The following is a 115,343-nucleotide window of genomic DNA, read 5'->3' as shown; positions in this document are numbered from 1 at the left end:
GAATACGCAGGTCTTCTGCTGTTACGGGTTTGCAGGAAAAGCGATTGATGGGGGTGGCGGAAACGGAAGGGATGATGGATTTGAATGGAGTAGCCGTTTGTTGAACGGCGGATTTAAATTCATCCTTTTCTTGAGATTCGTTTTCGTTCTTTGGCAAGACTAATGCAGGATTTTCTGCCAGGTTGTTTGACAGAAGCGCCTGCCCGTCAATATAGGTTTGACGAACTTTAAAATGGGTCAGGTCTTCTACAACAACAAAGTCGGCAGGGTCGCCCACACGAAGGGTTCCTACATTCAGTTTGTAATGATGCACCGGATTGATGCAGGCTACTTTTAAAATATTGAAAAGATCCAGGCCCTTGGCAACAGCTCTTGCGCACAATTGATTGATATGTCCTTCCACCAGACTGTCCGGATGTTTATCGTCGCTGCAGAACATCACACTGTTCGGATGATCATCAATCAGTTCGGCCAGTGCTTCAAAGTTTTTGGCGGCACTTCCTTCGCGAATAATAATCTTCATGCCATAGGATAATTTGTCTACGGCTTCTTCCATGGTAAAGCATTCGTGATCGGTGGAAATACCTGCTTCTATATACAGTTTGGCCAATGCTCCGGTAAGGCCGGGGGCGTGTCCATCCACGGGCTTACCGGCCCGGTGTGCTGCTGCAATTTTTTTCATGACTTCGGGATCATTGTGCAGCACGCCGGGGAAATTCATCATTTCACTTAAGTACTTAATATCATCGGATGCTAAAAGCGCAGCCACTTGATTGCTGTCCAGTGATGCACCTGCAGTTTCAAAAATGGTTGCAGGCACACAGCTGGGTGCACCAAAATTGAATTTGAAAGGAACTTTTTTCCCATTCTCAATCATAAATTGAACACCAGCTATTCCGCAAACATTGGCAATTTCATGTGGGTCACTTACCGTGGCAACTGTGCCATGCAACACAGCAATTCTGGCAAATTCACTCGGTATCAGCATACTGCTCTCTATATGCACATGACTGTCTATAAAGCCCGGCATGATAAATCCTGAAGTATCAAATTCATTTTCTTCCACAGCTATTATGGAAGTTATTTTTTGATTGGCGATAGTAACTCTTGCAGGATAAATCTTTTTGTTATATATGTCCACCAGCTTGGCTGTAACGCTAAATTCATTATTCATCTCTATTAATTCTTGTCTTGAGTTTCGTCTACAATTTCATGTATGGCTTTATCTAAGCCATGCGCTGCAATTTCCAGTTGGCTTAGCAACATATTCTTTTCTTCTGAAGAAATTTTCATTTTCATCAGATTGATAATACCCAGGATATCTGTCAGTGGGCCTCTTACCTGATGACTTTGGCTCCAGGCAATTTTTCTTAATTTTTCAATGGTGGCTTTACGAGTTGTAATATCTGTTTTAATACTTAAAAACCTTTTGATATTTCCATTGGCATCTTTAACCGGAGATATAATGGCTTCTTCCCAGAATAAGTCTCCATTTTTCTTTTTATTTAAAAACTCACCTTTCCATGAAGAGCCAGATTTAATTGTATTCCACATTTCTTCATAGATAGAAAGATTGGTTTTGCCGGATTGAATAAATCGTAAGTTTTGACCAATGCTATCCTCTTTAGTATAGCCGGTATGTTGATAAAAGTAACTGTTGGCATATTGTAAATTACCATCAATATCTGTAATTAATATGCTAGTTGAGCTTTGCTCAACGGCCAGCGAAAGTTGCTGGATTCTTTCTTCTTTTGACTTTCGGTCTGTAATATTGGTAGATACAACAATATATTTTTGAAAATCTGCAGATTCATCCTCAATGGGCGCTACTGATAGTTCAAACCAAAAATCGCCAATGGGTAAGTTCAGTTGATACTGCTGCCCTGAAGAAAATCCTTTTTCTTTTGTTTCCATTAAGGCTGAATCCATGACCGCGGATGCTTCACCTGGAATGATATCCGAATATTTTTTACCTATGAATACTTCAGGTGGTGCGGCTAGTAATTCTTTTACACTTGAATGATATTCGTAAATAACCTTGTCTTCCCCAATAACAAAAATTAAATCGGGAATGGCTTTTAAAATGGCATCTTGTTTTTTAGAAAGAGCAGTAATTTTTTCGAGTGCCAGTTTTTGCTCAGTCATATCTCTGCTGAAACCATACCAGGTAATGGAACCATCCTCTAGTTTTTCAGGGGTTGATCTGGTATAAATCCATTGAATGGGTCTCCCCGGAATTAAAATTCTCGCTTCCATTGCAAAATCTGTCAGCTCGTTAGCGGACTTTTCAATGGCTTCCAGAACTTTTTGTTGATCTTCCGGATGCATTACTTTCACAATCGGCTCAAAACTTTCCTTTACATCTTCCGGTTTGCAGCCGAAAATATTTTCAATGCCCTTGGAAGCAATGGGAACATGATAAGTTCCATCCGGCCTTCTGGTAAACTGAAAGATAAGGTCAGGCAAATGGTAAGAGAGTTTTCTGAACTCTTCTTCGTTCCTATTTTCAGAAGATATCATGAATTCGGATTCAATTGTATTATGAAATTACAGTAATTTAACTGTCTTAATCTAATGCAATGAGAAAAATCCTATCGATTCTTGTTTTATCTATTTGCTGTTTGCAAGTGCAAGCTCAAAAAAAGGAAAGAGTAAAACAAGTAGCCATCCCCAAAGACGATGTTTCAGATCAGTTATTGTCTAAAGTAAAATATCGTTCTATTGGACCATACCGCGGAGGCAGAAGTGCCGCAGTAGCAGGCAGTTATAAAAACAGAACTACTTTTTATTTTGGTGCAACCGGAGGGGGTGTATGGAAAACTACCGACGGAGGAAGTAACTGGAAAAATATTTCCGATAAATATTTCGGTGGTACCATCGGAGCTGTGGCGGTAGCACCCAGTGATGAATCTGTTGTGTATGTAGGTGAGGGCGAAAATACTATGCGGGGTAACGTTGCTGAAGGATTGGGTGGCGTTTGGCGCAGTGCAGATGCCGGAAGAACCTGGAAAAATATCGGATTAAATGATGGCAGACATATTATTCGTTTGATTGTACACCCCAGAGATCCGAATACTGTTTGGGCGGCTGTGATGGGCCATCTTTTTGGACCCAACGAGGAAAGAGGAGTTTACAAAACAACCGATGGTGGAAAAACCTGGAAAAGAACCTTATACATCAACAATCAGACAGGTGCATCAGATTTAGTAATGGAGCCTGGCAATCCCGATGTATTTTATGCGGGTATGTGGAGAGTCATCAGAACCCCGCATAGTATGGAAAGTGGAGGTGAAGGAAGTGGTTTGTATAAGAGTACCGATGGAGGTGAAACCTGGGAGCCCTTGATCAATAAAAAAGGATTGCCTAAAGGCTTATGGGGAATTGTAGGTGTTGCAGTTGCTCCATCTAATCCGGAGAAAGTATATGCCATCATTGAGAATGCGAATGGCGGATTGTTTAAAAGTGAAGATGCCGGCGAAACCTGGACCTTAACCAGTAATGATAATAATATTCGTCAGCGTGCCTGGTATTATACCAAAGTATACGTAGATCCTAAAAATGAAAATCTGGTGTATTGCCCAAATGTAAACTTTATGAAGAGTACAGATGGTGGCAGAACTTTCCAGTCTGTCAATACTCCTCATGGCGATCACCACGATTTATGGATTGATCCGGAAGATGGCAGAAGAATGATTGTAGCAGATGATGGGGGAGCACAGGTAAGTTTTGATGGTGGTAATAACTGGAGTACCATGGACAATCAACCTACTGGTCAATTTTATCGGGTAACAACAGATAATGCTGTTCCTTACAGAATTTTAGGTGCGCAGCAGGATAATTCAACGGTTCGTATAAAGAGCAGAACCAGCGGTTCTGGCATTACTGCCAGAGACTGGGATATTACAGCGGGTTCTGAAAGCGGACATGTGGTGGCAGACCCATTAAATCCTGAAATTGTTTACGGAGGTAACTATGGTGGATACTTAGCAAGGCTCGATCACAGAACAGGTGAGAACAGAGCCATCAATGTATGGCCGGATAATCCAATGGGTGCAGGTGCCGATGTATTGAAGTATCGCTTCCAGTGGAACTTCCCTATCTTTTTCTCGCCACACAATCCCAAGCGATTGTATACCGCGGGTAATCATTTATTTGTAACAGAGAATGAAGGACAAAGCTGGGAAATGATTAGTCCTGATTTAACAACCAATGATAAAACCAAACAGGGACCCAGCGGCGGACCCATTACCAAAGACAATACTTCAGTAGAATATTATTCTACCATTTTTGCTGCTACTGAATCTGGTTTGGAAAAAGATGTTTTGTGGACGGGAAGCGATGATGGTTTGATTCATGTTAGCAGGGACGGAGGTAAGTCATGGAATAATGTAACGCCTCCGGATGCAGGCAAGTGGATGATGTGGAACTGTATTGAAACAGATCCTTTCAGAAAAGGGACTGCTTTTTTTGCAGGGACAAAATACAAACTGGACGATTATACTCCGTATTTATACAAAACAACCGACTACGGTAAAACATGGGCCCGCATCACAACCGGTATAAACAATATGCATTTTACAAGAGCCATCAGAGCAGATAGAAAAGTTCAGGGTCTTTTGTATGCAGGTACAGAATTTGGCATGTATATAAGTTACAACGATGGCGCCAGCTGGAAACCATTTCAGTTGAATTTACCTGTAGTGCCAATTACAGATATTGCTTTAAAAGACAATGATTTGATTGTAGCTACTCAGGGTCGTTCTTTCTGGGTAATTGATGATCTTACGATTGTGCAGCAAAAAAATCCATCGATTCTCGATAAGAAATTACATGTGTTTTCTGTAAATGATAGTTACAGAACAGAAGGTGGCGGCAGAAGAAGAAGAGGAACTATTACAGCTGAACCAAATGCAGGAGCCAATCCTCCGCAGGGGACTGTAATCAACTTTTATGCAAAGGGAATTACAGATAGTTCAAAAGTATCCATTACTATTAACGATAAGCAAGGAAAGCCCATTAAAACTTTCAGTAGTTATACCAAAGTGGCCGAAGATCAACTGGAAGTAGCAGAAGGAATGAATCAGTTTGTATGGGATCAGAACTATCCACCAGCCGAAAGAGCAGATGGTATGATCTTATGGAATGGAGGTATTGGTTCTGCCAAAGCAGCGCCAGGTAGATACACAGGTAAAATTAAATACGGAAACGACTCTGCTGATTTTAGTTTTGTGATTAAACCCAATCCTGCTTATGCAGCATCAGAAGCAGATTATGATGCACAGGTTGGCTTCCTTTTGTCTGTTCGTGATAAATTCAATGAAGTGCAGAAAGCCATCAGAAATATCCGCATGGTGAGATCTCAGATTATGGAACTCAATGCAAAGATTGATGCCAAATCACATAAAGAGATTAAGGAATTGGCAGATAGCATTAACAAACAAATCACAGCAGTTGAAGAAGCCTTGTATCAGACCAAAGCGAAGAGTGGTCAGGACGTGTTGAACTTCCCTATTCGCCTGAACGATAAGATTGCAGGTTTGTATGGAGTTGCATCCAGTGGACAAAATGCACCCAGCAGACAGGTACGTGAAGTGTTTGCAGATTTAAGTGCTCAAGCCAATTTACAATTATCCAAATTGAAACAGGTAATGGACACTGATGTTAAACAACTGAATAAATTAATCAACGACAAACAGGTTCCTGTTATCGGAATTAAATAGCATTCATGATTGATTGAACTGCCACAGCATTTTGTTGTGGCAGTTTTTTTATAAGTTTAACCAGTAGTTCAATTTAAATACGAGCGCTCTGTTGCTGTTTTTCATTAAAGGCGATGTAAAATAATTGTCAGTGTAAACCAGGAACAGATCGCTCATTGGCTTAAATCTGTATTGTAATCTGCTGTTGATATTGATATTGTTTCTTTGTGTATTATACTGGAAAAAAGTAGTCCAGAATAATTTGGTAGAGAAGTTGATTTCTGTTCTCTGTGAAATCAAAAAGAGTTCAGTTGAACCATATGTGCCGGGGAATTCCAGTTTATTATACTGAAAGTTCAGGTTCAGGGTGGTGTTAGGTAATTTTCTGAAAGTAATTCCAGCTCTTAATGTTTTGTTGGTGCCATTATAAAATCCACCTGTTGCAGCACTGACATTGAAACTGAATGGTCTTCTGAAATCTGAACTATACCGGATTCCGATATCCCTGTATTTGTATTTGGCAACAGGAAGTGGTGTAGCCCCGGTAAAGGAAATGGGGAATAATAAATCTACTTCATAGTCTGATGTGCTGTAACTGATTCTGGATGTATTTCTAAATTCCACATTCCCGTTTAAAGTAGTGTTTCTCTCATTGAAACTATTGTCTGGATTAAAAACAATATAGTTTTCCGCTTCAAAACTAATTCCGATCAATTTGCCTTTTGAAGGAATGATTTTATATTCAGCGCTGGTGTAAGAGTGTTTAAATCCAACACGGATAGCCGTATCCCTTGCTGCATCATAGTTTTCAATTCTTTCAATGAATCCCATGTCTGCATAGTAATTAGTGCCTAGACTGGTCAGGTCTTGAACGAAACCAAAATTTCTGCTGTTATAGGAAAATCCAACATTGTAAAATGCATTGTCCTTCTTAATGCCTGGCTTAAAGGAATGATGGTAAGTAGCCCAGGCCCCCCATTTCCCTTCCAGATCAGAATAGTTGTATTCTATTCCCGCATTGCGGCTGAATACATCCAGCGGATTGGCATTTTTTTCGGCATCCGTCATAAAGCTGCTTCTGTTTAAAAAGTATCCTTTTATTACAGAACGGTTGAATACTCTTTGATCCACAGATAAGGCAGTATAGTTTTCCGGCGCATAATCGCCCTGTCTTCCGGTTTGCATATTCATGAAACCAATCCTGGTTTTCTTGGCAATATTTCCGGTAATTCTGGCACCAAATAGTATGGGAATTTTGTTGCCGTTTTTATCCAGTCCGATTCTTCTCGAGTAAAAGGGTCGTATTGGATCAATGCCATATCCCGAAAACAAATCGGCATTCTCTAAAAAAAATGTTCTTCTTTCAGGGAAGAATATATTGAAACGGGTCAGGTTGGTTACTTGTCTGTCTACTTCAATCTGAGAGAAATCAGGATTGACAGTCAGATCTAAATTCAGCGAGGATGTTAAACCAACTTTTGCATCAAAGCCGGCATTGGGTTTGGCACTAATAGGTTCATTGCCAGCCCTGTTTTCTGTTACTTCTGTTGTTACATAAGGAACAAATACTGAATTGCTGCCAGGTTTGGGCGGAGCGTCTTCCCAGATTAATGCGCCCGTGTAACCTACATCGTGAGTGGAAAAGTTGACCGGAACATTGGTCCAGGTAGAATATTCATTGGTCTTGGTATCTACCCTTACAAAATTGATTCCCCATGTTTTTTTATCTGCCGGATATCGGATTGATTTAAAGGGAATAGCCATTTCAACAGTCCAGCGATCTCCATATCTTTTGGTTTCAGAATACCAGGTCTGGTCCCAGCTGAAAGAAACACCATCGCCTGCCGATGTAAGCTGGTCTTCACTTTGGGCATTGTAAGCATTCACCACAAAAAAGAAACCATTGTTTCGGGTATTTACCGGATCCAGCACCAGTGCCACACAATCGTTTCCGTCGTGGCCAATATCTCTTTTTAAACTTTGAATAAAAACTTTCCCGGAATCATATGCCGTGTAGGCGACGTACAAAAACTTATCATCATAAGCTGTCTGGGCTTCAGTTGCATGTTTTGCTTTCTTTTTATCATCCGGATATTTTTCCCAGAAAGAGCTTACTTTCTGGGCCTTTTTCCAGATTTCATCGTCCAGAATGCCATCAATTTTTACAGGTGTTTGTGTTTTGGAAATGACAATCTGATAGTCTTTCTGAAAAGTCTCTCCATTTCTAACCTGAGCAAATCCATTCACCCAGCAACATGCAAAAAGTAAAATAATCGGTAGTCTCATAAATAATTTCAGCAAATCCAATACCTGAGAAGCAAAATTGATATAAAAACCATCAAGCCGCAGTTTAATTTGCTTAATGGTAGAATGAGCGGATAAGCGCAGTTTTAATCCTCTTTTAATAAATCAGGTCTGCGTTCTTTGGTTCTTTCAAGGGACTGTTCATATCGCCAGTCTTCCACTTTCCTGGGGTCTCCCTGCAATAGTATTTCCGGTACTGTCATGCCTCTAAAGTCAGCTGGCCGGGTATAAACAGGAGGGGCAAGTAAATTGTCCTGAAAAGAATCGGTTAAAGCAGAGGTTTCATCACTCAGGACGCCAGGAATCAATCTTCCGATTGCATCTACCACAACGGCAGCTGCCAGTTCGCCACCACTCAGCACATAATCGCCAATGGATATTTCCATATTTACATACCGGTCTCTTATTCGCTGATCAATTCCTTTGTAGTGTCCGCAAATGATTAAAAGATTTTGCAGAAGCGATAATTGATTTGCTCTTTGCTGATTGAATCTTTCCCCATCCGGCGTCATATAGATGATGGCATCGTAATTTGTTTCCTTCTGCAGCTCTTCTATTGCATTGGCCAAAGGTTCACACATGAGCACCATTCCTGCTCCACCACCAAATGGATAATCATCAACCTGTGCATGTTTATTGATGGCCCATTTGCGCAGATTATGCGTACGAACCCTAAGTAGACCCTTGTCCTGTGCACGTTTCATGATGCTGTGGCTGAAAGGCCCTTCCAATAAGGCGGGAACAACGGTGATGATATCAATAGTGAACATACGCAGTTTGCATTGTATTTTATTCCATAAATTCTTCCAGGTCTCTTCTGTCTCTCTTGGTAGGTCTACCCACTTTGCTCAAACGCTTGCCTGTATGAAAACTGGAAGCAACAAATTTGATCCGATCCAGTTCTTCTGCCGGCGTAATATCAATATAATATTTGATGGCTTCAGCATAGGCCTGGCGGGTATGCAGTAGTCCCGTTACCTTAATGACCCATTTTTTAGCTTCTGTTTTTACTTCGTATTCGTCCCCGATGGCAACAATTCTTGAAGATTTAACAGCATCTCCGTTATATTTTACTTTACCCTTGCTGCAGGCATCTCCTGCCTGACTTCTTGTTTTAAAAAGCCGGATGCTCCAGAGATATTTATCTATCCGCAATTTTTCTTTTTCAACAGCCATATTATCCTTTCATTTCTGCGAAATACTTATGGAAATAAGGGATGGTTTCTATGCCTTTGTAATAATTTTCCAGATTGAATTTTTCGTTGGGGCTATGCAGGTTGTCGCTATCCAGACCAAATCCAAGGAAAATAATTTTTAAGCCCAGTTCCTTTTCAAATAAAGCACAGATGGGAATGCTTCCCCCGCCTCTTACCGGTATTGGCTCTTTGCCGAAAGCAGTTTCAATGGCTTTGGCAGCTGCCTTATATTCTATGGAATCGATAGGTGTCATATAGGGCTCACCTCCATGATGTTCCATGGCATTGATGGTAACGCCAGCAGGTGCAATACTTCTGAAATAATCCAATACTTTTCTGGTGATTACTTCCGATGATTGATTGGGAACCAATCGGCAGGAAATTTTAGCAGATGCTTTGGAAGGTAATACTGTTTTAGCTCCCTCTCCTGTATAACCTCCCCAGATACCATTCACTTCCAGTGTAGGTCTGATTCCTGTTCTTTCGTTGGTTGTATATCCTTTCTCGCCCCATAATTCAGTAACACCCAAATCGGATTTGTACTCCGCTTCATTAAATGGTGCTTTCGCCATTTTGGCTCTTTCTTCTGGTGTAGCTTCTACCACATCATCATAAAAACCAGGGATGGTGATATGATTGTTTTCATCGTGGCAGGATGCAATCATTTGGGCTAAAATGGTAATGGGATTGGCAACTGCTCCACCATAAACACCGCTGTGCAAATCTCTGTTGGCTGCAGTCAGCTCCAGTTCAATATAGCTAAGTCCTCTTACGCCAATATCAATGGATGGATTCTCCATGCTCAACATGGAAGTATCTGAAATCAATATTACATCGGCTTTTAAAAGCTCCTTATTCTCCTTTACAAATTCAGCCAGATTCGGACTACCGATTTCTTCTTCTCCTTCAATCAGGAATTTAATATTGGTACAGAAACTGTTTGTTTTGGTAAAAGTTTCCAGTGCCTTTACGTGCATATAAAATTGTCCTTTGTCATCGGCAGAACCCCTTGCATAAATTTTTCCATCTTTAATTACGGGTTCAAAAGGTCCGCTATGCCATAACTCCAGTGGATCTGCAGGCTGAACATCATAATGTCCATAAACCAATACTGTAGGTTTGGTAGGATCTACTATTTTTTCACCATAAACAATGGGGTGTCCCTTGGTTGGATAAATAGTAGCCTTATCCGCACCGGCTTCCAGTAATCTTTGTTTTACTATTTCTGCACAGTGCAGCATATCGTCTTTATGCTCAGATCTTGCACTGATGCTGGGTATTTTTAATAACTCAATTAACTCCTGTAAAAATTGTTCCTTGTGTTCTTCCTGATAGGTTTTCCAGCTCTCCATATGTAATATTTAAAGCTGCAAGTTACCTAATTAAGCCTGCTCGGCAATGCGATGTTTCTGATTGGAAACCACATTTTCGAGGGTCCAGTCCAGCGATTGTTGAAATGTCTGCGTCCTTTCCTTGCAATCCGATAGGGAGCAGATGGCACAGCTATAGGGTAAACATCCATCCGTATGCACAAAAAGCTCAATGGAATCTCCGAAATTTTCTCTGATTAAACTGGATAAGTTGTCTATTTCACGATGCGCTTCATGCACATTATAATACCAGGGTAATGTTAAATGACAATCAATATGCAGCAGATCTCCGTATTTAATAACCCTGAGATTGTGCAGGTCAATCCATTTGCTGCTTTTTGATGTATTCAGCACCCCAATGAATTTTTTCAGTATTTGTTCGTCTGCTTCATCCATAATCCCTGCCAGCGATTTTCTCAGGATGGTATAGCCATTGTACATGATCCAGATACTTAAAGCCAGTGCTACTACTTTGTCGAGCCAGTAGATTTGAGTGAAATAGATTAGCGTAATAGCAGCCAATACACCAAGGGTAGAGTATGTGTCTATTTGAAGGTGTTTCCCGCTGCTCTCAAGGGCAAGTGAATTGTTTTTTCTTCCAATCCGAATGCAAACCGCACCTGCAATATAATTTAGTAAGGCGGTTGATCCCACCAGCCACATACCATTGTCCAATGCTTGTACCGTATGGTTTTCAAGGGTATTTACAATGGTCTCGTAGATGATTAATATACCTGCAGCAATGATTAAACTTCCTTCAGCAGCTGCAGAAATGAATTCCGCTTTGCCATGTCCGTAAGGATGATTTTCATCCCTGGGTTGTGCTGCAATGTATAAACTATACAGGCCAATAAAACCTGCAACAATGTTTACAATGCTTTCCATTGCATCCGATAAAATGGCCAGGGAATCCGTAAGATAGTAGGCAGTTATTTTCAGGATGAACAATACCACACTCAGAACGGTAACCCATTTCTGGACTAAAAAATTTTCTTTCCCTGAATACATAATCGCCTTATTTGGTGGGAATTAATCAATTTTTGCTTTATTTTTAGCATCCAAATTAGGGTATTATTTGGACTATAACCCCCGAAATGCGTAAACCAGAACTAAGAGAGAGAATCCCTTCAAGGCCTCCACTCATATCACCGTTGCATGATGAAACGGATCAGCCTGTCTGGTCGGTCATGATTGCCGTGGATAATACCTTTACTTATCTGAATACTACACTGCTGTCCATTCTGGAATTGGATCAGGGTATTGGAGTTATGCAGATAATGGTAGTGGACGATGCCAGTGATGACGGAGATGTAGAGCAGCTGGTAAAAGACACGGGCAAAGGAAGAATTGGTTATTTCAGACAGCCCAATAAAATTGGCAGGCTGAGAAATCTGGAGACTTGTATTAAATTATCCAGGGGTAAGTATGTACATATTTTATACGGAGATAACTATGTAATGCCTGGATTTTATGATGAAATCTTGTCTTTGTTCAATGAGTTTCCTAGAGTAGGAGCCGCGTTTACAGAATTTCAATACATCAACGAAAGAGGCAACCCTATATGGAAACACCAGCCCCTTGCTAAAGAAAGAGGCTTGCTGAAAAACTGGGTAAAAGCCGTAGCGCTCCGTCAAAATACAGAACCTTCTGCCATGGTAATCAAAAGAACCACCTATGAAAAATTAGGGAGCTTTTTTGGTGCCGAACATGGTGAGTTCTGGGAAATGACAGTAAGAATTGCTGCTCATGCCGAATTAGCTTATGTGCCCAAAGTGCTGGCTAATTTCAGGATTCATGGAAAAGCATTGCATTCCGAAGCACTGAAAACAGGCCGGAATATTGACGATATCACTAAAATCATTGGCATCATCCGTGCCTATTTGCCATTAGATGTAAGAGACGAAGTGAATGCCATGTCTAAAAAAATACTTCTCACAGCATTTTGCCCAGCTCTCACACAAAGTATATCACGAATTGGATGATACAGAAGCTGCCCTGAAACAAGCCTGGGGAGCACTTGTATTAGATATCAACTGGATTTCACTCAAGTATTCCTTGTTATTATTCTTCAAATACCTGATTGGTTACAAAGTCATCCGCAAGTGGGTGGAAAAGTTATCTTAAACCAGCGATTCTTTCCATTTAAATCAGCTTCGTGCTATAGTTAATAGGGCAGTGTTTCGCCAACATGGCTGAAATGCCGCAATACTTATCCATCGACAAAGACACCGCTCTCTTTAACTTATCTTCATCTTCGGGCTTAACATCTGAATGATATACCAGATTAATATAAGTGAAGGTTTTGGGATGGTCTTCTGTTTGTTCTGCTTCAGCACTAACTTCCAGTTTGCTGAAATTCACTTTCATTTTATTGAGTATTTCAATCACATCAATGGCACTGCATCCGCATAATGAAGCCAGTAATAGTCTTTTGGGGTTCATGCCACTGTTCAAGCCGCCGTTTTCAACTGTTGTATCAATACGAACCGTATGTCCATCGTTTCCGATGGCATCAAACGCAAGTGCTTCTTTCCAATTTACTTTTACATCTATCATATTCTCTGAATTTCCAGGTTAGTTTTTTAAATAATTATTTTCAACAGTTTTATTGTTCAGTCACCATTACTTTAACTGACTGCCTACAAAGTCCCAGTTTACAATATTGAACCAGTTATTGATATAGTCAGGTCTCTTATTCTGGTATTTTAAATAGTAAGCATGTTCCCAAACATCTAATGCCAGCAACGGTGTTCCTTTTAGTTCGCTGATATCCATTAATGGATTATCCTGATTGGGAGTTGAACCAATTTTTAAATTACCCTCTGAAGTTTGTATCAACCAGGCCCATCCACTTCCGAATCTGTTTTTACCGGCATCCGCAAAAGCAGTTTTAAAGGCTTCATAAGAGCCAAAAGATTGATTGATGGCGGTTGATAATTTACCGGAAGGTTGATTGGCAGAACCGGGCTTCATGCATTTCCAGAAAAATTCATGGTTAAAATGCCCCCCACCATTGTTACGCATTTTGGCAGAGTATTTACTGATATTTCTCATGAGGTTTTCTAAAGACATTGTTTGTGGATTTACTTTTTCAGCAACACAGGCTTCAGCCAGATTTTTTGCATAGGCGGCTGCATGCTTGCTGTAATGTATTTCCATGGTCATTGCATCAATATAGGGCTCAAGCGCATTATATGCATAGGGCAATGGCTGTTGTTCAAAATCATTGCCTGCTGCAGCTACTACAACTGAAGGAATCAGGCTGATTCCAATCCCTGCTGCCAAAGCTGCTTTGCTGCTGTCTTTCAGAAACACTCTTCGGTTATAGGCCTTTTTCATGGCTATTTTTTTTCTTAAAGTTAGCTAATAATTTTCTTAGGCCTTTAAAGTTGCGGTAATAGAACTCCTGATTAAATAGCTGTGAATCATGCATGGCTTTATAAATCAGGAAAGCGCTTACCGGCACCAGAATAAATGTGCTTAACCACATACCTACCAGCGCATTGGTTTGACCTGAGCGGACAAATTTTTCTCCAAATGTGTTGAGTAGATGGAATAGCACAAAGAAGACGATGGCAAAAACCAGCGGCGTACCCAATCCCCCCTTACGGATAATAGAACCCAAAGGGGCACCAATTAAAAACATGACCAGGCAGGCTACCGACAAAGTGAATTTTTTGTGCCATTCAATTTCATGCAACTGCATGGAAAGATATTTGGTTTTGTAGTCTTCTGCCATAACACTCACCGATCCTTTTACTGTAGCCAGCTGATTAGAGGCAGCATCTAATAATTCCTGTTTAAGACTGTCTGGAAATAGTTTTGCCGGTTTTACTTTAGGCATTGGTTGTTTTACTTTTACCCAGCCTGTATCGGCAAATCGGGCAAAACGTAAATATGGACTCACTTCCTGATTCGATTTTTTCAGATAAAAAGTATCAATATGATCCAGGGAATCTATGGCCACATTCAGTTGACGCAGACTTAGCATTTTCGGGTCATAAAAAGCAGAGTCTTCGGTTTTATTCATCTGAAAACTTTTCAGATCAAAAACTTTCTTGTACTCTTTAAATCCCATGCGGGTAAACTCTGTATTCAATTCGCCCCTGGGGCCCTTCTCCTGATAACGCCAGCCATTCTTCAGAATAAATTCCAGAAACTGTTTGTCTTTTGAAACCCGCATCACACCACTTTCTGCAACCATCAAATTGTCCTGCAGATAATATCCTTTTTCAAAAATGACCACATCGTGAATAATGCTATCGTTTTGCTCTTTCTTGCCCAGCTTAATTACAAAGCCATCAATCTTATCGTAAAAAACACCTTCCTTAATGTCTATAGATGGTTTAGAAACAATGATATCGTATTTTAATGCAGATAATTTCAGTTGGGTAACCGGTATAATATTATTGGCGAATAAAAAGGCAACACCACAAACCAGTATGGTAAAAACCAGCAGTGGTCGCATAAACCGAATCAGTGAAATCCCTGCCGCCTTTATGGCAACCAGTTCAAATTTTTCACCCAGATTTCCAAAAGTCATAATGGATGAAAAAAGCAATGCCAGTGGTAAAGCCATTGGAACCCAGAACAAAGCAACCAGACCAATTAGTTTGAGTACGGTAAACAAATCAAGTCCTTTTCCTACCAGATCGTCAATATATAACCAGAAAAACTGCATGGTTAGTACAAACAGGGAAATGGCAAAGGCAGCTATAAATGGCCCGATAAAAGAGCGGATAATAAGTATGTCTAGTTTTTTTATCACAATAGCTGTCTTAATATTGCTGTATGAGCTACGCAAAAGTAACACTTTCACCAAAGGAACTGGAATTGGTTAATAATGCGGACTGGATTTTAACAAAGAACCATATCATTGGTAAAGTATATGATTTGTTCGGGGCACTGGGCAATTATTACAGACAGGAATGTACAACCTTTAAAAGCTTTCAGCATGAAACAGCTTTTGAAATCTCCCCTAAAATTTCCAAAGGAGAGCAATACGAACAATTGCCTTATGTAATGCTCGATTTTCCAAGATATTTTACAGAGTCTGATATTTTCGCCATCCGTACCTTTTTCTGGTGGGGAAATCATTGCAGCATACACCTGATTTTAAAAGGGAAATACCTCACAGAATTAGGTCCTTCCATTGATCGTTATTTTGAAATGTATGGTAAGTATGGATCGGAAACACAGGATTGGTATATAGGAGTAGGTTCCGACCCCTGGCAGCATCATTTTGAAAAGAACAATTATATACCCATGCAGGACTGGAATGGCTATAGTGTTACCAGGTTGCCTTTTTTGAAACTGGCAAAAAAAATCCCACTACAGGAGTGGGATGATATTGAAAATTTTATGAAGAGTCAGTTCACTAAAATGCTGACCATTCTTTCTGATTATTAAGAACCCAAACGGTGGAACAACTCTTTGGTTTGGTATTCCCATAACTGACTCTGATCCTTTATTTCAGCCTTTTCAGCAAAATCTTTAATAACCAGAATGGTCTGATTGGAGATTTCAGTCTTTTCAATTCTGAATTCAAAAAATTCGTTCTTGTCGTTGTGTAACCAGCGAAAACGGATGAACTTGTTTTCTTCTCTGTCCACTACTTCTGCTTTCTCCGGAACACCACCATCCCAGGAGAAACTGAATACATTTTCCCACTCATCTACTTTATCTGCGAACCATTCCTGCAGACCTGCAGGGGTAGATAAAAATTCATACAATATACCTGGAGAACATCTAACCGGAAATTCTAGTGTAAATAGTTGCTTCTTACTCATTATTACTCTTTTGCCAAATAGGTTGGTGCAATGATATTAAATAATACCTATTACCCAAATGTTTTTTTAAAAAATGCTATTTTATAGCAAACTATTAAGAATATATACCATTAATTAGCTGTTTAAATGCTTGAAAATCATTCATATAATAAATTATTTTAACAAAACTCAGGAAAATGTTAAATTAGGTATGCTCATTTTTTTATAACTAAAACCAGTTGTTATGGGTATGCGCCAACTCAAAATAACAAAGTCGATTACCAACAGGGAATCACAAAGCCTTGAAAAATACCTTCAGGAAATTGGAAAAGTAGAGCTGCTGGAAGGAGATGAAGAAGTGTTGCTGGCGCAAAAGATAAAACTGGGTGATACCCGTGCTCTGGATAGACTTGTTAAAGCAAATCTCAGGTTTGTAGTATCCGTTGCTAAACAATATCAGAATCAGGGTCTCACATTATCCGACTTAATTAATGAAGGCAATTTAGGGTTGATTAAAGCCGCTATGCGATTTGATGAAACCAAAGGATTCAAGTTCATTTCCTATGCTGTCTGGTGGATCAGGCAAAGCATCTTACAGTCATTGGCCGAACAAAGTAGGATCGTAAGGTTGCCACTGAATAAAGTGGGATTAACCAATCGGATTAGTAAAGCCTATCAGTCATTAGAGCAGGAATATGAGCGAGAACCCTCTCCTCAGGAAATAGCAGAATTACTGGATTTACCCATTGAGGAGGTAGCTGCCACCATGAAAGCCGGATTCAGACATATTAGTATTGATTCGCCGGTGGCTGAAGGAGAAGACATAACCTTAATAGATCTCCTGGAAAATACCAATGAAGCACAAACCGATGAAAAGCTTGCCTATCATGAATCATTGCACGTTGAAATTGAAAGAAGCCTGGGTACTTTAACCGACCGTCAGAAAAAAGTAATCTGCTTTTTCTTCGGTATAGGCGTAGACCGTGCGCTCAGTCTGGAAGACATCGGGTCTCGTTTTAATTTAACCAGGGAAAGAGTTAGACAAATCAAGGACAAAGCCATAAATAAACTCCGTGCCGCCAACCGGGCCAGGCAACTTCGCTACTATTTGGGCTGATTAAAATAAGGAATGCCCTCATTTTCTCTAAGCTAGTATATTTGCACCTCGTTCAACAACAAGTGTGATATCATGTTTCAGAATTTATCAGAGAAATTAGAATCAGCGTTTAAGAATTTAAAAGGGGAAGCCAGAATTAATGAGCTCAATATTGCCAATACGGTTAAAGATATCCGCAGGGCATTATTGGACGCTGACGTGAACTTCAAGATTGCCAAGGAATTTACAGATAAGGTAAAGGATAAAGCAGTAGGCTCAAAAGTGTTGAATGCCATCAGCCCCGGGCAATTGATGGTAAAAATTGTACAGGATGAGCTAACCGAATTAATGGGCGGACAGGAAGCTGCTTTTGAGGCAGAAGGCAGACCAGCCGTAATTTTGATTGCAGGTTTACAGGGTAGTGGTAAAACCACTTTTACCGGTAAATTGGCCAATTATTTAAAAACCAAAAAAGGCAAGAGCCCGCTGGTAGTAGCTGCAGATATTTACAGACCCGCCGCGATAGATCAGTTAACCGTTTTGGCAGAACAAATTGGCGTAAGCATTTACAGTGAGCGTGAAAATAAGGATGCGGTTGCGATAGCGCTGAATGCAATCAAGGAAGCAAAAGCAACCAATAAAAATGTAGTCATCATAGATACCGCCGGCCGTTTGGCTATCGACGAGTTAATGATGAATGAAGTGGCCAATATTAAAGCCGCTGTTAATCCCTCCGAAATATTGTTTGTGGTAGACTCCATGACGGGTCAGGATGCGGTAAATACGGCCAAAGCCTTTAATGACCGTCTTGATTTTACAGGTGTGGTTTTAACCAAGCTGGATGGCGATACCCGCGGTGGTGCTGCATTGTCTATTAAGTACACCGTCGACAAGCCCATTAAATTTGTGAGCAGTGGCGAGAAGATGGAAACCCTGGATGTGTTTTATCCGGAAAGGATGGCTCAGCGTATTCTGGGCATGGGGGATATCACCACTTTGGTAGAAAAAGCCCAGGCACAGTTTGATGAAGCAGAAGCCAAAAAGCTGGAAAAGAAAATCCGCAAGAACCAGTTTGACTTTCAGGACTTCTTAGACCAGTTGCAGCAGATTAAGAAAATGGGTAACCTGAAAGACCTGATGGGGATGATTCCGGGCGTAGGAAAAGCCGTAAAAGATATTGATATAAAAGACGATGCTTTCAAGGGGATTGAAGCCATGATTAGTTCCATGACTCCCTACGAAAGATCTAACCCCGATAGTTTAACCCCTTCCAGAAGGGCCAGAATTGCCAAAGGGGCGGGTAAGGATTTACAGGAGGTAAATGCCTTTATGAAGCAGTTTGAGCAGATGAAACAGATGATGAAAATGATGAATAATATGCCAATGGGTGGCCGTTTCCCCGGAATGAGGCGCTAAACTTTGGATAATTATCGGGAATCACCTAATTTCGCGTTCCGGTTTCTACCGGATAAACCCTATTATTAAAGCCTTTAAATGTCTATTTAAGATGGCAGTTAAAATGAGACTTCAAAGACACGGAAGTAAAAAGCGTCCCTTCTACTTTATCGTAGTAGCCGATGCTCGTGCACCAAGAGATGGTAAGTTCATCCAGAAAATTGGAACTTACAACCCACTAACTGTACCTGCAAGTATCCAGTTAGATCGTCAGAAAGCACTAGAGTGGTTAAACAAAGGTGCTCAGCCTACCGACACTGTTCGCAGAATCCTTTCTTTCAAAGGAGTATTGTACTTAAAGCACTTGTTGCGTGGTGTTAAGTTAGGTTTGTTTGATGATGCTACTGCAATGACCAAGTTCCAGGAATGGCACAACAGTCATGAAGCAAACATCACTCGCCGAAACAGTGAACACAAGAGTAAGCAATCTGCAAAGAAAGCTTATGTTCCTGTAGTTAAGAAAGTAGAAGAGAAGCAGGAAGAATCTGCTGCGCCTGCTGAGGAATCAGCACCAGCTGAAGCTTAATGCAAGCATTCATACGATTTGAGAAGGCCTGGTTTACCAGGCCTTTTTCATGTTCCTTATTCATTCATTAAATTGCACCATGCAAGATTATATTCATATTGGTAAAATGGTAGCCGTTTTTGGCGTAAAAGGCGAATTGATACTCAAACATTCATTGGGTAAGAAAACCAATCTGAAAGACGTAAAAGCCCTGTTTATTGAAGAAGTAAAAGGCTCATACATCCCATACTTTGTAGAAGCTGCAAAGGCAAAAGACGATGAAGAGTCCTACGTTAAACTGGAAGGCATTCAAAGCAAGGAAATGGCCGCTAGATTCACCGGTAAGCCAGTCTGGCTGCTGGATGCAGACTTTAGAAATCTGGCTGGAAAAAATGCACCTATATCATTACTTGGATATGAAATCATTACAGATGAGGACGAGAATTTAGGTCCTATAGAAGAAGTGATTGAACAGCCCCACCAGGTTTTGCTGCGGGTAACCCTGGAAGGAAATGAAGCGTTGATTCCCTTGCATGCAGAAACACTGGACAAGATTGATCGAGCTGCCAAAAAAGTATATGTTACATTACCTGACGGCTTGCTGGATATTTACAGGGGATTATAGTTTTTCCATCACATAAAAGGGTGATATTGCTTTTGTATGTCTGCACCTCAACGATATATTGCTCACTTAGACCTGGATTCATTTTTTGTAAGCGTTGAAATGATTAACAATCCTTCGTTGAAAGGAAAAGCGGTTATTGTTGGTGGCAGTGCCGATAGAGGGGTGGTAACTACCTGCAGTTATGAAGCCAGAAAGTTTGGTGTACGCAGTGCCATGCCTATGAAAAAAGCCATGCAGCTATGCCCACACGCCATTATTGTAAGAGGAACCAGAGGTGAGTATAGCCGTTACTCCAGATGGGTCACCGATATTATAGCAGCCAAAGCACCCTTATTCGAGAAAGCTTCCATAGACGAGTTTTTTATTGATTTAACCGGAATGGATAAATTCTTTGATCCTTTTCAATGGACCATTGCATTGCGGAATGAAATAATTGATCAAACCCAATTGCCTATTTCCTTTGGTTTGGCAAGCAATAAAATGATTGCCAAAATTGCAACGGATGAAGCCAAGCCGAATGGCTATCTGTTTGTTCAACCGGGTATGGAAAAAATATTTTTAGCCCCCTTGCCCGTAAACAAATTCTCAGGTGTTGGTGAAGCCATGCACAAAAAATTAAATGCCAATGGCATTTTTACTATACAGCAGTTAAGCGAAACATCTCCCGAGTTGCTGAATAAGTTATTTGGAAAAACCGGGTTGGATCTCTGGAAAAAATCTCAGGGTATTCATGAAGGATTGGTTCAGCCTTACCATGAGGCTAAATCTATTTCAACTGAAAATACTTTTGAAGAGAATAAAACCGAGGTAGCGTTTTTATTGAGTGAGTTGGTTCGTATGACAGAGAAAGTGGCGTATGAATTAAGACAGGATGGTAAATTAACTGGATGTATTACCGTAAAAATCAGGTACCCCGATTTTGAAACCACCACAAAGCAAACAAGTATTGCTTACACATTAAGGGATGACGAACTGATACCAGTGGCCATAGACTTATTTCATCAATTGTACAGAAAAGGACAACCTGTGAGATTATTGGGGGTGCGATTATCCGAATTGACTTCGCATATAATGCAGGGATCCTTATTTGATGAAACTGATAAAAAGGGGGAGCTCTACAAAGCCATAGATGCGGTTAAGAATAAGTTTGGCAAACAGGCATTGCAAAAGGCAAGGACGGTCAGAAAGCCGGCCAATGAAGGCCCAGATAATGCTACACCCTGATATTAAAAAATACTTAGTCCTTTATAATAGTCTATCAAACTAGTAGGAAATTAACTATTATTGCAAAAATTTTAAAGTATGGCACTTCGTCTTGGGGATATTGCTCCCAACTTTTTTGCCCAAACCAGTTTGGGCCCAATTGATTTTTATGAGTACCTGGGTAATAGCTGGGGTGTATTGTTTTCGCATCCTGCAGACTACACACCTGTATGTACTACTGAGTTGGGAAAAACGGCAGCCCTGAAAACTGAGTTTGAGAAACGCAATGTAAAAGTGCTTGCTTTAAGTGTGGATAGTTTGGATAAACATGGTGGATGGATCAATGATATCAATGAAACACAACACACGTTGGTTGATTTTCCCATTATAGCAGATGAGGATAGAAGCATTGCACACGCATACGATATGATACACCCGAATGCTTCAGAAACTTTTACAGTGAGATCGCTGTTTATTATTGGCCCGGATAAGAAAGTTAAACTGATGATTACTTATCCTGCTTCTACAGGAAGAAATTTCTATGAAGTATTGAGAGTGATTGATTCCCTACAGTTAACTGCACAATATAGTGTAGCTACACCTGCCGACTGGAAAGATGGGGAAGAAGTAATTGTGGTGCCTTCTATTAGTACAGCAGATGCTATACAGCGATTCCCCAAAGGTGTAACAGAAATCAAACCTTATTTGCGTTATACGCCTCAGCCCAATAAATAAAATTGGCTATCTTACTGAAAATCATTGTATGCGCAGAATCTTCTTCGGTCTCTTGTTTCTGGCAACTCAATCAGTTGTTGCACAGAAAACACTATTGCATTGCGGTCAGTTAATTGATGTTAAAAACGGAACACAATTGCCGCAAATGACCATTGTTGTGGAAGGCAATAAAATTATTGAAGTGCAGAAGGGATATACCCCTCCGGCTGCTGATCAGACTGTTATCAATCTGAGAAATCTAACCGTAATGCCGGGTCTGATTGATATGCATGTGCACATGGAATCTGAAACAGGACCTGCCAGCTACCTGAATGGGTTTACGTATAATCCTGCTGACTTTGCTTTTCAGTCTGTTGTATTTGCAGAGAAAACATTGATGAGCGGGTTTACAGCAGTAAGGGATTTAGGCGGCACCAATGTTAATATAGCCTTGCGCAACGCAATTAATAAAGGCTGGATAGTAGGACCACGCGTTTATACTGCAGGAAAATCCCTGGCATCTACCGGAGGTCATGCTGATCCTTCTAACAACTATAGAAAAGATTTAATGGGTGATCCGGGTCCAAGAGAAGGGGTGGTGAATAGTGTGGAAGATGCAGCCAAAGCGGTTCGCCAGCGATACAAGGACGGAGCGGACCTGATTAAAATTACGGCAACCGGTGGGGTATTAAGCATGGCCAAAGATGGCAGTGGCGCTCAGTTTACGGTGGATGAAATTAAAGCCATTGTACAAACAGCCAATGATTATGGATTTAAGGTTGCAGCACATGCACATGGAGCAGAAGGCATGAAGAGAGCCGTTTTGGGCGGGGTTCATTCCATTGAACACGGTAGTTATATGACAGACGAAGTAATGGACCTGATGAAGGAAAGAGGTACCTACTTAGTGCCAACTATTGTTGCAGGTAAATCAACAGCCGATTCAGCAAAGAAACCAGGTTACTATCCTGAAATTGTTAAAGCAAAAGCTTTGGTGATTGGAAATTTTATACAAGGCACATTTGCCAAAGCCTATAAGAAGGGCGTGAAAATTGCATTTGGTACAGACGCCGGTGTGTATGCGCATGGAAAAAACTGGCTGGAATTTCAATACATGAATGAAGTGGGCATGCCGGTATTGGAAGCCATAAAATGTGCAACTGTTAACGCTGCAGATTTATTGGGCGATGATTCTATCGGCAACATTGAAAAAGGCAAACTGGCCGATATCATTGCAGTTGATGGCAATCCTGAAAAAGACGTAACCAGTATGGGACGTGTAAGGTTTGTAATGAAAGGAGGAAAAGTGTTTAAGCAATAAACACTATCCCTTCCATTTTTTTAATTGTTGTAATACGGCTCTTAAGTCTTTTGGCAAAGGAGCTTCCAATGAATAAGCAACTCCCTCGTAGGAAAAATTAAGTTGAGAAGAATGCAAAGCCAGTCTGGATAAGATTGGCTTTTCTTCTTCCGCCACTTTAGCCAGTTTAAAATTCTTCTTGATAGAAGAAAGCAAAACCGGTTTAGGGTCTCCGTATATTTCATCACACACAATACTATGTCCTATATGATGCATATGCACCCTGATCTGGTGTGTTCTGCCAGTATGAATCTGGAAACGAACCCAGCTATATAGTCGGAATTGTTCCTGCACTTCATAGTCTGTTAATGAAGGTTTCCCTTTTACATGGGTCATCATCTTCGTGGTTTTCCCGGGATGCTCCATGATGGCTGCATCAATGCTTCCGCTTGGATTCATCATTTGACCCTGCACCAGACCCAGATAAAACTTTTCCATTTCGCGGCTTTCAAACAATGCTGAAAGTGCTTTATGTGAAGTTTCATTTTTGGCGAATATAATGATGCCACTGGTGTCTTTGTCTAAGCGGTGAACCGTATAAATCTGACCATACTTTTGTTTTAATAAATCCTTCAGGGAAATTTCAACTCCCATTCTGTCTGGGATGCTCAACAATCCGGAAGGTTTATTTACAGCAACAAAATCAGGGGTTTCTAAAATGATATCGATACTCATGCGGGATTCTCAGTCTTGTTTTTTCTTACGAATGATTTGTTCATGAATTTCAGCAAACGAACTTCTTTCTCGTTCAGAAAACGCCATTTGCTTCGCTCCACATTTTTCTTGGTAAGGTTGGCAAACATTACCCTGTCCAGCGCTTTTACGTCATAGCCAAGGTGTTCAAAAATTCTGCGCACAATTCTGTTTCTGCCGCTGTGAATTTCAATGCCCACTACATTTTTAGTTTTTGGATCTGCGTATCCTACTGAATCTGCGGCAACAAATCCATCTTCTAATGTAACACCACTGGCAATTTGATCCAGGTCTTTTTTGGTAACGGGTTTGTCAAGGGTTACTTCGTAAATTTTCTTTACTTCAAATGAAGGATGGGTTAGTTTCTGAGCCAGTTCTCCATCATTGGTCAATAATAAAACACCGGTAGTATTTCTGTCTAATCTTCCTACAGGGTAGACCCTTTCAGGAGTTGCACCTTTCACTAAATCCAATACCGTTTTTCTTCCCTGCGGGTCATTGGCTGTGGTAATAAAATCCTTGGGTTTATTTAACAATAAATACACGAGATTTTTTTGAAGAAAAATAGCCTTTCCTTTTACCACAATTTTATCTGACTGTGATACTTTATAACCTGGTTCAAAAATCTTATCTCCGTTAACCGTTACTTTGCCATCTTTAACCAGTTCGGCTGCTTCTCTTCTTCCGCAAACACCTGCATGTGCAATGTATTTATTTAAAGGCATGGGCTCACTGCCAACAGCTTTGGGTTTGTTTTCCGCATCTCTCGGATTGCCCGGATAGGTTGGTTTAGCCCCTTTATCTTTTGTGAATTTTTTATCGCCGGCTTTCCCTTCTTTAAAAGCTTTATAAGACCCGCTGGCTGGTCTTTCCGTTTTGTTTTCAGCAGATCTGCTGTTTCTGTTAGCCGGAGCTGCTGCTTCTTTCGGGCTCGTGTAAACTTCGCCTCGGGCCTGCGCTTTTTTCTTGGCTCTCATTTCTTCGCCGATGGCTCTGGCTTCTGCCTTGATTTTTCGTTTTTCCTGACGAATGGCTTCTTTAATAGCCGCCCCTTTTTTCTTTTCAGCAAATTTGCTGAAGTTGTCTGTTCTTTTTTGCATAGTGTCAATTTGCTGTTTTACAACAGGATGAATAATAATATCTGTATCAGTTTGCCTGGTCCTTAGCCTTTGTTAGCCAATTGTCCGCAAGCTGCATCAATGTCTTTTCCTCTGCTTCTTCTAAGTCTTGCATTTACTTTATTGGCAGCAAGAATATCCATAAAACGTTGTGTGTCTTCTTCGTCGGGTTTAGTGAATTTAAATGCATCAATACTATTGTATTCAATAATATTGATCAGGTCCGCAGGAATTTGTCTGTAAACCTTGGTAAGTTCTTCCGCATCTTTTGCAGAGTCATTCAGATTTTTAAACAGAATATATTCCAGTGTGATTTCGTTACCGGTTTTCTTATAAAAATAATTCAATGCCTCTGTAAGAACCTTAATATTATTGGTTTCATTGATGGGCATGATTTCATTTCTTTTGGCATCATTGGGTGCATGCAATGAGAGTGCCAGTTTAAATTTAACCTGATCATCTCCCAGCATTCTGATTTGCTTGGCTACGCCCGCAGTAGATACGGTAATTCTTCTGGGACTCATGAACAATCCGTCTTCTGCCGAAATACGCTCAATGGCTTTTAAAACATTGTTGTAATTCAGCAGGGGTTCACCCATGCCCATGAAAACAATATTGGTCAGTTTCTTTTCGTAAGCCGATTCACTTTGCTGATTTATCAGGACCACCTGGTCTACAATTTCATCGAAGTTTAAATTCCGCTTGCGTTGCATATAACCGGTTGCACAAAACTTGCAGCTTAAACTACAACCTATCTGTGAAGAAACACAGGCTGTTTTTCTATCGTCGGTTGGAATAAGAACCCCTTCAATCAAATGACCATCGTAGGTTTTGAATCGGCTTTTAATGGTGCCGTCATTGCTGTATTGGGTAGCATCTGTGGTTAAGGCAGGTAGGGAAAAATCTTCTGCCAACTTTAATCTGAGTGCTTTGCTCAGGTTGCTCATGGCATCGAAGCTGTGGGCATGTTTCTGCCAAAGCCATTCCTGTACCTGCTGCAGTCTGAATTTTTTCTCGCCGATGCTCTCGAAGTAAGTTTCCAGGCTTTCCTGGCTCTGGTGGCGAATATTGGGTAACAAAGCACTCATTCTGCAAAGATAACTTATATCTTGCAGCCTCAATTATATTCTATGAGTAGCGCTTGTTATGTGATTGATGCAGTAAGAACGCCAATAGGCAGATTCGGAGGAAAATTAAGCTCGGTAAGACCCGACGATATGCTGGCCACCGTAATCAGAGCCCTGATAGAACGCAATCCGGATGTGGATCCCAATGCCATTGAAGATGTAATAGCCGGAGCAGCCAATCAGGCGGGGGAGGATAACCGAAACGTAGCCAGAATGGCGGCATTATTGGCTGGTTTGCCAACATCTGTTGCGGGTTCAACGGTTAACAGACTCTGTGCCAGTGGGTTACAGGCCATTATGGATGCAGCCCGTGCCATTCAATGCGGAGATGGACTTTTTTATATTGCGGGTGGGGTAGAAAGCATGACCAGGGCCCCATTTGTAATGGCAAAAGCGGATACACCCTGGAGCAGAAAGCTGGAGACCTATGATACCAGTTTTGGGTGGCGCTTTATTAATCCGGCTTTAGCGGAAAAATACCATCCATATACCATGGGTGAAACAGCTGAGAACGTAGCCAGAACCTGGAAAATAAGCAGAGAAGCACAGGACGCATTTGCCCTGCAGTCTCAGGAAAAGTATTTTGCTGCAGAAGCGGCAGGAATCTGGAATGATGAAATAGTGGCGGTTGAATTTGTAGAAGACAGAATGGTTAGCTGGATGAATAAAGACGAGCATCCGCGTAAAACCAGTATGGAGAAATTGGCAGGCTTAAAGCCAGCATTTATAAAAGACGGAACCGTAACCGCGGGCAATGCCTCTGGTATTAATGATGGGGCAGCAGCTGTGTTGCTGGCCAGTGAAGAAGCAGTTAAATTATTCAATCTGAATCCCATTGCTAAAATTACCAGCATGGCCGTAGCTGGTGTGGATCCTGCCATTATGGGCATTGGTCCCGTGCCTGCCACTCAGAAAGCATTGAAACGAGCAGGGCTTAGCATTAACGATTTAGGCCTTGTAGAATTGAATGAAGCTTTTGCCTCACAAAGTCTTGCCTGTATACAAGACCTGGGGCTGGATCCTTCTAGGGTAAACGTAAATGGCGGTGCTATTGCATTGGGGCATCCATTGGGTTGTTCGGGTGCACGTATTTCGGCAACTTTAATCCACCAGATGTTAAGAAGCAAAATAAAGTATGGACTGGCTACCATGTGTGTGGGAGTTGGACAGGGGTCTGCTATTGTTTATGAAGGACTGAATTAATTTGTAAGCACCTGGTTCATTTGCAGATGATACAAAATTTATATAAAAGGTATTCCGATTTATAACTGAATTGATTAATTTGTTTTCAAAATAGTACTGAAATGAAAAAAGTTATTTTGTTTGTTTTTATGCTGGTTGGATTAACAACGGCTGCAAGTGCACAAACCACTCCAACAGACTCAACGGTGAATCAGATTTTGGGAAGGTATAAATTTGCGGAAGGAAGCCCTGTTGCTGAAGTAACTGTTGTACTTGAAAATGGGGTATTGATGATGAATTCTGCTGCCGGTTCTTCCACACTGGAAAAATCAGGAGAAGATGTTTACGTAATTACCCAGTTTCAGGGTACTGCAAAATTCACCCGCAACGATAGTAAAGTGGTAACAGGCGTAACTATTCTGGCCATGGGTTACGAACTGGTGGGAACTAAAGAAACAGCTTCTACTAAAGCAATTGCATTTAGAATAGCTGCGAAGCCAGCTCTGACTGTGAAATAGTTTTTTGCTCTCCGTTGATAATATTTTTCAGGATACAGGTCCCTTCTGTTAATTCGGTACTACCGATGATAATAACATGAGGGACTTGTTTTTTTTCTGCATACTTGAACTGTTTATCAAACTTGGCTGATTCATGATACAGTTCGCAGGCAATACCCCGGTCTCTTAAATCCTGCATCAATTCAAATGCTTTTGCAGATTCAGCTGTACCCAGATTAAAGAACAATACCTTGGTTCCTTTTTGTACTGCTTCCGGAAAGAGTTGTAGTTCTTCCAGTACATCATAAATTCTGTCAACGCCAAAGCTAATGCCCACACCAGGTACATTGGGTACGCCAAACAAACCGGTAAGGTCGTCGTAACGTCCGCCACCGCCAATACTTCCCATTTGGGCACCAATGGCTTTTATTTCGAATATGGTGCCTGTGTAATAATTCAAACCACGGGCCAGCGTAAAATCAACAATAACCTGTGCGCGATTTTTTTTGGGATGATTGGCCAAAATATATTCCAGTTCTTCAATGCCTTTCAAAGCAGTTGAATTTTCCTGCATGAGATTTTTTAATTGCGCTATTCTTTCTGTATTGCTTCCATCAATGGATAAATATTTTTCAATGATGGCAATTTGTTCAGGAGAAATTTCTTTGGATGCCAATTCCTCTTTTACTTTTTCCATTCCTATTTTATCCAGCTTGTCTATGGCAACTGTTATAGGAACCATTACCTGCAACCCACCGCAAAGCTCTGCCAGACCGGCTAAAATTTTTCGGTTATTGATTCTGATTTCAACAGGCAGATTCAATTTTTCAAATGCAGTTGCATAGATGGATGTCAATTCCAATTCATTCAGCAAGCTATTGCTTCCCACTACATCAGCATCACACTGATAAAACTCTCTGTATCTCCCTTTTTGCGGGCGGTCTGCTCTCCAAACTGGTTGTATCTGGTATCTTTTGAACGGCAATGTCAATTGTCCATAATTCATGGCCACAAAACGGGCAAAGGGAATGGTCAGATCGTAACGCAATGCACGCTCTGTAATCCCCTTGGTATTTTTCCCTTCCAGAACTTTCTGAAAATCAGCGGTAACCTGGGCTTGCTTTGCAGGATTGTCTAATCCGTTGTTCAGGATTTTAAAAATCAGTTTGTCTCCTTCTTCTCCGTATTTCCCCATCAGGGTATCCAGGTTTTCCATGGCCGGTGTTTCAAGTGGTTGAAAACCATAGAGTTCAAATACAGAGCGAATGGTATTGAAAATATAATTACGCTTTTGTACGGTGACTGCATTAAAATCTCTAGTGCCTTGTGGTATTCCTGCTTTGTTGCTCATGGCCGCAAAATTATAGTATTGTCTTTTAAAAGAGCAGGACCAGTTTCACTTGTATATGTGTGTGTTGAGAAAAAACAAATCCGTAATCTGGCTAAATATGTTAATTAGTTTGCAACTAACAGTCATTAGTTTAGTGCCTTTTCACCGAAAGTTTTTTATGGAATTTTAATTTTAGCGCATCTCACGTAAAATATTTACTAAATTGCCCATCCCGTAAAGTGATTGTATGGAAAATACTTACAGAGAGAGAAACCAGAAACGGTACAGTGTCTTCAGAAGGATCTATGATATTTCTATGGCTACTTTGTTTTTGGGTGTTGGACTTGCAGTATTCTTCATAGAAAAGCTGGGAATGGATCTAGTGTTTACAGCAGAACCGCTTTATCGTAATTTATTCGGTAGCATTTGTGTTTTGTACGGAGCATTCAGATTATACAGAGGCGTTAAGCAAGATTATTAAATTGATTATGAAGAGAAGTAGTGTATTTGCTTGGGCACTGATTTTTTTGCTCTTTGTTTCTTGTGATTCAACAGAATCAAAAAATGCTTTTCAGGATAACACTGAAGAAGGAACCATTTACATTAGTGTAGATGAAAGCTTTAAACCTGTTATTGAAGAGCAAATAAAAGTTCATCAATCATCTTTCCCCAAAGCCAATATTGTGGTTTCCTACAAATCAGAAGCGGACTGTTTCAGAGATTTACAAAAAGACAGTACCCGCATGATTATTGTAGCCAGAGGCCTGGATGAGAAAGAAGCTGAATTTTATAAATCTGCTTTGTCTTACCAACCACAGTATGCTGAATTGGCCTACGATGCCGTTGCATTGATTGTAAATAACAATGCCAGTGACAGCATATTTACATTTAATGAGGTAAGAGATATACTAAGCGGGAAACATAAAATTACAGCAGTGATGGATGGTAAGTCTGCTACAAGTACGGTACGCTATTTAAAAGACAGTGTTTTAAAAGGCGCTTCTTTTGGAGCAAATGTAGTAGCAGCGAATAATAGTCAGGAAGTAATTGATATTGTTACTTCCCGAAGCGATGTGATTGGTTTTGTAGGTCTTAGCTGGATTGGAGATGTATATGATACTCAACAACAATCTTATCTTAAAAAAATAAGATTGGCGAGAGTAGAGTGCACCGCCTGTTTGGAAAAAGGCATATTTGCAAAGCCTTCTCAATCAACCATAACCTATGGTCAGTACCCTTTGGCACGACCTTTGTTTTATGTATTAAAAGAGAACCACGCAGGACTTGGAACAGGCTTCATGAATTTCATGAGTTTGGAAAGAGGACAGTTGATTTTCAGAAGATCTTTTTTAGCTCCGGCTAAAATGGCTTTTCACAAAAGGAATAGTAGTATAAACAACGAATAACAAAACAACTATAAAAAGAGAGAACATGAAGAAGACCGTTGCTTTGATGTTTGCAGCTGTATTTGCCGTACAGTGCTTAACGGCTCAGATTGCCGAAGGCATTAAGCTGTTGCATTATGAAAAAACAAGAGTGCAAAAGAAGTACTGCAGAAAAACTATGATGCGAATGCTAAAGACCCTCAAGCCATCTATTGGTTAGGTCAGGCGCATCTGGCTGGTAATGGAATTGAAGTTACCAAAGAAGATGTTGCTGCTGCAAAAGCATTGTACCAGAAAGGACTTCAGGAATTGGGTAGTGATGCCTGGTTACTGGTAGGTATGGGACATGTTGAGTTGAGAGAAGGTGGAGACCTGAATTCAGCAAAACAAAAGTTTGAACAGGCTATTACTGCAACAACAGAAACCAGAGGTAAAAACAAAGGTAAGCCCAACGCTGCTATCTTAACTGCCATTGGCCGCGCCAATGCAGATGGAGACAGTAAAATGGGAGATCCTGTATACGGTATTGATAAATTAAAGCAGGCAGGTGCCTTAGACTTAACCAATCCTGATATCTATATCTATATGGGTATCTGCTATCAGAAAATGGGTGGTGAAAATGGTGGAGAAGCGGTAAAAGCTTATACAGAAGCCATTGCTCGCGATCCTAAAAATGCATTGGCTATGTTCAGAATTGGGTTAATCTACAGAAGCCAAAACAACGAGGAATTGTTTAACCAATATTTTGATAATGCAAAAACAGCTGATGCTGCTTTTCCTCCAGTTTATTATGCATTGTATCAATATTATTCAGAAAAAGATGTAACCAAAGCCAAAGAATATTTGGATCAATATGTTCACACTGCTGATAAGGATTCAAGAAACGAATTGTACCAGGCAGACTATTTATTCCGTGCGGGTAAATACGATGAGTCTTTGGCAAAAGCAAAAGAATTAGATGCAGCGGTAGGTATTAAAGCAGTTCCTAGATTAGGAGTGGTGTATGCATACAACTATTTAAGAAAAGGAGATTCTTTATTGGCTAAAAAATACATCGAAGAATTTTTAACCAGTGCTCCTGCTTCAGAAGTTCAGGCTTCAGATTACAAGTTGGGTATTGAAGTGGTTACCAAGTTTCCGGGAAATGAAGCCACTGCATTAGCATATGTAGACAAAGCTCTTCAGGCAGATACGGTAAAAGCAAATCAGATTGTATTGATCAATGCAGCTGCTGATATGCTGGGTAAAGCAAAGTCCTATCAGGCACAATTAAACTTAATGAAGCGTGGCATGCAAATGAAAGGTGAGTTGACTGAATTTGATTATTACAAATTAACTTCTTCTGCTTTCAATGCAAAAGCATACGATCAGGTGATAGAGTTTTCTAAACCATATATGGCAGCATTCCCGGATAAGCCTCAGCCTTATAGTTTCTTCAAAAGAGCTACTATGGCCAATGGAACCGATACTGCCAAAATCATTGAAAACTTAAACTATTTAGATTCAGTTTACGCAAAAGTGGATCTGGATAAACATAGAAAAACCATTTTCTTAGACGAATACTTTAAGATTAACTACTATGTGAATCTTTTCAATGAAATTAAAAAGCGTCCGGATTTCAAGGTAACTACCAAGGGAGAAAAATCTCCTGCAGTAGAAGAATTCCTTGCAGTTTGTCAAAAAGCCATTGAAGTGGCTGATAAGATGCTGAATTTATACCCAACAGCAGGTGATGAGAATAACAAGTTTGCACAGGATGTAAAAGCTACCATCCAGAAAAACATTGATTATTACTCCAATCCAACTGGAAAAGGCGGTGCTTCCGGAGCTAAAACCGGTAGCTAAGTCCCTGGTTTAAAATTAACTTAAAGAAAAAGCTCCTCAAATTGAGGAGTTTTTCTTTTATATGCTTTACAAGCGTATTTTTGCGGACTTAAAGCGCACTATGGAACCATTATTTACTCTGATTGACGCAAGTTCAAGCAATTCTGCTTCCAATTATCTGCCTATTGCCATTCAATTGATTTTTGCTGCAGGTTTTGTAGCAACCATGATTGGTGTTTCTTCCCTGGTTGGGCCCAAGCGTAAAACCGCTGATAAGCTGGAAAACTTTACCAGTGGTATTGAATCACATGGAAATGCCCGTCAGCCAATGGCCATTAAGTATTTTCTGGTGGCAATTCTATTTGTTTTATTTGATGTGGAAGTAATTTTCTTCTACCCTTATGCTGTTAACTTCAGAGAGCTGGGATGGAATGGGTTCCTTGCTGTAACTATGTTTGTAGGGTTCTTTTTAATAGGATTCACCTACATCATTAAGAAAGGTGCGCTGGAGTGGGAAGACTAATTGGTTAAAGGGCGGATTAAAACCGAACTAAACCCTTTAGTAGCTGTTCTATACGTTAAACAGGATTATAACTATTAATATTCATTATTATGTCACGTCCGGTAAGATTCAACATACATCCAAAAGAGGCGCAGATAGCCGATTCAATTACTTATGTAAATGCCCCTGAAGGGTACGGAGGAGAAGGATTTTTTACTACCAAGCTAAGCGATGTAGTAGGATTGGCGCGTAAGAACTCTTTGTGGCCCATGCCCTATGCTACTTCTTGCTGTGGTATTGAGTTCATGGCCACTGCCGCTTCACACTATGATTTATCCAGATTTGGTGCGGAAAGGATGAGCCATTCTCCCCGTCAGTGCGACTTATTGATGGTAATGGGTACCATTGCCAAGAAAATGGGTCCAGTTCTTCGTCAGGTGTATTTGCAAATGGCAGAACCCCGTTGGGTAATGGCTGTGGGCGCCTGTGCTTCAAGTGGTGGTATTTTTGATACTTATAGCGTGCTTCAGGGAATTGATCAGGTGATTCCGGTAGATGTATATGTACCAGGATGCCCGCCCAGACCAGAAGCAATTTTAGATGGATTCATGAAAATTCAGGAACTAGTTGGTCAGGAGAGCATTAGAAGAAGAAACAGCGATCATTATAAAGCATTATTGAACGGTTACGGAATACAGTAATATTATGGCAATCAGCAACGAATATATTCAGCAAAAGCTTACTGAAAAGTTCGGAGACCAGGTCTTCCACTTTGAAGAAACCTATGGTATGCTTTCTTTTGAAGCCCCTAAGGATCTGAATTTAAAAGTAATGCAATACTTGTACGACGAACCCAGCCTAGGATTTAAGTTTTTAACTGATTTGTGTGCAGTGAATTATCCAGATGAAACAGGCAGGGAGTTGGCAGTTGTGTATCATTTGCACAATTTGGTACAAAACACGCGTATCCGTTTTAAAGTATTTACTTCTATTGCAACACCAGACGTTTATACAGCTTCTCAATTGTTCTCTTCTGCCAATTGGATGGAAAGAGAAACCTATGATTTTTTCGGGGTAAACTTTGTGGGTCATCCTAATTTAAAACGCATTCTGAATGTGGATGAAATGGATTATTTCCCATTGAGAAAAGAATACCCTCTGGAAGATCAGACCAGAATTGACAAGGACGATGAAATGTTTGGACGCGGATAAAACTTAAAATATGAGTGATCATAATATAACATTAGCAGAAGACGCGATTGAGCGGAAAACTACAACCATCAATCTGGGGCCTACGCACCCGGCTACACACGGTGTATTTCAGAACATCATGGAGCTGGATGGAGAAAGAGTGGTATCCAGTGAACAGACCGTTGGTTATATCCATCGTGCTTTTGAGAAGTTGGCCGAAAGAAGACCGCTTTATCAGGTTACCCCTATCACAGACCGTTTAAATTATTGTAGCAGCCCCATTAACAATATGGGGTGGCATTTAACCTGTGAAAAATTGCTGGGTGTACAAACACCAAAGCGGGTTGATTATCTGCGCGTGATTATTATGGAACTGGCCAGAATTGCGGATCACCTGATTTGTAATTCCATTGTAGGGGTAGACTCTGGTGCATTTACCGGATTCCTTTACGTAATGCAGTACCGTGAATTAATTTATGAAATATATGAAGAAGTATGTGGGTCCCGTCTTACTACTAATATTGGGCGTATTGGCGGCTTTGAGAGGAATTTCTCAAATACAGCGTTTACGAAACTCGAGAAATTCTTAAAAGAATATCCGGTTGCTTTAGGAGAATTGGAAAGCCTATTAACCAGAAACAGAATTTTCATGGAGCGTACGATTGGTGGCGGTCCTATCAGTGCAGAACGTGCATTGAATTATGGTTTTACGGGTCCAAACCTAAGAGCAGCAGGTGTAGATTACGATGTACGTGTACATTCTCCTTACAGCAGCTATCAGGATTTTGAATTTGACATTCCGGTAGGAAAAACCGGCGACAACTACGATCGCTTCCTAGTGAGAAATGCGGAAATGTGGCAAAGCATGCGCATTATTCAACAGGCGTACAATAAAATTCAGGAATTCAAGGGAACAGAAGCAGAAGTGTACCATGCAGATGTACCTGAATATTATCTTCCTAAGAAAGAAGATGTGTACACCAAAATGGAAGCATTGATTTGGCATTTCAAAATCATCATGGGTGAAGTAGATATGCCAAAAGGGGAAGTATACCATGCAGTAGAAGGAGGAAATGGAGAGTTAGGATTTTATTTGATTAGTGATGGAGGAAGAACCCCATTCAGACTGCATTTCCGCAGACCCTGCTTTATTTACTATCAGGCTTATCCTGAGTTGGTAAAAGACAGCATGTTGTCTGATGCCATTTTAACCATGAGTAGTTTAAACCTGATTGCAGGTGAATTGGATGCTTAATAAAAGAAGCTATGACTAAGTTTAATGATGAACAATTGAAAGAGTTTAACCGCCTGGTAGCTCGTTATCCGGAAGGAAAACAAAAGAGTGCTTTATTGCCTGTACTGCATTTAGCACAGGATAGCTTTGGTGGATGGCTGAGTGCAGAGACTATGGATTATGTAGCAGAACTGTTGAATATTACACCCATTGAAGTGTACGAAGTAGCTACTTTCTATAGCATGTATAATTTAAAACCAGTTGGTAAATACCTATTCGAAGTTTGCCAGACAGGACCTTGTATGGTAAATGGATGCGATGATATCATTGAATATATTGGAACCAAACTGGGAATCAAACCAGGGGAAACCACAGCAGACGGCATGTTTACCTTAAAAACGGTAGAGTGTTTAGGAGCCTGTGGTTATGCGCCAATGATGCAGATGGGAAAACATTATAAGGAACATCTGACCAAAGAAAAAGTGGACGCCATTATTGATGAATGCAGAAAAAATGCTGCCGCAAATAATTAAGATATGGGTGTAAAATTATTATTAGAGAAAGCGCATGTGCCGGGTATCCGTTACTTTGAAACCTATCGGAAAGAAGGGGGATATCGTGCGGTGGAAAAAGCTTTGAAGCAAATGGATCCTGCATCTATTGTGGAAGAAGTAAAGAAAAGCGGACTTCGTGGAAGAGGTGGTGCTGGTTTCCCTGCGGGAATGAAATGGAGCTTTATTGCCAAGCCAGAAGGAGTACCCAGACACTTGGTTTGTAATGCAGATGAAAGTGAGCCGGGAACCTTCAAAGACCGTTATTTGATGGAGTTTATTCCTCATTTGCTAATTGAAGGATTGATTGTTTCATCCTTTGCATTGGGAAGTAATGACACTTACATTTATATCCGTGGCGAATATGCTTGGATCGTAGACATTTTAGAACAGGCAATTGAAGAAGCCAAAGCCAATGGCTTTTTGGGTAAAAATATTTTAGGTACGGGTTTCGATTGTAATATCTATGTGCAGAGAGGAGCAGGGGCGTATATCTGCGGAGAAGAAACTGCCTTGATTGAATCCTTAGAAGGTAAGAGAGGAAATCCAAGAATCAAACCTCCATTCCCTGCCATTGAAGGTTTGTGGAGAAGACCAACTGTGGTGAACAACGTAGAAACCCTAGCAGCAGTGGTTCCTATCATCAATATGGGTGGAGATGAATATGCAAAAATTGGTGTGGGCCGTTCTACCGGAACCAAACTGATTTCTGCCTGCGGTAATATCAATAAGCCTGGTGTGTATGAAATTGATATGACCATTTCTGTAGAAGAGTTTATTTATTCAGATGAATACTGTGGCGGTATTGCCAATGGAAAAAGATTGAAAGCCTGTATCCCAGGTGGATCTTCTGTTCCTATTTTACCTGCCAATCTATTATTGAAAACGGCTAAGGGAGAAACCCGTTACATGAACTACGAAAGTTTAAGTGACGGTGGTTTTGCAACAGGTTCTATGATGGGATCTGGTGGTTTCATTGTACTGGACGAAGACCAATGTATTGTTAAAAACACGTACACTTTAGCGCGTTTTTATCGTCACGAAAGTTGTGGACAGTGTTCACCTTGCCGTGAAGGAACGGGTTGGATGGAAAAGATTTTGAAAAACATTGATACCGGAAAAGGCAAGATGAGTGATATTGATTTGTTGTGGGATATTCAGCGCAAGATTGAAGGAAATACTATCTGTCCTTTGGGAGATGCTGCGGCATGGCCAGTAGCAGCTGCCATAAGACATTTCAGAGATGAATTTGAATGGCATGTGAATCATCCTGAAGAAGCACAAAAAAGAAATTATGGATTGGCGCATTATGCAGATCCTATTCATGTACCAGCTTAATTAAGTTATGTCTGAACAACCATTATTTAAAGTAACCATCGACAATATCACGGTAGAAGTACCCGCGGGTACTACGATCCTGAATGCAGCGCGTAAGATTGGCGGCGATGTTGCTCCCCCTGCCATGTGCTATTACAGCAAATTAGAAGGCAGTGGTGGTAAGTGCAGAACCTGTTTGGTAGAAGTAAGCAAGGGATCTGAGAAAGATCCAAGACCCATGCCCAAACTGGTGGCCAGCTGTCGTACTACCGTAATGGATGGAATGGAAGTGAAAAATATTACAAGTGATCGCGTGATGGATGCCCGCAGTGGTGTGGTAGAATTTTTATTAATCAATCACCCATTGGATTGTCCAGTTTGTGATCAGGCTGGAGAATGTCATTTGCAGGACCTTAGCTACGAGCATGGCAAAGCGGGTACTCGTTATGAGTTTCAGCGCAGAACATTTAAGAAGCACGATTTAGGCGATAAGATACAGTTGCATATGACGCGTTGTATTCTTTGCTACCGTTGTGTATTTACAGCAGATCAGCTCACTGGAAAAAGAGAGCATGGTGTATTGGACAGAGGAGATCATGCAGAAATTGCTACTTATATAGAGAAGAATTTAGACAATGAATTTATAGGGAACGTAATTGATGTTTGTCCGGTAGGTGCATTAACAGACAAAACTTTCCGTTTCAAAAACAGGGTATGGTTCTTAAAGCCTATGGACGCTCACAGAGACTGTCCAACCTGTAGCGGAAAAGTAACGCTATGGAACAGAGGAGACGAAGTGTTCAGGGTTACTGCACGCAAAGATCAATGGGGTGAAGTGGAAGACTGGATTTGTAATACCTGCCGATTCGATAAGAAACAAACCAGTGACTGGGTAATTGAAGGACCTAGACTGATTGACCGTCACTCAGTTATTTCTCAGGGTCACTATGCAGGTAAAGTGGGAATACATAAACCAACAGAAACTTTTGAAGCAGTGCATGGGGGTCGTCAGCCAAAGTTGCTGATGGATATTCATAGCGTAAGCGAAGTGAATAAGCCTGAGATAACCTTGAGTAAATTAGACAGACCTGCACATTCAACTGACTTTACATCGAATAAAGACTAATAAACCAGAAGCATGACACTATTGGCCTTAGATTGGATATTAATGCTGGAGAAACTAATCCTGATTGCGATTATCGTTTTCGCCAGCTTGGGCATTGCCCTTTATACTACGTTTTCTGAACGTAAAGTAGCGGCAGTATTGCAAGACAGACCAGGTCCGAACCGTGCGGGTCCAATGGGTTTATTACAACCTTTGGCAGATGGTTTGAAGTTGATCATGAAGGAAGAAATTATTCCGAATTCAGCCAATAAAGCCTTGTTCATTCTGGGACCTGCTATGGCAATGACAGCAGCTTTGATGACTTGTGCAGTTATTCCCTGGAGCAGTTCTGTGGAATTGTTTGGAAGAAAAATTGATTTACAAATTGCTGATATCAATATTGGAATACTATACGTGTTTGGTGTAGTGAGTATGGGTGTATATGGTATCATGATTGGTGGCTGGGCTTCCAATAACAAATTCTCTTTGATGGCTGCATTGCGTGGCGCTTCTCAGGCAATTAGTTATGAATTGGCAATGGGCCTTTCATTGATTGCTGTTCTCATGCTTTCAGGATCATTGAGTTTAAAAACAATTGTTGATCAGCAAATGGCGCCGGGTGCCTGGTGGAATATTGTGTATCAGCCATTGGGCTTCTTGTTGTTCTTCATTTGCGCCATGGCAGAATGTAACAGAACTCCCTTCGATTTGCCGGAAGCAGAGAACGAATTGAACATGGGATACCATCAGGAATACTCTTCTATGAAACTGGGTTTCTATCTTTTCGCCGAATACGTAAACATGATTATGAGCAGTGCGGTAATGGCTAGCTTGTATTTTGGTGGTTATGATATTCCATTCCTGGATGAGTCTACACTAGCGCCTAATATGGCAGCGATTTTGGGTGTGTTATCACTACTAACCAAGATTGTGATGTTCTTATTCCTGTTTATGTGGATTCGCTGGACCATTCCAAGATTCAGATACGATCAGCTAATGAACCTGGGTTGGAAAAAATTAATACCACTAGCCTTAGTGAATATGTTGGTAACAGGAGCGGTGATTTTGTGGCAGCAGGGATAAAACAAACATTTACATTTGTGAACCTTTTATATAAAAGATTACATGCAAGCTTTAACAAACAGAGGAAAACAAGTAAGTAGGGAGCCGATGAGCTTCATGGAGCGCATCTACTTGCCCAATATATTTAAGGGTATGGCCATTACTTTCAGCCATATTTTCAAGAAGCAGCCTACTATTCAGTATCCTGAGCAGAAGCGTGAGTTCAGTCCCGTATTTAGAGGCCTGCACGTTTTAAACAGAGACGAAGAAGGAAGAGAGCGTTGTACGGCTTGCGGCTTATGTGCTGTAGCCTGTCCTGCTGAAGCCATTACGATGGAAGCAGCAGAAAGAATGCCTGGTGAAGAAAACAAATACCGTGAAGAGAAATATGCAGCTAAATATGAAATCAATATGCTGCGTTGCATATTCTGTGGATTGTGTGAGGAAGCTTGTCCTAAAGATGCTATTTATTTAAGCGAAACTTTTGCACCAGCAAATTTTACCAGAAAAGGCTTTATCTACGGAAAGGACGACTTGTTAATTCCCGATAAGAACAAAGCTCCTGAAGAATATGCAGCAGCAAAAGGTGCAGCAAGAGTATAATTATTGCAAGGTTATAATACAATTAAACAGATGGATACTTTACAAATTTGTTTTTTTATTGAGTGCGCTGGCCATATTCAGTGCCATCATGGTACTGGTAAGTAAGAACCCGGTGCACAGTGTACTTTGGTTAATTGTGGTATTCTTTGCCATTTCAGGTCATTATATTTTGCTGAATGCACAGTTTCTAGCAATTGTTAATCTGATTGTGTATGCAGGGGCCATCATGGTATTGTTCCTGTTTGTAATCATGTTAATGAACCTGAATGCAGATGCAGAACCCAGGAAAAACTGGTGGATGAAACTAGCTGGAGTAGTATCCGGAGGTTGCTTCCTGATGGTAATGGTTTCACTTATTAGACAGGCAACAGAACTTTCTGGTAAAGCAGCCCTTATGAAAACAGGTGATATTGGATTGATCAAGAACCTGGGCAAAGCATTGTTCAGTGACTTTGTTGTTCCATTTGAAATCAGCAGTGTACTTTTTTTAAGCGCCATGGTTGGTGCAGTAGTAATTGGTAAAAAAGACTAACCTATAACAACGCAATTATGCCTATACAATACTATATCTATTTTTCACTGGCTTTGTTTAGCATTGGTATTATTGGAGTCTTAACCAGACGCAATGCCATTATTGTTTTCATGTGCATAGAGTTAATGCTGAATGCAGTGAATCTGCTATTGGTTGCCTTTTCTAAGATGCACCACGCAGCTGCTTTAACCAGCAATGCAGCAAGCACTGCAGGGGTAGAAGGCCAGTTGTTTGTATTCTTCATTATGGTGGTAGCTGCAGCTGAAGTGAGTGTGGGCCTTGCCATTATTGTGATGCTGTATAGGAATACGCATTCTGTAGACATTAATTTCCTGAACCGATTGAAAAACTAGCACCCGCAACTTAGTAATATGAGTAAAATTGCTTTTTTAGTCCCCTTGTTTCCCTTGCTGGGTTTCCTGATAAACGGATTAGGCAGACAGCGTCTGTCTAAATCTGCGGTAGGTATTGTTGGATCAGGTATGATCTTCCTGTCCTTTTTAACGTCCTGCTTTTTATTTGGACAGGTATATGGATTGGCAGCCAATAGCGGCGGTGCTCCTATCAACAGCGTAGTAACCTTGTTTAATTTTATACAAACAGAGGCATTTACCATTCCATTCGCCTTTCAGGTAGATCAGTTGTCTGTATTATTTCTGTTAATCATAACCGGAATTGGATTTCTGATCCATTTGTACTCTACTGCATACATGAAAGAGGAAGCACCTCATCATTTTGCACGCTATTTTGCTTATTTAAATTTATTCGTCTTCTCTATGTTGCTACTGGTAATGGGTAGTAACTATGTTATTATGTTTATTGGCTGGGAAGGCGTTGGATTGTGTTCCTATTTGTTAATTGGATACTGGTTCAAGAATGGCGATTACAGCTATGCAGCCAAGAAGGCATTCATCATGAACCGTATAGGTGACTTGGGTTTCTTATTAGCGGTATTTTGGTTAATCTTTAAACTCGGAACGGTTAATTACTCAGATGTATTTGCGGGCATCAGCCAGTTGTCTGCTTTTGATATTACAGCCATCACCACTTTGTTATTTGTTGGAGCCATGGGTAAGAGTGCACAGATTCCTTTGTACACTTGGTTGCCCGATGCAATGGCCGGTCCTACACCTGTATCAGCTTTGATCCATGCTGCAACCATGGTTACTGCCGGTATTTACATGATTGCCAGAAGTAATATTTTATATACTATGGCACCGGCTACACAAACATTGGTAGCTGTGATTGGTTTGGCAACAGCCATTTTTGCGGCAACCATTGCCTTAAAGCAAAACGATATTAAAAAAGTATTGGCTTATTCCACTGTAAGTCAGTTAGGGTATATGTTTTTAGGATTAGGCGTTGGCGCTTACACAGGCGCTGTATTCCATGTAATGACCCATGCATTCTTTAAAGCTTTATTGTTCTTAGGTGCAGGTTCCGTTATACATGCTATGCACCACGAGCAGGATATCCGTAAAATGGGGAACTTGAAAAAGTATATGCCAATAACGCATATGACTTTCTTGCTGGCATGTTTGGCTATTGCAGGTATTCCTCCTTTTTCTGGTTTCTTCTCTAAAGACGAAATATTAGTAGCGGCTTACAGCAGTAATCCAATCTTCTATTATATAGGAGTGGGTGGTGCATTGATGACAGCCTTTTATATGTTCAGATTATACACCCTAACATTCTTGGGAAATTTCCGCGGAACACACGAGCAGGAACATCATTTACATGAGAGTCCTTCTGCTATGACTATTCCATTGATTGTTTTGGCAATATTATCTGTAATAGGTGGTTTCATTGGTATACCCGCTGTATTTGCAGAAAACAAACATTGGTTGGCAGGATTCTTAGCGCCCATTTTTGCTGACTCATCCAAGCTGGCAACCGAACATCACCTGAGTCATTCTCAGGAGTATATCATGATGGGGGGTTGTAACGGTATTAATTATAGCGGTTATAACATTCGCTGTAAAATCATATAAGAACTACCAGCAAAACGAAGCAGAAGAAACTGGTTTGGGCAAAGTGCTGATGAATAAGTGGTATGTAGATGAGTTGTACAATGCCATAGTAGTGAACCCATTGAATGCACTGGCTGGATTTTTGAAACAGGTGGTGGAAAAATCAGGAATTGATGGAGTAGTGAATGGCGTAGGTAAGTTTATTGCTTATGGTTCAAGACAAGTTCGTTTGATTCAAAGCGGACAGGTAGCCAGCTATCTGTTGATTATGATTTTGTCGTTGGTTGTGTTCTTTATCATATGGTTTAATGATTCAACCATCATTGGGTTTTTAAATAAATTATTTTAATTCGTTCATCAAGTAGCTCTGCAATAATGATTACTTTATTACTCATATTAACACCGCTTGTAACAGGATTAATTGCTTTGTTTTTAAAGCAGGGGAATGCAGCCAAGAACTTTGCATTACTGGCTTCTGTAGCTATAGCTGCACTGGCTTTGTCTGCTGTTTTTGCTCCAGGCACCATCACGTACGATGCCAGCTGGTTAGCAAGCATTGGTAGCCGAATTACCTTGAAAGCAGATGGGATGGCCAAAATGCTAACCTTATTAACTGCGATATCTTTTCCGGTAATTTTTACAGCAATTTATAATAATACGTATAAGCAAGCTTCTTCATTTTACGGATTGATGCTATTATCTCAGGCAGGATTGATGGGTGTGTTTTTAGCGTCTGATGCACTGTTGTTCTACTTCTTCTGGGAGCTGGCATTAATACCTGTATACTTTCTTTGTTCTATATGGGGCGGAGAAAAAAGAATTGCGGTTACCTTCAAATTCTTTGTGTACACATTTGTGGGATCATTGTTGATGCTGATTGGAATCCTGTTCATGTATTTCAACACAGCTGATCAGTCTTTCTCTTGGCAAAGTTTTCAAGCAGTAGAATTGTCTGCAAAGCAGGAAGGGGTGTTGTTTTGGTTATTCTTTATTGCGTTTGCCATTAAGATGCCCATTTTCCCATTCCATACTTGGCAGCCAGACGCTTACGAGCAATCTCCAACAGCTACTACCATGGTCATGAGTGGTATCATGGTTAAAATGGGTGTGTTTGCAGTTATCAGATGGTTGCTCCCCATGTTCCCAACAGCTGCTGCACAGTCTGCCAACCTGATTATTATCTTATCTGTGATTGGTATGATTTACGCATCGTTGATAGCGATTAGACAGGATGATATAAAACGCATGATTGCTTATTCTTCCATTGCGCATATTGGTTTAATGTCTGCTGCCATGTTCACGAATAATGCAACAGCCATGGATGGCGTAATGATTCAAATGTTTAGCCACGGCGTAAATGTGATAGGCCTTTGGATTATTGCAGACTTGATAGAAAAGCAATTGGGTACTACCAATATGAAAGAACTGGGTGGTCTTGCACAGAAAGCACCGGTAATGGCAATTTTATTGGTGGTGATGGCTTTGGCCAATGTGGCACTTCCATTAACCAATGCATTTATAGGAGAGTTCTTAATGTTTAATGGTTTGTTCCAGTATAATATGGTAATGGCCGGTATTGCAGGAATCAGTATCATTCTGGCTGCTGTATATACGTTAAACATGGTTCAGCGAGTTATTTACGGTAATGTAAATGCTACCACAGAAAAAGCCAGTGAAATGCCATTCAATATACAAGTAGCCCTAGTGATTATTACATTGATGATATTGGTTTTTGGTGTTTATCCTCAGCCACTATTAGATTTAACCGGAGACACTGTTTCCGCAATATTTGTAAATAAGTAAAAGAACGACAGAGTAGTTATGAACGCAATTATATTTTCAGCAATCATGGGTGTGGTAATGATGTTTACAGGCATTTTTACCAATAAGAAACCCTTAATTACCTTGACAGCAATAGTTGCATTAGTCATACTGCTTGTGGCTAATATCCTAAATAGCTATGGCATTTTTTCAATTCAGGTAGATACCAAAGACCTGCTACATTTCAATAAAATGGGCATGTTCTTTAATACCTTGATGATTGCGGGAACTTTGCTATTTGTATTGTTGAGTGGTTCCGAAATGGAAAAATTAGGAAACAAGACGGCTGATTTTTATGCCTTGATATTTTTTGTCCTTTGTGGAACGGCTATTCTTACTTCCTTCAATGGAATGTTAATGCTGTTTCTTGGAATTGAAATTCTATCTATCCCTCTATACATTTTAACAGGCTCAGATAAAAAGAACTTAAAAAGCAACGAAGCTTCTCTGAAATATTTCCTGATGGGATCTTTCACTACCGGTATCATGTTGATGGGGATAGTTTTATTGTACGGTGCCACTGGAAGTTTTGGTATGGTAGGAGTAAACAACCCTGCATTGCCACCTTCTTCTGGTGTTCAAACTGCTTCTTTCTTACAGGTAGCTGGCTTTTTGTTATTGTTTGCAGCCATGTCCTTTAAAGTGTCTGCTGCTCCTTTCCATTTCTGGACACCAGATGTGTACGATGGTGCGCCAAGTGTGTTTACTTCATTCATGTCTACCATTGTAAAAGCTGCCGGATTCTTTGCGTTTATTAAGTTATTTGCCTCCAATACCAGTTTGTTGGGACCCACCTGGTCAATCATACTTTCATTTGTTATTGTAGCCACTTTGTTTGCCGGTAATATCACTGCAGTATTTCAAAGAAGTATCAAAAGAATGCTGGCCTATTCAAGTATTGCGCAGGCAGGCTTTATGCTGTTTGCATTATACAGTAATAACGATTTAGGAACAGAAGGACTTATTTTATACACAGTGGCCTATTGTTTGGCTACCATTGGATTCTTTGCTATTCTGATGAAGGTAAAAGATTACACTTTTGACGGGTTCAATGGTCTGGCGAGTACACAGCCCGTATTGGCCCTGGTAGCTACCATCTGTTTGTTATCTCTTGCCGGTATCCCTTTAACAGCAGGTTTCTTTGCCAAATACTTTATGCTGGCTTCTGTAGTAAAAGCAGGTGGCCCGATCTGGCTGGTGATAGTTGCGGTATTATTTGCTGCCATCAGCGCCTACTATTATTTCAAAGTAATTCAGGCTATGTACTTCAAGGAAGGTCAGCCGGAAACGGCTGAAATAGGGCAAGGTTTCAAAATAGGACTGCTATTGGTAGCCGCTGCCATTGTGTTGGTTGGCGTTCTTCCTTCAATAGTGCTCAATTGGTTCTATTTTTAACCGCTCTTCATAATTGAAGGATAAGGCTTAAAGGTTTCCGCAATACGCTGTACCTTTATTTTATGACAATCTTCGACTCATTCAATTTAGCCTGGCGCACGGTTAAAGGAAACAAACTACGTGCGGGTATTACAATTGCTATTATTGCATTCGGTATTATGGCCTTAATTGGTATTATTACTGCTATTGAAGCCATGAACCAGAGTTTGAAAGAGAGTTTCTCCTCCATGGGGGCCAACTCATTCAGTATCCGCTACAAAGACTCAAGAGCCAGAATGGGACCCAATAGCGATGAGGTTACCAAAACCAAAAGAGGACTAAAGGAGAAAAAATCCAACCTGAATAAACCGCTTCGTCTGGAAGAAGTGGAAAGATTTAAAACGAATTATAGTTTTCCTGGTTCAATGGTTAGTGTGTACAGACGGGGGCCTGGAGGTCAGGAACTTCGTTATGAAGACAGAAAAACCAATCCACAGATATTGGTATGGGGCGGAGATGAAAACTATTTAATGGTGAACGGGTACACCATAGAACAGGGCAGAAACCTGAATAACCTGGACGTACAGAGTGGAAGGAATGTATGCTTACTGGGTAGTAATGTAGCCACCCGTTTATTTGGCGAAAGACCTGAGCGTTCTATTGATAAAATCATAAAAGTGGGCAGCACGCCATATCGTGTAATTGGTTTACTGAAATCCAAAGGATCCAGTGCCATGTTAAGACAGGATGATGTAATTGTTACTACTTATTCCAATGTTCGCCGCTATGCCAATATTGGCCCCACTTATTTAGTAGGGGTGAGTGTAACTGATATCAATCAATTGCCCGTAGCAACTGATGAAGCTACTTCTGTATTCAGATCTATTAGAAAACTGGAGCCTAAGGAAGACAATAATTTCGTGATAGAGAAGAGCGATAAGTTTGCTGAAATGTTCATCGGATTCCTGAGCAGCATTACCGGTGCAGCCAGTGCCATTGGGTTAATTACATTGATTGGAGCTGCGATTGGTTTAATGAATATTATGCTGGTTGCAGTAAATGAAAGAACCAAGGAAGTAGGGCTGGTAAAAGCCATTGGAGGCAAAAGTAAATACGTACGTCAGCAATTCTTATTTGAAAGCATGATTATTAGTTTGCTGGGTGCATTATTTGGAATCATCCTTGGAATTCTGGTAGGCAATATATTTGGAATTATTCTGGATACAGGTTTTGTGATTCCATGGGCATGGGTGTTTATAGGAATCATCATATGTACCATAGTAGGGCTTGCAGCAGGTATTTATCCTGCCATGAAAGCGGCCAGACTTAATCCAATAGTAGCATTACGATATGAATAGAACGGAATACTGAGCAGGTAACGATTGAATCATTACCTGTAGTTTTATTTTCTTCGCTCCTTCAGTTTTTCGTTAATGTAATACTTAACGTCTTCCTCTTTGGGATTTTTTCTTAACCACTCGTAAGAAGGTCTGTAGCGTTGCATGAATACCTGAAGGTCTTCGCCTTTAAGTCCGCTGTATTTAATTACAATGGCGGTAGAGAAGCGATAGTCAACGTATGCCTGTTTTTCACTGGCATTAAATATTTTAATGGCATTTCTCTTGTTCTTTTCTCTTTTGCTCAGGCTATTTAAGCTGATGCCAAAGCCGGCACCTGAATTGGCGAGTTCCAATGATTTAACCGGAGGACTAACCATCTGATCGGTGAATTCACGGAGTCTTCTCAGGCTGTCCAGGCTGTATTCATTAACACCTGTATTCTGAACCGTTACATCATTCAGTTCTCTGCTGATGGGTTGTAAATAAAAAGTTACTGTATCACTGGCACTGATAATGCCACTGTATAAAACGGTATCGAAATGATAACCAATAGCAGCTACTGACAAGATATCGTTTTTACTTACTTCAATTTTAAACAATCCTTTCTGATTGGTAATTACCGTATTGTTTTTATTGGTATTGGTAATACTGGCCATTTCAATGGGCTCATTGGTGATACTGTCTTTTACATAACCCCAAATAACTTTTTGCGCACTAAGGGAATTCCCCACTATCAATATCAATAGAAGAATCAGTAGTTTTTTCATTGTGTAAAGATACAGTAAGGGGGCATGTTTTCATAAAAAAACCGCAGGCATATCGCCTGCGGTTTCAATTCTATTGTATAGGTTCTTTTTTAATAAGAACTTGAACAAAAGGAATTATTTAGGATCCAATGCTGTTTTAATTCTTTCAGCTAAATCCGCTAAATGTATCTTGCTCATTCTGTCAGCAGTGGTTGCTGCAGCAGTAGAAAGCTGAGAACGTAAGCTAACCAATTGTGCTCTTACAATAGCAGTAACATCGGATTTCTTAGCATCAATGCCTGCGCTACCGCCACCAATTGTGATAGTGATACCACCACCTGAAGCAGGAGCAGGATTAATGATAGAAGCCAAACGATCTACATAAGCTCTCTGAAGCATTCTCTTGTAAGTATCAATGGCTTTCTTGCTGCTCAATTCACTGAAAATAGTGCCTTGAACATCATTCAATAATTCCATTGCCGTATAAGCTTTATCTGCTCCGAATCTTTCAGCACTTAGTTGTAAGCGGCCTAAACGATCTGTGCTAACAATACTGCTAACGGTTCTTTCCTGAAGACTCATAATAGGGTCTGCAGTAATTGGGTTATTGAATTTATTCCACATAGCGCGGTCTACCAACCATGTTGGAGTTTCAAACACATGTTTGTTGATGAAACCAACGGCCTCTTTCTGACGTGCTTTTGGAACAATTTCATAAACCGCTTCGTTTTGCTCAACGGTTTTGAAAGTTTCATAAACACCACCAATATTGGTGCTCACGTGGCCAATGTATCTGTTGAACTGACCCAATGTTTGTCCGTACATATTAGCAAGATTGCTGTACTGGTCACCTTCTTCCTTAGTCCACTCTGGTAAACCTTTCATTACACGCTTAAGGTTTAAAATACCATATTCACTGGCTTTTACAGAGTTGTCGCCTAAATCTTCACTTTGGCTTCTAGGGTCTACACGGTTTCCGCTTTCATAAGTACCAAACCAATGACGGGGATTTTCTTTTAAAGCTGCAGTAACCATTTTGTTGCTGTTGCTCTTGGTTTCTTCTTCTGTGTTACCAGGAATATAACCATAGCCCCATTTAATAGCCCAGTTGTCGTAGTCGCCAATCTTTGGATATAAGCCTTTTCTGCCAATATTATCTTCAGGCTGTGCTACGTAGTTGAAACGGGCATAGTCCATGATAGAAGCTGTATGGCCGTTAGCTTCAACCCACTGTTTGTCTCTTAATTTTTCAACAGGAGTCTGGCTACTGCTTCCCATATTATGGCGTAGTCCTAAAGTGTGACCTACTTCATGAGAAGAAACGAAACGAATTAAGTCTCCCATTAACTGGTCATCGTATTTCATGCTGCGTGCACCAGGATCATTAGGAGCTGCCTGTACCATATACCAGTCGTGAACCAGCTTCATTACGTTGTGGTACCAACCGATATGGCTCTCTAAAATTTCACCACTTCTTGGGTCGTGAACGTTAGGACCATAAGCATTCGGGATATCAGATGCAAAATAACGTACTACAGAAAAACGGGCATCTTCCATGCTCATAGTAGTATCCTTTTCTGGCCATTCTTTACCAACGATTGCATTTTTAAAACCAGCTTTTTCAAAAGCAACCTGCCAGTCATTGATACCTGCAATCAGGTGAGAACGCCATTGCTTTGGTGTAGCAGGATCTATATAATAGATAATTTGTTTCTTAGGTTCAACCAATTCACCTCTTCTCCATTTTTCCCACTCACCGTCTTTTGGCTCCAATCTCCAGCGTACGGCAAAACTTACATCTTCTACTTTTTGCTGAGAGTCACTGTATCTTACAAAATCATCTGTAAAGAAACCTACACGCTTGTCTGCAATTCTGCGTTGCATAGGAACTTTAGGTAACAACAACAGGGAAGTGTTGATTTCCATGGTAACCGCACCTGCATCTCTTGCTGCAGGTAAAGAAGCACCTCCGGTAGGTAATCCAGGGATGGATGGACCCGCTGCTGCAGAAGCATTAAAGGTTTTTACCGTTACAATCTCAGTATTAATTGGATAAGTGCTGATTTTGCTGATATAAGAGCGATCCTGTGCCAAAGCAGTTAAGCTGTATCTTCTTTTGGTATTAGGGTTAACGCTAACCGCCTGGTTATCGCCACTGAAGAATGCTGTAACGTCAATTACCACACCAGTAGAGTCTTTTCCTAATGATGCTACAGGAAATGCAGACGCGATGGCGTTTAAGTTGGAATTGGTAACTGCCTTATAAATATCCTGGTTCTCTTCTGCTTTGTTTACCAAAGTAACAGTTCTCAGGAATACGTTGTTGTTAGGTCCTTTTTCAAAAGTGATGGTTTGCTGGTTGGCAATCTCTCCGCCATAACCTGCACCAGCTGGTACTTTCGCAAAACGTACTACTGATAAAATCTCTCTTCCAAATAGGGAATCAGGAATTTCAAAATAGTATTTGTCCTCTACTTTGTGAACGGTAAATAAACCTGTTTTAGAAACAGCTTTTGCCGTAATCACCTCTTTATAAGGCTTCGGACCCTGTCTCTGGGCATTGTTCATCATATTAGCCAAATTGCCCATATTGGGCCCCTGAGTTGGCGCACCTGACCCTGGAGTCTGAGGTGGAGTTTGAGGTCGCTGTTGGGCCACTAAACTAAGGGCAAGCATCAGCGCTGTACTGGTGAATAATAGTTTTTTCATTGTTGCAATTAGTGTTATTTAAAAAAATGCCTATAAAGATAGGGTTGTTAACCATCTAACAATCAAATAACAGTAAGGATTGGATGAATGGTGGAGAATTTTAAAAAATCGGTAAAAATCAGTCAAAGAAAATAAGCTTGTGTTTGCTGCTTTAAATAAAATACCTATTTTACAACCCCTTTCCAATGCTGGTTTAAATTGTTTTAAAGAATTTGAAACAATTTGTTAATTCAGAATAATTTTCATTAGCATTGTGAAGTAATTTTTTAAACCATTAGTTATTTTTTTAAAAAATCAAAAACCATTTGAGTCATGGCTGAAACAAAACCAACCGCTGCAGTGAAAAGTGCAACTTCTACTCAACCAAAGAAGAGCAGCAACATTATTTCATGGATTGCTCCTTTTGCAGGGGTATTTCTAGGGTACGTTCTTTGGAGATTCGTACTTGGAACCAATAGTAATTTCACCAATCCAGATTTGGCAGGTGGTTTCTGGCCTAACCACAAAGGACCTTTGACTGGATTAGCAAAAATGTATGAAGGTGGTATCGTTGTACCTGTATTGATTGGTAACTTCATCATTGTATTGATTTTCGTTATTGAGCGTATGCTTACTGTAATTAAAGCAACAGGTACAGCTAACAATGCTGAGTTTGTTCGTAGCGTACAGTTCCACCTGGCTAACAAAGAAGTAGACAAAGCTTTGGCTGCTTGCGATAAGCAAAAAGGTTCAGTAGGTAACGTAATGAAAGCTGGTCTTAAGAAGTACAAGGAAATGATCACCAACACTGAATTGGAAACTGAACAAAAAGTATTGAATATCCAGAAGGAAATTGAAGAAGCAACTGCGCTTGAATTACCAATGTTAGAAAAGAACCTTGTGTTCTTATCAACTATCGCTTCTGTAGCAACTCTATTAGGTTTGTTCGGAACGGTATTAGGTATGATTAAATCATTCTCTGCCCTAGGTGACGAAGGTGGTGGTGATGCTGCTCGTGAATTGTCAAAAGGTATCTCTGAAGCATTGTTCAACACTGCATTGGGTATCGGTACTTCTGCTGTAGCTATCATTTTCTATAACGTATTTACTACTCGTATCGATGGTATTACTTATGGTATTGATGAGTCTGGTTTCACTTTAACTCAAAGCTTCGCTGCTAACTACAAATAATTTTGAAATTATTTGTGGAATCTGCAAAGATTTGAATCCTATATAAGTGAACAGTAAAAAACAAAACAATGGGTAGAGCCAAATTACCTCGGAAGAGTACAAATATTGACATGACGGCGATGTGCGACGTGGCCTTTCTCTTGTTGTCGTTCTTTATCTTAACGACCAAGTTTAAACCCGCAGAAGCTATTGCTGTTACTACACCCAATTCTGTTGCCGCGAAAGTGGCGCCCCAGAAAGATTATGTAATGGTAATTCTGGATGCAAATGGTAAAGTATTTCTTGAAATGGACGATGAGTCTAAGAAGGAAGCTATTGCCAATGCCTTGAATTCCAGCAGAAATCTTGGATTAAATACAGCTGCTTTTAAAAAGTCACTGTTTTTCGGAGCACCATTCGGCAGTCTATCTTCATTCCTTGCATTGCCAGAAGATCAGCGCAAGGGTGATAAGTTGCCTGGTATCCCGGTATTGGATACAGCAAACAATGAATTGGTTACCTGGATGAGAGTTACTAAAGAAGTTTACATGGGCGAAAAAGAACCTGCATTCCTTTTAAAAGGCGATAATGCAGCTAAGTTTCCTGCTTTCAAAGCCATTATTGATGCTTTCAAGAAGAATGATATCCTGAAGTTTCAGATGGTTACCAGTCCGGAAGCAGCTCCTGTAGGTACTGATCTTTGGAAGATGAATCAGAAAGGTGAAAAAATAGAAGAGTAAAATAATTTATAACGAAAACTAAATTCTACCGACATGGCAGAAATGGATACCTCCGACAGTGGTGGCCACAAGAAAGGCCCCGGGGTCAAGAAAGGGAAAAAATTATCAACCAGGGTTGACTTAACACCCATGGTGGACTTAGGTTTCTTGTTGATTACCTTTTTTATCTTCACTACAACCATGAGTCAGCCAACGGCTATGAAGCTCTTTTTACCAAAAGATGCAGATAAACCGGAGGAACAAAATAAGGCGAAAGAATCAGGTGTTATTACCTTGTTACTAGGAAAAGACAACAACGTTTTCTATTATGAAGGTCAATTAGCATCAGATGCTTCAAACTTTAAATCATCCACCTTCAAGGAAATCAGAACTGTTCTGATCGACAAGAAGCGCAATACTCCTGAAAAGGATTTAGTAGTGGTGATTAAGCCTTCAGTTGACTGTACTTACAAAAATGTAGTAGATATTTTAGATGAGATGGCAATCAATGTGTTGAAGCGTTATGCACTAGTAGATATTTCAGACCCTGAAGCACAGTTGGTTAAAATATCAGATGCAAGTGCTACAGCAGGTGGCGCATCTAATTAATATCAACAAGCAACTAATTAATAACATTTTTTACAATGGACGTAAATAAAATTCAATCAGCAGACATTCTCGACATCATATTTGATGGAAGAAACAAAGAGTATGGCGCTTATGATTTGCGTAAAACCTACAACAAGCGTATGGTTAAGGCTTTAGTAGGAACGATTCTTATCATATTGCTTGCTGTACTTGGCAACCTGCTTGCCAATTCTACCTCAAGTTCGAAGACAGAATTAATAGTGCAGGATGTGTCGTTGGAAAACGTGCAGCAGGAAGAGAAAAAGCCTGAACCGCCGCCACCCCCACCGCCACCAAAGCAAGAGCCTCCAAAAGTGGAAATCACAAAGTTCACTCCTCCTAAAATTGTAAAAGATGAGGAAGTGAAGGAAGAAGATGAAATTAAAGAGGTTGAAAAATTAGAAGATACCAAGATTGGTACAATTAATCAGGAAGGTGCTAAAGACGAAGGTATCGTTGCTCCTCCGGTTGAATCAGGTACTGGTGTGGTAGAAGCTCCTAAAAAAGAAGAAGATTACGATAAGATTTTCACCGTGGTACAAATCCCGGCAGAATTCCCTGGTGGTTTGCCTGCATGGGCAAAATACCTGGAGCGTAACTTGAACAGAGACTTACCCGTTGAAAACGGTGCGCCTCCGGGAAAGTACACAGTAGTGGTTTCTTTTATTGTAGCGAAAGATGGTAAAATCAGTGACGTTGTTGCTGAAAACGATCCTGGTTATGGTACTAAGAATGAAGCGATACGTGTAATTACCAGAGGTCCAAGTTGGAAGCCTGCGGTACAGAACGGTAGAAACGTAATCTATCGTCACAAGCAGAGCATTACATTCATGGTTTCTGAAGAGTAATCTCCGAAATAATAATCTTACAAACCCCGGTTCTGCAAAGTGCCGGGGTTTTTTATTTCCCTGTTCCTGCATGTCAATGACAATTCACAAAAGCGGCTATCTTTACTTTATGAATACGACACTTCAAGGCTGGGACGATACAATAGTGGCATTGGCAACAGCACCTGGTATTGGTGCCATTGGAGTAATCAGAGTTAGCGGTCCTTCCAGTTTTATGGTGCTGAATCAACTATTTCCTTCTAAGGATTTATTGAAACAGGCATCTCATACGCTTCATGTAGGTCTGCTGAAAGATGGGGATACCGTTATTGACGAAGTAGTTCTTTCTTTATACAAAGGCCCAAAGTCTTATACTGGGGAAGATGTAATTGAAATCAGTTGTCATGGTTCTCCTTATATACAGGAACAAATAATACAGGTAATTACTTCCAGAGGAATCCGACTGGCAAAACCAGGTGAGTTTACGCAAAGAGCTTTTTTGAAAGGGAAAATGGATCTGGCACAGGCGGAAGCAGTGGCCGATTTAATTGCCAGTAACACGGAAGCAAGTAAAAGAGCTGCATTACATACCATGCGGGGAGGCTTCTCTTCCGATCTTTCGCAATTAAGAGAAACTTTGATTCGTTTTTCGGCGCTGATTGAGCTGGAACTGGACTTTTCGCAAGAAGATGTAGAATTCGCAGACCGGTCAGCATTTGCAGACTTGATTGCTCAATTAAAAACCGCCACGCAACAATTAATTGCTTCTTTCAAGCTCGGGAACGTAATCAAAAATGGGGTTCAGGTTGCTATAATCGGAAAGCCCAATGCAGGCAAATCAACTTTACTCAATACTTTACTGAATGAAAACCGGGCCATTGTAAGTGATATTGCCGGTACAACCAGAGATACAATTGAAGAAGTGTTGAACATTGACGGTGTATTATTCAGATTGATAGACACGGCAGGAATTAGAGAGCATACCTCTGATGCAATTGAACAGATTGGGGTAAGCAAGAGCAAGGAAAAAATGCGGGCTGCTGAACTGGTGATATATCTCTTTGATGTATTAACAACAACAGCAGAAGAGCTGGCACAGGTGGTTGCAGAATTTGAAGCAGAAAATATTCAATATATACTTGTAGGAAATAAGGCTGACCTTGCTTCAAAAGAGCAACTAGCATACTTTGAACAATTTTCTCATCAGTTGTTTATTTCTGCAAAGAACAATGAGCAGATTGAAGCCTTGAAAAAGGAACTGGTGAATAAAACCATTCACGGAAACATACATGCAGAGTCAACAATAGTAACCAATGCACGTCACAATGCAGCATTGGTAGCTTTGTTACAGTCTGTTGAAGAAGTGGAAGCTGGTCTGCAGAACAGAGTCCCCGGTGATTTGCTTGCGCTGGATATAAGGCAATGCCTTCACCATTTAGGAACCATTACTGGTACCATTACACACGAAGATCAGCTGGACTACATCTTTAGTAAGTTCTGTATCGGAAAGTAACTATCTTTCCTTTGTTTCATAAATGCTTGTTTTTGTTGGGTTTTAGCTGATTTATCCTTCTCTTTTTTGTTGCCCAACTCTACTTTTTTACCTATATTTGTTGCCTAATTGTTGCCCAGATTTGTTGCCCACAAATCAGGCAACAGTCGGGAGAGAACATGCTACATACAGCTACAAGCTGCAACATGGAGCAACAACAGGCAACAAAATGAGCAGTAACATTCGTCTTCAAAAAACTTGTCAGCACTGCGGTAATCGCTTTACCGCAAAGACTACCGTTACACAGTTTTGCTCAGATACCTGTGCCAAACGAGCATACAAGCAGCGGAAGCGGAACGAAAAAATTGAAGTGGCCATCAAGGAAGAAACCGAGAAAGCACTTTACAACCCTGCCATTGCTCAAAAGGAATTTCTAACCGTTGAAGAAGCCTGCCAGTTAATCAACGCCAGCCGATGGACCATTTACAGGCTCATTGTGAAAGGCGAACTCAAAGCAGGTAAACTGGGCAGAAGTACCCGTATTCCCCGGGCAGCTATCAATGAATTATTCAAACTAACTGAAGCATGACAGTAACACTTAGGCAACGCAAAAAGGGCGATAAAATCAGCCTGTATCTTGATTACTACAGTGATGGTAAAAGAGATTACGAATACCTGCAACTCTACCTGATACCCGAGCCGGAGAAAGGCAAGCTCACCAAAGAGCAGAAGGAAGAGAACTGCAAAACACTTGTATTGGCAGAAGCCATCAGGTCGAAGCGTTTGTTACAGATAAAGAATGAGGAATACGGCTTTCGTGATACCGATAAAGCCAAAGGCAGTTTCATTGCCTACTTTGAACGCCTCACAGAGAAAAGGAGAAACAGCCAGGGTAATTGGGGCAACTGGGATAGCGTATTGAAACACTTGAAGAAGTTTGCCAAGAACGGAGCATCATTCAAAGAAATTGATAAAAACTGGCTGGAAGATTTCAAGAACTACCTCCAGTATGAAGCCAAGAGCAAAACCAATAAACGCCTTTCGCAGAACTCTCAATCTTCCTATTTCAGCAAGGTAACAGCAGCTTTGAAAGAAGCCGTAAAAGAAGGCATCATCCAAACCAACCCGGCAAACCAAGTGGAAGGCATCAAAGCGGATGATCCAGATAGGGAGTTCCTGACATTGGAAGAACTACAGGCAGCCGCTAAAGTGGAATGTGAAATGCCGGTGTTGAAAGATGCTTTCATCTTTTCTGCCTTAACGGGTTTGCGTTGGTCAGATATTGAAAAGCTGGTTTGGTCAGAAGTGCAGCACTCCGAGCAGTCCGGGTATTACATCCGTTTCAGGCAGAAGAAAACAAAGGGAGCAGAAACCTTGCCCATTTCAGAACAGGCTTTTCAGTTGTTAGGCAATAGAAGGAAGCCCGAGGATAAAGTATTTGAAGGCTTGTATTACAGTGCCTGGCATAACTTGAAACTTCGTGAATGGGTAATGAAAGCAGGTATCACAAAACACATCACCTTTCACTGTGCAAGGCATACCTACGCCACCCTTCAAATTACATTGGGTACAGACATTTACACTGTTTCAAAACTCTTAGGACACAGGCACCTGAAAACAACCGAAATTTACGCTAAGGTGATTGACCATAAAAAACAGGAGGCAGCGAATAAAATCAAATTAGACTTATAGCGATGGAGATAAAAGTATTAGACAGCATAATGCACGGTGCTTTGAAACCGTGGAAAATGGATACCACCAACTCAAGGCGGTTCACTGAATTGGTGAAAGCTGCAAAAGCAGCTACACCGAAAACTATTGCAGAATTGCAGTCACAAATGACCGCATTGCTGGCCGACTATCCGCAGTTAAAGAAAGTGCTGGCCGATAGTGCAATTACAAACGACACAATACAACCGCTTTCATATAAAACAGTTTTACCCAAGTACACAGACCCCATCACCAACTTTTATTTTTTAGTAATCACAGCGGAAACACTCAGGGTATATAATTCCATCCTTTTGAAAGCTGCATCACTTACTGAGTTGGTTGATATTCAGTATCAGATTAACAAGGTGCTCAACAGTATCAAAGTATTGGCAAAGCAAACCGCAGCCGAGTTAATTGAAAGGGATTTTACAACAGATCCCAATGAGCAAAGCAATCATGTACATTATGCCCTTCATTGCTTAAAGCATAGTTTGATACAGCTTTATTTTAGCGTTCAACATTCATTTGAAAACAGCTTGCAGCACACCACAAGTTTAGAAGACTTTTATGTGTTGGATTTGGAACTGCCATTGTCAAGCATCCAAGAATTAGAATACATTGGGCAGGTAGTGCCAGTCGGCAAGCAAAGCGAGGAATTCACCGAAAGCCAGGAAACAATTTGCTTCGGCTTCAAAGATGATATTGAAAAACTGAAAACTGTTGTAAATCAGTTGTGCTATCAGATAGAGTTCCTGAATGAGGATGTTGCTAATGCTGATGAATTGATAAAAGCCTTCACAGCAAAAAGCATCCTGCCGGGTGCAGTTAAAATTCAATTAGGCTGCGAAACAAAACACTTCCGCTACTGCATTGATAAGTTCATGCCATACTTCAATAGCCTTTCACTGGCCAACATAGAGAAGTCAAAAATCTTCTATTCAAAGAAGGACACCCCTATTACAGCAAACAACCTTTCTGCCAGTGGTTCAAAGAACAGAATTGAACCGAAGGAAAAGGCAACCATTGACAAAATCTTCAAATATCTGCAATAAAAAACATTAAGATTATTCAGTAATCTGAGTAAGGGATTAACCCCTTAACCTTTGCCCCTCAAGCATTTGAGAGGTTTGTGCCATCAAACTTTAAAAAGTAAAAAGATGGCAAACGAAGATTTAATCTTAGACAAGCTCACCGAAATCGCTAACAAGCTGGATGAGCAAAACCTGTTACAAAAAACAGTACTGAACTTTAATGAGGCTTGCAAGTATTTGGATGTAAGCCCATCGCATTTGTACAAACTCACCAGTACAAAGCACATCCCCCATTTCTGTCCTCAGGGTAAGAAACTCTACTTCAAACGGGAGGAATTGGATAACTGGTTACAGCGTAACCGAAAATCAGCAGCCGATGAAATTGATCAGATGGCAGCCGACTATGTTATCCGCAACAAACGCAAGAAGTAAGAATTTTTTATTAACTGAAAGAACAGAACAATGGCATCAAGTACCATATTCAGAAACTTTACCGTTCCGGTTGAAAAGAGATCATTGCTTCTTATTGGCAATGATATAGCCAACGGCAAATACAAAGCCGAGGTTGAAGAAATCAGGGCATTGCTGGAACAGGGTAAAGCGGAGGAAGCCGCCAGTAAGAAAAAGCAATTGTTGGCTTTCACTCCATCCGCAGTATTCACCGAGAAAAGGCAAATGCCTTTCCTGGAAATGTACAGCGGCTTTGTGCATCTTGATTTTGATAAGCTGACACCGGAGCAGTTAGATACAGCCTTCAAAGTCATTGCCGAAATTCCCTACACATTCTTATGCTTCATCAGCCCCAGCGGCAACGGCCTCAAAGTATTCATTGAAGTGAATACAGACATTGAGCACCATGACACAGCCTATTTGCAGGTGCAGCAGTTTTACGAAGAAGCCACAGGATTAAAGGCCGACCCAAGCTGCAAAGACATTACACGCCTTTGCTTCATGAGTTACCATCCCGGACTGTACAAGAATATCCGTAACGAGAAATTCAAAGTGCAGCTACCTGAAACCAAAATGCAGGAGCCGGTAAGGGAAACGACAGAGACGATTTCACCACTGCAACAAAGCGAACCCGAAGAGGATCTGAATACCGCTTTCATCTTCAACCAACAAATTCAATTCACTAATCAAAAATCACAATACACCGATGGAAACAGGAACAATTATATTTATCGGCTTGCTTCTAATTGCAACCGAGCTGGTTTATCGCAGTCCGATGTTGAACTTTTATGTACACAGCATTTTGACCTACCTGAAAGAGAAATTCTCGAAGCGATAAAGAGCGCCTACACCCACCATAAACCCGAGTTTGCAAAGTTTGCAAACACTGCAAAGCTGCAAAGTACAGAACAGCAGCCCCCACAGGAAGACTACCTGAAGGCAACACCCACCATTCCCGAAGAACTCTATTTGCAAATTCCTGACCTTTTGCAGCATGGTGCAATGGCTTTTACAGATGAAAGGGAAAGAGATGTTTTCCTGACAGGTGCATTGGCTATTCTCAGCGGATGTTTGCCCGGTGTAAAGGGAGTGTATGCAGGAAATGAAGTATTCCCCAATGTATTTTCTTTTGCCATTGCACCGGCTGCCAGTGGCAAGGGTGCTTTGAAATTCGCCAAAATGCTGGCAGATGATTACCACAGCTTTGTACTAAAGGCAAGCCGTGAGGCAGAGATGCTGTACAATCAGGAATTGTCAGAACACAAGCAGCGTATCAGCAGCAAGAAAAAAGGCGACACTTCCACAGAAGAGCCACCCACCAAACCCACTTTTAAAGTGGTGTACATTCCTGCCAATACCAGCTATGCAAAAATCCTTTGGCACTTGGAGCAGAACGAGGGAACAGGCATCATTTGCGAAACCGAAGCTGATACCCTGGGCAATGTATTCAAACAGGAATGGGGTTCCTATTCCGATATGCTTCGCAAATCGTTTCACCATGAGAGGCTTTCCAGTTCCCGTAAAGGCAACAATGAATTTACCGAAGTAAATGCCCCCAGCTTGTCCATTGCCCTATCGGGTACACCCAATCAGGTAACGGGTTTGATAGCCTCTTCCGAAGATGGTTTGTTCAGCCGTTTCCTATTCTATGCCTTCAAGGTGGAGCAGCGTTGGAAAGATGTTTCGCCTAATGCCAATAACATTAACCTAACCGAGCATTTCAAAGTCCTTTCAGGCAGGGTGTTCAATATGGTCCAGTTCCTGCAACGGGAAGAAACCATTATCGAACTAACAACAGAGCAATGGCAGCAGCTAAACCATCACTGTGAGGGATGGCTGAACGAGGTAACCATGTTCACAGCCGAGGAAGCTGCCAGTATTGTAAAACGCCTGGGCTTGATCCTGTACCGCATGGCCATGATTTTTACTTCTCTCCGCAAATTTGAGAACGGTGAGGCAGCCACCCTGATAGTGTGTACCGATGAAGATTTTAATACCGCCCTGCGTTTGGCAGAAATCTACCTCCACCACAGCATCCTCATGTTCAACAATCTGCCCAAGCAGAGCGAAGCCACCCAGTTTAAAACAGGCGACAGCAAACGCAAATTCTTTGAGACTTTGCCGGCAGAGTTTACCCGCCAGCAGGCCGTTGAAATCGGCAAACAGTTTCAGCTTTCACCCCGTACCGTGGACGATATTCTCCACAATGCCACTGGCAAGGCTTTGGAAAAACTGAAAGCCGGCCACTACCGCAAAATTTAACCAGCATCTTTTCCCTGGCATAGCTCCCCATACGGCATACCCGATGGGGTTTTTGCTTTGTTTGCAGACTTTGCAAGGTTTGCAACCCTGCTATTCTTTTTAGTAAAATCTTGTTTTTGATTTCTTATATTTGCCAATATTTGACAAGTCAATAATAAAACAATGAAAAGTCAATTTGGTGAGAGGGTAAGGGAGCTCAGAGAAAAGCAAAACTTGTATTTGCGGCAGGTAGCACCATTGCTGGAAATGGATACGGCACAACTGAGTAAAATTGAAAAAGGGAGCAGATTAATTAAGAGGGAGCAGATACAAGTTTTGGCTGACATTCTGAAAGCTGATTCAAACGAGTTGCTGGTGCTTTGGTTGGCCGATCAGTTGTATGAAGTGGTCAAGGATGAAGATGTAGCACTAAAGGCTATGGATGCTGCTCAAGAAACATTGAAATCTAATAAAAGAAACAAAAGAAATAAATAACTCATGGCTTTAAATACACAATCACTTCAACCAATTATCAACTTTCTCTGGACGGTTGCTGATGATGTTTTAGTTAATACCTATCAGAAGGGTAAATACAAAGATGTTATTCTGCCAATGATTGTTATTCGCAGATTAGACTTACTATTAGAGCCTACGAAAGACCAGGTTCTTAAAACATTTTCGGAGTATAAGGACAAGCTGCAAAATCTTGATTCATTGTTAACGAACAGTAAGCATGGTTCAGGACTGGCCTTTTATAACACCTCGCCATTCACATTGAAGAAACTAATGCAAGATCCAAAAAACTTGCGTTCTAATTTTGAAAACTACCTCAATGGCTTTTCAGATAATGTACAAGACATTATCAATAAGTTTAAGTTTAGAAATGAAATAGAAACACTCGAAGAAGCTCAAATTCTATTCTCTTTAATCGAAAAGTTTTGTTCTCCCAAAGTTGAACTACATCCAGATAAGCTACCACCATTAGCTATGGGTTATGTTTATGAAGATTTAGTAAGGCGTTTTAATGAAGAAAATAACGAAGAAGCAGGAGAGCACTTTACACCAAGGGAAATCATCGATTTAATGACGCATCTTGTTTTTGTTCCCGTAAAAGATCAAATCAAACAAGGTACATATTTGCTTTACGACCCTTGCGTTGGTTCTGGTGGTATGCTCACAATCGCAAAGAACTTCATGTTGAATCCGGAAGGTCCAATTAAAAGCAATGCAACAGTTCATTTATACGGGCAGGAAAGTACGCCATTCATATACGCTACCTGTAAAAGCGATATGCTGATTAAAGGTGAAGACCCAAACAAAATTGCCTATGGCAGTACATTGAGTGCTTACGGTTTTCCTTCTGATTTGAAGTTCGATTTCATGCTCACTAACCCGCCTTATGGCAAAACGTGGGCTCCCGACAAGAAAGCCCTTGGAGTAGGCGAAAAAGGAAAGATCATTGATAAGCGTTTTATACTGAATGGCACCTATAAGAATGAAGCTGTAACCAGTCGGGTTAATGATGGTCAGTTGATGTTTGTATTACACATGCTCAGTAAAATGAAGGATACCGAACTCGGCAGTCGTATTGCTTCAGTTCACAATGGTTCAGCCTTATTTACTGGTGATGCAGGTCAAGGTGAAAGCGAAATCAGAAAGCATATCATTTCAAATGATTTGTTGGAAGCCATCATTGCATTGCCTAATGATATGTTCTACAATACGGGTATTCCCACTTACATTTTCGTTATCACCAATAGAAAGGCAAAACACCGTATAGGAAAGGTTCAGCTGATTAATGCTACATCTGAAAAGTTCTACACTAAGATGCGGAAACCTTTGGGCAAAAAGAGGGTTGAGTTTTCAGAAAGTCATATACCGGTAATTGAAAAAATGTACCTCGACTTTGAGGAGAATGAATACAGTAAAATTTTCGATAACGAGGATTTTGGCTACACACAAATTACTGTGAACCGTCCGGAAAGAGATGAAAACGGTAATATTATTTATGCAAGTAAAGGGAAACCAAAGGCAGATAGCAAATTGAAGGACACAGAGAACATTCCTTTGAAAGAAGATATTCAGGAGTTTTTTGAAAGAGAAGTATTGCCTTTTGCTCCTGATGCATGGTGGGATGAAAAGGATATCAAGGTGGGTTATGAAATCAATTTTGCTAAATACTTCTATAAACACCAGCCCCCAAGGACATTAGCGGAAATTGCAAAAGATATTCTGGCTATTGAAGAAGAAACAGAGGGGCTATTAAAAGAAATAATCGAATAAGATGCAGATAACACACATACACATAAAAAACTTTAAGGGCTTTGAAGAAAAGTCTTTTGAGTTCAAGGAAAGATTTACTGTGGCCATAGGAAATAATGGTCTTGGTAAATCAACCTTGCTCAATGCATTGCAAGTGGGTTTAGGTGCTTTTTTACAGTCAATGCCTACACTACCTGCAAACTATATTTACAGAAGGCAGTTTAAGAAAGGAGAACGGTTTAAAAAATATTATCCTGAAAGAAAAGACTATCTGCCTAATAAGGAGAATCCGTCTTTAATAGTAGCTGCAAAATGGTATCCAAAAGATGTAGTTGATGAAATACCTGTGCCGTTCCGCTGGGAAAGACACTATCTCCCTAGTAATGCTACCACACATAAAAAGGAGCACTCTGCTGATATTATTCAGTATGCAAATTATTTGTTCGATAATCATGCAAGCAAAAAGAATGTGCTTTACCCTGTATTAGCTAACTTCTATATTAATCGAACCAATGCACAGGTAAGAAGGGTTGATAAAAAGTGGCGTAGAATGTCTCGGCTGGAGAAAGGATATTACACTGCACTTGGAGATAGTGTTGATTTTACAGGTGTGTATGAATGGTTATACAGTTACGAAAAGAAGGTAAAAGATGAGGTAGAATTTGAGGGCACAATACAAGCAATGTATGATGCCATTACAACCGCCATACCCTATATAAAAGAAATTGAATACAACTCAAAGTATGATGAGTTTGAAGTGTTGGTAGATTTTAATGACGGGCAGCCGGTTGAAAGAAAGATTGCCTCGATGCTCAGCGATGGTATGAAGGCTATGTTGAACATGGTGGCAGAAATTGCTTACCGCTGCATCATGTTGAATGGAAAGTTGGGTTATGATGCAGTTGTGAAAAGCCCTGGCGTAGTATTGATTGATGAATTAGACATGCACTTGCATCCCACATGGCAGCGGCATGTTATCAAAGATTTGAAAGCTGCTTTCCCGAATATGCAGTTTGTGGTAACAACTCATTCGCCATTTATAGTGCAAAGTATAAATGCAGATGAATTGATTAATCTTGATGTTCACACCACTATAAATCCGAAGGATTATCCAATAGAGGTAATTTCTGAGGAAGTAATGAATGTAGAAGCATCTTATGGCACAGATAAAAAGGAAGAAGAAAAGCAAAGTGTTGACTACTTCCATCTTTTAAGTGAAGCCGAAAAAAGCAATAATAAGGATGCCTATAAAATCCAATTGGAGCAACTTGAGAACTCAATCACTGATACTGGATTGCGGGCTTATTTAAAAACTCACAGAATAGCTAAAAACATCATTTAATGAGACCGATAGAGAATAGCCCAATACCTCAGGTAAATGGTGTAAATAAAACATTTGCCAATTATCAGGAATGGCGTGAAGACCTGGCTGATGCATACGGTCAACATTGTGTTTTTTGCAATGACAGGTTACAAAGTAGGTTTGAGGTAGAGCATTTAGTAGCTCAATCTTTAGGAATAGTTCCCCCTCTTGCATGGAATAACTTATTTCTGGCTTGTGGTCCGTGTAATTTGGCTAAGTCTGCAAGAGTTGCTACAGCAGCAACACATTATTTGCCAAACGCAAATAATACGCACATGATTTTTTCTTACACAATTAGAAAGCATAAGAAGAACGGCAAATATGCATGTATTCCTGTGTTCAATCCGATTTTAAATCCAAATCAGAGAACCAAAGCAATTAATACAATTACATATACCGAGTTGAACCGCATTGAGCAAACGCCAGTTCGCCAAAGAAAAATGACGGATGTAAGATGGCTAAACAGGTATACTGCATATCAAGTTGCAAACACCCAAAGAGCATTATGGAATACATTAACAACGCCACAGCAAAGGGCAGCCTATTTAGCAGCTATACCGCCAATGATTGAAAAGAATGGTTTCTTTTCAATCTGGTTTGATGCCTTTACTGGTGTAACAGATGTTTTAAGGGTCATTGTAAACAGTCTGCCTAATACATCAATGGCTTGTTTTGATGCCAATTTTAATCCACAACACCGTAGACCGGCAGACCCGGTTGATACAATTTAGAAGATATGACAGCAACGGCAGTAGACAATAATAAAATAGCATGGCTGGGTGAGTTCCCATCACACTGGCAGGTGCTTCGCATTAAAAATCTGTTTCAGGAGGTAGATAGCCGAAGCGAAACAGGTAGTGAAGAACTGCTTTCTGTTTCTCATTATACTGGAGTTACTCTCAAGAGGGAAAGCCTGGAAAGTGAGGACGAACATTTAACCAATGCAGAAAGCCTTGTAGGCTATAAGCTGGTAGAACCGGGTGATCTGGTAGTAAACATTATGCTGGCTTGGAATGGGAGTATGGGCATTTCACTATACAGCGGAATTACAAGCCCTGCCTATTGTGTGTATCGTATTAAGGGAGATAATAATCCGGAATATTTTGGCTACTTGTTTACTACTGCATTATTCAAAGCGGAGTTCCGCAGACACAGTACAGGTATTATTGATAGCCGCCTACGTTTATACTCCGATAAATTTTTCAGCATATTTTCAATTGTACCGCCAAAGACCGAGCAGGATGTAATTGTACAATACATCAAAACACAAGAGGAAAAGGTAAACCGCTTTATTGAAAAGAAAAAAAGATTTATTGAGTTGTTGCGAGAGCAAAAGTATTCTTTGATTTATCAGATAATAACTGGCGGCTTAGATGATTCCATAATGTTTAAGCAATCAGAGATACCATTTGCTGATAAGTTCCCTGCACATTATAAAGTTGAGAAATTTAATAAGTATGTTTATTTGAGACACGGCTATCAGTTTAGAGACTATGACTTTACTGATGATGGCTTAAAGGTTGTGAAAATCACGCAGCTTAATCCATCTGGTTACTTGGATTTATCAAAGGCAAATACAATAGATAGTTCTCGTTTGGAGGAGTTTAGGGACATTATTATTGATGAAGGTGATATTTTGATGGCACTTACAGGAGGTACAATAGGTAAAATTATCAGAGCTGACATAAACGAAGAGGTTCTATTGCAGAATTACCGTGTAGGTAATTTTATTCCTTTAAATTCTGCTGAACTTGACAAGGACTTTTTATATCTCCAGCTAAGTTCTCCATTCATTCAAAAACAAATATATTATCATGTTAGAGAGACTGGACAGCCGAATATAGGCAAAGGCGACTTTAGAAAAATATTCTTAGTCATTCCACCAATTGATGAGCAACTGAAAATTGTTCTGCATATTAAGAATGAAACAGAAATTATTGATAAAGCAATTACCAAAGCTGAACGAGAAATTGAATTAATCAGAGAACATAAAGAAGCGATGATAGCCGAAGCGGTGATGGGAAAAAGAAAAATAGTTTAAATGGACAAAGGAGCAAGATATTTTAAATGTGACTTTCAGGTTCACACCCCGAGAGACCTTCAGTTCTCTGGCCAGGATTATGTTTCTGATGCCGATAGAATTGCTTATTCAGAGCGGTTTATTAAGGCTTGCCGTGATAAAAGAATTGATGCAGTAGCAATTACAGATCACCACGATTTGTGTTTTTACAATTACATCAATGATGCGAGCAATAATGAGAAAGACATACATGGCCATCCAATATCAGAGCATGAACGTATAGTTGTCTTCCCGGGAATGGAATTGACGCTTGATGTTCCCTGTCAGGCTCTTTTAATTTTTGACGCTGATTTAGTAATAGATGATGAGACGAGAATAAAAATCTATACAGCACTTGGTATTTCAGATTATACAAGTAAATCAGAAGCAAAGACAGGCCCAACCAACAGGCTTGCGTTTAAGAGCATCAATGATGTTTATGATGCTCTTAATGGTGTAAAGGAATTGAAAGGAAGATTTATTATTTTCCCAAACATTAAAGATGGCGGAACAAGTACTATTATAAGAAATGGATTTCACAATGAGTATGCTAAAGGTTTATTTGTGGGCGGTTATTTAGATAGAGGATTGTATGAATCGCATAAAAATAATACGGGTTGGAATAATGTAATTGAGGGCAGGGTTTCGGCTTATGGTAATAGATCAATCGGCTTTTTTCAAACATCGGACAACAGAACGGATACATTTGAGCATTTAGGCATTTCTGCTACTTGGGTCAAATGGTCCACACCTACTGCTGAAGGGTTACGGCAAGCCTGCCTGGCAAAAAAGTCCAGAATTTTACAAGATGAACCAAAGTTGCCATCTACAAGAATTAGCGAGGTGAGAATATTGGGCAGCAGCTTTTTGAAAGACTTAGAAATTAAATTTAACCCTCAGTTTAATGTATGCATTGGAGGTAGAGGAACAGGAAAATCTTCCTTACTCCAATATATTTCTTGGGCTTTGGGTAAAGACAGTAATGAAGAGAAGAAAACTGACCTTGAAACGTTTATTAGTAATACACTTGGCACGGGTACTGTTGAGGTTACAATTATTAAAACTGGTACCACCCATATCATCAGGCGGTCAATTAATTCTTACGAAATAAAAATTGGCAATGACGATTGGCAGCCAACCAATAGCCAAAATATTGTTTCAATTATACGGGCAGATTCATTTGCACAAAAGGAACTTAGTAAGCATGAGAAAGATAAAACGGCACAGCTTACCAGGATCATTGAAAATGCAGTAAATAGTGGTGTTGAATCAATCAAAAGACAGATCAATGAAAATGGCAACAGGATTAAGGAAGTAGCCGCTTCTTATGAAACCTATCTTTCAAATCTAAAATCATCAGAAGATTTAAAGACACAAATAGAATCAATTGAGGAACAAATTAAATCCTTGAATGAGCAATTATCTGAAGTTCCCTCAGGCGACCAGACTATAATCAAAAACAATAGTCTTGTTGCAAACGAAAAATTGATAATAAAATCTTCTGAAGCTCAGATTGCAGCATTATTTAATCAGATAGGTAATATACTGACAAACGGAAATTTCAACGGTTTACAATTTGATTCTGAAAATGTTAAGAATACCGAAGAGATAAAAAAGTATGCTGCCAGCCATGATGAGATAGTTAAAAATATAAAAGCCGCATTAGATGATGCACGAAACAAGGCAAGTTCTTCAGTTTTAGTTGCTGATAAGAAGGTATTAACTGATTTGCATGGTTTACATGATGCTGAGTATGTTGAAGCAAAAGGCAGACAGACAAAGTTTGAGCAGATAATAAAAGAGCTTGAAGAACTCAGAAAGCGTTTGGCTGTTTTGATTGAGGATAGGAACAGGATACTTGAAACTTTGGAATCTGAAAAGGGTGTTAGAAGGAATTTGCAGAAGCTGTTTTACCAGAGGCATCAACTAAATATAAGTCTACACACTTTAATTAATAGTGCAGTAGCTGAGATATGCGGTAAGAGCGAAGGTTCTCTTGAAATTGAGTTAACACCGTTAGATAATATAGAACATATTGTCAAAGGTTTCTTAGCTAAAGTTACAGGAAGTAAAGGCCAGCCCGCAAGAACACAATCGTTTTTCCAGACACTCTTAAAGGGTGAAAATACATATAAGGAACTGTTGAAGTTTTGGTTCTCGATATACAAGGCTCAAACTGAAAAGCTTAAAATCGAAAACATAATTTCAGAGTATGGCTTGCAAAATGCCTCACTTCTTGAAACTGATTTTGAAAGAATTAATGAAAGCCTGAATACGTCAGCCATAATTGACTTTGCATTGGAACTTCCCACTTATGATTTAAAACTTCTTTACTGTAAAGACCCTTCAAATAAAATACCGTTTGAAGATGCCTCTTATGGTCAACAAGCTGGTTCAATCCTCACAATATTGTTGAATCAGGAATTTGGTCCTTTAATAATTGACCAACCTGAAGATGATCTTGATAATAAAGTTATTCATCAGATAACTGAGAATATTGTTTCGGCCAAGCACAAGAGACAGCTCATTTTCAGTAGTCATAATGCAAATATTGCAGTGAATGGTGATGCAGAATTAATCCTAACATTTGACCATAATTCTGATAAGTCCGCAGGGGAAATTATTGGCAGTGGTTCAATTGATAAGGATGAAATCAAATTGCAAGTAAAGGACATTATGGAAGGCGGTGTTATTGCCTTTGAGATGCGTAAAACAAAATATGACTTTTAAGTAATGAAAACAGATACATCAGAAAAAGGATTAGAAGCACTTATTGCAGCGTATCTCTGCGATACGATTGCCGGTAACTCATATCAGCTTCGCCAAAACACCCAATACAATCGTGTTGAGTGTGTAGATGAAGAATTGCTTTTCAGTTTTTTAGAAGCAACACAGGAAAAGGCAGTACTTAAATTGCAGACCATTCATGGCGGTAATTACCGTAGTAAAATATTGTACCGCCTCAACAGTCAGATCAAGCTGTTGGGCATTATTGAAGTTTTGCGTAAAGGAATTACTGACAATAATGTAAAACTGAAATTCTTTTATGATAAACCCGTTTCGAACCTCAATCAGCAAGACACTGAACTCTACAACAAGAATATATTCTCTGTAACCCGACAGGTGCATTACAGCACACAAAATGAAAATAGCCTCGATATGGTTGTTTTCATCAATGGCTTACCCATCATCACTTTTGAATTAAAAAATGAGCTTACCAAACAGAATGTAAAAGATGCTATCAAACAATACAAAACAAGCAGAGATAGCAAAGAAGAACTGTTTCGCCTCGGAAGATGCATGGTGCACTTTGCCGTAGATACAGAGCAGGTTTGGATGACCACTCACTTAAAGAATGGCAGTACATATTTTCTTCCCTTCAATAAAGGACACAATAATGGAGCAGGAAATCCCCCCAATTCATCGGGCATTAAAACTGACTACCTGTGGAAGGAAATATTGACCAAAGACAGCCTTACCAATATCATTCAGAATTATGTGCAGTTGTTTGAAGAGGAAGTAGAGAAGATATTACCTGATGGTAAAATCAAAAAGGAGAAAGTCAAGAAACTCATATTCCCTCGTTATCACCAATTATTTGCAGTAAACAGTCTGTTGCAAAATGCAAAACTAAACGGTGCAGGCCGCAGATACCTTATTCAACATTCCGCAGGTTCTGGTAAGAGTAACTCAATCAGCTGGCTGGCTCACCAGTTAGTAGGTTTATTTGATAACTCAAATACCAACACTGTATTTGATACGGTCATTGTAGTCACCGACCGTAAAGTACTAGATGCACAGATACGGAATAACATCAAACAATTTGAGCAGGTAAAAGGGGTAGTAGAAGCTATTACTGAAGGTAGTAAGCAGCTAAAAACTGCTTTGGAAGAAGGTAAGAAGATTATTATTACAACCATTCAGAAGTTTCCCTACATCGTTAATGAAATTGGAGAGTTGCCGGGCAACAAGTTTGCTATCATCATTGATGAAGCACATAGTAGCCAAAGCGGTAATACTGCCGGTAAGCTCAATGAAACCCTTGCCAAAGATTTTGAAAAAGTGCAGGTGGATGGGGATGAATACATTTTTGTGGATAAAGACCAGTATGATGAACTTACTTCCGAAGATTTGGTGGTAGATATTGTAAAAGGTAGGAAGATGCTGACCAATGCAAGCTACTTCGCCTTTACCGCTACTCCTAAGAACAAAACACTGGAATTGTTTGGTGAAAGGTTTAACGATAACGGCAAAGAAAAATTCAGGGCTTTTCATTTATACTCAATGAAGCAAGCCATTGAAGAAAACTTCATTCGTGATGTGCTGGAAAATTATACTACCTACCAAAGTTTTTATGGGTTGTACAAACGCATTGAAGATGATCCACTGTTCGATAAGGTAAAGGCACAAAAGAAACTACGCATCTATGTGGAAAGTCATGACCTGGCTATTGAGAAGAAAACTGCCATCATGATTGAACACTTCATGGATTCGGTGATTAAGCGTAAAAAAATAAATGGTTTGGCAAAAGCGATGCTGGTTACCAGCAGCCGTAAAAATGCAGTTAAGTATAAAAAAGCATTTGACAGATACCTTGCTGACACTGGAAATCCTTTCAAAGCCATTGTTGCCTTTTCAGGTGAAATTGACGGGCAAACCGAAGCCTCATTGAATGGCTTTTCAAGTTCAGCAATACCAGATGAGTTTAAGAAGTCAGAGTATCGCTTTCTGATTGTAGCCAACAAATACCAAACAGGGTTCGACCAGCCACTTTTACATACTATGTATGTTGATAAAAAATTGGGCGGTGTAAATGCTGTTCAAACCCTTTCAAGGCTGAACAGAACAACGGCTGGTAAAACAGACACATTCGTATTAGACTTTGCAAACAAGGCAGAAGACATCAAAAAGTCTTTCGACCCATTCTACGAAACAACGATTTTGGGTGAGGCAACAGACCCAAATAAACTATTCGACCTGCAATCCGCATTAGATGCTTTTCAGGTTTACACACCCGAGCAGGTGCAGGAGTTTTCACAACGCCTAATTACCAATGTTCCGGTTGATCAGTTACACAGCATTTTGGATGCTGCTGCCGAAGTTTTCAGAAGCCACCTGAACGAAGAACAGCAAGAAGATTTCCGTGCCAAATGCAAAACCTATGTACGTCTGTATGTTTTCCTTGCTCAAATAGTTCCTTTTATCAATCCATATCTGGAAAGGCTATACCTCTTCTTAAATCATTTACAGAATAAGTTAGGCCGTCAGAGGGAGGAAGATTTAGCACAAGGTATTTTGGATAACATAGACATGGAGAACCTTCGATACCAATTAGAGGCCACCACCAATATCGCACTTGAGCAGGGTGATGAATTAAAACCTATCCCCACTGAGATGAGAGGTGGAGTTGCTGAGCCTGAAATGGAGTATTTGTCAAACATCGTAAAAGCATTTAACGACAGATTTGGTACTGCCTTTACCAATGAAGATAAGGTGAAGAAAATGACAGAAGATTTAATGCAAGATGTAGCTAATGATAGTGAGTTTGTTAATGCTTTCCAGCACTCAGACACCCAAAATGCCAGGATTACATTTGAAGATGTGCTAAAGCGAAAGCTAATAGACCACATAGAAACCAATTTTGAAGTGTTTAAGGAGTATAATGATAACAAGGAGTTCAGGGATTTCTTTGCCGGAACCATGTTCCAGATAATGCAGAGAGATTTTATGAAGTTCAATGCCAATAAGTAAGCGTTTAAAAAATAATAAATTGAAAATGAGTGATACACCACAACATAGCGACATCATATTTTACAACACCCCCACAGGTGATGTGAAAATTGAGGTGATTTTTAATGACGAAACCTTTTGGCTCACTCAAAAGCGGATGGCGGAATTGTTTGGTGTGGAAGTTCCTGCTATCAACAAACACCTCAGTAATATTTACGAAACGGGCGAACTGGACGAAAAGGCAACTATTTCCATTTTGGAAACAGTTCAGCAGGAAGGCACCCGGATGGTAAAGAGGAATGTGGAGTTTTACAATCTGGATGCCATAATAGCCGTTGGCTATAGGGTAAACAGCCATCAAGCCACTCAGTTCCGCATTTGGGCTACTAAAACCCTTAGAGAGTTCATTATCAAGGGTTTTGTATTGGACGATGAAAGGCTTAAACAAGGAAAACGCTTTGGCAAGGACTACTTTGACGAACTTTTGGAACGCATCCGGGAGATTCGGGCAAGTGAAAGGCGTTTCTACCTCAAAATAACCGACATCTACGAACAGTGTAGTATCGACTATAACAAGGATGCAGAAATAACCCAAAAATTCTTTAAAACGGTTCAGAACAAGTTGCATTGGGCCATTACTGGCAAAACAGCAGCAGAACTGATTGCAGACCGAGCCGATGCTTCTCAGCCCAATATGGGCTTAACCACCTGGAAGAATGCCCCCAAAGGTAAAATCCTGAAAACAGATATTGGAACAGCCAAAAATTACCTGCAGGAAAAGGAAATCAAAGAACTGGAACGTATCGTTACAATGTACCTCGATTTTGCTGAACTGCAAGCCGAAAGACAGATCCCGATGAAAATGGCAGATTGGGTTACCCGTTTGGATGCATTCCTTCAATTCAATGAATACCAGATTTTAAAAGATGCAGGTAAAGTGAGCCATGAAGTAGCCATGAAATTGGCAGAGAAAGAATATGAAAAATTCAGAATAATTCAGGATAGAAATTTTGAAAGTGATTTTGAAAAAGAAGTAAAAAAGATAACCGATAAACCAAAAAAGAAAAAGAAATAAATGCAGCAAGATTTACTCTTAAATATCATTCCTTTCAATCCTCCGGCAGGTAATCAAACTTTTGCATTCTACAGGCAGAAGCAGCCTGGCTTTTATCCGGTGTTTAAGGGTGATTTGCAAGGGCTTCTTGATGATAAGTTTTCTGCATTGGAATTGCTGGAATTAGAAAAGCTATACACCGATTTTCAGCCACCCAGAGAAGAAGCAATCCTTTTGGACATTGATTTATCGGTTAGCACCCGTTTTGCCAATCATTACTACCGCTACCTGATACGAAAGCACTTTGAAGGAATTGCAGACATCATGCATCAGGACTTCACCAGTGAAACAGAAGTATGGTTTCACAGTCCTGAAAAGAGTACCTCCAAATACAAAGTGTATAACCAGTTTACACTCAAAGTTCAATATGGCAGGGTAACAGATACACCCGAGTTGGTACTTTCTTACGATGGTACAACTAAAGTATTTGCAAAGCCGGTTTCCGAGATTTACAACTTCAATACCAACCTGTACAATTGGATAGTTTGCAATGGTGTTATCTATAAATGGAAGTTCAGACCACAGGAGGTAATCAATCAACCACAGAATTGTTACCCTATTTTAAGCAACGAACTCAAACCGCATTTAGAAATTGCCTTTGATGTACCGGACTTAAAAAACCGCTATCCAAAATACTTGGATATTCTACAAGATTTTTACAGCAAGTATCTCAACACACCGGCATTTCGCAAAATCATTCCTATAACCGAGGAAGGCTTTTATCGGCCAAAGGCAGAGCAGCACCGTGTTATCAATTCAAGCTCCAACGATTTGTTGTATGCCGGAGGTAGAACAGGGAAAGAACCCAAGAAAGATTTTAAGTCAAAAGGTCCTTACCAATTGCCGCAGAAGCCCAGCAACTTCAAATTCTTTTTCATTTATCAAAAGGCAGACAAACCTACTGCGGTAACTGAACTGTACAGGTATTTACATAGTGGTTGGAAAGACGACCGTTTCCCTTTCCCCAAAATGCAGGACTACATCAAAGTTCCTTTTGAGTTAGACATTTCAAAGAATGTAGAATTTGATACCGTTGAAAATGCAGTAGCCAGTGTTCGCAATGCTGTAAAGAACGCAGATTGGCAACCTGATACGCAATACATGGCACTCTTTGTAAACCCAGTGCCTAAATTAGAGAAGGACGATGGCAAAAAGAACATCTACTATAAGATCAAAGAAATCCTTTTGTATGAAGGTGTGCTTTCACAAGTAATCAAAAGCGAACACCTGTACAAAAACGGTAAGCCTAATTCTTTCTTCAATACATTCCTTCCACACATAGAAATTGCCATGCTGGCAAAATTGGGTGGTGTACCCTGGAGGCTGAACAGACCAACCAACAATGAGCTTATTGTGGGTGTGGGTGCATTCTATTCTGTTACCCGAAAATCAAGGTTTGTAGGTTCGGCTTTCTGTTTCAATAACGAGGGAATTTTCAAAGGCTTTGATTGCTTTAAAGGAGATGATACCATTAGCCTTGCAGGTTCCATCAGGGAAGCGGTAGCAAAGTTTATAGCCGTCAATTATACAGCTTCAAGGTTGGTTATTCACTTCTATAAAGACATAGGGAAAAAGGAATTAGAACCCATCCTGCGGACTTTACACACATTAGGCTTGAACATTCCTGTTATTGTAGTTACAATCAATAAAACAGAAAGCAAAGAGTTGTTAGGCTTTGATGTGAGCGATGCGGAGAACTTAATGCCTTACAGCGGAACAATTGTAAAAGTGGGCAAATCCGAATACCTGCTATTCAACAATACCCGATACGATGCAACCTCAAAGCCTGCACAAAAGGAATATCACTTTCCGGTGAAGATTGCTTTATCCTCAACAGTGGAAGGCATGTTAGATGATATGAACTTGGTAGAGCAGCTAATAGACCAGGTTTATCAGTTCAGCCGCATGTATTGGAAAAGCACCAACCAGCAGAGTTTGCCGGTTACCATCAAGTACCCTGAAATGGTGGCCGAGATTTACCCCTATTTCCAACACGACAAACTGCCTGACTTTGGTAAGGAGAGTCTTTGGTTTTTATAAAAGCCTTGAATAACAATCTGAATTAACAAGCACATCATGGAAATGAACTTGGAAAAAATAGGAGCTTACCTTAGGGTTAGCGAGATAACAGAAACCAACAATGCATATTTATTCGATGTGCAAGGTCCTGATGCAAAAATCTATTTTGCAAAAGTGCCAAAGAATTTAGATGCCAGCAGTTCAGCAGCTCGGCAGTTTAGTTCTGTATCCCGTCATCTAAAGAAAATCAATAGTGAGTTTATCAATAAAGTAATTGATTCAGGCGATGAGGCTACTGCCGGTTGTTATTTTATGATATTGGAAAAGATTGATAATGGTAAAACACTGGAACAATTTGTTGCTGCTGAAAATGAAGTATCTCCCCAATACCTAAAATACATTCTACAAGTTTTGTATAACTGTTCGGAAGCGTTAGACCTTGCAGCTTCAAAGAATATATTTCATAAGGATATCCACCCAAGAAATATCCTGATTACGGAAGATAGAAAACCAGTAATAATTGATTTTGGAATATCATTACTGGAGCACACTATTTCAAAAAGGCCAACAGAAAATGAATACACTACACGCTTTTCAGCACCTGAGTACATAAGGAAGGAAGAATCAAAACTTCAAAGTCGTACTGATTTTTATTCATTATCCCTCTGTGTTTTGTATTCTTTACTTGGCCATCAGTTATTCTACGAAGACGAGAATAATGAAAGCAGATTGCAAAAAGTGGTCAACCTTTATAAATCCTATCTTTCTGAAAATGGTCTAAAGCAGTTTCAGGAAGTTTTCAGGAAGTCGTTTGATTCAGACCACAATAAAAGATATTTCAGATACACAGAGTTGAGAGATGCAATCAATTCATTGTTTGAAGTAATCAACCACACACCAGATAAACCATTTGCATTACATTTTGAACCGGGCATCAATCCCGTTGAATTTATTCGAGAAATTAACAGCGAAGGTGTTTTTATCGCAGTGAATGAATTACGACATCAGGTTCATAAGAATGTAATTGCAAAAATAGCATCAACTAATTTTTACGTTAACCATTGCTTTTTATCTAATAGAGGCAATTGCCTTGAAATCAAAGGATTCAAGAAAATAGATAACCTTGAGCCAAACGAACAAAAAAATCATGCATGGATTTTGGCAAATGGGTTTCAATTGTCTGAGGTAAACTTTGTGTCTAAAGAGCCTTCAGATGCGGACTTTCAAAACCATTATGATGTTTACAATCTTTTGGAGAAACTATTCATTGATAAACGAGATACTACTCGTTCTGCATTGCAAAGGCAGCCAAGAGAAATACTTCAAACCTATAAAACGCTTTTGCAGGAAGAGATCAATTATCTTAGAAATGATGCCTTTAAGGTTAGGTACTCTGAATTTGAGGTAAATTCAAATAATGAGGCAGCTTTTAAAGTCGTGTTTGACGAAAAGGTTACGATAGAAAAGGTCAATAATTTCCTTAAACGTTCTCAGGCATCTTTCAGAAAGGGTACAGAAATATCACTTTGCAGTAGTGAAGATGAACAAGGTACAAAATCAAAACAAAGCATTGGTTTTAGTACCCGTTACGACAGTAGAACCAATAAATTATTTGTCAAGGATTTTCCGATTTCTAAAAAAGAGGAAGTAGCAGTCAAAGGTTTTTTAATTGAGGATACTTCACTTCTTGAAATACAATACAAGCGTCAGCTTAATGCTATTAAGAATTACGAGAACGATAATATTACAAACTCCCAACTCAGGAGGTATTTGTTTCAACCTGAAAATCTAAAGCAATTAGCAGATGAGGTTGGGGAGCTTGATGCAGAACTTAATGTCATTTCAACTGAGAAGAATGGTAAACCAGTTCAGTTTCAGGATGCTCAGAAGTTTGCAATTTTAAAATCTCTATATCGTCCACCAATAACTCTTATTCAAGGCCCTCCGGGTACTGGTAAAACAACAGTAATTACAGAACTCATAAAGCAGATACTTGCTAAGGATAAGCAGTCTAAGATTCTCATAACATCGCAAACCAACCTTGCGGTTGACAATGTGCTTTCCAGAATGGTTGATGTTCCAGGTGTAAATTTTATTAGGTTGGGTAGAAACATTGAAGATGCCGTTATTGACAGCCACTCTTTTGATAAAAAACTGAATCTATGGGCTCGAAAAACTAAGGGTAATTGTGAGAAGAATTTCGCAGCACAAAAAAAACAGGCACTATCTCAGGAGAAGAACATATCCCCATTTTTGAACCTCATTTTACAGGAAATAAATAAGAAACAATCTTGGGATATTACTAAGAAGTACTTAAAGCAAGTTCTAACAGGTCATTTTGCAAAGGGTTTTGAGAGTTTGGTTGAGCATATTGATAACAAGCAAAATTTTGAGGCTGAGCTTTCTAAGTATATTGGAGATGAGCATGTGTTTCTTAACAAACTTGAGCTTCTAAAGCGTAAGTGGATTTCAATACTATCGAATATTGAAAATAAGGACGAACTAAAATCGAAATACATATCCAGCATCAATATAGTTGGTGCAACTGCTAATCACATAGCTGCCGGTATGTACAAGGATTTTAAGTTTGAGTTTGATTATGTTATCATGGATGAAGCTGCAAAGGCTACACCTGCTGAAACGTTGGTTCCTATAAACATGGCACATAATCTTGTACTTGTTGGTGACCATGAGCAGTTGCCTCCTTTAGTAACAGCAACAGAAGCAGTGAAAAAACAGGTACAGGCGAAATTGAATAATGAGGGTGAAATGGTAGACTTTGACAAAATCTACTATGACCAGCCAAGTTTATTCCAAATTATGTATGATGGTTCACCGGAAGAGTATAAAGAAATGCTTGATCTGCAATTTAGAATGCCTAAACAGATTGGCGATATAATTTCAAGTTTAGTATACCACAACAAATTAAAATCTACAGAAAAGAGTGGGAAGCCTCACAACATAAAATTAAAGGCAACCACTTCAATGTTTATGTGCGACATAAACAAATATCCTGACCGTTTCCACAGAATTGATCCTGTCAGTAGGTCATCATACAATCCTGTAAGTGCGAAAGCAATAACTGAAATACTTACAAAAATTGATAATATCCCAGAAATCTTCACTGAATCTGAAAATGATAAGCCGTATGAAGTTGGTGTAATTACTGGCTATGGTAAGCAAGCTGAGTATTTAAGTAATGAAATCGAGAATGCTTATTTCAAAAATTTGCAATTGAACAAGAATCTTACAATTGCTACTGTTGATAGTTTTCAGGGTTCAGAAAAGGATATTATCATTTATGACATTGTCCGTAGTGCAAAAGCGAAGGATAACACCGGGTTGGGTTTCCTCGAAATGCCTAACAGAATAAATGTGGCTTTAACAAGGGTAAAACGCCTTCTTATTGTTGTGGGTGATGCAGATTACATTTTAAACGTTAATCCAAGTTTTTCCTGGATCTCAAATAATCCTCAAAAGCCTTTGTTATTGAAGGAGTTTGTATCTCAATTGCACAAAGCTGGATTTATCTATAATAGCCTAAATGAAATATTCTATGAATAATCAGAAAGGAAATAATCAAAAGCAGCATAAGGTGCAATACAACAAAGGGCAAAAGCACTTTAAGAACCCGAAAATAGCACACAGCAAATCAAAGAATTTGTCTAAAACGGCTGTGCTATTCGATAATCACAAGGATGATCTCGGTTCGGAATATTCATTAAATGATATTCTTGAAATAGGCTATCCAATTGTTGAAACAACTATTGAAGTCATTTCCTCAGGCAAGCCGAGCGATATACTTCAGGAAGTTCACATTTTGCTTATTGAGCTGATTAACACTGGTGTTGATTCAAAAGGAGCATTGGCTCAGTTTCTTGGTGTATCGGAAAACGACTTTATACTGGATGAATTATACACCTTATTGGAAAACGGCATCATAGCCATTTCAGATGAGGAAAAATACAGAGTTACAACGAAAGGAGACATTTTCATTGAGGAAAAGAAGTTTATACCTGTTACAACCCAAGAGGACTTTAAGTTCTATGTTGATGGTCTTACAAAAGATATTTACTATGAAATGCCATCTGAAACTACCAATACTCCCAATAGACTTGCACCATCAGTAAAAGTAGATTTTGATTTTATCCAGGAGCAATGGTTGAAAATAAACAAATGCTACACGAGGGCAAATGCTGGCGATAAGGAGATTGTAGATTTAGCTAACTACAAACGCAGTATTACTGCAAGAAGGGATTTATTTGTCAAATATTATGTGTTAATATACTATCCTAAGGACAAGTCAGGCAAGAAAATACAATTAAAGGTTTACAACAGTGAATCGAAGCTGCTCAAATCTCATACAGAATCGTTGAGTTCTTTATACTCTTCAAATAAATATCTGTTTGATTTCACAAATGAACTTGAAGGCGTTGAGGAATACAAAAAGCTGTTCATTGACGCTGCTGTCCAAATCACCGATGAAAAGTTGACGGGTAAGTATCAAGATATTTCAACTTTCGAGCATAAGGAACTTATCAAAGAGGCACTTTTCACCGCTGACACAGCGGTTTATATTGAAAGCCCATGGATTAGAAAGGCTACAATGGATTACTTGCCTGCGATGGAGTTCTTTTTGAAAAAGAAGGACACCAAATTATTTATTGCCTATGGCATAGATTCAAGTTTCAAAAATGCTCCGCACAAAGAGACATTTGAGAAAATCCAAGAGTTGAAATCAAAATACCCTTCTCGTGTATTTATATTTCACTTGCCAACTCATTTCAAAAACAAGTTCCCTAACCGTGATGGTAGCCACAGAAAAATTCTAATAAAGGATTTTGAGTATTATATAAAAGGCAGCTACAACTGGCTTTCGTATAGCGGGAATGAAAATGAAAATTACGCAGTAGAAGAAGGTACTCAGTTTTTTGATAATGTCGAACAGTTTTGGAAAAAGGTGTTCCATGATTACCAATTTGAACTTTCTCTTTTAAACTTTTCGTAATAGCAAATTTGTATCAAGGTTACTGAGGTGGCTGTATGATACATAACAAATAATAATATGGACGCAACATTGCAGAAATACATTTCACAAACTACCGACACCAATAATTATCTGGTAACAGCAAACAATGGCGGTCATCAATACATAAATGACTTCGAGGAAGTTTATGCCTGCTATGCAGCTAACTTTCCGAGTGAACTGAATAACTGGTTACAAAACAAAATGATGTTAAATGCTCTTCCATTCAACGTCAAACAGTATGTTCAGTTTGCTTGTGAAGCTACCATAGTGAAATTCTTTGCCGACAAATACAAAACAGACCTTGCAATTGAGAAGAAAATAAATCCTGCTAACAAGATGGATGTTGACCTGGTATTTTCTGAAAACGGGTTTACATTCAATATCGAGATTAAGTGTTCAGATTTTAATGCAAAGGAGGCTATTGATGCAAGCAATACGCTTAAAATTCAGCCTGTAGGCCGCTTAGATGGTTTTGGTGATACCCTTGCTGAATTGCAGGAACTCTTAAAGCCGGTTGCTGAGAAATTGAATTTGGATGCCATTGTAGCAACAAAGAACATGGATAACAGCCTGAAAGATTTTCTTTTAAGTGCAAATAAAAAATTCAATCCTGCTGCATCCGACAAAGAACTGAATATCCTGTCTGTTTCGTGTAATGATGCTGAGGACATGCAATTGTGGTACTACTATATGTTCAAAGACCAAGGTTTGTTTACATCATCATCATTCCATCCTGTTTCCGAGTTTGAGAATGTTGATGTGGTTATTTTAAACAACCTCTATTTCAAGCACTACGAATACTTCAATAAAAAACTATTGAACTCATGGGATTTTGGCAACTGCTTTAATCTGATTTTTATTAACCCGTTTGCAAAGCAAAAGAAGGATGCGGCAGTAGCAGAATTGTTGAAAATATGCCATAACCAAAATGCAGGTTTAAGACTTTGGAATATGCCCGGCACTGCTGAAGAAGAAGTAAAGGACAGCAGAAGAATAGCAGACTATATCAAAGGTGAATTAGAAGATAAGCTGAAGCAATATTTCTTCAACCAACCTTAACCATTGTCTTTTTCACAAACAATAAATGGTCGTACTTAGAGAATACCAGACAGAGGGAATAAAGAAAATATTTGAGGCATGGGATCCAAAGAGGTCTAATCTGAAAAATGTTTTATTCCAAATGCCTACCGGAACAGGCAAAACAACTGTGTTTTCTGCAATAGTACGCAAAGCCCATCTTAAAGAAAAGTTTGTTCTGATTGTTGTTCACCGCATTGAATTGGTAGAGCAGATTGCTGAACGTTTACAGTCATTCGGTGTTTCTGTAGGCATTATTTCAGCAGGTAACAAGGCAGAACCTGATAAAGCAGTTCAGGTAGCTACAATTCAAACCCTATCAAGAAGAAACTATCCTCCGGCTGACATAGTGATTATTGACGAGTGCCATCATTCAAAGGCTGATACTTACAAAAAACTATGGGAAATATATCCCGATGCAAGGTTCTTAGGTGTTACCGCAACTCCGGTTCGTATCAATGGTGAGGGCTTCGATGACTTATTTGAAATACTCATTCCTTTAGGTAAACTCAGCTACTTCATTAACGAGGGGCATCTTGCCAAGATGAAGCATTTGGTTTGTGGCATCCCTGATGTTTCAAAGGTGAAGCAAAGAATGAGGGATTACGACTTGCAAATGCTTAAAAATGTAATGTTAGACAACTCCATTATGGCTAACCTGGTGGAGAGTTATAAAAAGTTTGCAAACGGAAAAAAGACAATCGTATTTGCTGTGGATATTGAACACAGTAAAAGCATTGTAGAACGTTATTTGGGAGCTGGTATACCATCTGCCCATATTGATGCTACTACTCCTAAAACGGAAAGGAAAGCAATCTTAGAACAATTCAAGAAAGGTGAAATACTTGTGCTGAGTAACGTTGATATTGTTTCAGAAGGTTTCGATGTTCCCGATTGCGAAGCAGTTCAGTTGGCAAGACCAACAAAGTCATTAGTGCTTTATTTACAACAGGTGGGCCGTTGTATGCGTCCATCACCAAATAAGGAATTTGGTTTGGTCCTTGATAATGCAGGTTTGTGGTTGGAGCATGGCATTTGTTATATTGACAGAGATTGGTCTTTAAAAGGCATCAACAAGGCTAAGCGTAAGGTTGCTATTGAAAAGCAGATAGGTTTTGACGAAGAAGAACGAATACGAGAAATAACCCGTCCAACTGAAGCAGAGGGGCTTGAACTTGTTGAAATAAGCGAAGACCTTGAAAGGCTATTAATCTTTGAAAGTTTCATCAGGTTTGCAAAAGCACAGGAGCACAAAATGGTTTCAGTAGTTTATAAATATTCAGACTATTTGCTATCACAGAATGCCAACTTTACTGAGTTTGAAATTAAGTATTGCCACAGGCGATTGAATAAAGAAGGCTGCAATTACAAAATTGGTTTTTGGTATCACCGTAAAAAGGAACTTGAAGAAAAGCTGAAGGAGCATATCATATAGGGCATTCCCCTTCGGGTCGGGCTTTCCGCTACAATCTTTTGCTGAAGGCAAAAGGATTTCCGCTTCAATCCCTAATGCCTAAGAAAGCGGTGTTCGTTCCTCACGAATTTATTGAACCCACCCGGCCAACGCACAAGCACGGCTTATGCAGTGGCTAACCCACAAAGCCAACCCTTCCACTGCATCTATGGTGTTGCCGCCATTTTTAACTGTCATACTTTTTGTGGCTATGCTCCCCACGCTTTTGGCACATTGCCTGTTCCGCTTCGCTACACAGCCAAAGAGCCAAGCCAACCCAAGCATAGCAACAAAAAGCCGCTACACTCCAACCACCACCACCGTTTCGCTTATGCCAGTATAAAAAATGGCGGAAGCATACTTAAACATAATGCGGTCTTATGTGTTCGCTTTGCACAGCCACCCCACGCTTATGCAAGCATCCCAACGCAGTGGCTGTCACATAAGTCGCCATTATGTTAAGTAGCCAACACCATAGCACTTTTTATCAAAAGTGAAGCCGTGCTTCTGCCAACGCACCCCACCCGAAGACCCACGACACCCCGCCACCCTTTCAGCGGTGCAGTAAAAAATAAAGCATGATTTGTTTTACGGCTATGTGCTTGCGGTAGGTTCATTCACTTCATCTCCATTTCGTTCAGGCGTTTCGTTCATTCCGCTTTGCTTCATTCACTACACTATCCTTCACTGCATTTCGCCTACGTTCATTTCACCAACCTCAGCACCGCACAGCAAAAGCAATTCCTTCTCTTCATTCCGCAAAGCCAACACACAGGCTTTCCGTGTCATGGCGTTTGCTTAACCCACGCTACAATAGCTTTTGTTTTTTGAAAAGTTACAAAAGCTGCCAACGCTTCTAAACAAACTGCTCATGCCACTACAAGCCTCCAACCCGATTTGCTTCATTCCGTTCAGTCATTGCATTTGCTCTTGACCCACCGCACCATAGAAAGCGGTATGCTTTATTTTTTCCTGCGAATTGTTTACCCCAGCCAACCCACAAAACACAACTCCGAACAATATATCCGGTTGAATTGAAATACGGTTGATGAAGTGTAGTAAACGAATTTTCTGATTTCAGAAGAGGAATGCAGATAAGGAGGATCTGCTTGAAAAAAATAAAAATAAAAAGTGCAGCAAAGTTAGGTGGCTGGCACAGGCCAACGCACTTAAAAAACCAAAAGACTACGGCATAATGAAAGGCAAATAAGCTGTTGTTTTTTATAGTGGTATTTGCCTTTCACCCTTCGGGACTTATTCCGTTTCCTTTTGGTTTTTTAGCCACGCCACCTGTGGGATTGCTTTCTTTTTTTTCTGTTTTTTTTCTTTGTCAAATTATATGTGTGCTGCGGAGCGTAAGCGAAGCAGGGCTGCGGCAAAGGCTTAAAACAGGCTCAAAATTTAAGCAGTCATTATGCACATTCCGAAGTTTCAAACGTACAGCGTAAAGCATCAAAGCACAGGTTTTGAATTTTACATTTTATCAAAAGGGCTGAACAGTGGTAAGTCTCTTTTAACTCCCTGCCCTAACTCATTTGTTTGTATTTGCAAAAGCCAGGAGCAGAAGGACTTTTATTTCTGGTTACTCTTTGGCCTGTGGAAGGCAAAATATTTTCATCAGTTCCTCACTGGTTCTGTAATTCCCTTTATCCGCTTATCTGATTTGAAAAATGAAATACTTACTCAGGCTGAAAAAGTAAGTAAGCAGGAAAAGGAATATAAAAACACAGTTGATAAAATCAAGCAGCTGGAAGAGAAGGAAAGAGCCATCCGCCAAAATCTGGCTTTAATCAATGATTTGAAAAGGGCAATGATTTACCGGCATCTTAAAAGCAAATAGTAAGGCTGACTTTGACATGATGCTGCACCGTGCATAAATAAATTTTGATGTGCAAAGGTAGCATGGCGGCCAGACGCACAAGCCCGACCCAAAAAAACCAAAAGACTACGGCATAAACACAGACCCACCGCACAAGGCTTTCATTTATTCCGTTTCCTTTTGGTTTTTTTATCCGCCATGCAGAGAGATGCACATAAAATTTATTTACTATGCACAAGCATCCTCGTATCAGTTCAGGCAGCCATTCAGGTATTTGCCCATTCACTCCGCAGGTACTTCATCAGCACTTGCCTTTGTCACCCTTTGCGTTTCAGCGTTACATCCGCAGGTCATCATTAGCCCATCAGCCAGTTTTTGGCATCAAGGTTTACCGCCTTCCATGTGGCTGCTATGTTTGGCGTTATCCTTCAGGTGTTCGTGAGCTTTCAGCATTGCCCTTTTAGGGGCTTTGCTGAAAAGAAAAAGCCCCACCAAACTGGTGAGGCCATTTCCTAACTGAAAGAAAGAACAGCGTTTATGCTACTTCAACAATGTTCAACACGTTGTAAGCACCGTTTTTGAGAGAGTACTGAACTCCGTTTACTTCCTGGAAGAACTCAATCAGCATCAGGTAGAACTTAGTTCCAGTTCCGGCAGGTACACCAGCAGGAGTAAGAGTTACAGGTGTGTTGGTTCCGTCAATAGGAAGATTGGTGACCGGGCTGTACTCAATTGCACTGGTTCCGTTGGTGAAGTCAACAACTGCATACGCAGACTTGAAGCTCACATGAGTTGCACCAGACGGATATGCAATATCATTGATCGGAATGAAGGCCGGAATGTTGATTGCTCCGGATACACCTGTTACGGTGAAGGGAGCAAAAAGAACACCACCCAAAGCTGCACTGTCATTGAAATCAAAATCTTTCAACAGAGCCAATGCCGCAGGGTCAGCAATACCAATTGCTACAGTACGTTCACCCCTTGGAGATGTAACGTCATAGTTTTTAATCTGCGTCATGATTTGGGTTAAACGACTGGTAACACGATTGTCAGCAGCGTTCATCATGAGGTTACGGACAGCGTTGCGAAGCAACTTGCCGGCAGTTGCAGAACTGCCAAACTCAGCTCCGTTTTCACGGGTACGCTGGAAGTTCGGGTCATTTGCAATACGTTCAGCAGATACGCCACCTTTGGTTTTTACCAAGTGACCATCTTGTGTTTTGTAGAAGGTCAGCTCATCCAGAGTGCCTTCAATTTTGAGAATACCTTTAAGTTTTGCCATTGCTTTAAACTTTTATGAGTTAGTAAATTTGTTTCGACTGATACGCTTTAATCAGCTTACGAAAACAAAATTAGAAGCACAGTAAAGCCTCTGCAAATGAGCCGTGCCATCTGTGCCGATTGTTCCGCATTATTCCAACAAACACACTTTTACCGCCCTTAAAAAAGATTTATATTTGCAATGTCACTTCCATATTTGAAGTATATCATCGGTATGGTTAGTGTATGAAGTTGAATAATTGAAATAATGAATAGACTGTGCATTTATCCGAAAGACATTCAGGTAATCACAGGCAGAAGCGACAGGTATGGTAGAAACCTTATTAAGAAGATCAAGGACCATTTCAACAAGCAGCAGCACCAGGTTGTTACTGTTGAAGAGTTCTGCCAGTACATGGGCTTGCAACCGGAAACGGTTGTCAAGCAACTTCGATAGGTTGTAACCTTATCTTTGCTTTTGCTTATGATAAGGCACAGCACACTCTCAACTCAACAACTTTTTTTCCTTTCTTTGTTGGGTAGTTTCCTTTGATAATACAGCCTTTGTTGGCTATTTGTTGCCCAATTAGCTGAAAGCCTTGATAATTAAGGGTTCACTATTTTTTGCATCGGGAAGTAACCGACGAGCAAAGCGAGGAGGTTATCCCGACTTTAGTCGGGATAGGCTTGATTTAAGTCAATCCTTTTTATTGCCTAATATCATTGTTTCGGGGCAAGCCTCCTGCTTAATTTTGTGATACAATCAACAAGATGTATCCTATGGAGAAAGAGTTTCTGAATGGAATGCAATGTGACCCGAATACGGGCATTTGCGAAGTGCCTGGCGCTGGTTCAAAAATCAACCAACCTGAAATTGGGGAAGTGGTTGATATGCAAGGGTTAACCGATAAACAATTGGCGACAAATCAGAAGAAACCAGTAAAACTATTATATTTTACAGATCCCATTTGTTCTTCCTGTTGGGGGATAGACCCTCAATTGCGGAAACTGAAAAACGAATATGGACAATATATAACCATAGAATACAGAATGGGTGGCTTGTTAAAGAGCTGGGATAGTTATGGCGGTTCTGATGTAAATGGACCTGCCAGCGTTGCCGCTCATTGGGATGAAGCTAGTAAGCAATACAATATGCCCATAGATGGATCAGTATGGCTGGAAGATCCTTTAGCATCCTCATATCCTCCTTCAGTTGCTTTTAAAGCAGCTCAAATGCAGGAAACAGAAAAGGCAATCATATTCCTGCGTAGAATCAAAGAGAAGGTTTTCATTGAGAAAAAGAATATTACCAAATGGGAATTCCTGAAACAGGCTGCATTGGAAGCAGGACTCAATACTGAGCAGTTTGAAACAGACTACAATGGCCTGGCAAAAGATTTATTTAATAAAGATCTTGCAATGGCAAGAGAGTGGGGCGTGAGAGGTTTTCCTACTATATTTTTTCTGGATGAAGAAGGCAGTCAGTTGAAAGTATATGGCAGTAAGCCTTACGAAGTGTATGAACAAACTTTGTTGAAATTACTGAGTGTACCTGTCGTTAAAAATATATCGCAACATTCGCTGGACATATTCAATCAATTTAATTCTGCTACTTTGCAGGAATATGCATTGTTCTATAATCTTTCAGAATCAGATGCACTGATTGAGTTAGAGAAATTAGCGGCTGAAAAAATAATTGAAAAATCCACTTCAAGAGCAGGACAAATTTGGCACAGGAATAAGTAGGCATATCTTATGAAACGAATGACATTTATTCAATCATTAATCCTAACAACCGCAGGTATGACAACACTATCTGAATTCAAAAATTTTACACAGCAATTACCACAGAACGATTATCTGATGCCGGTATTATTTGTTGGGCATGGCTCGCCTATGAATGGAATAGAAGATACTGAATTCAGCCGTGGCTGGAAAAAAATGGCTTCTGAAATTCCTACACCTGCTGCTGTTTTGGTGATTTCTGCGCATTGGTTTACACGGGGTACGCAAATTACAGCCATGGATTTTCCAAAGACCATTCATGACTTCGGCGGGTTCCCGCAGGCTTTGTTTGATGTTCAATACAATGCTCCTGGTAATCCCGCTTTAGCTAAAGAAACTGCATCCATGATTGTATCAACACAGGTAGAACTGGATCATGATTGGGGATTAGATCATGGCACCTGGACCGTTGTGAGGCATATGTATCCCGAAGCCAATATTCCTGTATTACAATTGAGTATTGATTATACAAAGGGGCCACAATTTCACTATGATTTAGCTAAGGAATTATATGCATTAAGAAAGAAAGGCGTGTTAATTATTGGTAGCGGAAATATGGTACACAATTTAAGAATGGTTGCCTGGGATAAATTAAATGAAGATCAATATGGATATGATTGGGCAATTCAAATGAATAGTCAGTTTAAGTTTTTAATAGAATCAGGCAATCATACACCTTTAATCAATTACACCCAATTAGGCAGGGAAGCCCTGCTTGCTATTCCCACTCCGGAACATTATCTGCCATTAATGTATACTTTAGGAGTAGGAACAACCAGGGATAAAATTTCTTTTTTTAATGATAAAGCAGTCGGGGGATCATTAACTATGACCTCGGTTAAATTGGGTTAAAGCTTAGCCTGCAGCGAAATAAAAAATGTTCTGCCATCACCCGGTAATGCACCTGGTCCGGGATATCCTCCTGCTCTTCTGGTGAAGTATCTTGCATCGAATACGTTATTTAACCCGCTTTTTATATTGAATTTGTTATTCATTTTAAAGGTCAGGGTAATATCCGTGATATCGTATGATGGTATTAAACCATTATTACCGTTTGCCGTTGGAGTAAGGGTGTTATTGGCATCACTGAATACCTGTGAAACATGACTGTATTGCCAGCTAATCAACCATTTTTTATATCCTGCGGTAATGCCTGCTCTCATAATATGTTCAGGTGCATTTTCAACACGCTTCCCTTTTGTATTGGCATCTTTGTGGTTACCACTGTATCTGGCGTCCGTATAACCATAAGAGCTAAAAACAATAAGGTCAAACGAAGTAGGTGCTTTGAAGGCTCGTGCAGGATTAAACTCCAGATAGCTTTCAATTCCTTTACTGGTGCTTGCGCCAACATTGGTGATTAAACGATTGCTGGTTCCGTTTGGCACAATTACGCCAACCCGATTGTTATACTGTAACACAAATCCACTGATGTCAAACTGCAAAAAGTTTTTAATTTTTCCTCTGTATCCAAAATCTAAATTATAACCCTTGGAATCTCTTAAATCCGGATCTACTATATCGGTAGTGGGTGGTGCCTGTAAATTAGCAAACTGAATAGGTCGGTAAGCCTGTGAATAATTGGCATAAATCTCAGTTGTATTCGTTATATGGTATTCAGCACCAATGCCCGCTAATAAAAAGTCTCTGTTTCTTGTGATATTCTGTAAAAGAATTTCATTACCGTTTGCTGCAAAACCGTTTCTTCCGGAAGCTGAACCTTGAATCCATTCGTACCTAATGCCCGGTATGATGATTAGTTTTTCGTTAATACGGAAAATGTTTTCTACAAATGCTGCTACATTATTAGATTTAAAAACAATATCTCTTGGATGTTTACCACTGATGCTGATATCATGACCTGTTCCGTTTGTACCCACTCCATCAGCCTGTCTGCTGGTAGTTCCGGTGTACAATCGAATACCTGCCGACAAATTATGTTGCATTTTACCCAAAGTATAGCTGGTTATTATGCGGCTCTCCAATCCATAATTTCTGTATTGATCTAAGCTGACTGTTCTGGAATTATAATTCCCAGTAAGGGGATTAATGGTATCTCTTACTGTAACTGGCAACATGAAACCAACACTGTTTCTATTACCTATGGTAGCAAAAAGTTTTGTGTTCCATCTGGTGTTTTCATTAATCTGATAATTCGCAATCAGTGCGGGTGTAGTCCAAGTAACATCAAACCAGTTTCTGCTTCTTAAACTTTGTTGAGCGTCTTGTAAAACCTGAGCGTCTGTTAATCCGCCTGGCTGTTGAGAACGCATATTGGATCGCATGATTTCAGCAGTCAAAGAAAATTTGCTGGTAAACTGATAAGTGATGGTTGCATATCCGGAGTTATTGTAAAATCGACTGTTGTCTCTCCATCCATTTCCTTCTCTGTGATCAAAGAAGGAGTAATAGTGAATCTTACCTTTTTTGCCTCCAATGGCATTATAGGAATTAAAAAGACCATTGCTTCCGAAACTCTGTTGTGTTTCCAGCTCTATGGGTTTATTCATTTCACTACCATTTCTCAGGATATAATTAATTAATCCTCCAAACTGCGGTCCGTATTGTAAGGATCCCTGACCTCTGACCACTTCAATTCTTTGCACTGCCTGTAATTGGGGGTTATAGTAAGCTTCAGGATAACCATAGGGGTCGGCAGCAATATCATACCCGTTTTGCCTAACGTTAAATTCCCAACTTCTGTTAGGACTTAATCCTCTTGCTGCAATGCCTATCTGAATACCACTGGGATCACTTTCCCAAACATGTATGCCCGGAATTTTTGCCATAACCTGCCTCATGGTATTATTCACCACATTACCCTGCACATTGTCCATTACAATCAGGGCATTTTTCTTACCTGCATAAATATTGGTGCCTACTATCTCAGGCATTTGCTGATAATCGCTTTTGCTGTTTCTGCCAACAACAGTAATATCTGGTAAGTTCTTCGTTGCAATTGTATCTGATGTTGAAGACGGGGTTTGTCCGTTTAAAACTAAAGCTGCACATACCAATGTCAACACTGCTATTCCTCTCATTTTTTAAAATTTTGAGCTGCGAATGTCAGTCTTCCCCATTTTTATGGCTTATTAAATCAGGAATTCAGTTTACATAATCGGGAAATCCTGAATCCGGCGTATCTTTAAAGACAAAATTTACTGATATACCACACAATCCTCTTTTCTTTAAACAAAGATTTGTTCTTTTTATTTTCTTGATATTTTCAGGTTTCAGCTGTAATAACAATGAAGCGGGTGATTCTTCAGCAGAAAGGTTGAATCAGCCAATAGATGCTGCACATGCTCCTATTTCTTTTAATGGGGATACTTCATACCGGAATATGGCATTAATTCCAGGTGGGAGTTTTTACATGGGAGGGGATAATGAACAGGCAGACAAAGATGAGTTTCCCAAACATCAGGTAACGGTTGATTCTTTTTATATGGACATTACCGAAGTAACTAATGCTGAATTTGCTGCTTTTATAAAGGCAACCGGGTACATTACAACGGCAGAAAGAAAGCCAGTATGGGAAGAAATGAAAAAGACCTTGCCTCCCGGAACGCCTAAACCTCCGGATAGTTTACTTGTAGCAGCTTCGCTGGTCTTTACACAAGCCAGTGGTCTGGTTGATTTAAATAATTACAGTCAGTGGTGGAGTTGGGTGGAAGGAACAAACTGGAAACATCCGCAGGGACCAGGTAGCAATATCAATGGCAAGGAAAACTTTCCGGTTGTGCAGGTAAGCTGGGACGATGCTATGGCCTATTGTAAATGGGCGGGTAAGCGACTGCCAACAGAAGCTGAATGGGAATATGCAGCCAGAGGAGGAAAAGTAAATCAAATGTATCCATGGGGGAATGAGCCTGTGAATCAGGGTAAACCAAAGACCAATAGCTGGGAGGGAATCTTTCCATATTACAACGAACAGAAAGATGGCTTTTTGAAGTATGCACCAGTTAAATCATTTATCTGTAATGGTTATGGGCTTTTTGATATGGCAGGTAATGTATGGGAATGGTGCAGCGACTGGTATCATGCCGATTATTACAATACCTTAGCCAATAAAAATACAGTGAATCCCAGGGGGCCTGAGCAAAGCTTTGATCCACAGGAACCTTATACAGCCAAGCGGGTATTGCGAGGTGGAAGTTTCTTATGTAATGATGATTATTGCAGTGGTTATCGTGTAGCCAGAAGAATGAAAAGCAGTCCTGATACCGGATTGGAACATACTGGATTCAGGTGTGTAAAAGATAGTAAAGCGAAAAATAATTGAAAAAGAAATTAGAAAACGAGTTTGTAGCAGAATTTGGGCATTTACCCGAAGTAATTGTTCGTTCTCCGGGAAGGGTTAATATAATTGGGGAACATGCAGATTATAATAATGGCTTTGTGTTGCCAGCTGCAATTGATAAGGCAGCATATATAGCATTGTCTTTACGGGAGGATGACGAAATCCATTTGAGAGCAGTAGACTTGAAAGAAAATTTTGCTACTACGGTTTCTAATATAAGACCCATTGAAGAAGTTAGCTGGCCTAATTATATTTTAGGCTGTGCTGCCCAATTTGTAAAAAAGGGAGTATCCCTGAAGGGATTTAACCTGTTGCTATCCAGTGATGTGCCAATAGGTGCGGGACTTTCATCATCAGCCGCTTTGGAATGCGCTACGGTCTTTGCTTTGAATTATTTGTTGCATACAGGATACAATAGGATTGAAATGGTAAGTATGGCACAAAAGGCAGAGCACGAGTATGCCGGTGTAATGTGCGGAATTATGGATCAGTTCGCTTCTATGATGGGTAAAGCAAGTCAGGTAATTAAACTGGACTGTCGTTCATTAGAATACGAATATGTGCCTTTTAAATTAGATGGCATTAAAATTCTCTTATTCAATACCAACGTAAAACATTCACTGGCTTCCACAGAATATAATACAAGAAGAGCCGAATGTACACAGGCGGTTGAATTAATTAAATCCCATTATTCAAATGTAAGTTCTCTCAGAGATATAACAGTTGAAATGCTGGATGAATATGTTTTACCGGTGAATGAGTTGGTGTATCGGAGAAGTCGGTTTGTGATTGATGAAATGGATAGATTAACAAAAGTTTGCAGCTATTTAGAGAAAAACGATATTGCCTCAATGGGCGAATGCATGTTTGAAACCCATGAAGGACTAAGTAAGCAATATGAGGTAAGTTGTAAAGAGTTGGATTTTCTGGTTGATTATGTAAAAGATAAACCGGAAGTATTGGGTGCCAGAATGATGGGAGGTGGATTTGGGGGATGCACCATTAACCTTGTAGAGGAAAACCATATTGACCGGCTAACTCGTGATATAAAAACAGCGTATGAAACTGCTATGAATTTGCCATTAGATTTTTATATCGCATCCATTGAAAACGGAACTGAAATCCTTTAATACTATTATTTTATCATTACTTACTAGTTGTGTGATAGCGTAAAATGGAAAGTAAGTCCTTTGTCGGTATCCGATTCAGCATAAATGGTACCTCCATGTTTGTCAATAATTCTTTTTACAATAGCCAGTCCTAACCCATTCCCTTCAAATTTGCTGTGGTATCTTTTAAAAGGAGTAAACAGGGTTTTCATTTGTTCCTGGTTTAATCCAACACCATTGTCTTTTACATAATAAAAAGTCTGGTGTTCCTTTTGATAAGAGCCAATTTCAATAACCGGATTTTCTTTTTTGGAAGAATATTTAAAAGCATTGGAAATTAAGTTATTGAATAGCTGTTTTAAAGCAGCTTCATTGCCATTGGCGTTCGGTAAATTTTGTAGTTGAACAGTTCCCTTAAAGTCTATCGGTTGCTGTTGTTTAATTACATCTTCAACCAAAGCCTGAAGATGTACATCTGCTTTTTCCAATGGTTGTTTTCCTAAGCGGGAAAAGGTTAACAGATCCTGTGTTAATACTTTCATATTCAGCACAGTTGCTTTTACCATTTGTAAAAATTCTCTGTTCTCTTCGTTGAGTGTGCTGGGATCAACCAGGTCAACCACTGTGATTATTTTATTGATTGGATTGTTTAAGTCATGTGCAGCTGAAGAGGAAAATGCCTTAATATCTTCCAGTTGTCTTATTTCTTCTGTAATATCGTTTATACTAACAACATAGGCTACTCTGGAACCTTGTTCGTCCATCAGCGAATTGCTCTTGATATCTAATACAATTTTTTCTCCGTCTTTTCGAATGATTTCTGTTTGGTAATTTTCAGAAATCCCTTTTTTTCTATTTTCCAGTCTTTCATAAAATTCTTTTCGCCTCTCCTGAGGAATAATCATATCAATTACCACTTTTCCAATTAATTCCTGCTCAGCATATCCCAGAATTTTACAATAGCTTGAGTTGCAATAAATTAACCTGCCTTCGTAATCTATGCTACCTACACCTTCTTTTAGTGAAGCAACCAGTTCCCTGAATTTTCGCTCACTGGCACTTATTTTTTTCTCTAATGCCATACTTGCTTTTTGTTTTTTATTCAGCAGATTGGCGTAAGTATAGATTAAAATATAAGTAATTAGGGTTAATGCAATTGTAAATAATTCAGTTCCTATTTCAGTATTATAGAGACCCAAATGTTCTCCTTTCAGGCGAAAATAACCCAGCATGGGTGGTAAGAATAGAATCAGAATAGATGATCTTCTTAATAAAGTACTACCTTCTAATAATGAGGCAAATAATTTGGGTGTACCGGCTTTAATATTAGTTAAAAACAATCCGGCGCTTAAGAAAAGAAACAGAATGGCTGTAGTAAGGGCTATTGTGGAAATCCCTTCTATTCTGTATGCTGAATCTCTTCCATAAAGGTAACCTAAAATAGAAGTGTAGGCTAATGTAAATATTACTATACTAAAAAATGAGCGTAGTTTTAAAATCCATTTTTGGCTGGTGTTAATCGAAAGCATATTGAAACCAGTTAGGATAAACAGGAATGCTGTTATTGGAGCCATATGTGAATTGATAACGCTCGACTCTATTTTATTCTTAAATAAAAAATGATCCAATCTTAACCAATCTAAATTGAGTAAATAAGCGAACGTATGCAAAGTGCCAACCAGAAAAACAGTTGCAGCAATAATCATTTCAATAAAAACGGATTCTTCTTTGGCTTCCCTGAAACGTATGAGCCAATATCCTGATAGGATAAAAGTAATGGCAGTTAAAGGGTTCATTGCAGTCATTTCAGCGCTAATGCTCTTTAGTACCGTAATATTGAATTGCCAGCCAATTAATACCAATACTGATAAAATAACCGGGACATAGCCCAGTAAGTGTAAGTATAAAAATCTCTGTTTAATAAACATAGAAGTATAGTTGAGAGGAGGACGGAAATTGATGGTTAAACTTTCTTCCTTGTTTTTTCATTAAATTCCAAATTAAGGTTTACTTTGATTTGGATTTTAAAGCTGATTGGATGATACAAGTTACAAAAATATTCAGATTCGAGACCGCACATGCCATTCATGGATATAATGGACATTGCAGAAATATACACGGACATTCTTATGTGTTACATGTTACTGTAGGGTCAGATACAGATGATATGGCCTATCTTCCCAAGCCGGGATTTGTGATTGACTTTAAAGATTTAAAAAAGATCGTGAACCGGATCATCGTTGAGCAGCTGGATCACCGGTTAATATTATCCAACGACTTTCTGGCTGAACATCCACATGCTGCTGCTTCTGAGAACCTGATTGTTTGGGAAATGGAACCTACTGCGGAAAATATACTCCTGTATATCCGGAATGTACTACTTGCCGAATTGCCTTCGGATATAAAACTTAGAAAATTAAAGATTTATGAAACCAGTGATTCCTATGCAGAATGGGAAAATACAGCTCGATAAGGAATAATCTCTTGAACATGTCGTCATCAATACTTTAATTTCTCAGGCAAATTTGACACTTCCTAACCAATACAATAATTAATCCCACAAAAATGAATCGAAAAGACTTCCTGCAAAAAACGGCCATGGCGTCTGGTGCAATGGTATTATCGGCTAATAGCTTATCTGCAAGCCCCTTGGCTTCTAAAGTGAAAATAGTAATTATCGGAACTGGTTTGCGGGGACAAAACCACCTGGATCTTTTGCTGAGAAGAGAAGATGTAGAGTTGACAGCTATTTGCGATATCAACGACAGAATGCTGTCCACTGCAAAGGGTATGATTGATAAGTCTGGTAAAAAAATGCCGAAGATTTACACAGGTTCTCCGGTTATTTGGAAGGAAATGATTGCCAAGGAGAAACCAGATGGGGTAATTATTGCTACGCCATGGGAGTTGCATAAAGAAATGATTGTTGGCTCTCTGCAGGCAGGTATAAAATACGTAGGAACAGAAGTGATGCTGGGTACTACATTGCAAGATCACTGGGATGTGGTAAAAGCAGCAGAGCAATTCAATGGTCAGGTAATGATGCTCGAGAATGTATGCTATCGAAGAGATGTGATGGCTGCTTTAAATATGGTTAGACAGGGATTGTTTGGAGAAATTGTTCATTTGCAGGGTGGTTACCAACATGACCTGAGAGAAGTTAAATTCAATGATGGTGTTAAGCCCTATGGAGGCGGTGTTGAATTTGGAGAGAAAGGCTTTTCAGAAGCGGCGTGGAGAACAACCCATTCGGTTTACAGAAACGGCGATTTATATCCCACCCATGGTATTGGACCTATTGCACATTATATCAATATCAATCGGGGAAACCGGTTTTTATCTCTCTGCTCTTTTTCCTCTAAGGCAAAAGGCTTGCATAATTATATTGTTAAAAAAGGCGGCGAATCGCATCCCAATGCAAAAGTTCAGTTTAAGTTAGGGGATGTAGTTACTACTTCCATTGACTGTAATAACGGAGAAACTATTTTGTTGCAACACGATACTAATTTACCCAGACCTTATTCACTGGGATTCAGGGTACAGGGAACGGATGGTATCTGGATGGATTTGAATAAATCTGTTTATATAGAGGGTAAATCACCTAAAGCGCATCAATGGGAATCACAGACCGAGTGGTTTAATAAATATGATCATCCGCTTTGGGTAAGATGGAGTAAAGAAACCGCAGGTGCAGGGCATGGTGGCATGGATTTTTTTGTAATTCATGCTTTTGTAGAGTCTATCAAAAATCAGACACCCACGCCAATGGATGTGTATGATGCAGCTTCCTGGAGCGCTATTACCCCATTGAGTGAACAGTCAATTGAAATGGGAAATCAAACAGTTGAATTCCCTGATTTTACCGGAGGTCAATGGATGTATCGTAAACCTGTATTCGCACTAAACGATCAATATTGATGGAAGCAGTTCTGCAGAAATTTGGCATTCCATCAGATGCCCTTATCATCCCTATAACATCCGGTATTATCAATAAAACCTGGAAAGTTTGTAGTGTAAATGGGAATTATATTCTGCAGCAAATTAATGATCATGTATTCGTTAATCCGGAATTGATTCACGGTAATATTACTGTTATTGCAAGCTATTTAAAGAAAAATTATAGTAGTTATTTGTTTCCGGCTCCCATTCTGCATTCAGCCGGGAGTCAATTATTAAAAGAGCCGGGAGTTGGTTATTTCAGAGTGTTCCCTTTTATTGAAGGAACACATACCATTGATGTAGTAGCCAATCCTAAGCAGGCTTTTGAAGCGGCGGAACAGTTCGGAAGGTTTACTGCTTATTTGGGTGGATTTAATTGTAACCAGCTCAATGTTACCATACCCGATTTTCATAACCTTAGCTATCGCTATCAGCAATTTCAGGAAGCACTGAAATCAGGAAATGCCGAAAGAATCCATAACGAGAAAAGCCTGATTGATAAACTCACCAGACTGCAATTTTTGGTGAAGCAATACGATGCCATAACAAAAAATAATTCATTTAAGAAACGGGTAACACACCATGATACAAAAATCAGCAATGTACTGTTTAATGAGCAAGACAATGCAGTTTGTATCATCGATTTAGATACGGTAATGCCTGGTTATTTTATCAGCGATGTAGGAGACATGATGCGTACCTACCTGTGCGAGGTTTCTGAGAATGAAGAAGATATCAGTAAAATTAAAATAAGACCAGATTACTATTATGCAATTGTAGAAGGGTATTATAAAGAGATGCAAAATGAATTAACCAATGAAGAGAAAAAGCATTTCTTCTTCGCTGGTCAGTTCATGATTTACATGCAGGCTTTGAGATTTTTAACAGATTATCTGCATAATGACAGGTATTATCAGATTCAGTATCCAACCCATAATTTAGTACGGGCTATTAATCAGGTTGTTTTACTGGAACGATTAATGGAATACGAAACTGAGTTTAAAAAAATGAAATTATGATGCGCTTTATACTCTACTTGTTTTTTGCTGTTTTTTCGCTGCAAATGGAGGCCCAAACTTACCAGCCAACAAGCGCCAATCTTCAGGCCAGGAAGCAATTTCAGGATAACCGATTTGGATTGTTTGTACACTGGGGGGTATCGAGCATGCTGGGTTCGGGTGAATGGGTTATGCAGAATCGTAACATCAAAGTGAAAGACTATTTACAATTAAAAGAGACTTTTTATCCCAATCAGTATAATGCTGCAGAATGGGTGTCTGCTGCCAAATCAGCCGGTATGAAGTATATAGTTTTTATTACCAGACACCATGATGGATTTTCCAATTGGGACACGAAGCAATCCGACTGGAAGATAACGAATACCCCATATGGAAAAGACGTATTGAAAATGCTTGCGGATGAATGTAAAAAACAAGGAATGCAATTAGGTTTATACTATTCAACCCTTGATTGGTTCAGAGAAGACTATCCTTATTCAACTGGTAGAACAGGGCAGGGTACCGGCAGGAAGACTGGAGGCAACTACGGCTCTTATTTGCAATTCATGAAGGCCCAGCTGACTGAATTGTTAACCAATTATGGAGATATTATGTCTATCTGGTTCGATGGTCACTGGGATCAGACCAATCCCGAAGGTTCAGCAGACCGGTCTTCCAGAATCAACTGGAAATACGAAGAAATTTATTCTCTGATTCATCAGTTGCAACCGCAATGTCTAATTGGGAACAACCATCATCTGGATCCGATTCCCGGTGAAGATTTCCAAATGTTCGAAAAGGATTTGCCTGGTCAAAATCATACTGGTTTGAGTTTTCAAAAACCTTCTGACCAGTTGCCATTAGAGACCTGTGAAACCATGAATAATTCATGGGGGTATAATATTACCGATCACGCCTATAAATCTACCAGACAAATCATTCATTATTTAGTAAAAGCAGCAGCTTTAAATACAAACTTGTTATTGAATGTAGGACCAATGCCGAATGGAAAAATACAGCCAGAGAATCTGGATACACTAAAGCAGGTAGGACTATGGATGGAAAAATACGGAGCCACTATTCAGGGTACATACGGAAATATATTACCTGCTCAGGAATGGGGTGTTATTACTGCAAAAGACAATTCCCATTATATTCATTTGCTTAGCGCACAAAAGAATCCATTTGTTTTTATTCCTCTGGCCGGAAAGAAATTAAAGAAGGCATCGCTTTACTCCAATGGAAAATCTGTCAATTTTAAGCAGGTTCCTGAAGGAGTTTTTCTTTATATGGAAGGTATTGCATTTGATTCAATCGATACGATTGTTGAATTGAGCTGGCAATGAGCTGTTGGCAGGTAATGACTTTATTTTAGTCTGGCCTTATGTGTTTTTGTAGCAATATCGTGAATCACCTGGTCAATTTCTGTTGCGCAGACATTCAGGTCATTCAGTAAGATGGATTTTTCAACTTCATCTAAATCAATCCTTTGTAGCAGATGAACAATGCCCATAATTTTAGCAACAGGAGCTCTCATAACATGCGACTGAAGCCAGGCTATATCCTGTAACTCTTTGTTCTTTGTTTCAATAGCACTTATATATTCCAATCGGTCGGTGATATCATTAACAAGAATTACCCTGGCATTTCTACCTTTGTAATGAATAAAATTACTTTGAACATCTACGTCTATGATTGTGCCGTTTTTTTTAATATGTCTGAATAAACCTGATAAAAATTCCTTTGGATGAGCTCTCGCAATTTTTAATTGATCTTCAAAAGCTGACATGTCTTGTTGTGGTCTTATGTCTTTTAGGGTCATTTGCAGGAATTCAGATTCTGTATATCCATAGTGTTTTTGTGCTGCTTCATTTACGTCTAAAAATTCCAGCGTATCAATATCATATACCCACATTGGTAGTGGGCTTAAATGGAAAAGTTCACTGTATCTTTTTTCTGACTCAGTTAGTTCATTGCTCTTTTTTAAACGCTCAATACAATATATGATGCTTTTATATAAGCCATCTCCTGTTAGTTCGTCTTTTAATAAGTAATCGGCAATTCCTTTGGAAATGGAATTGATGCTAAAATCTATATCCGAATAACCTGTTAACACAATTACTGGAGTATCAATACAGATTTCCAGAATATTTTCAATTAACTCATCTCCACTTTTATCGGATAGTGAAAGGTCTAATAATACTACGTCAAATTTATTCAATGTATTTTCAATACATTTTTTTGTTTCTTTAAAACTTTGCGCATGAACGATATTCGGGGCATTGATATGCTCCTCTAAATAATCAGTAATTAAAAGAAAATCTCCCGGATTATCCTCAACAATTAAAATATTGTATAGTTTTTTGTCTTTGATCATAGTTGTTTAATGAGGCAAAGTAACCGTTTGTACCCAGAAATTTTCAATAGATTCCATTACTGTATTAAATCCATCAACATCCGTTGGTTTGGTGATGTAACAATTAGCATGGTTTTTATAAGAAGTTAATACATCTTGTTCGGATGAAGAAGTAGTTAGCATAATTACAGGAATCTGTTTTAATGTTTCAGATTCTTTAATATGGTGTAGTACTTCATGTCCGTTTTTTTTGGCAAATTAATATCTAATAGAATAAAATCGGGCAATTCATTCTGTTCTATATTTGCAAGATTGTCAAGATAGTCAATCGCTTGTTTTCCATCTCGAATTACACTGATTTTGTTGGCAAATAATTTTTCCTCTAATGCTTCTGTAGTTAATAGAATGTCACCTTCATTATCTTCTATCAATAATATATGATTTGGCTTTAAATTATGCATGGATAATCTTTTTAATAGTAAAATAAAACTTACTCCCCTTACCTAAATCAGATTCAACTCTTATATTTCCTTTATGTAAGGATACAATTTTTTTGCAAATTGCTAACCCAATTCCACTAGTATCTTCATCCTTGTATTTATTGATTTTGTAAAAAAGCTCAAATATTTTTTGGTGATTTTCTGGCTCTATTCCAATGCCATTGTCTTCAATACAAAATTCCCATTCTGATGGGTGAGATATACAGGAAATTTTAATTAAGGCCATTTTAGACAGATCTGCATATTTGATTGCATTGTTGATTAGGTTGTTAAATAAAACCTTAATGCCAGTTATATTACCATTAATATCTGGTAAATCTGTCTTTTCAACTATTATATTTTTTTCCTGTATCAATTGTTCAGATCCCTTTAGTATTTCATTTACTAAAGAATTAGTGTGTACCAATTCAATGATTTTGTCTTTCTCTGTTAATTTTGAATAGTTCAGTAGTTCGTCTATCATTTTACTCATTCTTTTGGCTCCATCTACTGCGTAATATATATATTGTCTTGCTTTATCGTCCAGGCTTCCAGAATATTTATGATCAATTTTTTGCATGAACTGATTAATCATTCTTAATGGTTCTTTCAGATCATGTGAAACAATTGTTGAAAACTGTGACAATTCATTGTTTTTATTAATGAGTTCTTTTCTTGTATCAACTATATCTTGTATTAATCTGCCTTCAGGAATAATGGAAAATACTTCGTTATTGTCATTTGTTAGTGGTTTTAGGTTAAACAAGATAGTAGTTGTAGCGCCCTCTTTTCCTAATATTTCAACTTCGTATTGAATAAATTCTCCTTTTGAAGCTCTCTCGATATTTTTCTTCAACTCTTCCTGAGTAGCTTTTGAAATTGTCCACCAATGACAATCCCAGAATTTTTTGCCAATTACATCTTCGGGTTTAAGACCAGCAAATGAAATGGCTGATTCATTAGCTTCAGTAAGAGTTCCGTCAGGCGTTAAAAATCCAATAAACTGAAAAGCAGAATTAAAAATACCTTTGAATTTTCTGGCAACTTCAGCTAATTCATTTTGGGCTTTCATTAGTGCTTCTTCTCTGTCTTTTTGCTCTTGTATATCCTGAAAAGTACCATAAATCCGAATACATCTGTTATCTTTGAATTCAGGGGTTCCCTTTGCTTTTGTCCAAAGTTCTGATCCGTCTTTTTTTATAAGTTTTACATCTGTTTCGTAGGCTTTGCCATTTTTTATGGCTTCATTAAACAACGCAATTAATTTTACTTGATTTTCATCTTTTTTTATAAAATCAAACGCCTCTTTAATATTCGGGGTATAATCATCCGATACTCCATGTATTTTTTTGTCGTAGAAGACCAGAATACAGTATCATTAATTAAATCAACTTCCCAAACACCTATTTTAGCAGCTTTATTGCTCTCTTCAAATAAAGCATTTAATTTTTCCAATCTACTTATATCGTTACTTATACTATTCAATGTTTAAAATATTTTATTTATTCGAATTTATTGGAAGTGTAAAATAAAAAACGCTCCCTTTTTCTTTTTCAGATTCAACAAATATTTTACCGCCTTGATTTTCAATAATCTTTTTAACTATAGCAAGCCCTATGCCTGTTCCGCTATAGTCCTCTTTATTATGTAGTCTTTGAAATATCTCGAAAATTTTATCATGAAATTCTTCATCTATTCCAATGCCATTGTCTTTAATGCTAAATTTCCAGTAATCATTTTCCTTATTACATTCAATTGAAATTTTAGCGATACTATTTGATTCCTGATATTTCAAAGCATTGCTAATCAGATTCTGAAAAATTTGTCTTAAGGAAGTTTTATAAGTATTTATTACAGGCATCGGGCCAATTTCTATAGTTGCATTTTTCTCTTCAATTTGTTTTTTATATAACTGAATTATTTCTTCTAATACCAATTTAACATTTACTTCTTCTTTACTCAGTTCTTGTCGGCCAATTCGGGAGAATTCAAGAATATCTAGAATAATCTGCCTCATCCGCTTTGCTCCGTCAACCGCAAAAAAGATATATTTTTTACCTTTTTCATCCAGAATATGTCCATATTTCTTTTCTATCTGTGTAAGGAAACTGCTAATCATTCTGAGGGGTTCCTGTAAGTCGTGTGAAGCGATATAAGCAAAATTTTCTAATTCTTTATTGGACGTAGCCAGATCTTTAGCTTGGTTCATGAGTTTTTCATTTAATTTTCCAAGCTCTATTTCATTTTGTTTTAGTTTGCTTATGTCTTGTGTAGAACCTATCATTTTAATAGCTTTTCCAGTGCTGGTTCTAACAATATACCCCCTGTCATAAACAATAGCATAAGAACCATCCGCACGTTTACAACGGTATTGATCTTCCCAATAGTGAATATTGGGGTCATTAAAGATGGTATTTCGATTCTCTTCTACTCTGTCCAAATCTTCTGGATGAATAAAGTCTAGCCAGAGAGATTTATTGGTTTTTGAAAAATTAGATGTATATCCAAGATTTTCAAAAAAAGAAGTCCCTAAACGGATTGTTTCTCCGCTAATGATATCCCAATCCCATATTAAGTCATTGGTCGCTTTGGCAACCATACTGAATCGTTCATTACTTTCAAATATTTTTTGTTGTGCTAATTTTTTGTCATTGATATCCTGAAAACTTCCATAAACCCTGATACATTTACCATTTAAGAATTCTCCTTCACCAATACTTCTAACCCATTTCCAGTTCCCTTTAAATGTTTCAATCAATAATTCTTCGTCCCAAGGAATCCCTTTATCTATACATTCCTGAACCCTTTGTTGAATCATATTTCTATGAAATCCCTCTTTAAATTTTGAAATTCCTTTTTCAAATGTGGGTATAAAATCAGGTTCTGCTTCTCTTATTTCTTTTGTGATATCAGACCAGAATACTGTACCATTTAACAAATTAATTTCCCAACTGCCAATTCTGGCCAGCCTATTCGATTTATTTAGGATGTCTTCAAGACTTTTCTTTTCTGTAATGTCTTTTCCAATACCATATATCAAGTTGTCTTCACTTGAAGGTACAAGTGTCCATGCAATCCATTTAATGGTTCCAGTTTTTGTAATCAATCTATTTTCAAGGTAATGAATGGTTTCTCCTTTTGAGAGTTTTTCAGCTTCTTTTCTGGTTCTTTCTTCATCATCCGGATGTAGGAAATGAGTAAAAGGAAAATCAATAATTTCTTCAGGATGATATTCAAGTATATTTTGAATTGACGGGTTGGTTTTTTTGATATTACCTTCAACATCTGCAATAACTATGAGATCTCCGGATGTTGTAAATATTTTGTTTAACTCAATTGTAAGTCTTTTTCTAATGATTTCTGCCGAAAGCACTTTGCTTACTTGCTGAAACAAATTGGTAGATATATATTTTAGATTATGTTGATTAGATATTCCTAAACACATTACACCTATTACCTGGTTCCCGTTGACTAAGGGAATGCCATACATGGCTTTAATTTTATATTTCTCTGCCAAGGATTTACGGCTGAATTCAGGATGATTTAACAGGTCATCCCAATATACTATCTTTTTATTTTTCCAAACATGGCCAGGTAAACCCATATTTTGGTTGATGTATTTAAAATGATTGTTGTCTATATAGAATCCAGCGTATTTTTCACTTATGCCTGCAAATGCTGATAAGGATAATGTTTCATTTCCGGCGCTTAAAAGCCATATTTCTCCTATGATGAACTCTTCAGAGGCAATAATTCTTTTTAATGTTTGAGTTAGAATAGATTCAAGCGTAGCCTCTTGTAGAAACAGATTACTAATATCCGTTAAAAGAATTTTTTCTAATTCTACTTTTTTGGCTTCAGTAACATTTCTTTCAACTGCAATCCAATGTGTAAACCAACCTTTTTCGTCTGCAACTGGGGTAATAGTAAAATTATTCCAGAACTCTTCTCCGTCTTTCTTGTAATTGACCAGTGTTGTTTCAAATCTTTGCCAATTTTTTAATGCGGCTCTAAGTTTGGTTAATTCAGCTTTGTCTGTTTTAGGTCCTTGAAGAATTCTTGGCGTTTTACCAATGACTTCTTCTTTTCCGTATCCTGTCATTTCCGTAAAAGCTTCATTAACAAAAATGATCCTGGGGCCTGGTAAATCAAAAGGTTCAGCCTCCGTTATGATGATGGCATCACTGGTATTCTTAATAACCGATTCCATTAGTTTTAATTCACTAATGGCTTTTTCTCTTTGTGTTACGTCTCTGAAATTAATAACAATACCTTCTATATTAGGGTCATCTAAAAGATTGGTTAAAGTAAACTCTACTATAATCCAATAATTATTATTGTGCTTAAACTGAATATTATCTGCAATAATTACATCACCTGGTTTTTCTAATGCAAACTGATAATACTTTAATAAAGAAGGGATATCTTTTGGATGAATTTGGTCAACGAGTTTGGCTTTAAGAATTGTTTCTTGTGTGTATCCTGTTAATTTAAATATAGATGGAGAGGCATAAATAGATTCACCTTCTTTGTTTAAGATTAGAATTGCATCTGATGCATTGTCTACCAGTGCATGAAACCTTTTTTCGTTTTTTAATAGAAGAGTTGCCTGTTTCTTTATTTCAGTTCCATCTCTTGCAACACAATACATTGTTTTATCTTCAGTATCCCAGTATGCTGACCAAATAATATTTACAACTTCGCCATCTTTTCTTACTAATTTATTTTCAAAATTAGTCATACTATTCCCGCCCATGATATAGTTTCTGGCTACTTGAGTTGTATGAAAGTCCTCTTTAAAAACAAATTCAGAGAAATGTTTACCAATCATTTCTTCTGGTTTGTATCCCAGTATAGTATAACTTGCTGCACTCACAGACTCATAAATCCCCATTTCGTTAACGGCACAGATTATATCAAGCGATGATTCAAGAATCTTATTGAGTTTGTTTTTGGTCTGTAAAATTTCAAGTTCCTTTACTTTTGAATTTGTAATATCTTGAACAACCCCTAATAGAATTGGACTGCTCGTAGATGTGTTCTTCTTTAATGAAACATAACAATTGATGTAGTGTGTTTTTTTCTCAACATCCTCAATCTTACATTCAATATTAGCTTCTTTTTCAGTTTTTAAGAGTTCTACAATCAAAGCTTGTATAGAATCAAGATGATCTTTTTGAATCTGTGATTTAATTTTTGTTAAACTGGGTATTGGCTGCTTGACCGACCACCCAAAAATGAAGTAAATACCTTCCGAACAAATCAGTTGACCTGTATGTACATCGTATTCAAACGTGCCGAAATGGGCAATGGATTCAGCAACTGATAATAACTCCTTATTTCTATTTGTCGGCATGGATAAGGGATGTTTAACGATATTTTGTACTAACCCACTTAAATTTACAACAAAATATGCTGCAATGAAAAAGAGATTTACTTTAATCCTATGCGTTTTTACATTATTTGCTTTCGCAGCCCCCAATAATGAGTATTACAAATTGATAGTTTACCATTACGCTGATTCCAGACAAGAGAAGCAGTTAGATGAATTTCTTTCTTCTGTTTATTTGCCTCAACTGCATAAAACGGGTTTTACTAAAATTGGCGTCTTCAAGCCAATTGCTAATGATACAGCAAAAGATAAAAAGATATTGGTTTTATTGAATCATGAGAAATTAGAGAAGTTGAGCCAGCCCTTGCAATGGGGTCTCTCTGAATTAGGCAGTTATGCTCAACCCATTTATACCCGATACGAACAAATATTACTAAGTGCTTTCAAGGATATGCCAAAAATGAAGGTTCCTTCAGATGCAGTTTCAAAAAATGAAAGGGTTTTTGAACTAAGAAGTTATGAAAGTCCAACTGAATCGGCGTATAGAAATAAGGTTCATATGTTTAATGAAGGTGGCGAAATAAAATTATTCGATCAGCTTGGGTTCAATGCTGTTTTTTATGCAGATGTTTTATATGGTTCCACAATGCCAAATTTAATGTACATGACCAGCTTCAGCAGTATTGAAAGCAGAAATGAACATTGGAAACAATTTGGGGAGTCTGCCACCTGGAAAAAATTGTCTTCAATGGACTTTTATAAGAACAATATGTCTGCTTTACATAGCTATTTGCTTAAAAGCACTGCATATTCAGATTATTAATAATTAGTGTACCTTTAGAACTTGAAAAAGGGCATAGCAATATTATTCCTTTCCATTTACCTCTGCACTGTTACAGAGGCGCACGAGTTGTTGAAGCTACCTGTAATATTTCAGCACTTTATTGAGCATCAGTCCGAAGACAACAACATCACCGTATTTCAGTTTTTAAAAATTCATTACGGTCAAGACGATGTGCAGGATGATGATTATGCAAGAGATATGCAGTTGCCATTTAAAACGGCTGGTGAATTCTTTACTTCTTCGGTTTCCCCTTTTGTGCCATTAAATTCAATTATCGTATTGCCTTATCCTTCCGTTTTATCGGAAAACCAGGTTAAGGGTCATCACTCCTTTAATTTCAATTCGAACTATCAGGTCAATATCTGGCAACCCCCCAAGCTTTGTGTGAATTCTTAACACAAAGATTTCCTTTTATAGGTATTTTCAAATTATAATTAAAAATCAATAATGCTAACAAGAATTATTGAGTTTTCCGTTCGGAATAAACTCATAGTAGGATTATTTCTGGTAGCACTCATTGGATATGGTACAATTGAATTAACCAGACTTCCTATAGATGCAGTGCCAGATATTACCAATAACCAGGTGCAGGTGATTACAGTAGCTCCTTCATTTGGTGCTACTGACATTGAACGGCTGGTAACTTTCCCCATAGAACAGGCGAATAACAATATATCAGGACTGCTTGAAATCAGGAGTTTCTCCAGATTTGGCTTATCGCTGGTAACCATTGTGTTCGACGATAATACAGATATATATTGGGCAAGACAGCAGGTAGCAGAGCGATTATTGCAGGTGCAATCCCAGATACCTGCAGGCATTGGAACACCCCAACTGGGGCCTGTTTCAACGGGGCTGGGCGAAATTTATCAATACGTTGTTCGACCAGAGAAAGGTTACGAAAAGCAATACGATATAACCGAATTAAGAACCATTCAGGATTGGATTGTCAGAAGACAATTACTAGGCGTAAAAGGAGTGGCAGAAGTAAGTTCTTTCGGAGGAAAATTAAAACAGTATTCTGTAGAAGTTGATCCGGCGAAATTACTGAGCTATAATATTACTATATCAGATGTTTTCAATGCTTTGGAAACGAATAATCAGAATACAGGAGGTGCATACATTGAAAAAGGACCAACTGTATTATTTATTCGTTCTGAAGGTTTGCTGGGTAATATTGAAGACATACAGAATATTGCTATTAAGAAAATAGCGGGTGGTACACCCTTGTTCGTCAGAGATGTTGCTGAAGTTAAGATTGGACATGCCACCCGTTATGGTGCCATGGCTTATAATGATCAGGGTGAAGTGGCAGGAGCAGTTGTGATGATGCTGAAGGGGGCAAATAGCAATACGGTAATTAAAAATGTAAAAGAAAGAATAGCACAAATTCAGAAATCTCTGCCCAAGGGAGTTGTGATTGAGCCTTTTCTCGACAGAACCAAAATGGTCAACAATGCCATAGGAACCGTAGAAAAGAATTTGCTGGAAGGTGCCTTGATTGTGGTTTTTGTATTGGTAATATTTCTGGGAAATATAAGAGCAGGATTAATTGTGGCATCGGTGATTCCATTGTCTATGTTATTTGCTGTTATCATGATGAACCTGTTTGGCGTAAGTGGGAATCTCATGAGTTTAGGTGCACTGGATTTTGGTTTGATTGTAGATGGAGCAGTTATTATTGTAGAAGCCGTTATGCATCAGCTGAGTCACAGTAAAAAGTTTGCAGTAGTGAATCGATTGTCGCAGCAGCAAATGGATAAGGAAGTGAATCATTCGGCCAGTAAGATGATGAATAGCGCTGTATTTGGACAGATTATCATATTGGTTGTGTACCTGCCTATTTTTACTTTGCAGGGTATTGAAGGTAAAATGTTCAAGCCGATGGCGCAAACAGTAGCTTTTGCTTTATTGGGTGCTTTCCTCTTATCACTTACGTATATCCCAATGATGAGTTCGGTATTCCTAAGTAAGAATATTTCGCATAAAGCAACCTGGTCCGACAGAATCATGGCACAGCTGGAGAAACGGTATAAAAATTTACTGGCAACTGTAATTGGTTATCCAAAAATGGTTTTATCGGTTGTAATTGGTTTGTTTATCACCGCTATGGTAATCTTATCGGGTTTGGGTGGAGAGTTTATTCCAGCTTTAGAAGAAGGGGACTTTGCCGTGGACACCAGGGTGCTTACAGGCAGTAATTTAAATACTACCATTGAGAGCACACAAAAAGCCGCAGGGTTATTGATTAAAGAATATCCGGAAATTGAAAAAATAGTTACTAAAATAGGCAGTGGTGAAATTCCTACCGATCCTATGCCAATGGAAGCCAGTGATTTGATGGTAATTCTTAAACCAAAAGAAGAGTGGACATCTGCCAAAACCTTTAATGAACTGGCAGAAAAGATGGGTAATACCATGTCTGCTGTACCAGGCATTACTACCGGATTTCAATATCCGGTACAGATGCGTTTTAACGAATTAATGACGGGAGCAAGGCAGGATGTGGTTTGTAAAATATTCGGAGAAAATCTGGATAGTCTTGCCGCGTATGCAGCAAGCGTTGGTAAAATTGCGGGAACCGTTGATGGCGCTGTAAGTGTGTATGTGGAAGCAGTAACCGGAATGCCTCAAATCCTGATCGAGTACAATCGCAACACCATTGCACAGTTTAATCTGAACGTAAGTGAAATCAACAAAATTGTAAATGCATCTTTTGCCGGACAAAGTACCGGATTGCTTTTTGAAGGAGAGAAAAGATTTGATCTGGTGGTAAGAATTAAAGGGGAATTGAAACAAAACCTGAACGATATTCAGCGATTATTAATTCCAACACCCAGTGGAGTACAAGTGCCATTGTCTCAATTGGCAACCGTAACCATTAAAGATGGACCCAATCAAATTCAAAGAGAAGATGCAAAGAGGAGAATCATCATTGGATTCAATGTGCGCGGAAGAGATGTGGAAAGCATTGTAAAAGAGTTACAGCAAAAAATACAAAAGCAAGTGAAGTTTCCACCGGGATATTATATTACTTATGGAGGAGCATTTGAGAATTTAAATGCAGCAAAGGCAAGGTTGATGATTGCAGTGCCGGTTTCTCTGTTATTGATATTCCTGTTATTGTATTTTGCTTTTAATTCTATTAAGCACGGGTTGCTGATTTACTCGGCCATTCCTTTATCTGCCATTGGAGGTATCTTCTTCCTGGCACTCAGAGATATGCCATTCAGTATTAGTGCGGGAGTTGGTTTTATAGCCTTGTTTGGAGTTGCTGTATTAAATGGTATTGTTTTGATAGCAGAATTTAACCGGTTAAAAAAAGATGGGATGGAAGATCTTAGAGAGATTGTATTAATGGGTACCAGTTTGCGATTAAGGCCGGTGCTAATGACCGCTTTTGTTGCTTCTCTGGGCTTTTTACCAATGGCATTAAGCAATGGTGCGGGTGCTGAAGTACAAAGGCCTTTGGCTACTGTTGTAATAGGAGGGTTGTTAATTGCTACTTTCCTCACTTTATTTGTTTTGCCTGTATTGTATATTATGTTTGAGAAAGGATTTTCCAATCCGGTGAAACCGGCGAAAGCCACAACCCTGGTGATTGGATTTTTGTTTGCCGCCACTAACTTAATGGCGCAAAATAGTAACCTGCCAACTTTATCCAGATACACCCCTGATTATTCAGCAAAAAAGATTACGCTGAAAGCAGCCATTGATTCGGCTATCCAGAATAATCTGGTTTTAAAGAATGAACAACTAAAAGCAAAATACCAGGAGCTGCTGATTGGTACGGCCGGTAATTTGCCAAAGACTGCACTAATTAGTGAAATAGGACAAATCAACAGTATATACAATGATACCCGGTTTGGCGTAAGTCAGTCAACTGCATTTCCAACGGTGTATAAGCGGGAAAAAGCTTTGCTGCAGGAAGAATTCAAAAGCAGTGTATTGAATATTGCTGTTCAGGAAGCAGTGCTGAGAAAACAGGTTCAGCAAGTGTATTATACCTTGGTTTACATGCAAAAGAAAAAACACTTCTGCAGTTTTCTGATAGTCTGTATGCTGCATTTTTCCAGAAATCTGCCTTGCGATTAAAAACCGGGGAAACCAATATTCTGGAAAAAACAAGTGCAGAAACTTTGCTGGGTCAAATTAATGTGCAAAAGGAACAGTTACTAAAAGATGAAGCGGCTATGCAGTTACAGTTTCATTTGTTATTAAATACAAGTGATTTTATGGTTCCTGCCAACGAAGACAGGCCGCTGGAAGTATCTGCCATTTTAGATACTGCACTCATTAATAATCATCCGGTATTACAAAGCATACAGCAGCAGCAACAGATTGCACAGGCCGGTGTAGCATTTGAGCAAAGTAAACTGTTGCCAGACCTTTCACTAGGTTACCTGAATGGAAGTATTCGTGGAATTGGAGCCGATGATAAGTTTTATGCAGGAAAAAGATTCAGCGCATTTCAGCTGGGTGTAGGTATTCCCATTTTCAATAAGGCGCAGAAAGCCAGAATTAATAGTGCTACACTCAACGAGAAAATTGCCCAATCACAATACCAGCAGGTAAAGCAGCAGATTAATACAGAGTACCAGGTGGCAATGTCACAGTATCAGAAATTTCTGGCCACCGTGCAGTACATGGAAAAGACGGGTTTAAAAAACGCACAAATCATTACCGAAACCGCCAACAAACAATTGGCTGCAGGCGAAATCAACTATCTGGAATGGGTTCAGTTGATTAATCAGGCAACGCTTGTAAAAAGCGATTATATAGAAGCGGTTAGAAGTTTAAATGAAGCCATCATTCAATTAATTTACTTTATTCAATCCAAATAATTATGAAACAATATTTTATTATACTGGCTTTTTCTATTGCTTTTTTAGCCTGCGGAACCAAATCGGGTTCTGAAGAAGAGCAGGGGGCTGAAGTTTCCGGAGCGGATACCATAAGTGTAACAGATGCACAAATTAAAAATGCCGATTTTCAAACTGGTCCATTACAAACAGGTGAAATGTCTTCTCTGTTAAAAGTAAATGGTAAGGTGGATGTGCCACCTCAGAATATGGTTTCAATTAGTGTGCCATTAGGGGGGTATTTAAAAACCAGCAAGCTGCTGCCGGGTATGCATGTAAACAAGGGAGAAGTGTTAGCCATCATGGAAGATCAGCAATACATTCAGTTGCAACAGGATTATCTAATGGCAAAAGTAAAACAGAGTCAGTTAGAAAAGGAATACGCCAGACAAAAGGAGTTGAATGCCAGTCAGGCCTCCAGCGATAAAATGTTGCAGCAGGCCGAGGCCGATTTAAAATCACATCGAATTCTTTCAGCAGCATTGGCACAGAAACTTCAGCTGGTAGGAATACAGCCAGCCAATCTAACAGAGAACAATATCAGTAAAAGTGTCAATATACATTCACCCATCGATGGATATGTAACCAAAGTGAATGTGAACATTGGAAAGTATATTTCTCCAACAGAAATTATGTTTGAATTGGTTAATCCAACAGATATACATCTGGCTTTGAAAATCTTTGAAAAGGATTTACCCAAATTGTTTATTGGGCAGGAACTGATTGCCTATACCAATAACAATCCGAATAAAAAGTACGATTGTGAGGTTTTGTTAATGGGCAAAGACATTAATGCAGAGGGATATACCGATGTGCACTGTCATTTTGAACAGTACGATAAAATTTTGATTCCGGGAACGTACATGAATGCGGAAATTAAAGTTAAAAACCGCCAGGCAATAGTGCTGCCAGCTGATGCCATAGTTCGACATGAAGGAAAACACTTTATATTTAAAGAGGTATCCAGACAGAAATATGCCATGTTGGAAGTGGAAGTGGGTGAAACGGAAAATGGATTAACAGAGCTATTGGTTCCGGAAGCCATGCTGAAGGAAACCGGCAATTATGTTATAAAGGGTGCCTATACTTTGCTGATGATGTTAAAGAATGAGGCAGAGTAATTAAATTGCGGCCAATCTCTTCATATATGATCAATCGCTGGATAGTTAAATCGTTGTTTATTTTTCTTTTGCTTGGCTTAGCCATCTCAAGTTCGGCACAAACCCTGGATCAGCTGGTAAAGCGGGGTCTGCAGAGAATGGCGGTAAAGAATTACAAGGGCGCAATAGAAGATTTTACTCAGGCTTTGGAAGAAACCCCGGATGATATCAATTTGTTTCTGAATCGGGCGATTGCTAAAAGAGAGCTTAAAAATTATGAAGGTGCAATTGAAGATATCGGATTTGCATTGGAAGTAAAAGACTCCGATGCAAATCTGTATTTTAACAGAGGGATTATAAAAGGCCTTGCAGGGGATGCCGCCGGTGCAGTAGAAGACTACAATAAAGCCATAAGCTTAGGACCTGCAACCGCCAATATGTTCTTTAACAGGGGCATAGAAAAGGAACGCACAGAAGACTATGCAGGGGCACTGAAGGATTACAACCGCGCATTGCAGCTCAAGCCCAATTATGGTGAAGTGTATTTTAACAGAGGAGTAGTTAAATACGCTTTAAAAGATATTGCTGGTGCTTTGGCAGACTACAGCAAAGCCATTGTTTTTAATCCGGAAAACACAGATGCCTGGTTCAACAGAGGCTATGTAAAAGCCAGACAGAATAACCATAAAGCAGCTTTGTCAGATTTTGATAAAGCCATTTCCCTGGATCCGGCAGCAGATATTTATTTTAACCGAGGCATTTCCAAAGCTGCATTAAATAATCACAAAGCAGCTATAGAAGATTACAATGAAGTCATCGCCATTGACTCTTCGGTAGAGAATGTGTTTTTTAACAGGGCAATCAGTAAAATACAGTTGAAAGATTTTGATGGAGCTTTACCCGATCTGGATCTGGCACTGGAAAACAATCAGTCCAGTCCGGATATCTATTTTAACAGGGGAATTTTATATCGCAACAAAAAGCTGTATAAAGAGGCTAAGGAAGACTTTGACAGGGCAATTGTACTGAATCCAAAGAACGCAGACCTGTTTGTAAACAGAGGATTAATTCAGCTGGAATTATCAGATACAGCAGCTGCAGTAGACGACTTCTCCAGTGCCATTGACTTAAATAAAAAGAATATAAGCGCCTATTTTAACAGAGGCCTTCAATTCGAACGTTCCGGCGATTTTGAAGCTGCTTTGGACGATTACAATCAGGCTTTGAAACTCAATCCCAACTATGGCGATATATATTTCAATCGCGGCTATGTAAAAAATGCACTGGGAGATAAAAAAGGAGCACTGGCAGATTACAACAGCTGTATCCGTTTAAGACCCGGCAATGCAGGGGCCTGGTACAACAGGGGGCTGGCCAAGTATGCAGCAAAGGATCTGGCAGGTGCGTTGGCAGATTATAACCGGGTAATTCAGCTAGACCCGCAAATGCCCAATATATTTTTTAATCGAGGAATTGTAAAGGGACAACTTAAACAGTTCGCCTCGGCTATCGCTGATTATGATAAAGCCATTGACCAGGATCCCAAAAACGGGGATATTTATTTAAACAGAGGGATTCTAAAAGTAATTTTAAAGCAAAATGCAGCTGGTTGTGAGGATTTGCAAAAGGCAGCAGCTATGGGCGTATTTGCTGCTACCATTGAGTTAGAGAAATCCTGTAAATAATACCGTTTGTTGAATTAATATACCATTAACACTTATAAAAGTTAAAACCAATGCCAAAACTGTAATATTGGTATTAGTTATTATACTAATGGGAAAAATTAAACCAACAAACATGAAAAAGCTTTTATTATCTGCATTCGTTTTATTTACTGCAGTAATCAGTTTATCGGCACAAACCGTTGATGAAGTAATTAATAAGTACGTTCAGGCCATTGGAGGCGCAGAAAAATGGAGTAAGGTCCAGACGCTTAAAGTAGAAGGTCAAATTGAAGTGCAGGGAATTGCCATTCCATTTACCATGCAGGCAGTGCATATGAAGGGTATGCGGGTAGATGCAGAATTTCAGGGAAGTAAAATTATTGATATCACCACTCCAACCAAAGGATGGGCTCAGAATCCATTGATGGGTAAAACCAGTCTGGAAGAAATTCCAGCTGATGAATTAAAGACGAAGTTAGATGAATTGGATGTGCAGGATGAGTTTGTAAAACTACAAGGAAAAAGGTTCAACCGTAGAATATTTAGGAAAGGAAGAAGACGAAGGTGCTTCTTACCATAAAGTAAAATTGACTCGTATAACTTCGTATAATGTATGCTATACGAAGTTATTAC

Annotated in this window: 98 protein-coding genes (1 of these 98 running past the window's edge); 73 read left to right on the top strand and 25 right to left on the bottom strand. The window is 39.3% G+C overall.

The features are described 5' to 3' along the window. Together P767_RS0108940 and P767_RS0108935 are read right to left on the bottom strand one after the other, a co-directional pair. Positions 1 to 1,174, bottom strand: the 5' portion of a protein-coding gene (locus P767_RS0108940; RefSeq protein ID WP_026751050.1) for an adenine deaminase. The gene continues 572 nt to the left of window position 1, outside the view; 1,174 of the gene's 1,746 nt are visible here — the first part of the coding sequence; the start codon lies at positions 1,172 to 1,174; its stop codon lies off the left edge, out of view. A gap of 5 nt (positions 1,175 to 1,179) precedes the next feature. Continuing rightward, positions 1,180 to 2,520: a PAS domain S-box protein gene (locus tag P767_RS0108935; protein WP_026764233.1), complete on the bottom strand. Its 1,341-nt coding sequence runs from the start codon at positions 2,518 to 2,520 to the stop codon at positions 1,180 to 1,182. Between the two features lie 59 nt (positions 2,521 to 2,579). Between P767_RS0108935 and P767_RS0108930 the strand changes: the two genes are divergently transcribed. After that, positions 2,580 to 5,720: a VPS10 domain-containing protein gene (locus tag P767_RS0108930; protein WP_026764232.1), complete on the top strand. Its 3,141-nt coding sequence runs from the start codon at positions 2,580 to 2,582 to the stop codon at positions 5,718 to 5,720. Positions 5,721 to 5,768: 48 nt separating this feature from the next. On the opposite strand, the gene P767_RS0108925 is transcribed toward P767_RS0108930, so the two are convergent. The 5 genes from P767_RS0108925 to P767_RS0108905 form a co-directional block, all read right to left on the bottom strand. Next, positions 5,769 to 7,985, bottom strand: coding sequence for a DUF5916 domain-containing protein (locus tag P767_RS0108925; protein WP_026764231.1), 2,217 nt, complete (start codon positions 7,983 to 7,985; stop codon positions 5,769 to 5,771). A gap of 104 nt (positions 7,986 to 8,089) precedes the next feature. Continuing rightward, positions 8,090 to 8,773, bottom strand: a complete 684-nt coding sequence (trmD, locus tag P767_RS0108920; RefSeq protein WP_037351706.1) for a tRNA (guanosine(37)-N1)-methyltransferase TrmD — start codon at positions 8,771 to 8,773, stop codon at positions 8,090 to 8,092. Positions 8,774 to 8,792: 19 nt separating this feature from the next. Beyond that, a complete protein-coding gene (locus P767_RS0108915) occupies positions 8,793 to 9,179 on the bottom strand; it encodes an RNA-binding S4 domain-containing protein (protein WP_026751055.1) in 387 nt (128 codons plus the stop codon). A 1-nt stretch (position 9,180) separates the two neighbouring features. Beyond that, positions 9,181 to 10,551, bottom strand: a complete 1,371-nt coding sequence (locus P767_RS0108910; protein ID WP_026751056.1) for a dipeptidase — start codon at positions 10,549 to 10,551, stop codon at positions 9,181 to 9,183. Positions 10,552 to 10,581: 30 nt separating this feature from the next. After that, complete coding sequence (locus P767_RS0108905; protein WP_026751057.1) at positions 10,582 to 11,577, bottom strand: cation diffusion facilitator family transporter; 996 nt, start codon at positions 11,575 to 11,577, stop codon at positions 10,582 to 10,584. Between the two features lie 86 nt (positions 11,578 to 11,663). Here P767_RS0108905 and P767_RS16515 point away from each other — a divergent pair, with 86 nt between their 5' ends. Together P767_RS16515 and P767_RS18340 are read left to right on the top strand one after the other, a co-directional pair. Continuing rightward, positions 11,664 to 12,551 (top strand): glycosyltransferase, encoded by an 888-nt coding sequence (locus P767_RS16515; protein WP_084799884.1) that lies wholly within the window; start codon positions 11,664 to 11,666, stop codon positions 12,549 to 12,551. Continuing rightward, complete coding sequence (locus P767_RS18340; RefSeq protein WP_157611451.1) at positions 12,544 to 12,693, top strand: hypothetical protein; 150 nt, start codon at positions 12,544 to 12,546, stop codon at positions 12,691 to 12,693. Before P767_RS16515 ends, P767_RS18340 begins: the two co-directional genes overlap by 8 nt. Positions 12,694 to 12,711: 18 nt before the next feature. Here P767_RS18340 and P767_RS0108895 read toward each other — a convergent pair whose 3' ends face one another. The 3 genes from P767_RS0108895 to P767_RS0108885 all read right to left on the bottom strand — a co-directional run bounded on the left by P767_RS0108895 (position 12,712) and on the right by P767_RS0108885 (position 15,337). Beyond that, the gene (locus P767_RS0108895) at positions 12,712 to 13,125 is read right to left on the bottom strand and encodes an OsmC family protein (RefSeq protein WP_026764230.1); all 414 of its coding nucleotides are present in this window, start codon (positions 13,123 to 13,125) and stop codon (positions 12,712 to 12,714) included. A 66-nt stretch (positions 13,126 to 13,191) separates the two neighbouring features. After that, the gene (locus P767_RS0108890) at positions 13,192 to 13,908 is read right to left on the bottom strand and encodes a superoxide dismutase (RefSeq protein WP_026764229.1); all 717 of its coding nucleotides are present in this window, start codon (positions 13,906 to 13,908) and stop codon (positions 13,192 to 13,194) included. Continuing rightward, the gene (locus P767_RS0108885) at positions 13,892 to 15,337 is read right to left on the bottom strand and encodes an LptF/LptG family permease (RefSeq protein WP_026764228.1); all 1,446 of its coding nucleotides are present in this window, start codon (positions 15,335 to 15,337) and stop codon (positions 13,892 to 13,894) included. Before P767_RS0108885 ends, P767_RS0108890 begins: the two co-directional genes overlap by 17 nt. A gap of 23 nt (positions 15,338 to 15,360) precedes the next feature. On the opposite strand from P767_RS0108885, the gene P767_RS0108880 reads away from it, so the two are divergent. Continuing rightward, positions 15,361 to 15,978 (top strand): hypothetical protein, encoded by a 618-nt coding sequence (locus P767_RS0108880; protein WP_026764227.1) that lies wholly within the window; start codon positions 15,361 to 15,363, stop codon positions 15,976 to 15,978. Here P767_RS0108880 and P767_RS0108875 read toward each other — a convergent pair. Further along, positions 15,975 to 16,358, bottom strand: a complete 384-nt coding sequence (locus tag P767_RS0108875) for an START-like domain-containing protein (RefSeq protein ID WP_026764226.1) — start codon at positions 16,356 to 16,358, stop codon at positions 15,975 to 15,977. The two genes, P767_RS0108880 and P767_RS0108875, sit on opposite strands and share 4 nt — an antisense overlap. A 223-nt stretch (positions 16,359 to 16,581) precedes the next feature. On the opposite strand from P767_RS0108875, the gene P767_RS0108870 reads away from it, so the two are divergent. From P767_RS0108870 to P767_RS0108840, 7 genes are all read left to right on the top strand, one after another. Then, complete coding sequence (locus P767_RS0108870) at positions 16,582 to 17,454, top strand: sigma-70 family RNA polymerase sigma factor (protein ID WP_216593226.1); 873 nt, start codon at positions 16,582 to 16,584, stop codon at positions 17,452 to 17,454. Positions 17,455 to 17,526: 72 nt separating this feature from the next. Continuing rightward, on the top strand, positions 17,527 to 18,849 hold the full coding sequence (ffh, locus tag P767_RS0108865; protein ID WP_026764224.1) for a signal recognition particle protein: 1,323 nt from the start codon (positions 17,527 to 17,529) through the stop codon (positions 18,847 to 18,849). A gap of 103 nt (positions 18,850 to 18,952) precedes the next feature. Next, positions 18,953 to 19,414, top strand: coding sequence for a 30S ribosomal protein S16 (rpsP, locus tag P767_RS19055; RefSeq protein ID WP_316929604.1), 462 nt, complete (start codon positions 18,953 to 18,955; stop codon positions 19,412 to 19,414). Between the two features lie 79 nt (positions 19,415 to 19,493). After that, positions 19,494 to 20,018 carry a ribosome maturation factor RimM gene (rimM, locus tag P767_RS0108855; protein ID WP_026764222.1) on the top strand — a complete coding sequence of 175 codons (525 nt, stop codon included), beginning with the start codon at positions 19,494 to 19,496 and terminating at the stop codon, positions 20,016 to 20,018. A 36-nt stretch (positions 20,019 to 20,054) separates the two neighbouring features. Then, positions 20,055 to 21,242 (top strand): DNA polymerase IV, encoded by a 1,188-nt coding sequence (gene dinB / locus P767_RS0108850; protein ID WP_026764221.1) that lies wholly within the window; start codon positions 20,055 to 20,057, stop codon positions 21,240 to 21,242. Positions 21,243 to 21,320: 78 nt separating this feature from the next. Next, a complete protein-coding gene (locus P767_RS0108845) occupies positions 21,321 to 21,956 on the top strand; it encodes a peroxiredoxin (RefSeq protein WP_026764220.1) in 636 nt (211 codons plus the stop codon). Positions 21,957 to 21,984: 28 nt separating this feature from the next. Then, positions 21,985 to 23,256, top strand: a complete 1,272-nt coding sequence (locus P767_RS0108840) for a metal-dependent hydrolase family protein (protein ID WP_026764219.1) — start codon at positions 21,985 to 21,987, stop codon at positions 23,254 to 23,256. 3 nt (positions 23,257 to 23,259) lie between these two features. Here P767_RS0108840 and P767_RS0108835 read toward each other — a convergent pair whose 3' ends face one another. The 3 genes from P767_RS0108835 to rlmN all read right to left on the bottom strand — a co-directional run bounded on the left by P767_RS0108835 (position 23,260) and on the right by rlmN (position 26,194). Continuing rightward, positions 23,260 to 23,970: an RluA family pseudouridine synthase gene (locus P767_RS0108835; protein ID WP_037351705.1), complete on the bottom strand. Its 711-nt coding sequence runs from the start codon at positions 23,968 to 23,970 to the stop codon at positions 23,260 to 23,262. Continuing rightward, the gene (locus P767_RS16510) at positions 23,967 to 25,088 is read right to left on the bottom strand and encodes a pseudouridine synthase (protein WP_037351704.1); all 1,122 of its coding nucleotides are present in this window, start codon (positions 25,086 to 25,088) and stop codon (positions 23,967 to 23,969) included. The genes P767_RS0108835 and P767_RS16510 overlap by 4 nt, the downstream gene beginning before the upstream one ends. A 62-nt stretch (positions 25,089 to 25,150) precedes the next feature. Further along, positions 25,151 to 26,194 (bottom strand): dual-specificity RNA methyltransferase RlmN, encoded by a 1,044-nt coding sequence (rlmN, locus tag P767_RS0108825; RefSeq protein ID WP_026764217.1) that lies wholly within the window; start codon positions 26,192 to 26,194, stop codon positions 25,151 to 25,153. 42 nt (positions 26,195 to 26,236) lie between these two features. Here rlmN and P767_RS0108820 point away from each other — a divergent pair, with 42 nt between their 5' ends. Together P767_RS0108820 and P767_RS0108815 are read left to right on the top strand one after the other, a co-directional pair. After that, a complete protein-coding gene (locus P767_RS0108820) occupies positions 26,237 to 27,436 on the top strand; it encodes an acetyl-CoA C-acyltransferase (protein ID WP_026764216.1) in 1,200 nt (399 codons plus the stop codon). A gap of 101 nt (positions 27,437 to 27,537) precedes the next feature. Beyond that, the gene (locus tag P767_RS0108815) at positions 27,538 to 27,933 is read left to right on the top strand and encodes a hypothetical protein (RefSeq protein ID WP_026764215.1); all 396 of its coding nucleotides are present in this window, start codon (positions 27,538 to 27,540) and stop codon (positions 27,931 to 27,933) included. On the opposite strand, the gene hisS is transcribed toward P767_RS0108815, so the two are convergent. After that, a complete protein-coding gene (gene hisS / locus P767_RS0108810) occupies positions 27,896 to 29,263 on the bottom strand; it encodes a histidine--tRNA ligase (RefSeq protein ID WP_026764214.1) in 1,368 nt (455 codons plus the stop codon). The genes P767_RS0108815 and hisS overlap by 38 nt on opposite strands. 226 nt (positions 29,264 to 29,489) lie before the next feature. Between hisS and P767_RS0108805 the strand changes: the two genes are divergently transcribed. The 20 genes from P767_RS0108805 (at position 29,490) to P767_RS0108715 (ending at position 47,071) form a co-directional block, all read left to right on the top strand. After that, positions 29,490 to 29,723 carry a hypothetical protein gene (locus P767_RS0108805; protein WP_026751076.1) on the top strand — a complete coding sequence of 78 codons (234 nt, stop codon included), beginning with the start codon at positions 29,490 to 29,492 and terminating at the stop codon, positions 29,721 to 29,723. Positions 29,724 to 29,730: 7 nt separating this feature from the next. Further along, the gene (locus P767_RS0108800; protein ID WP_026764213.1) at positions 29,731 to 30,648 is read left to right on the top strand and encodes a PstS family phosphate ABC transporter substrate-binding protein; all 918 of its coding nucleotides are present in this window, start codon (positions 29,731 to 29,733) and stop codon (positions 30,646 to 30,648) included. A gap of 25 nt (positions 30,649 to 30,673) precedes the next feature. Further along, positions 30,674 to 30,847, top strand: a complete 174-nt coding sequence (locus P767_RS18335; RefSeq protein ID WP_157611449.1) for a hypothetical protein — start codon at positions 30,674 to 30,676, stop codon at positions 30,845 to 30,847. Between the two features lie 65 nt (positions 30,848 to 30,912). Continuing rightward, positions 30,913 to 32,472, top strand: a complete 1,560-nt coding sequence (locus tag P767_RS0108790; protein WP_026764212.1) for a tetratricopeptide repeat protein — start codon at positions 30,913 to 30,915, stop codon at positions 32,470 to 32,472. 100 nt (positions 32,473 to 32,572) lie between these two features. Further along, on the top strand, positions 32,573 to 32,974 hold the full coding sequence (locus P767_RS0108785; RefSeq protein WP_051417252.1) for an NADH-quinone oxidoreductase subunit A: 402 nt from the start codon (positions 32,573 to 32,575) through the stop codon (positions 32,972 to 32,974). Between the two features lie 89 nt (positions 32,975 to 33,063). After that, complete coding sequence (locus P767_RS0108780) at positions 33,064 to 33,654, top strand: NADH-quinone oxidoreductase subunit B (RefSeq protein ID WP_051417251.1); 591 nt, start codon at positions 33,064 to 33,066, stop codon at positions 33,652 to 33,654. 4 nt (positions 33,655 to 33,658) lie between these two features. Then, entirely contained in the window at positions 33,659 to 34,165 is a 507-nt protein-coding gene (locus tag P767_RS0108775; RefSeq protein WP_026764209.1) for an NADH-quinone oxidoreductase subunit C, read from the top strand. Between the two features lie 10 nt (positions 34,166 to 34,175). Then, positions 34,176 to 35,399: an NADH-quinone oxidoreductase subunit D gene (locus tag P767_RS0108770; protein WP_026764208.1), complete on the top strand. Its 1,224-nt coding sequence runs from the start codon at positions 34,176 to 34,178 to the stop codon at positions 35,397 to 35,399. 11 nt (positions 35,400 to 35,410) lie between these two features. Then, positions 35,411 to 35,911, top strand: coding sequence for an NADH-quinone oxidoreductase subunit NuoE family protein (locus P767_RS0108765; RefSeq protein ID WP_157611448.1), 501 nt, complete (start codon positions 35,411 to 35,413; stop codon positions 35,909 to 35,911). Positions 35,912 to 35,914: 3 nt separating this feature from the next. Then, complete coding sequence (gene nuoF, locus P767_RS0108760) at positions 35,915 to 37,267, top strand: NADH-quinone oxidoreductase subunit NuoF (protein WP_026764206.1); 1,353 nt, start codon at positions 35,915 to 35,917, stop codon at positions 37,265 to 37,267. Positions 37,268 to 37,274: 7 nt separating this feature from the next. Continuing rightward, the gene (locus P767_RS0108755; RefSeq protein ID WP_026764205.1) at positions 37,275 to 38,372 is read left to right on the top strand and encodes an NADH-quinone oxidoreductase subunit G; all 1,098 of its coding nucleotides are present in this window, start codon (positions 37,275 to 37,277) and stop codon (positions 38,370 to 38,372) included. 12 nt (positions 38,373 to 38,384) lie between these two features. Next, complete coding sequence (nuoH, locus tag P767_RS0108750) at positions 38,385 to 39,434, top strand: NADH-quinone oxidoreductase subunit NuoH (RefSeq protein ID WP_026764204.1); 1,050 nt, start codon at positions 38,385 to 38,387, stop codon at positions 39,432 to 39,434. Between the two features lie 42 nt (positions 39,435 to 39,476). Then, positions 39,477 to 40,016 carry an NADH-quinone oxidoreductase subunit NuoI gene (gene nuoI / locus P767_RS0108745; protein ID WP_026764203.1) on the top strand — a complete coding sequence of 180 codons (540 nt, stop codon included), beginning with the start codon at positions 39,477 to 39,479 and terminating at the stop codon, positions 40,014 to 40,016. After that, the gene (locus P767_RS0108740; protein WP_084799880.1) at positions 39,985 to 40,548 is read left to right on the top strand and encodes an NADH-quinone oxidoreductase subunit J family protein; all 564 of its coding nucleotides are present in this window, start codon (positions 39,985 to 39,987) and stop codon (positions 40,546 to 40,548) included. The genes nuoI and P767_RS0108740 overlap by 32 nt, the downstream gene beginning before the upstream one ends. 17 nt (positions 40,549 to 40,565) lie before the next feature. Next, complete coding sequence (gene nuoK / locus P767_RS0108735) at positions 40,566 to 40,901, top strand: NADH-quinone oxidoreductase subunit NuoK (RefSeq protein ID WP_026764201.1); 336 nt, start codon at positions 40,566 to 40,568, stop codon at positions 40,899 to 40,901. An 18-nt stretch (positions 40,902 to 40,919) separates the two neighbouring features. Then, positions 40,920 to 42,539 carry an NADH-quinone oxidoreductase subunit L gene (gene nuoL, locus P767_RS16505; RefSeq protein WP_245586869.1) on the top strand — a complete coding sequence of 540 codons (1,620 nt, stop codon included), beginning with the start codon at positions 40,920 to 40,922 and terminating at the stop codon, positions 42,537 to 42,539. A 49-nt stretch (positions 42,540 to 42,588) separates the two neighbouring features. Further along, entirely contained in the window at positions 42,589 to 42,867 is a 279-nt protein-coding gene (locus P767_RS18855; RefSeq protein ID WP_245586868.1) for a hypothetical protein, read from the top strand. A gap of 26 nt (positions 42,868 to 42,893) precedes the next feature. Beyond that, positions 42,894 to 44,321, top strand: coding sequence for a complex I subunit 4 family protein (locus tag P767_RS0108725; RefSeq protein ID WP_026764200.1), 1,428 nt, complete (start codon positions 42,894 to 42,896; stop codon positions 44,319 to 44,321). 18 nt (positions 44,322 to 44,339) lie between these two features. Then, positions 44,340 to 45,734: an NADH-quinone oxidoreductase subunit N gene (locus P767_RS0108720; protein ID WP_026764199.1), complete on the top strand. Its 1,395-nt coding sequence runs from the start codon at positions 44,340 to 44,342 to the stop codon at positions 45,732 to 45,734. A gap of 62 nt (positions 45,735 to 45,796) precedes the next feature. Then, positions 45,797 to 47,071 (top strand): ABC transporter permease, encoded by a 1,275-nt coding sequence (locus P767_RS0108715; RefSeq protein WP_026764198.1) that lies wholly within the window; start codon positions 45,797 to 45,799, stop codon positions 47,069 to 47,071. Positions 47,072 to 47,115: 44 nt separating this feature from the next. Here the strand turns inward: P767_RS0108715 and P767_RS0108710 are convergent, their stop codons facing one another. Both P767_RS0108710 and P767_RS0108705 read right to left on the bottom strand, forming a co-directional pair. Next, the gene (locus P767_RS0108710; RefSeq protein WP_026764197.1) at positions 47,116 to 47,820 is read right to left on the bottom strand and encodes a carboxypeptidase-like regulatory domain-containing protein; all 705 of its coding nucleotides are present in this window, start codon (positions 47,818 to 47,820) and stop codon (positions 47,116 to 47,118) included. Positions 47,821 to 47,934: 114 nt separating this feature from the next. Then, on the bottom strand, positions 47,935 to 50,508 hold the full coding sequence (locus P767_RS0108705; protein WP_026764196.1) for a zinc-dependent metalloprotease: 2,574 nt from the start codon (positions 50,506 to 50,508) through the stop codon (positions 47,935 to 47,937). A 312-nt stretch (positions 50,509 to 50,820) separates the two neighbouring features. Here P767_RS0108705 and P767_RS0108700 point away from each other — a divergent pair, with 312 nt between their 5' ends. From P767_RS0108700 to P767_RS0108570, 24 genes are all read left to right on the top strand, one after another. After that, positions 50,821 to 51,678 carry a MotA/TolQ/ExbB proton channel family protein gene (locus P767_RS0108700; protein WP_026764195.1) on the top strand — a complete coding sequence of 286 codons (858 nt, stop codon included), beginning with the start codon at positions 50,821 to 50,823 and terminating at the stop codon, positions 51,676 to 51,678. Between the two features lie 68 nt (positions 51,679 to 51,746). Then, the gene (locus tag P767_RS0108695; RefSeq protein ID WP_026764194.1) at positions 51,747 to 52,397 is read left to right on the top strand and encodes an ExbD/TolR family protein; all 651 of its coding nucleotides are present in this window, start codon (positions 51,747 to 51,749) and stop codon (positions 52,395 to 52,397) included. A gap of 33 nt (positions 52,398 to 52,430) precedes the next feature. Continuing rightward, the gene (locus P767_RS0108690; RefSeq protein WP_026764193.1) at positions 52,431 to 52,985 is read left to right on the top strand and encodes an ExbD/TolR family protein; all 555 of its coding nucleotides are present in this window, start codon (positions 52,431 to 52,433) and stop codon (positions 52,983 to 52,985) included. 35 nt (positions 52,986 to 53,020) lie between these two features. Next, positions 53,021 to 53,851 (top strand): energy transducer TonB, encoded by an 831-nt coding sequence (locus P767_RS0108685; RefSeq protein ID WP_026764192.1) that lies wholly within the window; start codon positions 53,021 to 53,023, stop codon positions 53,849 to 53,851. Positions 53,852 to 53,960: 109 nt separating this feature from the next. Continuing rightward, complete coding sequence (gene mnmE, locus P767_RS0108680; protein ID WP_026764191.1) at positions 53,961 to 55,343, top strand: tRNA uridine-5-carboxymethylaminomethyl(34) synthesis GTPase MnmE; 1,383 nt, start codon at positions 53,961 to 53,963, stop codon at positions 55,341 to 55,343. A 208-nt stretch (positions 55,344 to 55,551) separates the two neighbouring features. After that, the gene (locus tag P767_RS0108675) at positions 55,552 to 55,911 is read left to right on the top strand and encodes a helix-turn-helix domain-containing protein (protein WP_026764190.1); all 360 of its coding nucleotides are present in this window, start codon (positions 55,552 to 55,554) and stop codon (positions 55,909 to 55,911) included. Next, positions 55,908 to 57,014, top strand: coding sequence for a site-specific integrase (locus P767_RS0108670; RefSeq protein ID WP_026764189.1), 1,107 nt, complete (start codon positions 55,908 to 55,910; stop codon positions 57,012 to 57,014). Before P767_RS0108675 ends, P767_RS0108670 begins: the two co-directional genes overlap by 4 nt. Before the next feature lie 2 nt (positions 57,015 to 57,016). Further along, positions 57,017 to 58,084: a DUF6617 family protein gene (locus P767_RS0108665; protein ID WP_026764188.1), complete on the top strand. Its 1,068-nt coding sequence runs from the start codon at positions 57,017 to 57,019 to the stop codon at positions 58,082 to 58,084. A 105-nt stretch (positions 58,085 to 58,189) separates the two neighbouring features. Continuing rightward, entirely contained in the window at positions 58,190 to 58,495 is a 306-nt protein-coding gene (locus P767_RS0108660; RefSeq protein ID WP_051417250.1) for a helix-turn-helix domain-containing protein, read from the top strand. Positions 58,496 to 58,525: 30 nt separating this feature from the next. After that, positions 58,526 to 60,775 carry a DUF3987 domain-containing protein gene (locus P767_RS0108655; protein ID WP_026764186.1) on the top strand — a complete coding sequence of 750 codons (2,250 nt, stop codon included), beginning with the start codon at positions 58,526 to 58,528 and terminating at the stop codon, positions 60,773 to 60,775. A gap of 162 nt (positions 60,776 to 60,937) precedes the next feature. Further along, complete coding sequence (locus P767_RS0108645; protein ID WP_026764185.1) at positions 60,938 to 61,249, top strand: helix-turn-helix domain-containing protein; 312 nt, start codon at positions 60,938 to 60,940, stop codon at positions 61,247 to 61,249. A gap of 3 nt (positions 61,250 to 61,252) precedes the next feature. Further along, positions 61,253 to 63,037 (top strand): type I restriction-modification system subunit M, encoded by a 1,785-nt coding sequence (locus P767_RS0108640; protein WP_026764184.1) that lies wholly within the window; start codon positions 61,253 to 61,255, stop codon positions 63,035 to 63,037. A 1-nt stretch (position 63,038) separates the two neighbouring features. After that, positions 63,039 to 64,358 carry an AAA family ATPase gene (locus P767_RS0108635; RefSeq protein ID WP_026764183.1) on the top strand — a complete coding sequence of 440 codons (1,320 nt, stop codon included), beginning with the start codon at positions 63,039 to 63,041 and terminating at the stop codon, positions 64,356 to 64,358. Continuing rightward, positions 64,358 to 65,110, top strand: coding sequence for an HNH endonuclease (locus tag P767_RS0108630; RefSeq protein WP_026764182.1), 753 nt, complete (start codon positions 64,358 to 64,360; stop codon positions 65,108 to 65,110). The genes P767_RS0108635 and P767_RS0108630 overlap by 1 nt, the downstream gene beginning before the upstream one ends. Before the next feature lie 5 nt (positions 65,111 to 65,115). Beyond that, positions 65,116 to 66,420, top strand: coding sequence for a restriction endonuclease subunit S (locus P767_RS0108625; protein ID WP_026764181.1), 1,305 nt, complete (start codon positions 65,116 to 65,118; stop codon positions 66,418 to 66,420). Beyond that, the gene (locus P767_RS0108620; protein ID WP_026764180.1) at positions 66,421 to 69,168 is read left to right on the top strand and encodes a TrlF family AAA-like ATPase; all 2,748 of its coding nucleotides are present in this window, start codon (positions 66,421 to 66,423) and stop codon (positions 69,166 to 69,168) included. Positions 69,169 to 69,171: 3 nt separating this feature from the next. Then, a complete protein-coding gene (locus P767_RS0108615) occupies positions 69,172 to 72,189 on the top strand; it encodes a type I restriction endonuclease subunit R (protein ID WP_026764179.1) in 3,018 nt (1,005 codons plus the stop codon). Between the two features lie 25 nt (positions 72,190 to 72,214). Next, positions 72,215 to 73,243, top strand: coding sequence for a virulence RhuM family protein (locus tag P767_RS0108610; RefSeq protein WP_084799986.1), 1,029 nt, complete (start codon positions 72,215 to 72,217; stop codon positions 73,241 to 73,243). Next, complete coding sequence (locus tag P767_RS0108605; protein ID WP_026764177.1) at positions 73,244 to 75,322, top strand: Piwi domain-containing protein; 2,079 nt, start codon at positions 73,244 to 73,246, stop codon at positions 75,320 to 75,322. 36 nt (positions 75,323 to 75,358) lie between these two features. After that, positions 75,359 to 78,865, top strand: coding sequence for an AAA domain-containing protein (locus tag P767_RS0108600; protein WP_026764176.1), 3,507 nt, complete (start codon positions 75,359 to 75,361; stop codon positions 78,863 to 78,865). Beyond that, the gene (locus tag P767_RS0108595) at positions 78,858 to 80,309 is read left to right on the top strand and encodes a phospholipase D-like domain-containing protein (RefSeq protein ID WP_157611446.1); all 1,452 of its coding nucleotides are present in this window, start codon (positions 78,858 to 78,860) and stop codon (positions 80,307 to 80,309) included. Before P767_RS0108600 ends, P767_RS0108595 begins: the two co-directional genes overlap by 8 nt. A 57-nt stretch (positions 80,310 to 80,366) precedes the next feature. Then, positions 80,367 to 81,389: a hypothetical protein gene (locus P767_RS16500; RefSeq protein ID WP_051417248.1), complete on the top strand. Its 1,023-nt coding sequence runs from the start codon at positions 80,367 to 80,369 to the stop codon at positions 81,387 to 81,389. Between the two features lie 25 nt (positions 81,390 to 81,414). Continuing rightward, entirely contained in the window at positions 81,415 to 82,842 is a 1,428-nt protein-coding gene (locus P767_RS16495) for a DEAD/DEAH box helicase (protein WP_051417247.1), read from the top strand. A gap of 1,432 nt (positions 82,843 to 84,274) precedes the next feature. After that, positions 84,275 to 84,700, top strand: a complete 426-nt coding sequence (locus P767_RS0108570; RefSeq protein WP_026764173.1) for a DUF6943 family protein — start codon at positions 84,275 to 84,277, stop codon at positions 84,698 to 84,700. A 514-nt stretch (positions 84,701 to 85,214) separates the two neighbouring features. Here P767_RS0108570 and P767_RS0108565 read toward each other — a convergent pair. Next, positions 85,215 to 85,964 carry a hypothetical protein gene (locus tag P767_RS0108565; protein ID WP_026764172.1) on the bottom strand — a complete coding sequence of 250 codons (750 nt, stop codon included), beginning with the start codon at positions 85,962 to 85,964 and terminating at the stop codon, positions 85,215 to 85,217. 246 nt (positions 85,965 to 86,210) lie between these two features. Between P767_RS0108565 and P767_RS0108560 the strand changes: the two genes are divergently transcribed. From P767_RS0108560 to ygiD, 3 genes are all read left to right on the top strand, one after another. Beyond that, positions 86,211 to 86,399 carry a hypothetical protein gene (locus P767_RS0108560; protein ID WP_037351703.1) on the top strand — a complete coding sequence of 63 codons (189 nt, stop codon included), beginning with the start codon at positions 86,211 to 86,213 and terminating at the stop codon, positions 86,397 to 86,399. A 323-nt stretch (positions 86,400 to 86,722) separates the two neighbouring features. Then, entirely contained in the window at positions 86,723 to 87,688 is a 966-nt protein-coding gene (locus P767_RS0108555) for a ClpXP adapter SpxH family protein (RefSeq protein WP_026764170.1), read from the top strand. 57 nt (positions 87,689 to 87,745) lie between these two features. Continuing rightward, positions 87,746 to 88,579: a 4,5-DOPA-extradiol-dioxygenase gene (gene ygiD / locus P767_RS0108550; protein WP_026764169.1), complete on the top strand. Its 834-nt coding sequence runs from the start codon at positions 87,746 to 87,748 to the stop codon at positions 88,577 to 88,579. Here ygiD and P767_RS16490 read toward each other — a convergent pair. Continuing rightward, entirely contained in the window at positions 88,576 to 90,768 is a 2,193-nt protein-coding gene (locus P767_RS16490) for a TonB-dependent receptor family protein (protein ID WP_051417246.1), read from the bottom strand. The genes ygiD and P767_RS16490 overlap by 4 nt on opposite strands. Positions 90,769 to 90,944: 176 nt before the next feature. Here P767_RS16490 and P767_RS16485 point away from each other — a divergent pair, with 176 nt between their 5' ends. Together P767_RS16485 and galK are read left to right on the top strand one after the other, a co-directional pair. After that, a complete protein-coding gene (locus tag P767_RS16485) occupies positions 90,945 to 92,009 on the top strand; it encodes a formylglycine-generating enzyme family protein (protein ID WP_245586867.1) in 1,065 nt (354 codons plus the stop codon). After that, positions 92,006 to 93,157, top strand: coding sequence for a galactokinase (gene galK, locus P767_RS0108535; RefSeq protein WP_026764168.1), 1,152 nt, complete (start codon positions 92,006 to 92,008; stop codon positions 93,155 to 93,157). The genes P767_RS16485 and galK overlap by 4 nt, the downstream gene beginning before the upstream one ends. Before the next feature lie 23 nt (positions 93,158 to 93,180). On the opposite strand, the gene P767_RS0108530 is transcribed toward galK, so the two are convergent. Next, a complete protein-coding gene (locus P767_RS0108530; RefSeq protein ID WP_026764167.1) occupies positions 93,181 to 95,064 on the bottom strand; it encodes a sensor histidine kinase in 1,884 nt (627 codons plus the stop codon). A 110-nt stretch (positions 95,065 to 95,174) separates the two neighbouring features. Between P767_RS0108530 and P767_RS0108525 the strand changes: the two genes are divergently transcribed. From P767_RS0108525 to P767_RS0108510, 4 genes are all read left to right on the top strand, one after another. Then, a complete protein-coding gene (locus P767_RS0108525) occupies positions 95,175 to 95,609 on the top strand; it encodes a 6-pyruvoyl trahydropterin synthase family protein (RefSeq protein WP_026764166.1) in 435 nt (144 codons plus the stop codon). A 92-nt stretch (positions 95,610 to 95,701) separates the two neighbouring features. Further along, positions 95,702 to 97,054, top strand: coding sequence for a Gfo/Idh/MocA family protein (locus P767_RS0108520; RefSeq protein WP_026764165.1), 1,353 nt, complete (start codon positions 95,702 to 95,704; stop codon positions 97,052 to 97,054). Beyond that, positions 97,054 to 98,094, top strand: coding sequence for a phosphotransferase enzyme family protein (locus P767_RS0108515; RefSeq protein ID WP_026764164.1), 1,041 nt, complete (start codon positions 97,054 to 97,056; stop codon positions 98,092 to 98,094). The genes P767_RS0108520 and P767_RS0108515 overlap by 1 nt, the downstream gene beginning before the upstream one ends. Continuing rightward, positions 98,091 to 99,419 carry an alpha-L-fucosidase gene (locus P767_RS0108510; protein ID WP_026764163.1) on the top strand — a complete coding sequence of 443 codons (1,329 nt, stop codon included), beginning with the start codon at positions 98,091 to 98,093 and terminating at the stop codon, positions 99,417 to 99,419. The genes P767_RS0108515 and P767_RS0108510 overlap by 4 nt, the downstream gene beginning before the upstream one ends. Positions 99,420 to 99,439: 20 nt before the next feature. Here the strand turns inward: P767_RS0108510 and P767_RS0108505 are convergent, their stop codons facing one another. The 5 genes from P767_RS0108505 to P767_RS17645 all read right to left on the bottom strand — a co-directional run bounded on the left by P767_RS0108505 (position 99,440) and on the right by P767_RS17645 (position 106,264). After that, complete coding sequence (locus tag P767_RS0108505; RefSeq protein ID WP_026764162.1) at positions 99,440 to 100,450, bottom strand: PAS domain S-box protein; 1,011 nt, start codon at positions 100,448 to 100,450, stop codon at positions 99,440 to 99,442. A 6-nt stretch (positions 100,451 to 100,456) separates the two neighbouring features. After that, on the bottom strand, positions 100,457 to 100,624 hold the full coding sequence (locus P767_RS19155) for a response regulator (RefSeq protein WP_407636326.1): 168 nt from the start codon (positions 100,622 to 100,624) through the stop codon (positions 100,457 to 100,459). A 5-nt stretch (positions 100,625 to 100,629) separates the two neighbouring features. Continuing rightward, complete coding sequence (locus P767_RS18685) at positions 100,630 to 100,890, bottom strand: response regulator (protein ID WP_216593225.1); 261 nt, start codon at positions 100,888 to 100,890, stop codon at positions 100,630 to 100,632. Further along, positions 100,883 to 102,253, bottom strand: coding sequence for a PAS domain-containing sensor histidine kinase (locus P767_RS17650; RefSeq protein WP_262506418.1), 1,371 nt, complete (start codon positions 102,251 to 102,253; stop codon positions 100,883 to 100,885). The genes P767_RS18685 and P767_RS17650 overlap by 8 nt, the downstream gene beginning before the upstream one ends. Positions 102,254 to 102,406: 153 nt before the next feature. After that, positions 102,407 to 106,264 (bottom strand): PAS domain S-box protein, encoded by a 3,858-nt coding sequence (locus tag P767_RS17645; RefSeq protein ID WP_157611444.1) that lies wholly within the window; start codon positions 106,262 to 106,264, stop codon positions 102,407 to 102,409. Positions 106,265 to 106,328: 64 nt separating this feature from the next. Here P767_RS17645 and P767_RS0108480 point away from each other — a divergent pair, with 64 nt between their 5' ends. The 7 genes from P767_RS0108480 to P767_RS0108455 all read left to right on the top strand — a co-directional run bounded on the left by P767_RS0108480 (position 106,329) and on the right by P767_RS0108455 (position 115,290). Further along, positions 106,329 to 107,063 carry an NIPSNAP family protein gene (locus P767_RS0108480; protein ID WP_026764160.1) on the top strand — a complete coding sequence of 245 codons (735 nt, stop codon included), beginning with the start codon at positions 106,329 to 106,331 and terminating at the stop codon, positions 107,061 to 107,063. Positions 107,064 to 107,084: 21 nt separating this feature from the next. Beyond that, positions 107,085 to 107,480 carry a hypothetical protein gene (locus P767_RS17640; protein WP_157611442.1) on the top strand — a complete coding sequence of 132 codons (396 nt, stop codon included), beginning with the start codon at positions 107,085 to 107,087 and terminating at the stop codon, positions 107,478 to 107,480. Between the two features lie 51 nt (positions 107,481 to 107,531). Then, positions 107,532 to 111,179 carry an efflux RND transporter permease subunit gene (locus P767_RS16460; RefSeq protein ID WP_245586866.1) on the top strand — a complete coding sequence of 1,216 codons (3,648 nt, stop codon included), beginning with the start codon at positions 107,532 to 107,534 and terminating at the stop codon, positions 111,177 to 111,179. Further along, complete coding sequence (locus P767_RS18850) at positions 111,170 to 111,928, top strand: TolC family protein (protein WP_245586865.1); 759 nt, start codon at positions 111,170 to 111,172, stop codon at positions 111,926 to 111,928. Before P767_RS16460 ends, P767_RS18850 begins: the two co-directional genes overlap by 10 nt. Before the next feature lie 2 nt (positions 111,929 to 111,930). Further along, positions 111,931 to 113,067, top strand: coding sequence for an efflux RND transporter periplasmic adaptor subunit (locus P767_RS0108465; protein ID WP_026764159.1), 1,137 nt, complete (start codon positions 111,931 to 111,933; stop codon positions 113,065 to 113,067). Positions 113,068 to 113,093: 26 nt separating this feature from the next. Next, positions 113,094 to 114,731 (top strand): tetratricopeptide repeat protein, encoded by a 1,638-nt coding sequence (locus tag P767_RS16455; RefSeq protein WP_026764158.1) that lies wholly within the window; start codon positions 113,094 to 113,096, stop codon positions 114,729 to 114,731. A 112-nt stretch (positions 114,732 to 114,843) separates the two neighbouring features. Further along, positions 114,844 to 115,290 carry a hypothetical protein gene (locus P767_RS0108455; RefSeq protein ID WP_037351700.1) on the top strand — a complete coding sequence of 149 codons (447 nt, stop codon included), beginning with the start codon at positions 114,844 to 114,846 and terminating at the stop codon, positions 115,288 to 115,290. Positions 115,291 to 115,343: the final 53 nt, after the last annotated feature.

The sequence above is a fragment of the Sediminibacterium salmoneum NBRC 103935 genome, from assembly GCF_000511175.1.
GTDB classification, from domain to species: domain Bacteria; phylum Bacteroidota; class Bacteroidia; order Chitinophagales; family Chitinophagaceae; genus Sediminibacterium; species Sediminibacterium salmoneum.
Note: the sequence above shows the minus strand (reverse complement) of the source record. Positions and strands in the feature narration are given on the sequence as shown.

What these genes read in the sequence shown, in the direction of transcription:
- P767_RS18335 (WP_157611449.1), top strand. Translation starts at nt 30,674, where the DNA reads ATGAAGAAGACCGTTGCTTTGATGTTTGCAGCTGTATTTGCCGTACAG.
- P767_RS18855 (WP_245586868.1), top strand. Translation starts at nt 42,589, where the DNA reads ATGAATAAGTGGTATGTAGATGAGTTGTACAATGCCATAGTAGTGAAC.
- P767_RS0108675 (WP_026764190.1), top strand. Translation starts at nt 55,552, where the DNA reads ATGAGCAGTAACATTCGTCTTCAAAAAACTTGTCAGCACTGCGGTAAT.
- P767_RS0108725 (WP_026764200.1), top strand. Translation starts at nt 42,894, where the DNA reads ATGATTACTTTATTACTCATATTAACACCGCTTGTAACAGGATTAATT.
- P767_RS0108740 (WP_084799880.1), top strand. Translation starts at nt 39,985, where the DNA reads ATGCAGCAGCAAAAGGTGCAGCAAGAGTATAATTATTGCAAGGTTATA.
- rimM (WP_026764222.1), top strand. Translation starts at nt 19,494, where the DNA reads ATGCAAGATTATATTCATATTGGTAAAATGGTAGCCGTTTTTGGCGTA.
- P767_RS0108480 (WP_026764160.1), top strand. Translation starts at nt 106,329, where the DNA reads ATGAAAAAGAGATTTACTTTAATCCTATGCGTTTTTACATTATTTGCT.
- P767_RS0108515 (WP_026764164.1), top strand. Translation starts at nt 97,054, where the DNA reads ATGGAAGCAGTTCTGCAGAAATTTGGCATTCCATCAGATGCCCTTATC.
- mnmE (WP_026764191.1), top strand. Translation starts at nt 53,961, where the DNA reads ATGAATACGACACTTCAAGGCTGGGACGATACAATAGTGGCATTGGCA.
- P767_RS0108710 (WP_026764197.1), bottom strand. Translation starts at nt 47,820, where the DNA reads ATGAAAAAACTACTGATTCTTCTATTGATATTGATAGTGGGGAATTCC.
- P767_RS0108685 (WP_026764192.1), top strand. Translation starts at nt 53,021, where the DNA reads ATGGACGTAAATAAAATTCAATCAGCAGACATTCTCGACATCATATTT.
- P767_RS0108705 (WP_026764196.1), bottom strand. Translation starts at nt 50,508, where the DNA reads ATGAAAAAACTATTATTCACCAGTACAGCGCTGATGCTTGCCCTTAGT.
- rpsP (WP_316929604.1), top strand. Translation starts at nt 18,953, where the DNA reads ATGAGACTTCAAAGACACGGAAGTAAAAAGCGTCCCTTCTACTTTATC.
- P767_RS0108785 (WP_051417252.1), top strand. Translation starts at nt 32,573, where the DNA reads ATGGAACCATTATTTACTCTGATTGACGCAAGTTCAAGCAATTCTGCT.
- nuoH (WP_026764204.1), top strand. Translation starts at nt 38,385, where the DNA reads ATGACACTATTGGCCTTAGATTGGATATTAATGCTGGAGAAACTAATC.
- nuoK (WP_026764201.1), top strand. Translation starts at nt 40,566, where the DNA reads ATGCCTATACAATACTATATCTATTTTTCACTGGCTTTGTTTAGCATT.
- P767_RS0108840 (WP_026764219.1), top strand. Translation starts at nt 21,985, where the DNA reads ATGCGCAGAATCTTCTTCGGTCTCTTGTTTCTGGCAACTCAATCAGTT.
- P767_RS0108930 (WP_026764232.1), top strand. Translation starts at nt 2,580, where the DNA reads ATGAGAAAAATCCTATCGATTCTTGTTTTATCTATTTGCTGTTTGCAA.
- P767_RS0108690 (WP_026764193.1), top strand. Translation starts at nt 52,431, where the DNA reads ATGGCAGAAATGGATACCTCCGACAGTGGTGGCCACAAGAAAGGCCCC.
- P767_RS0108665 (WP_026764188.1), top strand. Translation starts at nt 57,017, where the DNA reads ATGGAGATAAAAGTATTAGACAGCATAATGCACGGTGCTTTGAAACCG.
- P767_RS0108600 (WP_026764176.1), top strand. Translation starts at nt 75,359, where the DNA reads ATGGAAATGAACTTGGAAAAAATAGGAGCTTACCTTAGGGTTAGCGAG.
- P767_RS16500 (WP_051417248.1), top strand. Translation starts at nt 80,367, where the DNA reads ATGGACGCAACATTGCAGAAATACATTTCACAAACTACCGACACCAAT.
- P767_RS16510 (WP_037351704.1), bottom strand. Translation starts at nt 25,088, where the DNA reads ATGCAAAAAAGAACAGACAACTTCAGCAAATTTGCTGAAAAGAAAAAA.
- dinB (WP_026764221.1), top strand. Translation starts at nt 20,055, where the DNA reads ATGTCTGCACCTCAACGATATATTGCTCACTTAGACCTGGATTCATTT.
- P767_RS0108870 (WP_216593226.1), top strand. Translation starts at nt 16,582, where the DNA reads ATGGGTATGCGCCAACTCAAAATAACAAAGTCGATTACCAACAGGGAA.
- P767_RS16490 (WP_051417246.1), bottom strand. Translation starts at nt 90,768, where the DNA reads ATGAGAGGAATAGCAGTGTTGACATTGGTATGTGCAGCTTTAGTTTTA.
- P767_RS0108775 (WP_026764209.1), top strand. Translation starts at nt 33,659, where the DNA reads ATGGCAATCAGCAACGAATATATTCAGCAAAAGCTTACTGAAAAGTTC.
- P767_RS0108805 (WP_026751076.1), top strand. Translation starts at nt 29,490, where the DNA reads ATGGAAAATACTTACAGAGAGAGAAACCAGAAACGGTACAGTGTCTTC.
- P767_RS0108765 (WP_157611448.1), top strand. Translation starts at nt 35,411, where the DNA reads ATGACTAAGTTTAATGATGAACAATTGAAAGAGTTTAACCGCCTGGTA.
- P767_RS0108915 (WP_026751055.1), bottom strand. Translation starts at nt 9,179, where the DNA reads ATGGCTGTTGAAAAAGAAAAATTGCGGATAGATAAATATCTCTGGAGC.
- ffh (WP_026764224.1), top strand. Translation starts at nt 17,527, where the DNA reads ATGTTTCAGAATTTATCAGAGAAATTAGAATCAGCGTTTAAGAATTTA.
- P767_RS0108655 (WP_026764186.1), top strand. Translation starts at nt 58,526, where the DNA reads ATGGCATCAAGTACCATATTCAGAAACTTTACCGTTCCGGTTGAAAAG.
- P767_RS0108890 (WP_026764229.1), bottom strand. Translation starts at nt 13,908, where the DNA reads ATGAAAAAGGCCTATAACCGAAGAGTGTTTCTGAAAGACAGCAGCAAA.
- ygiD (WP_026764169.1), top strand. Translation starts at nt 87,746, where the DNA reads ATGACAACACTATCTGAATTCAAAAATTTTACACAGCAATTACCACAG.
- P767_RS0108875 (WP_026764226.1), bottom strand. Translation starts at nt 16,358, where the DNA reads ATGAGTAAGAAGCAACTATTTACACTAGAATTTCCGGTTAGATGTTCT.
- trmD (WP_037351706.1), bottom strand. Translation starts at nt 8,773, where the DNA reads ATGTTCACTATTGATATCATCACCGTTGTTCCCGCCTTATTGGAAGGG.
- P767_RS0108565 (WP_026764172.1), bottom strand. Translation starts at nt 85,964, where the DNA reads ATGGCAAAACTTAAAGGTATTCTCAAAATTGAAGGCACTCTGGATGAG.
- P767_RS0108525 (WP_026764166.1), top strand. Translation starts at nt 95,175, where the DNA reads ATGATACAAGTTACAAAAATATTCAGATTCGAGACCGCACATGCCATT.
- P767_RS0108935 (WP_026764233.1), bottom strand. Translation starts at nt 2,520, where the DNA reads ATGATATCTTCTGAAAATAGGAACGAAGAAGAGTTCAGAAAACTCTCT.
- P767_RS0108455 (WP_037351700.1), top strand. Translation starts at nt 114,844, where the DNA reads ATGAAAAAGCTTTTATTATCTGCATTCGTTTTATTTACTGCAGTAATC.
- nuoL (WP_245586869.1), top strand. Translation starts at nt 40,920, where the DNA reads ATGAGTAAAATTGCTTTTTTAGTCCCCTTGTTTCCCTTGCTGGGTTTC.
- P767_RS0108620 (WP_026764180.1), top strand. Translation starts at nt 66,421, where the DNA reads ATGGACAAAGGAGCAAGATATTTTAAATGTGACTTTCAGGTTCACACC.
- P767_RS0108755 (WP_026764205.1), top strand. Translation starts at nt 37,275, where the DNA reads ATGTCTGAACAACCATTATTTAAAGTAACCATCGACAATATCACGGTA.
- P767_RS0108845 (WP_026764220.1), top strand. Translation starts at nt 21,321, where the DNA reads ATGGCACTTCGTCTTGGGGATATTGCTCCCAACTTTTTTGCCCAAACC.
- P767_RS17645 (WP_157611444.1), bottom strand. Translation starts at nt 106,264, where the DNA reads ATGCCGACAAATAGAAATAAGGAGTTATTATCAGTTGCTGAATCCATT.
- hisS (WP_026764214.1), bottom strand. Translation starts at nt 29,263, where the DNA reads ATGAGCAACAAAGCAGGAATACCACAAGGCACTAGAGATTTTAATGCA.
- P767_RS0108670 (WP_026764189.1), top strand. Translation starts at nt 55,908, where the DNA reads ATGACAGTAACACTTAGGCAACGCAAAAAGGGCGATAAAATCAGCCTG.
- P767_RS0108605 (WP_026764177.1), top strand. Translation starts at nt 73,244, where the DNA reads ATGCAGCAAGATTTACTCTTAAATATCATTCCTTTCAATCCTCCGGCA.
- P767_RS0108630 (WP_026764182.1), top strand. Translation starts at nt 64,358, where the DNA reads ATGAGACCGATAGAGAATAGCCCAATACCTCAGGTAAATGGTGTAAAT.
- P767_RS16515 (WP_084799884.1), top strand. Translation starts at nt 11,664, where the DNA reads ATGCGTAAACCAGAACTAAGAGAGAGAATCCCTTCAAGGCCTCCACTC.
- P767_RS0108815 (WP_026764215.1), top strand. Translation starts at nt 27,538, where the DNA reads ATGAAAAAAGTTATTTTGTTTGTTTTTATGCTGGTTGGATTAACAACG.
- P767_RS0108555 (WP_026764170.1), top strand. Translation starts at nt 86,723, where the DNA reads ATGGAGAAAGAGTTTCTGAATGGAATGCAATGTGACCCGAATACGGGC.
- P767_RS16455 (WP_026764158.1), top strand. Translation starts at nt 113,094, where the DNA reads ATGATCAATCGCTGGATAGTTAAATCGTTGTTTATTTTTCTTTTGCTT.
- P767_RS0108835 (WP_037351705.1), bottom strand. Translation starts at nt 23,970, where the DNA reads ATGAGTATCGATATCATTTTAGAAACCCCTGATTTTGTTGCTGTAAAT.
- P767_RS0108820 (WP_026764216.1), top strand. Translation starts at nt 26,237, where the DNA reads ATGAGTAGCGCTTGTTATGTGATTGATGCAGTAAGAACGCCAATAGGC.
- P767_RS0108530 (WP_026764167.1), bottom strand. Translation starts at nt 95,064, where the DNA reads ATGTTTATTAAACAGAGATTTTTATACTTACACTTACTGGGCTATGTC.
- P767_RS0108905 (WP_026751057.1), bottom strand. Translation starts at nt 11,577, where the DNA reads ATGTATTCAGGGAAAGAAAATTTTTTAGTCCAGAAATGGGTTACCGTT.
- P767_RS0108715 (WP_026764198.1), top strand. Translation starts at nt 45,797, where the DNA reads ATGACAATCTTCGACTCATTCAATTTAGCCTGGCGCACGGTTAAAGGA.
- P767_RS16460 (WP_245586866.1), top strand. Translation starts at nt 107,532, where the DNA reads ATGCTAACAAGAATTATTGAGTTTTCCGTTCGGAATAAACTCATAGTA.
- P767_RS0108595 (WP_157611446.1), top strand. Translation starts at nt 78,858, where the DNA reads ATGAATAATCAGAAAGGAAATAATCAAAAGCAGCATAAGGTGCAATAC.
- P767_RS0108780 (WP_051417251.1), top strand. Translation starts at nt 33,064, where the DNA reads ATGTCACGTCCGGTAAGATTCAACATACATCCAAAAGAGGCGCAGATA.
- rlmN (WP_026764217.1), bottom strand. Translation starts at nt 26,194, where the DNA reads ATGAGTGCTTTGTTACCCAATATTCGCCACCAGAGCCAGGAAAGCCTG.
- P767_RS0108645 (WP_026764185.1), top strand. Translation starts at nt 60,938, where the DNA reads ATGAAAAGTCAATTTGGTGAGAGGGTAAGGGAGCTCAGAGAAAAGCAA.
- P767_RS16495 (WP_051417247.1), top strand. Translation starts at nt 81,415, where the DNA reads ATGGTCGTACTTAGAGAATACCAGACAGAGGGAATAAAGAAAATATTT.
- P767_RS0108925 (WP_026764231.1), bottom strand. Translation starts at nt 7,985, where the DNA reads ATGAGACTACCGATTATTTTACTTTTTGCATGTTGCTGGGTGAATGGA.
- P767_RS0108510 (WP_026764163.1), top strand. Translation starts at nt 98,091, where the DNA reads ATGATGCGCTTTATACTCTACTTGTTTTTTGCTGTTTTTTCGCTGCAA.
- P767_RS0108570 (WP_026764173.1), top strand. Translation starts at nt 84,275, where the DNA reads ATGCACATTCCGAAGTTTCAAACGTACAGCGTAAAGCATCAAAGCACA.
- P767_RS0108660 (WP_051417250.1), top strand. Translation starts at nt 58,190, where the DNA reads ATGGCAAACGAAGATTTAATCTTAGACAAGCTCACCGAAATCGCTAAC.
- P767_RS0108640 (WP_026764184.1), top strand. Translation starts at nt 61,253, where the DNA reads ATGGCTTTAAATACACAATCACTTCAACCAATTATCAACTTTCTCTGG.
- P767_RS18685 (WP_216593225.1), bottom strand. Translation starts at nt 100,890, where the DNA reads ATGCATAATTTAAAGCCAAATCATATATTATTGATAGAAGATAATGAA.
- P767_RS0108560 (WP_037351703.1), top strand. Translation starts at nt 86,211, where the DNA reads ATGAATAGACTGTGCATTTATCCGAAAGACATTCAGGTAATCACAGGC.
- P767_RS0108720 (WP_026764199.1), top strand. Translation starts at nt 44,340, where the DNA reads ATGAACGCAATTATATTTTCAGCAATCATGGGTGTGGTAATGATGTTT.
- P767_RS0108615 (WP_026764179.1), top strand. Translation starts at nt 69,172, where the DNA reads ATGAAAACAGATACATCAGAAAAAGGATTAGAAGCACTTATTGCAGCG.
- P767_RS0108635 (WP_026764183.1), top strand. Translation starts at nt 63,039, where the DNA reads ATGCAGATAACACACATACACATAAAAAACTTTAAGGGCTTTGAAGAA.
- P767_RS0108700 (WP_026764195.1), top strand. Translation starts at nt 50,821, where the DNA reads ATGGCTGAAACAAAACCAACCGCTGCAGTGAAAAGTGCAACTTCTACT.
- nuoF (WP_026764206.1), top strand. Translation starts at nt 35,915, where the DNA reads ATGGGTGTAAAATTATTATTAGAGAAAGCGCATGTGCCGGGTATCCGT.
- P767_RS0108895 (WP_026764230.1), bottom strand. Translation starts at nt 13,125, where the DNA reads ATGATAGATGTAAAAGTAAATTGGAAAGAAGCACTTGCGTTTGATGCC.
- P767_RS0108465 (WP_026764159.1), top strand. Translation starts at nt 111,931, where the DNA reads ATGAAACAATATTTTATTATACTGGCTTTTTCTATTGCTTTTTTAGCC.
- P767_RS0108910 (WP_026751056.1), bottom strand. Translation starts at nt 10,551, where the DNA reads ATGGAGAGCTGGAAAACCTATCAGGAAGAACACAAGGAACAATTTTTA.
- P767_RS0108625 (WP_026764181.1), top strand. Translation starts at nt 65,116, where the DNA reads ATGACAGCAACGGCAGTAGACAATAATAAAATAGCATGGCTGGGTGAG.
- nuoI (WP_026764203.1), top strand. Translation starts at nt 39,477, where the DNA reads ATGCAAGCTTTAACAAACAGAGGAAAACAAGTAAGTAGGGAGCCGATG.
- P767_RS0108695 (WP_026764194.1), top strand. Translation starts at nt 51,747, where the DNA reads ATGGGTAGAGCCAAATTACCTCGGAAGAGTACAAATATTGACATGACG.
- P767_RS0108880 (WP_026764227.1), top strand. Translation starts at nt 15,361, where the DNA reads ATGAGCTACGCAAAAGTAACACTTTCACCAAAGGAACTGGAATTGGTT.
- P767_RS0108520 (WP_026764165.1), top strand. Translation starts at nt 95,702, where the DNA reads ATGAATCGAAAAGACTTCCTGCAAAAAACGGCCATGGCGTCTGGTGCA.
- P767_RS0108770 (WP_026764208.1), top strand. Translation starts at nt 34,176, where the DNA reads ATGAGTGATCATAATATAACATTAGCAGAAGACGCGATTGAGCGGAAA.
- P767_RS0108610 (WP_084799986.1), top strand. Translation starts at nt 72,215, where the DNA reads ATGAGTGATACACCACAACATAGCGACATCATATTTTACAACACCCCC.
- P767_RS0108800 (WP_026764213.1), top strand. Translation starts at nt 29,731, where the DNA reads ATGAAGAGAAGTAGTGTATTTGCTTGGGCACTGATTTTTTTGCTCTTT.
- P767_RS0108505 (WP_026764162.1), bottom strand. Translation starts at nt 100,450, where the DNA reads ATGATCAAAGACAAAAAACTATACAATATTTTAATTGTTGAGGATAAT.